105 protein-coding genes and 2 tRNA genes (2 of these 107 only partly in view) are annotated in these 113034 nt (G+C 65.0%); 64 read left to right on the forward strand and 43 right to left on the reverse strand.

All coding sequences use genetic code 11. The annotated features are described in order from the left end of the window. The 6 genes from GC146_RS05030 to ugpC (GC146_RS05055) all read left to right on the forward strand — a co-directional run. A protein-coding gene (locus tag GC146_RS05030; protein ID WP_291835200.1) for a LacI family DNA-binding transcriptional regulator crosses the window boundary here: on the forward strand, positions 1-585 show its 3' portion. 495 nt of this gene lie to the left of the window's left edge; the window shows 585 of its 1080 coding nt (coding positions 496-1080); its start codon lies beyond the left edge, outside the window; its stop codon occupies positions 583-585. Next, the gene (locus GC146_RS05035) at positions 585-1844 is read left to right on the forward strand and encodes a sugar ABC transporter substrate-binding protein (protein ID WP_291835203.1); all 1260 of its coding nucleotides are present in this window, start codon (positions 585-587) and stop codon (positions 1842-1844) included. Before GC146_RS05030 ends, GC146_RS05035 begins: the two co-directional genes overlap by 1 nt. 78 nt (positions 1845-1922) lie before the next feature. Next, positions 1923-3008 carry a sugar ABC transporter permease gene (locus GC146_RS05040; RefSeq protein WP_291835206.1) on the forward strand — a complete coding sequence of 362 codons (1086 nt, stop codon included), beginning with the start codon at positions 1923-1925 and terminating at the stop codon, positions 3006-3008. Further along, the gene (locus GC146_RS05045) at positions 3008-3886 is read left to right on the forward strand and encodes a carbohydrate ABC transporter permease (RefSeq protein WP_291835208.1); all 879 of its coding nucleotides are present in this window, start codon (positions 3008-3010) and stop codon (positions 3884-3886) included. The genes GC146_RS05040 and GC146_RS05045 overlap by 1 nt, the downstream gene beginning before the upstream one ends. A gap of 15 nt (positions 3887-3901) precedes the next feature. Then, positions 3902-4909, forward strand: coding sequence for a levansucrase (locus tag GC146_RS05050; RefSeq protein ID WP_291835211.1), 1008 nt, complete (start codon positions 3902-3904; stop codon positions 4907-4909). A gap of 4 nt (positions 4910-4913) precedes the next feature. Further along, the gene (gene ugpC, locus GC146_RS05055) at positions 4914-6005 is read left to right on the forward strand and encodes a sn-glycerol-3-phosphate ABC transporter ATP-binding protein UgpC (protein WP_291835214.1); all 1092 of its coding nucleotides are present in this window, start codon (positions 4914-4916) and stop codon (positions 6003-6005) included. 6 nt (positions 6006-6011) lie between these two features. Here ugpC (GC146_RS05055) and GC146_RS05060 read toward each other — a convergent pair whose 3' ends face one another. Together GC146_RS05060 and GC146_RS05065 are read right to left on the reverse strand one after the other, a co-directional pair. Continuing rightward, entirely contained in the window at positions 6012-7838 is a 1827-nt protein-coding gene (locus GC146_RS05060) for a beta-N-acetylhexosaminidase (protein ID WP_291835217.1), read from the reverse strand. A 4-nt stretch (positions 7839-7842) separates the two neighbouring features. Then, the gene (locus tag GC146_RS05065; RefSeq protein ID WP_291835220.1) at positions 7843-8607 is read right to left on the reverse strand and encodes a GntR family transcriptional regulator; all 765 of its coding nucleotides are present in this window, start codon (positions 8605-8607) and stop codon (positions 7843-7845) included. Between the two features lie 216 nt (positions 8608-8823). Between GC146_RS05065 and GC146_RS05070 the strand changes: the two genes are divergently transcribed. From GC146_RS05070 to GC146_RS05115, 10 genes are all read left to right on the forward strand, one after another. Then, positions 8824-9756 (forward strand): sugar ABC transporter permease, encoded by a 933-nt coding sequence (locus GC146_RS05070; protein ID WP_291835223.1) that lies wholly within the window; start codon positions 8824-8826, stop codon positions 9754-9756. A gap of 1 nt (position 9757) precedes the next feature. Next, positions 9758-10600, forward strand: coding sequence for a carbohydrate ABC transporter permease (locus GC146_RS05075; RefSeq protein ID WP_291835226.1), 843 nt, complete (start codon positions 9758-9760; stop codon positions 10598-10600). Between the two features lie 67 nt (positions 10601-10667). Next, positions 10668-11888: a sugar ABC transporter substrate-binding protein gene (locus GC146_RS05080; protein WP_291835229.1), complete on the forward strand. Its 1221-nt coding sequence runs from the start codon at positions 10668-10670 to the stop codon at positions 11886-11888. A gap of 110 nt (positions 11889-11998) precedes the next feature. Then, positions 11999-13096 carry a sn-glycerol-3-phosphate ABC transporter ATP-binding protein UgpC gene (ugpC, locus tag GC146_RS05085; RefSeq protein ID WP_291835232.1) on the forward strand — a complete coding sequence of 366 codons (1098 nt, stop codon included), beginning with the start codon at positions 11999-12001 and terminating at the stop codon, positions 13094-13096. Between the two features lie 14 nt (positions 13097-13110). Beyond that, the gene (locus GC146_RS05090) at positions 13111-14259 is read left to right on the forward strand and encodes a Gfo/Idh/MocA family oxidoreductase (RefSeq protein ID WP_291835235.1); all 1149 of its coding nucleotides are present in this window, start codon (positions 13111-13113) and stop codon (positions 14257-14259) included. Positions 14260-14276: 17 nt separating this feature from the next. Then, complete coding sequence (locus GC146_RS05095; RefSeq protein ID WP_291835238.1) at positions 14277-15257, forward strand: SIS domain-containing protein; 981 nt, start codon at positions 14277-14279, stop codon at positions 15255-15257. After that, positions 15254-16330, forward strand: coding sequence for an SIS domain-containing protein (locus GC146_RS05100; RefSeq protein WP_291835241.1), 1077 nt, complete (start codon positions 15254-15256; stop codon positions 16328-16330). Before GC146_RS05095 ends, GC146_RS05100 begins: the two co-directional genes overlap by 4 nt. Then, the gene (locus GC146_RS05105; RefSeq protein WP_291835244.1) at positions 16327-17238 is read left to right on the forward strand and encodes an ROK family protein; all 912 of its coding nucleotides are present in this window, start codon (positions 16327-16329) and stop codon (positions 17236-17238) included. The genes GC146_RS05100 and GC146_RS05105 overlap by 4 nt, the downstream gene beginning before the upstream one ends. Next, positions 17231-18517, forward strand: a complete 1287-nt coding sequence (locus tag GC146_RS05110; RefSeq protein ID WP_291835246.1) for a class II D-tagatose-bisphosphate aldolase, non-catalytic subunit — start codon at positions 17231-17233, stop codon at positions 18515-18517. The genes GC146_RS05105 and GC146_RS05110 overlap by 8 nt, the downstream gene beginning before the upstream one ends. Beyond that, positions 18514-19665 (forward strand): N-acetylglucosamine-6-phosphate deacetylase, encoded by a 1152-nt coding sequence (locus tag GC146_RS05115; protein WP_291835248.1) that lies wholly within the window; start codon positions 18514-18516, stop codon positions 19663-19665. The genes GC146_RS05110 and GC146_RS05115 overlap by 4 nt, the downstream gene beginning before the upstream one ends. On the opposite strand, the gene GC146_RS05120 is transcribed toward GC146_RS05115, so the two are convergent. Next, complete coding sequence (locus tag GC146_RS05120; RefSeq protein ID WP_291835251.1) at positions 19646-21109, reverse strand: FGGY-family carbohydrate kinase; 1464 nt, start codon at positions 21107-21109, stop codon at positions 19646-19648. The two genes, GC146_RS05115 and GC146_RS05120, sit on opposite strands and share 20 nt — an antisense overlap. Before the next feature lie 112 nt (positions 21110-21221). On the opposite strand from GC146_RS05120, the gene GC146_RS05125 reads away from it, so the two are divergent. The 3 genes from GC146_RS05125 (at position 21222) to GC146_RS05135 (ending at position 24697) form a co-directional block, all read left to right on the forward strand. After that, positions 21222-22163, forward strand: a complete 942-nt coding sequence (locus tag GC146_RS05125; RefSeq protein WP_291835254.1) for a substrate-binding domain-containing protein — start codon at positions 21222-21224, stop codon at positions 22161-22163. Positions 22164-22237: 74 nt separating this feature from the next. After that, positions 22238-23725 (forward strand): sugar ABC transporter ATP-binding protein, encoded by a 1488-nt coding sequence (locus GC146_RS05130; RefSeq protein WP_291835257.1) that lies wholly within the window; start codon positions 22238-22240, stop codon positions 23723-23725. A 3-nt stretch (positions 23726-23728) separates the two neighbouring features. Continuing rightward, positions 23729-24697, forward strand: a complete 969-nt coding sequence (locus tag GC146_RS05135) for an ABC transporter permease (RefSeq protein ID WP_291835260.1) — start codon at positions 23729-23731, stop codon at positions 24695-24697. Between the two features lie 11 nt (positions 24698-24708). Here GC146_RS05135 and GC146_RS05140 read toward each other — a convergent pair whose 3' ends face one another. Together GC146_RS05140 and GC146_RS05145 are read right to left on the reverse strand one after the other, a co-directional pair. After that, positions 24709-26268, reverse strand: a complete 1560-nt coding sequence (locus tag GC146_RS05140) for a class I SAM-dependent methyltransferase (RefSeq protein WP_291835263.1) — start codon at positions 26266-26268, stop codon at positions 24709-24711. Between the two features lie 82 nt (positions 26269-26350). Continuing rightward, positions 26351-27226 carry a hypothetical protein gene (locus GC146_RS05145; RefSeq protein ID WP_291835266.1) on the reverse strand — a complete coding sequence of 292 codons (876 nt, stop codon included), beginning with the start codon at positions 27224-27226 and terminating at the stop codon, positions 26351-26353. Between the two features lie 149 nt (positions 27227-27375). Here GC146_RS05145 and GC146_RS05150 point away from each other — a divergent pair. Then, a tRNA-Thr gene (locus tag GC146_RS05150) sits at positions 27376-27451 on the forward strand. 407 nt (positions 27452-27858) lie between these two features. Here GC146_RS05150 and GC146_RS05155 read toward each other — a convergent pair. After that, positions 27859-28236, reverse strand: a complete 378-nt coding sequence (locus GC146_RS05155; protein ID WP_291835270.1) for an ester cyclase — start codon at positions 28234-28236, stop codon at positions 27859-27861. A 258-nt stretch (positions 28237-28494) separates the two neighbouring features. Between GC146_RS05155 and GC146_RS05160 the strand changes: the two genes are divergently transcribed. Then, on the forward strand, positions 28495-29127 hold the full coding sequence (locus GC146_RS05160; protein WP_291835764.1) for a tyrosine-type recombinase/integrase: 633 nt from the start codon (positions 28495-28497) through the stop codon (positions 29125-29127). Between the two features lie 169 nt (positions 29128-29296). After that, the gene (locus GC146_RS05165) at positions 29297-30229 is read left to right on the forward strand and encodes a hypothetical protein (RefSeq protein ID WP_291835272.1); all 933 of its coding nucleotides are present in this window, start codon (positions 29297-29299) and stop codon (positions 30227-30229) included. Positions 30230-30600: 371 nt separating this feature from the next. Here the strand turns inward: GC146_RS05165 and GC146_RS05170 are convergent, their stop codons facing one another. The 6 genes from GC146_RS05170 to GC146_RS17715 all read right to left on the reverse strand — a co-directional run bounded on the left by GC146_RS05170 (position 30601) and on the right by GC146_RS17715 (position 37771). Next, the gene (locus tag GC146_RS05170; RefSeq protein ID WP_291835275.1) at positions 30601-31449 is read right to left on the reverse strand and encodes an HNH endonuclease signature motif containing protein; all 849 of its coding nucleotides are present in this window, start codon (positions 31447-31449) and stop codon (positions 30601-30603) included. Between the two features lie 3 nt (positions 31450-31452). Next, positions 31453-33015 (reverse strand): AAA family ATPase, encoded by a 1563-nt coding sequence (locus tag GC146_RS05175; RefSeq protein WP_291835278.1) that lies wholly within the window; start codon positions 33013-33015, stop codon positions 31453-31455. Positions 33016-33176: 161 nt separating this feature from the next. Then, entirely contained in the window at positions 33177-35198 is a 2022-nt protein-coding gene (locus GC146_RS05180; RefSeq protein ID WP_291835281.1) for an ATP-binding protein, read from the reverse strand. Between the two features lie 60 nt (positions 35199-35258). Continuing rightward, positions 35259-36212 carry a hypothetical protein gene (locus GC146_RS05185; RefSeq protein ID WP_291835284.1) on the reverse strand — a complete coding sequence of 318 codons (954 nt, stop codon included), beginning with the start codon at positions 36210-36212 and terminating at the stop codon, positions 35259-35261. Beyond that, positions 36209-36865: a TauD/TfdA family dioxygenase gene (locus GC146_RS05190; protein WP_291835287.1), complete on the reverse strand. Its 657-nt coding sequence runs from the start codon at positions 36863-36865 to the stop codon at positions 36209-36211. Before GC146_RS05190 ends, GC146_RS05185 begins: the two co-directional genes overlap by 4 nt. A gap of 774 nt (positions 36866-37639) precedes the next feature. After that, on the reverse strand, positions 37640-37771 hold the full coding sequence (locus GC146_RS17715) for a sulfotransferase (RefSeq protein ID WP_363241094.1): 132 nt from the start codon (positions 37769-37771) through the stop codon (positions 37640-37642). 128 nt (positions 37772-37899) lie between these two features. Here GC146_RS17715 and GC146_RS05200 point away from each other — a divergent pair, with 128 nt between their 5' ends. Next, positions 37900-38859: a LysR family transcriptional regulator gene (locus tag GC146_RS05200; RefSeq protein WP_291835293.1), complete on the forward strand. Its 960-nt coding sequence runs from the start codon at positions 37900-37902 to the stop codon at positions 38857-38859. A 180-nt stretch (positions 38860-39039) separates the two neighbouring features. Next, complete coding sequence (locus GC146_RS05205) at positions 39040-40680, forward strand: amidase (protein ID WP_291835296.1); 1641 nt, start codon at positions 39040-39042, stop codon at positions 40678-40680. A gap of 21 nt (positions 40681-40701) precedes the next feature. Here the strand turns inward: GC146_RS05205 and GC146_RS05210 are convergent, their stop codons facing one another. Next, positions 40702-41886, reverse strand: coding sequence for a 4-hydroxybenzoate 3-monooxygenase (locus tag GC146_RS05210; RefSeq protein ID WP_291835299.1), 1185 nt, complete (start codon positions 41884-41886; stop codon positions 40702-40704). Positions 41887-42148: 262 nt separating this feature from the next. On the opposite strand from GC146_RS05210, the gene GC146_RS05215 reads away from it, so the two are divergent. Genes GC146_RS05215 through GC146_RS05225 form a run of 3 tightly spaced genes read left to right on the forward strand, consistent with a single transcriptional unit; the run spans position 42149 to position 44794 of the window. Further along, a complete protein-coding gene (locus tag GC146_RS05215) occupies positions 42149-42577 on the forward strand; it encodes a hypothetical protein (RefSeq protein WP_291835302.1) in 429 nt (142 codons plus the stop codon). Beyond that, positions 42567-44144: an NAD(P)-binding domain-containing protein gene (locus GC146_RS05220; protein ID WP_291835305.1), complete on the forward strand. Its 1578-nt coding sequence runs from the start codon at positions 42567-42569 to the stop codon at positions 44142-44144. The genes GC146_RS05215 and GC146_RS05220 overlap by 11 nt, the downstream gene beginning before the upstream one ends. Beyond that, positions 44144-44794, forward strand: a complete 651-nt coding sequence (locus tag GC146_RS05225) for a sulfotransferase family protein (RefSeq protein WP_291835308.1) — start codon at positions 44144-44146, stop codon at positions 44792-44794. The genes GC146_RS05220 and GC146_RS05225 overlap by 1 nt, the downstream gene beginning before the upstream one ends. Here the strand turns inward: GC146_RS05225 and GC146_RS05230 are convergent. The 8 genes from GC146_RS05230 to GC146_RS05265 form a co-directional block, all read right to left on the reverse strand. Then, positions 44791-45759 (reverse strand): NAD-dependent epimerase/dehydratase family protein, encoded by a 969-nt coding sequence (locus GC146_RS05230; RefSeq protein WP_291835311.1) that lies wholly within the window; start codon positions 45757-45759, stop codon positions 44791-44793. The genes GC146_RS05225 and GC146_RS05230 overlap by 4 nt on opposite strands. 89 nt (positions 45760-45848) lie before the next feature. Then, positions 45849-46466 (reverse strand): outer membrane beta-barrel protein, encoded by a 618-nt coding sequence (locus tag GC146_RS05235; RefSeq protein WP_291835314.1) that lies wholly within the window; start codon positions 46464-46466, stop codon positions 45849-45851. A 207-nt stretch (positions 46467-46673) separates the two neighbouring features. Then, the gene (locus GC146_RS05240) at positions 46674-48131 is read right to left on the reverse strand and encodes an AMP-binding protein (protein WP_291835317.1); all 1458 of its coding nucleotides are present in this window, start codon (positions 48129-48131) and stop codon (positions 46674-46676) included. A 14-nt stretch (positions 48132-48145) separates the two neighbouring features. Beyond that, complete coding sequence (locus GC146_RS05245; RefSeq protein ID WP_291835320.1) at positions 48146-49627, reverse strand: class I adenylate-forming enzyme family protein; 1482 nt, start codon at positions 49625-49627, stop codon at positions 48146-48148. Next, positions 49620-51083, reverse strand: coding sequence for a class I adenylate-forming enzyme family protein (locus GC146_RS05250; protein ID WP_291835323.1), 1464 nt, complete (start codon positions 51081-51083; stop codon positions 49620-49622). Before GC146_RS05250 ends, GC146_RS05245 begins: the two co-directional genes overlap by 8 nt. Further along, positions 51083-52573, reverse strand: a complete 1491-nt coding sequence (locus GC146_RS05255) for a class I adenylate-forming enzyme family protein (RefSeq protein ID WP_291835326.1) — start codon at positions 52571-52573, stop codon at positions 51083-51085. Before GC146_RS05255 ends, GC146_RS05250 begins: the two co-directional genes overlap by 1 nt. A gap of 187 nt (positions 52574-52760) precedes the next feature. Beyond that, positions 52761-53276, reverse strand: coding sequence for a hypothetical protein (locus GC146_RS05260; RefSeq protein ID WP_291835329.1), 516 nt, complete (start codon positions 53274-53276; stop codon positions 52761-52763). Beyond that, entirely contained in the window at positions 53270-53653 is a 384-nt protein-coding gene (locus GC146_RS05265; protein ID WP_291835331.1) for a hypothetical protein, read from the reverse strand. The genes GC146_RS05260 and GC146_RS05265 overlap by 7 nt, the downstream gene beginning before the upstream one ends. A 389-nt stretch (positions 53654-54042) precedes the next feature. Between GC146_RS05265 and dusA the strand changes: the two genes are divergently transcribed. The 3 genes from dusA (at position 54043) to GC146_RS05280 (ending at position 56679) form a co-directional block, all read left to right on the forward strand. Further along, on the forward strand, positions 54043-55029 hold the full coding sequence (gene dusA, locus GC146_RS05270) for a tRNA dihydrouridine(20/20a) synthase DusA (RefSeq protein ID WP_291835767.1): 987 nt from the start codon (positions 54043-54045) through the stop codon (positions 55027-55029). A gap of 61 nt (positions 55030-55090) precedes the next feature. Next, positions 55091-55915 (forward strand): sulfite exporter TauE/SafE family protein, encoded by an 825-nt coding sequence (locus GC146_RS05275; protein ID WP_291835333.1) that lies wholly within the window; start codon positions 55091-55093, stop codon positions 55913-55915. Further along, positions 55912-56679: a hypothetical protein gene (locus tag GC146_RS05280; RefSeq protein ID WP_291835336.1), complete on the forward strand. Its 768-nt coding sequence runs from the start codon at positions 55912-55914 to the stop codon at positions 56677-56679. Before GC146_RS05275 ends, GC146_RS05280 begins: the two co-directional genes overlap by 4 nt. Here GC146_RS05280 and GC146_RS05285 read toward each other — a convergent pair. From GC146_RS05285 to ccmI, 3 genes are read right to left on the reverse strand one after another with little or no spacing between them, the layout of a single operon-like run. Beyond that, a complete protein-coding gene (locus tag GC146_RS05285; protein ID WP_291835339.1) occupies positions 56676-56921 on the reverse strand; it encodes a DUF1289 domain-containing protein in 246 nt (81 codons plus the stop codon). The genes GC146_RS05280 and GC146_RS05285 overlap by 4 nt on opposite strands. Further along, positions 56918-57394: a Holliday junction resolvase RuvX gene (gene ruvX / locus GC146_RS05290; protein ID WP_291835342.1), complete on the reverse strand. Its 477-nt coding sequence runs from the start codon at positions 57392-57394 to the stop codon at positions 56918-56920. Before ruvX ends, GC146_RS05285 begins: the two co-directional genes overlap by 4 nt. Further along, entirely contained in the window at positions 57391-58599 is a 1209-nt protein-coding gene (ccmI, locus tag GC146_RS05295) for a c-type cytochrome biogenesis protein CcmI (RefSeq protein WP_291835344.1), read from the reverse strand. Before ccmI ends, ruvX begins: the two co-directional genes overlap by 4 nt. Before the next feature lie 199 nt (positions 58600-58798). Here ccmI and GC146_RS05300 point away from each other — a divergent pair, with 199 nt between their 5' ends. The 4 genes from GC146_RS05300 to GC146_RS05315 all read left to right on the forward strand — a co-directional run bounded on the left by GC146_RS05300 (position 58799) and on the right by GC146_RS05315 (position 64025). Continuing rightward, positions 58799-60043 carry a sarcosine oxidase subunit beta family protein gene (locus tag GC146_RS05300; RefSeq protein WP_291835347.1) on the forward strand — a complete coding sequence of 415 codons (1245 nt, stop codon included), beginning with the start codon at positions 58799-58801 and terminating at the stop codon, positions 60041-60043. Between the two features lie 85 nt (positions 60044-60128). After that, on the forward strand, positions 60129-60458 hold the full coding sequence (locus GC146_RS05305; protein ID WP_291835350.1) for a sarcosine oxidase subunit delta: 330 nt from the start codon (positions 60129-60131) through the stop codon (positions 60456-60458). Continuing rightward, the gene (locus GC146_RS05310; RefSeq protein ID WP_291835353.1) at positions 60455-63466 is read left to right on the forward strand and encodes a sarcosine oxidase subunit alpha family protein; all 3012 of its coding nucleotides are present in this window, start codon (positions 60455-60457) and stop codon (positions 63464-63466) included. The genes GC146_RS05305 and GC146_RS05310 overlap by 4 nt, the downstream gene beginning before the upstream one ends. After that, the gene (locus GC146_RS05315) at positions 63459-64025 is read left to right on the forward strand and encodes a sarcosine oxidase subunit gamma family protein (protein WP_291835355.1); all 567 of its coding nucleotides are present in this window, start codon (positions 63459-63461) and stop codon (positions 64023-64025) included. The genes GC146_RS05310 and GC146_RS05315 overlap by 8 nt, the downstream gene beginning before the upstream one ends. 10 nt (positions 64026-64035) lie before the next feature. Here GC146_RS05315 and GC146_RS05320 read toward each other — a convergent pair whose 3' ends face one another. Next, complete coding sequence (locus tag GC146_RS05320) at positions 64036-65187, reverse strand: glycosyltransferase family 61 protein (RefSeq protein WP_291835359.1); 1152 nt, start codon at positions 65185-65187, stop codon at positions 64036-64038. 137 nt (positions 65188-65324) lie between these two features. Here GC146_RS05320 and GC146_RS05325 point away from each other — a divergent pair, with 137 nt between their 5' ends. The 3 genes from GC146_RS05325 (at position 65325) to GC146_RS05335 (ending at position 67999) form a co-directional block, all read left to right on the forward strand. Then, a complete protein-coding gene (locus GC146_RS05325) occupies positions 65325-66761 on the forward strand; it encodes a GSCFA domain-containing protein (protein ID WP_291835362.1) in 1437 nt (478 codons plus the stop codon). Between the two features lie 136 nt (positions 66762-66897). Next, positions 66898-67497: a superoxide dismutase gene (locus tag GC146_RS05330; RefSeq protein ID WP_291835365.1), complete on the forward strand. Its 600-nt coding sequence runs from the start codon at positions 66898-66900 to the stop codon at positions 67495-67497. A gap of 112 nt (positions 67498-67609) precedes the next feature. Further along, positions 67610-67999 (forward strand): DUF6326 family protein, encoded by a 390-nt coding sequence (locus GC146_RS05335; protein WP_291835368.1) that lies wholly within the window; start codon positions 67610-67612, stop codon positions 67997-67999. Positions 68000-68031: 32 nt separating this feature from the next. Here the strand turns inward: GC146_RS05335 and GC146_RS05340 are convergent, their stop codons facing one another. After that, positions 68032-68589 (reverse strand): TIGR00730 family Rossman fold protein, encoded by a 558-nt coding sequence (locus tag GC146_RS05340; RefSeq protein WP_291835371.1) that lies wholly within the window; start codon positions 68587-68589, stop codon positions 68032-68034. 433 nt (positions 68590-69022) lie between these two features. On the opposite strand from GC146_RS05340, the gene GC146_RS05345 reads away from it, so the two are divergent. The 6 genes from GC146_RS05345 (at position 69023) to der (ending at position 77461) form a co-directional block, all read left to right on the forward strand. Beyond that, positions 69023-70525 (forward strand): LysM peptidoglycan-binding domain-containing protein, encoded by a 1503-nt coding sequence (locus GC146_RS05345; protein ID WP_291835372.1) that lies wholly within the window; start codon positions 69023-69025, stop codon positions 70523-70525. A gap of 87 nt (positions 70526-70612) precedes the next feature. After that, complete coding sequence (locus tag GC146_RS05350) at positions 70613-72439, forward strand: ABC transporter ATP-binding protein/permease (protein ID WP_291835375.1); 1827 nt, start codon at positions 70613-70615, stop codon at positions 72437-72439. A gap of 95 nt (positions 72440-72534) precedes the next feature. Further along, positions 72535-73728 (forward strand): multidrug effflux MFS transporter, encoded by a 1194-nt coding sequence (locus GC146_RS05355; protein WP_291835377.1) that lies wholly within the window; start codon positions 72535-72537, stop codon positions 73726-73728. Between the two features lie 125 nt (positions 73729-73853). Further along, positions 73854-74567: a tetratricopeptide repeat protein gene (locus GC146_RS05360; RefSeq protein ID WP_291835380.1), complete on the forward strand. Its 714-nt coding sequence runs from the start codon at positions 73854-73856 to the stop codon at positions 74565-74567. A 58-nt stretch (positions 74568-74625) separates the two neighbouring features. Further along, positions 74626-75936 (forward strand): PQQ-like beta-propeller repeat protein, encoded by a 1311-nt coding sequence (locus GC146_RS05365; RefSeq protein WP_291835383.1) that lies wholly within the window; start codon positions 74626-74628, stop codon positions 75934-75936. A gap of 46 nt (positions 75937-75982) precedes the next feature. Then, positions 75983-77461 (forward strand): ribosome biogenesis GTPase Der, encoded by a 1479-nt coding sequence (gene der, locus GC146_RS05370; RefSeq protein ID WP_291835387.1) that lies wholly within the window; start codon positions 75983-75985, stop codon positions 77459-77461. Here der and GC146_RS05375 read toward each other — a convergent pair. Together GC146_RS05375 and serS are read right to left on the reverse strand one after the other, a co-directional pair. Beyond that, the gene (locus GC146_RS05375) at positions 77458-78171 is read right to left on the reverse strand and encodes a hypothetical protein (RefSeq protein ID WP_291835389.1); all 714 of its coding nucleotides are present in this window, start codon (positions 78169-78171) and stop codon (positions 77458-77460) included. The genes der and GC146_RS05375 overlap by 4 nt on opposite strands. 51 nt (positions 78172-78222) lie before the next feature. Next, on the reverse strand, positions 78223-79515 hold the full coding sequence (gene serS / locus GC146_RS05380) for a serine--tRNA ligase (protein ID WP_291835392.1): 1293 nt from the start codon (positions 79513-79515) through the stop codon (positions 78223-78225). A gap of 284 nt (positions 79516-79799) precedes the next feature. On the opposite strand from serS, the gene yajC reads away from it, so the two are divergent. Genes yajC through GC146_RS05425 form a run of 9 tightly spaced genes read left to right on the forward strand, consistent with a single transcriptional unit; the run spans position 79800 to position 85875 of the window. Further along, positions 79800-80081, forward strand: coding sequence for a preprotein translocase subunit YajC (yajC, locus tag GC146_RS05385; RefSeq protein ID WP_291835395.1), 282 nt, complete (start codon positions 79800-79802; stop codon positions 80079-80081). A 24-nt stretch (positions 80082-80105) separates the two neighbouring features. After that, complete coding sequence (gene secD, locus GC146_RS05390) at positions 80106-81767, forward strand: protein translocase subunit SecD (protein ID WP_291835398.1); 1662 nt, start codon at positions 80106-80108, stop codon at positions 81765-81767. 4 nt (positions 81768-81771) lie between these two features. Beyond that, complete coding sequence (gene secF / locus GC146_RS05395; protein ID WP_291835401.1) at positions 81772-82740, forward strand: protein translocase subunit SecF; 969 nt, start codon at positions 81772-81774, stop codon at positions 82738-82740. 40 nt (positions 82741-82780) lie between these two features. Then, positions 82781-83134: an Mth938-like domain-containing protein gene (locus GC146_RS05400; RefSeq protein WP_291835404.1), complete on the forward strand. Its 354-nt coding sequence runs from the start codon at positions 82781-82783 to the stop codon at positions 83132-83134. A gap of 1 nt (position 83135) precedes the next feature. Further along, positions 83136-83753: a heme ABC exporter ATP-binding protein CcmA gene (gene ccmA, locus GC146_RS05405; RefSeq protein ID WP_291835406.1), complete on the forward strand. Its 618-nt coding sequence runs from the start codon at positions 83136-83138 to the stop codon at positions 83751-83753. After that, a complete protein-coding gene (gene ccmB / locus GC146_RS05410; protein ID WP_291835408.1) occupies positions 83750-84406 on the forward strand; it encodes a heme exporter protein CcmB in 657 nt (218 codons plus the stop codon). The genes ccmA and ccmB overlap by 4 nt, the downstream gene beginning before the upstream one ends. Before the next feature lie 53 nt (positions 84407-84459). Further along, positions 84460-85191, forward strand: a complete 732-nt coding sequence (ccmC, locus tag GC146_RS05415; RefSeq protein ID WP_291835410.1) for a heme ABC transporter permease CcmC — start codon at positions 84460-84462, stop codon at positions 85189-85191. Continuing rightward, entirely contained in the window at positions 85188-85343 is a 156-nt protein-coding gene (ccmD, locus tag GC146_RS05420; protein WP_291835412.1) for a heme exporter protein CcmD, read from the forward strand. The genes ccmC and ccmD overlap by 4 nt, the downstream gene beginning before the upstream one ends. Beyond that, positions 85336-85875, forward strand: a complete 540-nt coding sequence (locus GC146_RS05425; protein ID WP_291835415.1) for a DsbE family thiol:disulfide interchange protein — start codon at positions 85336-85338, stop codon at positions 85873-85875. Before ccmD ends, GC146_RS05425 begins: the two co-directional genes overlap by 8 nt. Before the next feature lie 125 nt (positions 85876-86000). Here the strand turns inward: GC146_RS05425 and acnA are convergent, their stop codons facing one another. Next, the gene (acnA, locus tag GC146_RS05430) at positions 86001-88757 is read right to left on the reverse strand and encodes an aconitate hydratase AcnA (protein ID WP_291835417.1); all 2757 of its coding nucleotides are present in this window, start codon (positions 88755-88757) and stop codon (positions 86001-86003) included. A 355-nt stretch (positions 88758-89112) separates the two neighbouring features. On the opposite strand from acnA, the gene GC146_RS05435 reads away from it, so the two are divergent. After that, the gene (locus tag GC146_RS05435) at positions 89113-89733 is read left to right on the forward strand and encodes a DUF1223 domain-containing protein (RefSeq protein ID WP_363241147.1); all 621 of its coding nucleotides are present in this window, start codon (positions 89113-89115) and stop codon (positions 89731-89733) included. Between the two features lie 6 nt (positions 89734-89739). Here the strand turns inward: GC146_RS05435 and GC146_RS05440 are convergent, their stop codons facing one another. The 3 genes from GC146_RS05440 to GC146_RS05450 all read right to left on the reverse strand — a co-directional run bounded on the left by GC146_RS05440 (position 89740) and on the right by GC146_RS05450 (position 92398). Continuing rightward, positions 89740-90648 (reverse strand): lauroyl acyltransferase, encoded by a 909-nt coding sequence (locus GC146_RS05440; RefSeq protein WP_291835420.1) that lies wholly within the window; start codon positions 90646-90648, stop codon positions 89740-89742. Positions 90649-90723: 75 nt separating this feature from the next. After that, a complete protein-coding gene (locus GC146_RS05445) occupies positions 90724-91740 on the reverse strand; it encodes a FliG C-terminal domain-containing protein (RefSeq protein WP_291835423.1) in 1017 nt (338 codons plus the stop codon). A gap of 115 nt (positions 91741-91855) precedes the next feature. Next, positions 91856-92398, reverse strand: coding sequence for an autoinducer binding domain-containing protein (locus GC146_RS05450; RefSeq protein ID WP_291835426.1), 543 nt, complete (start codon positions 92396-92398; stop codon positions 91856-91858). Positions 92399-92525: 127 nt separating this feature from the next. Here GC146_RS05450 and GC146_RS05455 point away from each other — a divergent pair, with 127 nt between their 5' ends. Beyond that, a complete protein-coding gene (locus GC146_RS05455; RefSeq protein ID WP_291835429.1) occupies positions 92526-93134 on the forward strand; it encodes an autoinducer binding domain-containing protein in 609 nt (202 codons plus the stop codon). A gap of 116 nt (positions 93135-93250) precedes the next feature. Further along, a complete protein-coding gene (locus GC146_RS05460; protein ID WP_291835432.1) occupies positions 93251-93904 on the forward strand; it encodes an acyl-homoserine-lactone synthase in 654 nt (217 codons plus the stop codon). Between the two features lie 66 nt (positions 93905-93970). Here GC146_RS05460 and purB read toward each other — a convergent pair whose 3' ends face one another. Then, positions 93971-95275, reverse strand: a complete 1305-nt coding sequence (gene purB, locus GC146_RS05465) for an adenylosuccinate lyase (protein WP_291835435.1) — start codon at positions 95273-95275, stop codon at positions 93971-93973. A gap of 81 nt (positions 95276-95356) precedes the next feature. On the opposite strand from purB, the gene GC146_RS05470 reads away from it, so the two are divergent. After that, positions 95357-95779 (forward strand): DUF6314 family protein, encoded by a 423-nt coding sequence (locus tag GC146_RS05470; RefSeq protein ID WP_363241112.1) that lies wholly within the window; start codon positions 95357-95359, stop codon positions 95777-95779. Between the two features lie 72 nt (positions 95780-95851). Beyond that, the gene (locus GC146_RS05475) at positions 95852-96457 is read left to right on the forward strand and encodes a biotin transporter BioY (RefSeq protein ID WP_291835438.1); all 606 of its coding nucleotides are present in this window, start codon (positions 95852-95854) and stop codon (positions 96455-96457) included. A gap of 51 nt (positions 96458-96508) precedes the next feature. Here GC146_RS05475 and GC146_RS05480 read toward each other — a convergent pair whose 3' ends face one another. Beyond that, positions 96509-97732: a bifunctional alpha/beta hydrolase/OsmC family protein gene (locus tag GC146_RS05480; protein WP_291835441.1), complete on the reverse strand. Its 1224-nt coding sequence runs from the start codon at positions 97730-97732 to the stop codon at positions 96509-96511. A gap of 106 nt (positions 97733-97838) precedes the next feature. Beyond that, positions 97839-99176: a dimethylsulfonioproprionate lyase DddP gene (gene dddP, locus GC146_RS05485; RefSeq protein WP_291835443.1), complete on the reverse strand. Its 1338-nt coding sequence runs from the start codon at positions 99174-99176 to the stop codon at positions 97839-97841. A 115-nt stretch (positions 99177-99291) separates the two neighbouring features. On the opposite strand from dddP, the gene GC146_RS05490 reads away from it, so the two are divergent. Next, positions 99292-100044, forward strand: a complete 753-nt coding sequence (locus GC146_RS05490) for a DUF3445 domain-containing protein (RefSeq protein WP_291835446.1) — start codon at positions 99292-99294, stop codon at positions 100042-100044. Here GC146_RS05490 and GC146_RS05495 read toward each other — a convergent pair. The 3 genes from GC146_RS05495 to GC146_RS05505 all read right to left on the reverse strand — a co-directional run bounded on the left by GC146_RS05495 (position 100037) and on the right by GC146_RS05505 (position 103368). Then, positions 100037-101113: a hypothetical protein gene (locus tag GC146_RS05495; protein ID WP_291835449.1), complete on the reverse strand. Its 1077-nt coding sequence runs from the start codon at positions 101111-101113 to the stop codon at positions 100037-100039. The two genes, GC146_RS05490 and GC146_RS05495, sit on opposite strands and share 8 nt — an antisense overlap. A 470-nt stretch (positions 101114-101583) precedes the next feature. Next, a complete protein-coding gene (gene glnA, locus GC146_RS05500; RefSeq protein ID WP_291835452.1) occupies positions 101584-102990 on the reverse strand; it encodes a type I glutamate--ammonia ligase in 1407 nt (468 codons plus the stop codon). A gap of 39 nt (positions 102991-103029) precedes the next feature. Continuing rightward, entirely contained in the window at positions 103030-103368 is a 339-nt protein-coding gene (locus GC146_RS05505; RefSeq protein ID WP_291835454.1) for a P-II family nitrogen regulator, read from the reverse strand. A gap of 162 nt (positions 103369-103530) precedes the next feature. Between GC146_RS05505 and GC146_RS05510 the strand changes: the two genes are divergently transcribed. Beyond that, positions 103531-105156, forward strand: coding sequence for an NAD(P)H-hydrate dehydratase (locus GC146_RS05510; protein ID WP_291835457.1), 1626 nt, complete (start codon positions 103531-103533; stop codon positions 105154-105156). Here GC146_RS05510 and GC146_RS05515 read toward each other — a convergent pair whose 3' ends face one another. Beyond that, positions 105157-105645 (reverse strand): Hint domain-containing protein, encoded by a 489-nt coding sequence (locus GC146_RS05515; RefSeq protein ID WP_291835460.1) that lies wholly within the window; start codon positions 105643-105645, stop codon positions 105157-105159. A 192-nt stretch (positions 105646-105837) separates the two neighbouring features. Between GC146_RS05515 and GC146_RS05520 the strand changes: the two genes are divergently transcribed. The 4 genes from GC146_RS05520 to GC146_RS05535 all read left to right on the forward strand — a co-directional run bounded on the left by GC146_RS05520 (position 105838) and on the right by GC146_RS05535 (position 108463). After that, positions 105838-105922: transfer RNA gene (locus GC146_RS05520), tRNA-Leu, on the forward strand. A gap of 23 nt (positions 105923-105945) precedes the next feature. Further along, positions 105946-107277 carry a trigger factor gene (tig, locus tag GC146_RS05525; RefSeq protein WP_291835463.1) on the forward strand — a complete coding sequence of 444 codons (1332 nt, stop codon included), beginning with the start codon at positions 105946-105948 and terminating at the stop codon, positions 107275-107277. A 173-nt stretch (positions 107278-107450) separates the two neighbouring features. Then, a complete protein-coding gene (locus tag GC146_RS05530; protein ID WP_291835466.1) occupies positions 107451-107924 on the forward strand; it encodes a hypothetical protein in 474 nt (157 codons plus the stop codon). A 5-nt stretch (positions 107925-107929) separates the two neighbouring features. Then, positions 107930-108463: a hypothetical protein gene (locus GC146_RS05535; RefSeq protein ID WP_291835470.1), complete on the forward strand. Its 534-nt coding sequence runs from the start codon at positions 107930-107932 to the stop codon at positions 108461-108463. A gap of 167 nt (positions 108464-108630) precedes the next feature. Here GC146_RS05535 and GC146_RS05540 read toward each other — a convergent pair whose 3' ends face one another. The 4 genes from GC146_RS05540 to rpsF all read right to left on the reverse strand — a co-directional run bounded on the left by GC146_RS05540 (position 108631) and on the right by rpsF (position 111979). Further along, positions 108631-110589, reverse strand: a complete 1959-nt coding sequence (locus GC146_RS05540; RefSeq protein WP_291835473.1) for a bifunctional 2',3'-cyclic-nucleotide 2'-phosphodiesterase/3'-nucleotidase — start codon at positions 110587-110589, stop codon at positions 108631-108633. Positions 110590-110743: 154 nt separating this feature from the next. Further along, positions 110744-111319 carry a 50S ribosomal protein L9 gene (gene rplI, locus GC146_RS05545; RefSeq protein ID WP_291835475.1) on the reverse strand — a complete coding sequence of 192 codons (576 nt, stop codon included), beginning with the start codon at positions 111317-111319 and terminating at the stop codon, positions 110744-110746. A gap of 13 nt (positions 111320-111332) precedes the next feature. Continuing rightward, positions 111333-111560: a 30S ribosomal protein S18 gene (gene rpsR, locus GC146_RS05550; protein WP_211644588.1), complete on the reverse strand. Its 228-nt coding sequence runs from the start codon at positions 111558-111560 to the stop codon at positions 111333-111335. A 23-nt stretch (positions 111561-111583) separates the two neighbouring features. Then, the gene (gene rpsF / locus GC146_RS05555; protein ID WP_291835482.1) at positions 111584-111979 is read right to left on the reverse strand and encodes a 30S ribosomal protein S6; all 396 of its coding nucleotides are present in this window, start codon (positions 111977-111979) and stop codon (positions 111584-111586) included. A 284-nt stretch (positions 111980-112263) separates the two neighbouring features. Between rpsF and GC146_RS05560 the strand changes: the two genes are divergently transcribed. Further along, positions 112264-113034, forward strand: the 5' portion of a protein-coding gene (locus tag GC146_RS05560) for a hypothetical protein (protein ID WP_291835485.1). Its footprint extends 3 nt past the window's final position; only the first 771 of its 774 coding nucleotides appear in the window; it begins with the start codon at positions 112264-112266; its stop codon lies beyond the right edge, outside the window.

Here is a 113034-nt window from a genome sequence, read left to right on the forward strand (position 1 = left end):
GACGACCGGCGGGGCCAGCGCGAACTGGTCACGCGCCTGATTGCCGCCGGCCACAGCCGGATCGGCTACCTGACCTTGCAGCGCAACATGGTGGCGACGGGCCTGCGCCTTGCGGGCTATCGCGATGCGCTGGAGGCGGCGGGCATTGCACCCGACCCGGCACTGGTCGTGACCGGCTATCTGGAAGGGCAGGGGCATGACAGCCGCCTTCTGTGGGATGCGATCGACCGGCTTTTGTCGATGCCCGAGCCGCCGACCGTCCTGTGCTGCGGCAACGACGAGATGGCGATGCGCGCCTACGGCATCCTGCGCACCCGCGGCCTGCGCGTGCCCGAAGAGATCGGCGTGGCCGGTTACGACAACTACCGCGTCATCGCCGAAACCCTTTATCCGCCGCTGACGACGGTCGAGTTGCCCTACGTGGCGATCGGCATGCGCGCGGCCGAAACGCTTCTTTCGCTGATCAACGGCGAAGGCCCGATGCAGACAAACCCGACCCTCGTGGCGGGCCCTGTATCCTGGCGGTCCTCTGTGACCGCCACCAGCAACGTGCGCAAACTGGAAACCAAAGGGAGGACCACCTGATGAAACATGCACTGCTGACAAGCGGCGCCCTGATGGCCGCACTGGCCTGGGGCGGCGCTGCCGCGGCCCAGACCGATTTGACGATGTGGTACCACGGTGCCGGCAACGAGGTGGAAAGCAAGATCGTCCACCAGATCATCGACGATTTCAACGCCAGCCAGAGCGATTGGAAGGTCTCGCTGCAATCCTTCCCGCAGGCGGCCTACAATGATTCCGTGACCGCCGCGGCGCTTGCGGGAAACCTGCCCGACATTCTCGACATGGACGGGCCGAACATGCCCAACTGGGCTTGGGCAGGCTATATCCAGCCGCTCAACATCGACCAGAGCAAGATCGCCAATTTCCTGCCCGGCACCAAGGGCATCTATGATGGCAAGCTTTACTCGATCGGCCTGTGGGACGCGGCCATCGCGCTTTACACGCGGCAATCGACGCTCGACATGCTGGGCCTTCGCACGCCCACGCTTGACCATCCGTGGAGCAAGGACGAGTTCATGGCCGCGCTGAAGGCGGCCAAGGATTCAGGCAAGTTCGACTATGCCTTCGATCCCGGCATGGCATGGACCGGCGAATGGTACCCCTACGCCTTCTCGCCCTTCCTGCAGTCCTTCGGCGGCGATATCGTCGACCGGTCGACCTACATGACGGCCGAAGGCGCGCTGAACGGCCCCGATGCGATCGCCTTTGGCGAATGGTGGCAAAGCCTGTTCAAGGACGGCTACGCCTCTGCCAACCAGGACCCGGCGGACCGGGATTCGGGCTTTATCAACGGCAAGTACGCGTTCAGCTGGAACGGCAACTGGGCAGCGGTGCCGGCGATGGAAAAGGTCAAGGACCTCGTCTTCCTGCCCGCGCCTGATTTCGGCCATGGACCCAAGATTGGTGCAGCGTCGTGGCAGTTCGGCGTCTCGGCCACTTCGGCCCATCCTGACGGCGCCGCGGCCTTCATCCAGTTTGCGTTGCAAGACAAGTACCTGGCCGCGTTTTCGGATGGCATTGGCCTGATCCCCGCCACGACCACTGCCGCGGCGATGACCAAGAACTACGCCCCCGGCGGTTCGCTGGCCGTGTTCTTCGACTACTCGGCCCAAGAGGCAATGGTGCGTCCGGTCACCCCCGGCTACGTCGTTGAATCGAAGGTCTTCGAGAAAGCTGTCACCGACATCGCCAACGGTGCCGACGTGACTGATACGCTTGATGCCGCGGTCGACGAGATCAACGCCGACATCGAGAAGAACAACGGTTACCAGAAACAGTAACCGTTCCTCCCGCCCGGGCCGCGGCGCCTTTGCCGTGGCCCGGGTTCCCCCGCCGATCCCCGCATCTCAGGACAGGTGATGCCCATGCCATCCGGGTCGAAACTGACACAGTCGAACGCTGCGGGCTGGGCCTTTGCCCTGCCGGGATTTGCGCTGATGGTGCTGTTCATCATCGTGCCGTTCGTCTTTGCCATCGTGCTGTCGTTCACCAACCAGCGGCTGGTCTCGCCCAACCCGACCGAGTTCGTGGGCTGGTCGAATTACCAGCAGCTTCTGGGCGTGGGCATGCTGACGCTGGAGCCTGAAAAGGACGCCTCGGGGGCGATCATCCGCGACGCGGACGGCCAGCCGACCTATCCGCGGGTGCGCACCTACACGCGCAACAACCCCGACTATCCCGGTCTGAAGGGCATGCGCGAGCTGACCAGCTGGCAATCGGGCCAGAACCGCACCTACATCCTTGCCAGCGACGTTGTGTTCCTGCGCGCGATCATCAACACCTTCATCTTCGTGCTGGTCGTGGCGCCCGTGCAGGGGGGGCTTGCACTGGGGCTGGCCCTGCTGATCAATCAGAAATTACGCGGGATCAACATTTACCGGGCGATCTATTTCATGCCCGTGGTGGTCTCGATCGTCGTCGTGTCGCTGTTGTGGCGCTTCATCTATGACGGGAATTCGGGCCTTTTGAACAACATGCTCGGCGCGCTCAGTTTCGGCGCGTTCAAGCCGGTGAACTGGCTGGGCAATCCGCATACCGCGCTGGGCGCGATCATCGCGATGTCAATCTGGCAGGCCGTTGGCTTTCACATGGTGATCTGGCTTTCGGGCCTGCAGACGATCAGCCCCACCCTTTACGAGGCGGCGGCCATCGAAGGATCGACCAAGTGGCAGACCTTTCGGTACGTGACATGGCCGGGGCTGCGCAATACCGCCGTGCTGGTCCTGATCGTCATCACCATGCAGGCCTTCGCCCTGTTCGCGCAGATCGACGTGATGACCAAGGGCGGTCCGCTTGACAGCACGCAGACCATCGTCTTCCAGGCGGTGCAGCGCGGCTATGGCAAGCAGGACATCTCGGGCGGTTCTGCGATCTCGGTGATCCTGTTCCTGATCGTGCTGACGATCTCGCTGGTCCAACGCTACCTGACGCGGGAGAAAACGTGATGGCTCGCATCGACCCCGACAACCGCGGCCTGCGCCTGACCGTGCGCTACACGGTGCTGACGCTGATCGCGATCATCTTCGTCTTCCCGCTGATCTTCATGGTCATGTCGTCGCTGAAACCGGACCACCAGTTGCTGACCGACACGAGCAGCCTGCGGGCCTTTCTGCCGGTCGGCGATATCAGCGTGAACAACTACTTCGACGCCTTCAAGCGCGCGCCGGTGGCCATGTTCGTCTTCAACTCGGTGCTGGTGACCGGGGTGACGGTGCTGTTGTCGCTGCTGGTCTGTTCGTTGACGGCCTTCTCGTTCGTGTTCCTGCGCTGGCGCGGACGCGACCTTGTGCTGGCGATCATCCTTGCCACGCTGATCGTGCCGTTCGAGACCATCGCGATCCCGCTGTTGCTGCTGTCGTCCAAGCTGCCGTGGATCGGCCTGCACGGGCTGACATGGGGCTGGCTGAACAGCTATCGCGTGCAGATCGTGCCGTTCATCGCCGATGGCCTGACGATTTTCCTTTTCGTGCAGTATTTCAAGGATCTGCCCGGAGAGCTGATCGAGGCGGCGCGGGTCGAGGGGGCCAGTTGGGGCCAGATCTACCGCCGTGTCGTGATGCCGCTGTCCGGCCCGGTTCTGGCCACCGCCGCGATCCTGAAATTCCTTGCCATGTACAACCAGTATCTCTGGCCGCTGATGGTGGTGCAGGAAGAAGGCTATCGCCCGGTGATGGTCGGGCTGCAGTATTTCTTCCAGCTCAACCCCGCATGGGGCGAGATCATGGCCTATCTCAGCCTGATCACCATTCCGGTGCTGACCTTCTACCTCTTCTTGCAACGCGCCTTCATCGCCTCGATCGCTTCGACGGGCGTGAAGGGTTAACCGACGGATTCGACAATGGTTCTCGCGCTCAATCACCAATGGATCTGGGACAGCTGGTATGCCCATGACGGGCAACGCTGGCACGCCTACTTCCTCAAGGCCGACAAGTCGCTGGGCGACCCGGACCTGCGCCATTTCAACGTGCGCCAAGGCCACGCGATCAGCGACGACCTGGTCAACTGGACGCATCTGGGCACCTGTCTGCAGCCCGCCAAGGGCGAAAACACCTTTGACGACACCACGACATGGACCGGCTCGGTCGTGCAGGGGCCCGACGGGCTGTGGCATCTTTTCTATACCGGCGGCGGATCGGCCGAGCAGGGCCTTTACCAGCGGATCGGCCATGCGACCTCGACCGACATGCACCACTGGAGCCGGGTCGAGACGGTGCCGGGCAATCCGGGCCTCTGCCTCGACCTCGACGGGCCGAATGCGGCCTTCTACGAGAAGGATCACGCCGTCGGCCACTGGCACGACCGCGCGATGCGCGATCCTTGGGTGATGAAGGACCCAGAGGGCAATGGCTGGCTGATGTTTTTCACCGCGCGCGCGCCCGGCATCGCCGAGGCCAACGCCGCGGGGGCCATCGGTTTCGCCACCTCGCCCGACCTTTACACATGGACCCTGCAACCGCCCGTTTTCGTCGGCGGTTACGGGCAGCTTGAGGTGCCGCAGGTGTTTTCGGTCGACGGGCAATGGTATTGCCTGTTCTGCACCGCGGCCCAGCATTGGTCGCAGGCGCGTATTGCCGAAACCGGGCTGCGCCCCGTGACCGGTACGCATTACCTGATCGGTGACGGTCCGCGCGGCCCGTGGCGCATCGCGCCGGGTTTCATGGACGGGGCAGATCCCTGCCGGCGTTATGCCGCGCGGATTCTCGATACCGACGAGGGGCTGGTGATCATGGGGTTTGCAGATAGCGGCCATGACACGTTCATCGGCCATGTGATGGATCCCGAACCGGTCGAGGTGGGGGCAGACGGCCTGCTGCGCGTGGCCGCGCAGGCCCGGGCGGCGGAGTAGACCTATGGCGCGTATCGTTCTGAAAAACCTACGGAAAAGCTTTGGCTCCGTCGACGTGATCAAGGGCGTGGATCTGGCCATCGAGGATGGCGAGTTCACTGTCTTCGTCGGCCCATCCGGCTGTGGCAAATCCACCCTGCTGCGGATGATCGCGGGGCTGGAGGATATCTCGTCTGGCTCGCTGGAGATCGACGGCACGGTCGTCAACGAGGTGCAGCCCAAGGATCGGGGCGTGGCTATGGTGTTTCAGACCTACGCCATCTTCCCGCACATGACTGTGCGCGAGAACGTGGCCTTTGGCCTGACGATCGCCAAGACGCCCAAGGCCGAGAAGGAGGCCAAGGTCGCCGAGGCCGCGCGTATTTTGCAGATGGAGCACTTGCTGGACCGCCGGCCCAGCCAGTTGTCAGGCGGGCAGCGCCAGCGCGTCGCCATTGGCCGCGCCATCGTGCGCGATCCCAAGGTCTTCCTGTTCGACGAGCCGCTCTCGAACCTCGACGCCGCGCTGCGCATGAACATGCGCATGGAGATTGGCAAGCTGCACCAGCAACTCAGCGCCACGATGATCTACGTCACCCATGACCAGGTCGAGGCGATGACGCTGGCCGACAAGATCGTCGTGCTCAAGGACGGGCAAGTGATGCAGATCGGCACGCCGATGGAACTGTATCACGAGCCGGTCAATATTTTCGTCGCCGGCTTTCTCGGCGCGCCGTCGATGAATTTCCTGACCGTTGACGTGGGCGAGGTATCGGGCGACAGCGCAACGGTGCGCGCCGGCGCGCTGGAGCCTATCGCGGTGCCAACGCGCGGGCGCGACATCCGGGCGGGCGGCACCGCCACGCTGGGCGTGCGGCCGCAATATCTGGGCCCGGTGGACGCAGGCCAGACGGGCATGTTGCATGGCAAGGTCGACCTGACCGAGCGGCTGGGCAGCGAGACGGTTGTCGAGATGACACTGCGCGACGGCGCGAAGCTGATCGCCGCCTTCGCCGAGGACCGGATCTTCACACCGGGGCAGGGCGTGGACCTGAACTTTGATCCGGCCCGCGCGCATCTCTTCGCCGAGGCACCGCCTGACCCCACGGCGCACTGACGCCGCTCAGGCGCCGTCGTGCCAGCCGAAGGCCGGTTTCAGCACGTCGCGCAACGCGCCTGACAGTGCGCGTAGGCCCGCGCCGTCCAGCGTCTCGGCCCGGTCCCATGCCTTGGTGGCCACCCCCAGCAGGCGCGGCAGCAGCATCGGCCAAAGCTGGTTGTCTTCGGTGGTGAATTCGCCCCAGAAGGTCGCTTCGACGCCGATCACGCTTGGCGCGATGTCGGGCGCGTCGGGCGGCAAGGGTGACCAGCTGATCGTCTGTTCCAGCCCGATGAAGGCGGCCCAGGCCGCGCCCCAGTCGTCGGCCGCGCCGGTATGGGCCATATCGAGATAGGTATGCTGCGCGGGGCACATCACGATGTCATAGCCGGCGCGCGCGGCGGCGATGCCGGGCGCCTGCCCGGTCCATGAAAAGAGGATCGCGTTGTTGCCGATGCCGCCATTGGCGCCGCGCGCGGCCTCTTCCCAGGCGGCGGGGCGCTGGCCGTTGGCGGCCACGCGGGCGGCAAGCCGTTCCAGCAGCCAGCCCTGCAAGTCGTCGCGTCCGCCCAGCCCCTCGCGCGCCTTCAGCGCCGCCGCGGCCGGTGAGCCGTCCCAAGTGGCGGGTGGCAACTCGTCGGCGCCAAGGTGCAGGTGGCCGAAGGGAAACAGCGCGCCCACCTCATCGACAAGCGCGTTCAACACCCCCCATGTCCGCGGCATCGCGGGGTTCACCACGTTGGCGGGATAGCCCTGGATGCTGACTTCGGTGCCGGTCTCGTCGGGGTCGCGCAGGCCGTCGAGCGCGGCGATCAGGCCGAAGCCATGGGCGGGCACCTCGATCTCGGGCAGGATCTCGACGCACCGGTCGGCGGCGTGTGCGATCAGGGCGCGCGCGGTCGCCTTGGAATAGCTGCCGCCCGACCGGATGCCGCCGCCGAAGACTCCCGGCACCAGTTCGCCCTCGCCGCGAAAGGCGGTCTTTTGCCACAGCTCGGGCAGGCAATCGACCTCGAGCCGGAACGCCTCGTCATCGGCGAAGTGCCAGTGAAAGCGGTTGAGTTTCAGCAGCGCCATCAGGTCGATCAGCCGGGTCAGCGTCTGGGGCGCGAAGAAGTGGCGCGCACAGTCGAGGTGCTGGCCGCGCCAGCCAAAGCGGGGTCGGTCGGTGATGGTGCCGCAGGGCACCGCGCCGGGATGGGTGTGCATCAGCATCAGCAGGCTGACGCCGCCGTAGAAGGCGCCCGCGCGGTCGCCGGCAGCGAGTGTCAGGCCTTCGGGCGCGATGGTCAGGACGTAGCCCTCGGGCGGCTGGCCCGAGTCGTCGATCAGCCGCAGCGGCAGGCCGTCTGCAGCCAGGAACGGCCCAAGGCCGGTCGCGTGGGCCAGCCTGTCAACGGCCGCAAGCGGTTCGTCGCTGTTGGCGATGCCGCTTGGCGCGACGGTGCCGCCCGCGGGTTGCCAATCGGTGGGTGGCGGGACAAGGCGCAGCCCCTCGGGGCCGGGCGGTGCGGACCACTCGGCCGGGGCCACGCCCGCGGGCAGGGGCGGCAGAGCGTCGCAGCCACCGTCATGGCGCAGGTAGGCGCCCAGCGGCAGCCATGCGCGGTTGACCGGGCGATAGCTGCGGTCGAGGTGGCGCAGGACAAGGCGATGCGGCCGCCCCGGTTCCAGCGCGGGCAGCCGCACCTCGAGGTATCCGGCCAGACGATGGATCAGCCAGCCACCCTCCACCACCTCGCCCGCCGCCATCAGCGAGGCGCAGAAGACGGGCGAGGCGAGAGGCGTGTCGCTGCCGATCTCGCAGATGATCAGGTCGCCGTCGATGCGGGCGGAAAAGGTCAGATCCATCGCGCTACTCCAGCCGCAATTCAGTGACGAAATCGTAGATATCCGAGCGGTAGAGCCCGCGCGTGAACTCGATCGGGCGGCCGCTGTCGAGGTATCCGGTCCGGTCGATCCGCAGCGCCGCGGCACCCTCGGCCATGCCAAGGCGGCGCGCCTCCTCGGCGCCAAGGTTCACCGCGCTGACGCGCTGAATGGCACGGGTCGGCGCGCGACCGTCCGCGCGCAGCACCTGGTAAAGCGAAACGCCCACGACGGCGGGGTTGGGCAGGATGTCTTCGGGCAGGGCCGAGTTTTCCAGCGCCATCGGCACCCCGTCGGCGCTGCGCAGCCGTTCCAGCCGCGCGACGCGGCGCCCCGCCGAGAGGCCCAGCACCATCTGCTCGTCCGGGCTGGGCACGAACAGGCCTTGCGACAGGACGGCAGAGGTCGAGGTCTTGCCGCGCGCCCGCATGTTTTCGGTGAAAGAGACCAGCGAAGAGAGCGATTGTTCCAGCCGGGGCGGGCCTGCGCGCACGAAGCTGCCTGCGCCGCGGCGCTGCACGATCAGCCCCTCTTCGGCCAGTCGCGCCACCGCCTTGCGCACGGTGACCCGGCTGACATCCGCCATCTCGGCCAGATCGCGTTCGGGCGGAAGCTGCTGATCGGGGCCAAGGCGGCCCGAGCCGATCGCTGCCGCAAGATGCCGATAGAGTTGCAGATACCGGGCCCCGCCGCCGCTTCGGTGCCATGCGGCGGGCGAGAAGAGCTCGGCTGTATCGCTGTCGGCACGCATCTGTCGGCCCCCCGGCCCATTTTTCTGGTCTGACTGCGATAATACCAAAGTGGGGCCAATGGGGAAGCAGAAATTGAATATTTCAGGGGAAAACCGTGATCTATGGGGTATTATTGCGCTTGGTATTATTTTGGTAGCATTTTTACGGACTGCCGGTATCATCAACACCAAGATGCGATTCGTCCCGAGAGGCGGGTCCGCAACAGGGGGGACGCCATGGCCGATATGACCGTGGAGGCGGGCGCTGCCGCGCCGACGACGATGCCGCGCAGGCTAAGTGAAGGGTGGTTTGCCTGGGCGCTGATTGCTCCGGCGATGCTCTTTATCGGTGTTATCGTGGCCTGGCCGCTGGCCGAAACGCTGCGGCTGTCCTTCACCGATGCCAACCTCGGCGGCGAACATTGGGTGGGCTGGGCCAACTACCAGGCGCTGTGGGACAGCAGCCCCTTTGCCCAGACCATCGGGCGCACGTTCTACTGGATGGTCTTGTCGGTCTGCCTCAAGCTGATCCTTGGGCTGATCGGGGCGACGCTGCTGAATGCCGCGGTGCCGGGGCGGGGCCTGTTCCGGGTGCTGGTGATGCCACCGTGGGTCATTCCCATCGCGATCGGCTGCATCGGCTGGCTGTGGCTTTACAACGGGCATTTCGGCATGCTGGCGGGGCTGGCGCAGCGCTGGGGCCTGATCGGCGGCCCGTTCGAGTTTCTCGCCTACAAGCAAAGCGCCTTTTACTCGGCCATCGTCACCGATGTCTGGGTCGGCACGCCGATGGTCAGCCTGTTCTTTCTGGCCGCGATGCAGGGCGTCAGCCGCGACCTTTACGAGGCGGCCTGGGTTGACGGGGCAGGGCGCTGGTACCGGTTCCGCCGGATCACCATTCCGCAGATCATGCCGGTGATCGTCTCGATGGCACTTCTGTCAGCGATCTGGACCTTCAACAGCTTCGAAGTGATCTGGATCCTGACGCAAGGCGGCCCGCGCGGCGCCACCACGACGCTGATCGTCGATACCTACAAGACCGCCATCGGCAACTACAAGTTCGGCGAGGGTGCGGCCCGCGCTGTCGTGATCGTGGTGCTGCTGGCCTCGTTCAGCCTGATCTACCTGTTCTTCCTGAACAAGGTGAACCGCAAGTACGGGGTGAAGTGAGATGATGGACAAGTACACACGGCTGCAAGTTGTGGGCATCTACGCCGCGATCTTCGTTTTCCTGCTGTTCATGCTCTTGCCGTTCATCGAGATGTTCATGACCTCGCTCCGGCCGCTGTCGCACCTGTTTCGTTCGCCCTACACCTTCTGGGGCAGTGACTTCACCTTCGAGGCCTATTCGAAGATGTGGACGACGGTGCCGCTGCTAGGACGCTACATCGTCAACTCGGTCTATATCGCGGGGATGGTAACGGCGATCACGATGGTGCTGGTGGTGCCGGCGGCCTATGCCTATGCGCGGCTGGATTTCCCGTTCAAAAGCGCGTCGCTCTCGGTCTTTCTGGGCGTCAACATGTTCACCGGCGCGGTGCTGCTGATCCCGCTTTACCGGGTGCTGCGGACGCTGGGCCTGCTCAACACCTATTGGGCAATGATCGTGCCCGGGGTGGCGTTTCTGATCCCGACGGGCATCTGGCTGCTGCGCTCCTACCTCGAGAAGATCCCGCGCGAGTTGGAAGAGGCGGCCTATGTCGATGGCGCCAGCCGCATCTATACGCTGCGGCGCGTGGTGCTGCCGCTGGCCGTGCCGGGGCTGATCGTGGTGGGCGTGTCGGTGTTCATCGGCGCCTATGCCCAGCAGTTCCTTTTCGCGATCACCTTCAACCAGGAGCGTGCCTATCAGCCGCTGCCGGCGGGCCTGTTCGAGTTCATCGGCTACCAGTCGGTCAACTGGAACGAAATGATGGCGGCGGCACTCGTCGGCGTGCTGCCGGTGATGGTGATCTTCCTCTTCTTGCAGAAATACCTCGTCGCGGGACTGACCGCTGGCGCGGTGAAGGAGTGAGGCGCACGGGCGCCCACCAACGACCAACGACCGAAAAAAATCGTCCAAAATCAGGGAGACAAGGACAATGAAGTACCTAAAGACGGCAACACTGGCGGCGGCCCTTCTGGGCGGCTCGGCCCTTGGCGCACAGGCGCAGGAGCTGCACTTCATCATGTGCGGCGGCGAGGTCCGCCCGGCCGACCAGACCGTGATTGACCAGTTCCAGAAGGACAATCCCGGCGTCACCGTGAACATGGAAGCGGTGCCATGGGGCACCTGTCAGGACAAGTCACTGACGCTGGCCGCGGCGGGCGATCCGCCGTCGATCGCCTACATGGGCTCGCGCACGCTGAAACAGCTGGCCAACAACGACCTCATCGTGCCGGTCGAGATTTCGGCCGAGCAGCAGGCGCTCTACCAGCCGGGCGTGCTCCAGACGGTCAGCTCGGGCGGTCAGCTTTGGGGCTATCCGCACGCGTTCTCGACCAAGGCGCTCTACATGAACTGCGACCTGATCGAAAAGGCCGGCATGGAGTGCAAGGGCCCCGAGACATGGGCTGACCTGATCAAGATGGCGCAGACCGTCAAGGACCAGCTGGGCATTGCCGGGATCGGCCTTGCCGGCAAGGACTTCGACAACACGATGCACCAGTTCCTGAACTTCCTCTATTCGGATGGCGGTCAGGTGATCAACGCCGATACCGGCGAGGTGCTGCTTGACAGCCCGCAGACCCGCGAGGTGCTAGAGCTTTACAAGGCGCTGACCCCACTGGCCGAAGAAGGCCCGACCGCGTGGGAGCGCGACCAACTGAAGGACCTGTTCAACGACGGCAAGATCGCGATGTATGTCAACGGTCCGTGGGGCCGTGGCCAGCACAATGCCGACATCCATCAGCTCGTGGCGCCGATCCCGCATGGCCCGTCGGGCCCGTCGGGCACGATCCTGATCACCGACTCGATCGTGGTGTTCAAGCAGCATGACCACCCCGAGGTGCAGGCGATGGCGCAGAAACTGGCGCAGGCGCTGACCACGGGCGCGGCGCAGTACGACCTTGACCAAAGCTGGGGCCTGACGCCGATCTACCAGTACGAGAAGATGGGCATCGACAAGCCCTTCTATCAGGACGATCCGTTCTGGCAGGTCTTCGTCGACGGCATCCATACCGGTGGGCCCGAGCCGCTGGTCGTCGACTTCAAGTCGCTGCAAAGCGTGTTCACCAACATGGTGCAGGGCGTGATGCTGAACGACGATACGATCGACAACCTGGCCACCAAGGCCGGTGAGGAACTCGCCGCGATCAAGTGATCGCGCACCGGAACGGGCCACCATCTGCGTGGCCCGTTCCACCCCCGAATTCCCCTTATGCCTCAGGGCCGCCCCTTGCGCGGCCTCGCGGACCGTCACGAGGACCCATCATGGCCACGCTTGACCTTCAGAATATCTCGAAATCCTTTGGCGCCGCGAAGGTGCTGCAGGACATCAGTCTGGCGATCCAGGACAAGGAACTGGTCGTCTTCGTTGGCCCGTCGGGCTGCGGCAAGTCCACGCTTCTGCGGATCATCGCGGGGCTGGAAGAGGCAACGACCGGCCAGATCGTGATCGACGGTGCCGATGTCAGCGGCGCGCATCCGGTCGACCGGGGCATCTCGATGGTGTTCCAGTCCTACGCGCTGTACCCGCACCTGTCGGTGTTCGAGAATATCGCCTTTCCCTTGCGGGTGCAGAAGATGGCCGATGCCGAGATGCGTAAGCGTGTCGCGACGGCGGCCGAGATCTTGCAACTGACCGACAAGCTGCCGCTCAAGCCCGGCCAGTTGTCGGGCGGGCAGCGCCAGCGCGTGGCGATCGGCCGTTCGATCGTGCGCAATCCCAAGGTTTTCCTCTTCGACGAGCCGCTGTCGAACCTCGATGCCGCGCTGCGCGGCGACATGCGGGTGGAACTCAGCCAGCTGCACCGCGAACTGTCGGCGACGATGGTCTATGTCACCCATGACCAGGTCGAGGCGATGACGATGGCCGACCGCATCGTCGTGCTGAACAAGGGCAAGGTGGAGCAGTTCGGCCCGCCGATGGAGCTTTACCATCACCCGGCGACAAAATTCGTGGCCCAGTTCATCGGCCAGCCCAACATGAACCTGCTGTCCGGCACCGTGAAGGGTGTGGGCCCGGAGGGTCTGGCCGTGGAGGTGACGGGCGGCACGGTGATGACACTGCCGGTCGAGGCGGGTGGAACACGCGCGGGCGACAAGGTGGATGTCGGCATCCGGCCAGAGGACATCGGCCTTGGTGCCGGGCTGCGAATGAACGTCAACGTGCTGGAACGCCTTGGCGGCCAGTCGATCACCTATGGCCTGCTTGCCGACGGCGCGCGCTTTTGCGCCACGCTCGACGGCGACGCGGCCGTGCGCGAGGGCGAAGCGATCGACCTGACTGTCGATCCGGCCGACTGCCACGTTTTCAATGCAAACGGCGATGTGTTGCGGCGGCTGAAGGCCCCCGAACTGACACGCTGAAAAGGAGAATCAAGATGCGCGTAGCTGTAGCCGGGACGGGTCTGCGTCCGGCCCATGTCCTGTCGATCATGCGCGAGGAAATGCCCGAGATGCAGATCGTGGGCTACTTCGATCCGCAGCCGACCTTCCTCGACCAGATCGGCGCCGACACGCCCGCCTTCGACAGCGTCGAGGCGATGCTGGAGGCGACCAAGCCCGACATGCTGTTCGTCGGCTCGCCCAACGTCTTTCACCTTGACCAGATCCGCGCCGGGCTGGAGGCCGGCGTGCGCATCTTCACCGAAAAACCCGTTGTCGTCAGCATGGAGGAAACCTTTGCCCTGGCCGAGTTGTTGGCCAAGCACGGCACCGATCGGGTGATGGTGGGCCTTGTCCTGCGCCATTCGCGCCACATGGTCGACCTGCGTGCGGCGTTGTCGCAGGGCCAGCTGGGCCAGATCACCTCGCTGGAGGCCAACGAGCATATCGGGCCCTATCATGGCGCCTTTTTCATGCGCGACTGGCGGCGGATGATGAAGTGGTCGGGCGGCTTCATGCTGGAAAAGTGCTGCCACGACATCGACCTTTACAACATGGTCACCGGCTCGCGCCCGAAACGGATTGCCAGCTTCGGCGGGCGGAAGTCCTTCGTGCCTGACAATGCGCCCTCGTCGAACTCGGAAAACGATATCTTCCACGTCAAGAAATCGGTCTGGAACAGCGTCGATGACCCGTTCCGCTCGGACGGCGACATCATCGACTTCCAGACCGCGATCTGCTCCTACGAGAACGGCGCAAGCCTGGCGTTTCACACCAACCTCAACGTGCCGGACGAACATCGCCGCTTCTGCGTGATGGGCACGCATGGCATGGCCGAGGGCGATTTCGTGCGCGGCTATCTGAAGGTGACGGCGCGCGATGGCACGCGGCTGGCCGATCACGACTATACCAAGGGCGACCACCCCGCGACCGGCAACCATTACGGCGCCGACAACCTGATGGTGCGCGACATCGTGGCCTTCCTGCGCGAGGAAACCGACAGCCTGCCGGTGGGCATCGTCGACGCGCTGGAGGCGGGCGTCGCCGCCATGGCGATGGACGAGGCCCGAATCGAGGGCAAGCTGGTTGATCTGACCGAGACATGGGCCAAGTTTGATGCCTACGGTCTTCGGGGTCGGGGATGATGAAGCCGGGACGGCATATGCGCGCCGAGATCGCAGAGGCGCCCGCGGTCTTTGCCCGCGCTGCGGCGGGCGGGGCGCCGGGCGCGGCCGCGTTGCTGGCCGGGCGGCGGGCGATCTACACCATCGCGCGCGGCTCGTCCGATGCCGCGGCCAACATCCTGTCCTACGAATTCATGCGCGAGCTGGGTTGGCCGATGACATCGCTGCCGCCCTCGATCTTCTCGGTGGGTGGCGGCGTTGATCTGCAAGGTGCGGCGGTGCTGGCGATCTCGCAGTCTGGTGCCAGTGCAGATCTTGTCCGCTCGGTCGAGGGCGCGCGGGCGCGCGGGGCGGCGGCGCTGGCCATCACCAACGCGCCGGGATCGGCGGTCGAGGCGGCGGCGGACATGACGCTGCCGATCGGGGCCGGACCCGAGGTGGCGGTGCCCGCGACCAAGACCGTGATCGGCTCTGTCGGGGCCGGACTGGCGCTGCTGGGCGAGATCGTTCCGGGCTACGCCGCGCGCGCAGCAGCGGCAGCCGACAGCATGGCAGCACTGGCGGGCCGGTCGCACCCGCGCCGCGACGCGCTGCGCGCGGCGCTTCTGCGCGCCCAGCACGTTTATGTCATCGGGCGCGATACCGGCTATGGCGCGGCGCATGAACTGGCGCTGAAGCTGAAGGAAACCTGCGCGCTTCATGCCGAGGCCTATTCTGCCTCCGAGGTGCTGCACGGGCCGCTGCAACTGGCCACAAAGGCCCTGACCGTGCTGATCCTCGACACCGGCCTTCCGGCGATCCGGGACAGCCTTGATACCGCCGAGGCGCGGCTGCGCGCGGCGGGCGGCACGGTGTTGCGCATCTCGCCCGCCGACGTGGGCGCGGGGGCGCTGACACCGGCGGCGGCGGCGGCGGCGCTGCTCTATCTTGCCTACCCGGTGGTGCTGGACACGGCGCTGGCGCTCGGCCATGACCCTGACAGCCCCGCCACCCTGTCGAAAGTGACCCAGACGACATGAGCGCGCCCGACCTCACCCGCTGGGATACCTGGCGCGAGATCATGATCCAGCCGCATGCCTGGCGGGCCTGGGCCAGCCATCTGGACATCGCGCGCCTGCGCGGCTGGATCGCGGCGCAGCGGGTGGACGAGATCTGGCTGAGCGGCGCCGGGTCCAGCGCCTATATCGGCGAGATCGTCGCGGCGGGACTGGAAGGGGCGGGCGGGCCGCGCCTGCGCGCCGTCGCCTCGACCGACATCGTCAGCCGTCCCGGCGCCTACCTCGCTGGGCGGCGGCCGCTGGTGGTAAATTTCGGCCGCTCGGGCAATTCCTCGGAAACGCTGGGCGTTCTGGATGCGCTGGACGCGCTGGCCCCCTTCGCGCCGCGGCTGAACATCACCTGCAACCGCGATGGTGCGCTGGCCACCCGACCGGCGCGTGGCCCGCAAGAGGTGATCGTGTTGCCCGAAAGCACCCATGACGCCGGCTTTGCCATGACGGCAAGCTTCACCACGATGCTGCTGACGGCGCTGGCGCTGTTCGACCCCGCCGCTGATGGGGCGGCCCGGATGACGGCGATGGCCGCGAGGCTGGATGCATTGCTGCCGGGGCTGGCGACGGCCGCGGGCGCACCGCCCGACCGGGCCGTTTTCGTGGGCGCAGGGCCGCTGGCCTTTGCCGCGCGCGAGGCGGCGCTTAAGGTTATGGAGCTGTCAGCCGGGCGCATCCCGGCGCTTTGGGATAGTACGCTGGGCTTTCGCCACGGGCCGAAATCCTTTGTTGCGGATGGTACGCGGCTGCATGTCTTTATCCATCCCGATCCGGACGTTGCCCGCTATGACCACGATCTTGCAGCAGAGCTGCGGGTCCAGTTCCCGAAGGCGCAGACCGTCACCATCGGTCCCGGCGGCAATATCGATATCGCGATGCCAGAGGGGGCTGTCTGGGGCGCCGCGCTGGCGGTTGTGGCGGCGCAGGTGGCCGGCGTCGTCTGGTCCAACGCGCTGGGCCTCAACGTGGATGATCCGTTTGCGGGGCAGGGCACGCTTGCCCGCGTGGTCAGCGGCGTGCGGCTTTACCCGGTGACGTCATGATTGCTGCCGGGCTAGACCTTGGCGGCACGAAAATCGAGGCGCAGGTCTTCGATGACGACTGGCGCGTGGCGGCGCGACGGCGGATCGCGACACCGCCGGAGTATGACGCGCTGGTGGAGGCGATGGCAGACCAGATCAGCTGGGCCGAGGCGCAGGCCGGTTGGCCGGTGCCAGTTGGGATCAGTGCCGCCGGGCTGGTCGCGCCGGCGACAGGGCTGGCGCTGACGGCGAACCTTGCCGCCAGTGGGCGCCCCTTTCCGGCCGATATCATCGCGAAGGTGGGCCGCCCCGTGGCCTATTACAACGATTGCCGGGCCTTCACGCTGTCCGAGGCGACATTTGGCGCGGGCCGCGGCGCGCAGACGGTGGTGGGGCTGATCATCGGCACCGGCATCGGCGGCGGGCTGACCATCGCCGGGCGGCTGGTGCCGGGGCCTGCCGCGGTGGGGGGAGAGTTTGGCCACATGGCAGCACCGGCCGCGCTGGTTGTCCGGCACGGCCTGCCGGTGGTGTGCTGCGGCTGCGGGCGAGAGGCCTGCGTCGAAACGCTGATTGCTGGGCCGGGGCTGGTGCGCGTGGCCGAAACGGTGACAGGCCGCCACCTGACGCCGCCAGACATCGTGGCAATGCGGACAAGCGATGCCGACGTTGCCCGTGCTTGGGGTATCTGGTGCGAGCTTGTGGCGGAACTTCTCTTGCGCATTACGCTGATGATCGATCCCGACGTTGTCGTCCTTGGCGGCGGGCTGTCGCAAGCCGAGGGGCTGCTGGATGATCTGGGTGAAGCGTTACGCGCGGCCCAGTGGACTGGTTTTGGTGTGCCCCGGCTGGCGTTGGCCGAGGGCGGCGATGCCTCGGGCGCGCGCGGCGCGGCCTATGCCGCCTGGGCGGAGGCGCGCGATGGCTGAGGTGCTGCGCCAAATCATCTCCCGCAACCGTGCTGGCCACGCGGCGGCGATCCCTTCGGTCTGCTCGGCGCATCCTGACGTCTTGCGCGCCTCGCTTCTTCTTGCGGCCGAGCTGGGCAGGCCCATCGTGATCGAGGCCACGTCGAACCAGGTCAACCAGGATGGCGGTTACACCGGCCAGCGCCCGGCCGATTTCATCGCATCGGTGCGCGCGCTGGCGCATGAATGCGGTCTGGGGCCCGATCAGGTCGTCTTTGGTGGCGATCATCTCGGCCCGCAGGTCTGGCGCAAGGGACCGGCCGAGGCGGCGATGGCCAAGGCCCGCGTGCTGGTCGCCGATTACGTGCGCGCGGGCTTCACCAAGATCCACCTCGACTGTTCGGAGGGGTGCGCGGGCGAGGCCGCGCAGGTGGGCGATGCGTTGGCCGCATCCCGCGCCGCCGAACTTGCCGCCGCCTGCGAGGACGCGGCGGAAGGCGCTGGACCGCTTTACGTCATCGGCACCGAGGTGCCCCCGCCGGGTGGCGCGCGCCACGACATCGCGGAAGGCGCGGCCCCCACCACGCCGGCCCATGCCAGCGCGACCATCGCGGCCCATCGCGCCGCCTTTGCTGCCGCGCGGCTGGACGGGGCCTGGGATCGCGTCGTCGGGCTGGTCGCACAACCGGGCGTGGAATTCGGGCCGATGCAGGTTCAGCACCTCGACATGGGCCGCGATCCCGGGTTGCGCGCAGCGGTAGAGACAGTTCCGGGGCTTTGCCTTGAGGCGCATTCGACCGATTACCAGCATGCCGTCGCCTATCCCCGGCTGGCGCGGCTGGGCTTTGCCTTTCAGAAGGTCGGTCCTGCGCTGACCTTTGCCTGGCGCGAGGCGATCTATGCGCTGGATCATCTGCGCGCCATCGCCGGCCGCGCCCCGGCCGAAGGGCTGCCCGAGGTGATGGAGCGGCTGATGCTGGCCGCGCCCGGTGCCTGGCAGGGCCATTACCACGGCGATGCGGCAGCGTTGCGGTTGCAGCGCCATTTCGGTTATGCCGACCGTATCCGGTATTACTGGCCCCATCCCGAGGCGGCGCGAGCGGTGGCCGCGCTGTTACACGATGTCTCGGCCATGTCGCTGCCCGCCCCGGTGTTGTCGCAGGGTTTTGACGCGGCAACCATGGACCGGGCCGAGGGGCTGATGGGGGCCACGGGCGGCAACCGGCCCCGCGCGCTGCTTCTCGCGGCGGTCCAGCAGGCGCTGGCGCCCTATTATTTCCCGCAGGAGGGGACGGCATGAGCAGCGTGACATGGCTTGCCCCCGACCTTGTCTTTGATGGAGAGGTTTTGCGGCCCGGCCTTGTGCTGGGCGTGCAAGGCGGACATGTGGCACATCTTCTGGCACGTGAGGCAGTGCCCGAGGGCGCCCATGTGCGGCCGCTGAATGGCATCGTCAGCCCCGGCTTCATCGATCTGCAGGTCAATGGCGGGGGCGACGTGCTGGTCAACGACGCGCCGACACCCGAGCGTCTGGCCCGGATCATCGCCGCACATCACCGGCTGGGGACCGTGGGGTTGTTGCCCACCGTGATCACCGATGCACCCGGCGCGATCGACCGTGCCGCGCGGGCCGTGCGCGCGGGCTGGGGGATGCCGGGTCTGTTGGGCCTGCATATCGAGGGCCCGCATATTGCGCCCGCTCGTCGTGGCACCCATGCCAGCGGCTATGTGCGGCCGCTGGAGGAAAGCACTATCGCGCTGGTCGAGGACCTGCGTGCAGCCGGCATCCCGGTGATGATCACGCTGGCGCCCGAGGCGGCGACGGGGCAGGGGATTGGCCGGCTGGCTGCGACGGGGGCCATCGTCTCAATCGGCCACAGCGATGCCACGGCCGAGGAGGTGCGCGCGTCGCTGGCGGCGGGGGCGCGCTGTTTCACGCATCTTTTCAACGCGATGTCGCCGATGCTGAACCGCGCGCCGGGCGTCGTGGGGGCCGCGATCAATTCGACCGCTTATGCCGGGATCATCTGCGATGGCCACCATGTGGCAGACGAGATGGTGGGGCTGGCGATCCGCGCGCGACCGGAGCCGGACCGGATGTTCCTTGTTTCCGACGCAATGCCCACCGTGGGCGGTGGCGACAGGTTCAGCCTTTACGGCGCCGAGATCCGGATGGAAAACGGGCGGCTGGTGAATGCCGAGGGCTCGCTGGCCGGGGCGCACGTGACGATGGCCGAGGGCGTGGCGCGGCTGATCGGCACCGTCGGCGTGGCACCCGAGGTGGCGCTGCGGATGGCGGTCACCGTGCCCGCGCGGCTGATCGGGCGGCCCGATCTGGCCACGCTGGAAGGCAGAGAGGTGGCTGACCTGGTCCTGCTCGACGACGGCTTTGCCTATCGCGGGTCGCTGGCGCAGGGCCTGCCCGCGGTCACGCCAGCGCCGCGTTGATCGGGCGGATCTGCGCGTAAAGCTCTTGCCAGAGGGCAAAGCGACGGTCGGCGCGCGCGCTGGCCCCGGCATCGGGCGTGAAGAGCTGTTCGGGCGTGGCCAGCAGCGCCGCGGCCTGCACCAGATCGGCCATCAGGCCGCTGCCCGCGCCGGCCATCACCGCCGCGCCCACCGCGCCGGGATCGGTTCCGGTCATCCGTTGCAGGGGCAGGCCGAAGGCATCGGCGCGGATCTTGCACCAGCGATCCGAGGCCATGCCGCCGCCACCCGCGCGCAAGAGCCCCGGTCGCAGCCCCGCCGACCGCGTCAGCGCCTCGAACGACAGTCGCGCGGCGAAGGCCACGCCCTCCAGCACCGCGCCCGTCACCTCCGGCGCGCCATCGCCCAGCGTCAGGCCCGCGAAGGTGCCGCGCGCGCTCGCGTCCCAAAGCGGCGCGCGTTCGCCCTGAAGGTGCGGCAGGAATAGCGGGCTGGTCGCCTCGGGCATGGCCGCGCCGCTGGCGGCCGCGCCCACGTCCTGACCGGTCAGCCGCGCCACCCAGACCAGCGCCGCGCCGCCCGCCTGCGTCGGCCCGGCATGCAGGGTGATCCCGGCCCAGCCGGGAAAGGTCACCACCCCCGGTTCGGGCAGGCGCGTGGCCGACACGATGCCCATGACCTCACTAGTGCCGCTGAGATACATGGCGCTGCCCTCGGCGGCGACGCCGAGGCCCAGCATGCTGACCCAGGCATCCATCGTGCCGGTGAAAACCGGCGTGCCTGCCAGCGGCAGGCCGGGCGCGATGCGGCCCACCTCGGCCAGCGGATCGACGAGGGGCGGCAGGCGTTCTGCCGCGCCGGGAACAAGCGCGATCAGCGCCCCGGCATAGCGCAGGTCCGTTCCTGCCATGCCGATGGCCGACAAGGGATCGGCCGCGACCTGCCCGGTCAGGCTGGCGGCCACGTAATCCTTGGGCTGCATCACCACCGCGGTGCGCGCCCATGTCCCGGGTGCTGCGGTGGCCATCCAGGCCATGCGGGCAAGCGGATGGCTGGCATCGACGGGGATCGGCGCGCCAAGCCAGGCCAGCTTGTCGGCGGGGGCGATGCGGGCGTCCAACGCGGCCCCCGCGGCGGCGGCGCGGGTATCTTGCCAGACCATCGCCGGGGCCAGCGGGGCAAGGTCGGCGCCGACGAAGACATGGGTGCCCACCTGCGCGGTCAGCCCGATGCCGGCCACCTCGCCCCGGTCGGGATGGGCGGCGAAAAGCGCCAGCGCCTCGCGCGCCAGCCGCGCCCAGTCGCCCGCATCCTGTTCGACGCGGCCCTCGGCCGGACGGCGGGTGGGGTAGGGGCGCGAAAAGGCCGCGCGGCGCTGGCCGTCGCGGCCCAGCAGCACCGCCTTGACGGCCGTGGTGCCAATGTCGATGCCGATCAGCGTGGGGTCGGTGGCAGTGGTGGGCATGATGGTCTCTCAATGGGCCGGCCGTGCAGCCCGTCAAAGCGCTGGACGGGGCAAGACTGGCCTGCCAAAGATGGGCCTGCAAGCCATTTGGAACCTTGGGGAGGTCCTTGACGTGATCCGAAATACCATCCTGACGGCGGCGCGACGCGCGCTGCTGGCCACCGTCGCCACCGCCTTTGCCGCTACCGCGGCGCTGGCCGCCGAGAAGGTGGCGGTCATCACGCCCTATCTGGCGCAGCCGGGCACGCAGTTCTACGTCGATGCGTTCAAGGCGCGGGCGGCCGAACTGGGCTGGGATGTCAACGTGATCGACACCGCGGGCGATGTCGCCGCCGTGATTTCGCGGATGGAGGACGTGGTCAACCAGGGCGTCGATGCGATCGTCATCAACGTGGACCCCGCGCAGGTGGGCGCGGGCCTGCAGGCCGCGGCCGATGCCAAGGTGCCGGTCTTTGGCATGGATGCGGGCACCGATCCGCTGATCGTGGCCAACGTCACCTCGAACGGCTACGCGATGGCGGCGGAAACGTCCGTCTACGTCGCCAACCGGATCGGCGGCAAGGGCAACGTGGTGATGTTCACCTTCGACCCGTTCCCGCCCGTGCAGGTGCGCGGCGTCATCGCCAAGGCCGTCTTCGGCAACTTCCCCGACATCAAGGTGATCGACAACGTGACGCCCGACGTCTCGGACGGCGGCATCGCCGACAGCCGCGCCAAGATGGAGGCGATCCTTGCCGCCAACCCCGAGCCGGGCAGCATCTCGGCTGTCTGGGCGGCGTGGGATCAGCCGGCGCTGGGCGCGCTGCAGGCGATCGAGGCCGCGGGACGGCAGAACGAGGGGATCGTCATCACCGGCATCGATGCCAACCCGCAGGCGCGTGATGCCATCGCCACCGGCGGTAATTTCGAGGCCTCGGTCGCGCAGGATTTCGCCGGGATCGGCCGCACCACGGCCGACACGGTGGCCTATGTTCTGGGCGGCGGCACGCTGAAGCAGAACGTGGTTTACGTGCCGACCAAGCTGATCACTGCCGCCAACGCGACCGACAAGTAAGGCGCGCGATGGCCCAATTGCGGGGGGCGGTACAGGTTGTGCCGCCCCCTTCGTCTGCGCCTCGCCAGTTTGCTATGCCCGACCTGATCCTTTCCGACATCGTCAAGAGCTACGGCGCGGCCACCGCGCTGGACGGCGCATCACTGCACCTGCGGGGCGGCGAGGTGCATGCGCTGATGGGCGAGAACGGGGCGGGCAAAAGCACGCTGATCCGCATCCTTGCCGGGCTGGAGCGGCCTGATGCAGGGCGGATCGAGATCTTCGGGCGGCCGCTGGGGCCCGGCGGGGCGCAGGCGGCGGGCCTGCGGTTCCTGCATCAGGAATTGCAGGTGGTGGCGGGGCTGAGCGTGGCCGAGAACATGCACCTTGCTCGGCCCTATCCGCGCCGCCTTGGCTTTGTGGACTGGGGCGCGCTGAACCGCGCAGCGGCGACGGCGCTGACGCGGCTGGGGCTGGAGCGGATCGCGCCAGCCACGCCGATGGGGGCGCTGGGGCCGGGCGACCAGATGCTGGTGCGCATCGCCGCCACGCTGATCGCGGATGGCGGGGCCGCGCCTTGGGCCTATGTGATGGACGAGCCGACGGCGGCGCTGACCGGGGCCGAGGCCGAGCGGCTTTTCGCCGTGATCGATAGCCTGCGCGCGGGGGGTGCCGGCATCCTCTACGTCTCGCACCGGATGGACGAGGTGATGCGCCTGGCCGACCGGGTGACGGTGCTGCGCGACGGGCGCTCGGTGTCGTCGCGGGCCATCGGCCAGACGGACCAGGCGCGGATCATTCACGACATGACCGGGCGCGAGATTGCCACGCTTTACCCCGACCGGGCGATGCCGGGGGGCACGACACGGCTGGCGTTGGAGAGCGTGGTGGCGGGACCGCTTTCGGGCGTCTCGCTGGAGGTGGCCGCGGGCGAGGTGGTGGGCCTTGCCGGGCTGGCCGGAACCGGGCGCGGGGCGCTGCTGGGCGCGGTGATGGGGGCGGTGCCGCGGCAGGGAAGCGTGCGCGTGGATGGACAGCTGCTGCGGGCCGATACCGCCGCGGCCTGGGCCGCCGGGCTGGCCTGGATCCCGCGCGAAAGGCGGGCCGAGGGGATTATGCCGGGCCTTGCCCTGCGCGAGACGGTGGCGCTGCCGCATCTTGCGCGGATGACGCGGGCGGGGCTGGTGTCGCGCGCGGCGGAACGCGCGACGGTCGCGCGGCTGGCGGGCGACGTGCGGCTGAAGGCGCAGGGGCCCGACCAGCCCTGCGCGGAACTGAGCGGCGGCAACCAGCAGAAGGTGCTGTTTGCCCGCGCACTGGCGGGCGATCTGAAGGTGCTGGTGCTGGACGAGCCGACGCGCGGGGTGGACGTGGCGGCGCGGTTCGATATCTACGCGCTGGTGCGCGGGCTGAGCGCGCAGGGCGTGGCGGTGCTGATGTCCTCGTCCGACCTGCCGGAACTGATCGGCCTGTCGCACCGGATCGCGGTGCTGGGCCGGGGCCGGGTGGCCGAGGTGCTGCCCGCCGAGGGTCTGGACGAGGCAGGCCTGCTGGCGCGCTGCTATGCCGCGATGGAGGGCTGAGAGATGGGACAGGTGATGCGCCGCTACGGCACCGCGGCGGGCATGGCGGCGATCGTCGTTTTCTTCGCGGTGGCGCTGCCCGATACGTTCCTGACATTGCGCAACTGGCTGAACATCAGCCAGCAGATCAGCATGTTGGCGGTGGTGGCGGTCACGATGACCGTGGTCATGGTGATGGGCGATTTCGACCTGTCGGTGGGCTCGATGGCCTCGCTCGCGGGCGTGGTGGCGGCGGTGGCCTTTACCCATGGCTGGCCGGTTTGGGCGGGGGTGGGCGCGGCGCTGGCGGTGGGTCTGCTGGGCGGGCTTTTCAACGGGCTGCTGGTCAGCGTGGTGGGCATCCTGCCCTTCGTGGCAACGCTGGCGACGCTGACGATGTATAGCGGCTTTGCCTTCCTGATGTCGGGCGGCAAGACGATTTTCGGCCGCGACATCCCGGCGGCATTTTCCGGCTTTGCGCGCGGCGGCATCACGCTGGGCGCAACAGACGGGCGGCCGCTGGTGCTGCCTTGGCTGACGCTGCTGGCGCTGGGCGTCACGGCGGCGATCTGGCTGGTGCTGGAGCAGACGGCCTTTGGCCGCAGGCTTTACGGGATCGGCGGCAACGCGGTTGCGGCGCGGCTGGCGGGGGTCAAGGTGATGCGACTGCGCCTTCTGGCCTTCGGCTTTACCGGGGTGGGGGCGGCGACGGCGGGGCTGATGTATGCCGCGCGCGTGGCCTCGGCCAACCCCACGCAGGGCTCGGGCCTGATGCTGACCGCCATCGCGGCGGTGTTTCTGGGCATGACGATGTCGGCCTTCGGCCAGCCGCGGGTGCTGGCGACGCTGGCGGGCGTCGTGGTTCTGGGCGTGATGGATAACGGGCTGACGCAACTGCACGTCGACAGCTACGTGCGTGATGTCGTGGTGGGCGCGATCATCGTACTTGCCGTCTCGATCAGCGCGTTCGGGCGGCGCGCAACCGGGGGATAGATTGCCGCGGATCAGGCGGCCGGATCGGCCTCGATCACGCCGTACTTGACCAGAAGCGGCAGGGTGCGCCCTTCGAACCGGGCCCAGCGGCGCGCGAACTCGTCCTCCGGCATCGGCCCCTTCCAGCCTTTGCGCGCGCGGGCGGCGGGCGGCAGCCCGGCCAGAAGCTGCCGCAGCCGGGGCGCGGCGCCTGCAAGATCGGTTCCGTCCAGCAGGCCCACGGCGAGCGAATCGAACCGGCCCAGCTTGAAGGGCACGCCGGTGATCGGCGATGGCAGGTCGATGGAGCGTTCCGTGCCCGCGTCGCGGTCCCACAGCGCGCGCGACAGCCGATGGGTGAAGCGGTAGCGCGCGGCGGGCGGCAGGCTGACGGCGCGCGCGGGCCGGAGCAGCGGCTGGAACCGCCCCGAGGCGACCATGTCCCGGGCCGTGGCCACGATGTCGGCTTGCGGGAAGGCGGCAAGGCGGGGATCGGCCAGCACCTCTTCGAACAGGCGGTTGCCGCCGCAGACAAAGGCGGCCACCGCGCGAAAGACCTCGGTATCGAACGAGACCGTCAGGTTGGAAAGCTGCGCCGTCTTGCGGAACCGGTAGGGATAGACCGCGGCATCGAACCAGCGGCCTGCAAAGGGTGCGGGTGCGGGGGCCGGGCCGGCGGTCGCGGGGGCGTAGATATCCCAGCGGAACGAGTTGAACGCGGCGAGGCTGACCTGTTCGGCCGTGTCTGCCGGCTGCATCCGGGCAAGGGGCGCGGGAACGGGGCCTGCGAAGAAATAGCGCGGATCGGCCCGGTCGAACCGCGTGGTGCCGGCCAGCCGCAGCCCGACCTGCGCGAAATCGGCCCGGATCTCGGACAGGTAGCGCGGGACAAGGTGCCGGTTGCCGAATTCGTGGACGAGGTAGCGTTCGTCGCGCCCGCGCAGCGCCGCGAGGTCCTCGCGCAGGCCGCCGATGCGGTCGAAGATCGGCGCGTCGGCGGCGGCCAGCGCCTCGGCCCGCGCCAGCGCGGTTTTCAGTTGCACCACGATGGGCGCATCGGGCGGGCCCATCAGGCTGCGCAAAAGGTGAAAGAGCGCCTCTGTCGCCACTGCTGCGGGGCGCAGGAAATAGCACAGGTAGGCCAGCCCGCCCGGCGCCAGCATCCGCGCCATCAGCCCGTGCAGGGTTTGCTGCACCGCGGGCGAGACCCAGGAATAGACACCGTGGGCGACGACGTAATCGAAGGGCGGCAGGGCGGCCAGCGCGGCATCTTCAAAGGCGGCGGCCAGGAAGGTGACGTTGTCCAGCCCCGCCGCCTGCGCAAGAAGGGTGGCGTTGCGGATATGGTCGGGGTTCAGGTCCACGCCGACGAAGCGGGCCTGCGGGTAGCTGGCCGCGAGGATCAGCAGCGTCACCCCCTCGCCGCAGCCCAGGTCGAGGTAGCGGAACGGTGCGGCCGGATCCGGCCCGCCGACACCCGCCCAGGCCGCACCGACACTGATGGTGACGGGCGACTGGTAGGGCAGCGCCCAGCGCATGTAGGGAACTTCGGTGGCGTAGCCATCCTGCGACCAGCGCTGCGCCGGCTTCATCGCCCGGGCCCCCGGCCTTTACCCCGTGGGGCCGATCGGGGCCATGCTGCGCCGCGGGCCGGGAAGGGCAGGGACCTGTGCATCAGGGCGAGATGAAGTCGACCCCGGCCATCCGTTCGATGGCATAGACATCTTCCTCGTAAAGCTCGGTCAGCCGGGTGATCATCGCTTCGTCAAAGCCCGGAAGATCGACGGTTTCTTCCACCTCGTCCTCCAGCACGTACTTGTCGAGAAAGGCCGCGATGACGCGGCGCTTCTGCATTTCGGTCTGTGGCGGGTGCGACTTGAGATAGCTCATGAAGCGGGTCATCCCGTCGGGCGACATGATGGAGGCCAGCAGGTCATACCCGCCGAGGATGCGCGTCAGCGGGTCCACGCCCGAGATCTCGCGGATCAGCTGCGCCCAGATCAGCGGCGTATCCTCGTTGCACCAGACCGTCAGGCGGGCCTGCGGCGCGGCGGCGCGGATTCGCGTCACGACATCGGACCAGCGGATCGCCTCGGGCGCCAGCCCACACATGAACTCGGCGAAGTTGTCGCGCTTGGACTCGGCATAGGCTGCCGGCACGAACGTGGCCGGATTGCGCATTGCCATGAACAGTTCGATCTCGTCATGCGGGAAAAGCTGCATCAGCCCGCTAATCTTGGGCGTCGCCTGTTCGTAAAATGTGGCGTTCTCGAAGACGCGGTTGGGGACGCAGATGAAGGCCGAATTGCTCATCACCACCCGGTTGGCGTGCGCATCGTCGAGGATCGCGTCCATCAGCACCTCGTGCGCGTCGGGCGCGGGCGGGGCACCGTCGAGGCTCTGGATGGTTTCGCGGATCAGGCGGCGATACTTGCCGGGGCCGGGGACCTTGATCCCCAGTTCGGCAAAACCGTCAGCGTTTTTCAGAAGCGATTTCAGCAGCCGGTCATCATCCGTGCAATTCGCGCCGATGTGGAAGGCGATCTGCATTGCGGCCGGCACGTCCCCTGAGCTTTGCAACTGTCTAGCCGCTCTTCGCCGCGCTGGCAAACCGCTTTCGCAGCCGCGGCAACGTCTGCGCCCACGCGCGCCCGGTCTTGCACGACGCGCCCAAGCCGCCTAAATGGGCGCACCCGCGGGCCCCCATAGCTCAGCTGGTAGAGCAGCTGATTTGTAATCAGAAGGTCGGCGGTTCAAGTCCGTCTGGGGGCACCAAAATAAACAGATAAATCAATGATTTAAATTCATCTGTGTCGTGGTGGGGCGCGGCGATTTTGTAGTGTGGAAGCACTGTGGAAGCAGTCACACGGAAACCGCCAGTGTGGTCTTGGCGCAACGATTCTCTGTACGATCGTTCAGTCAACGACTGGCCGTTGTTGGCCCGACTAGGCTTGTCCACTTCCGGCCCAGAGCCGCCTTTGCCGCCACAGCCTGAGCGCGGCCGCTTTCGGCCCAAACCTGCCATTCACAGCGCCAGTCGACGCAGCAGCGCAGCTTCCCGAAACCGGACCTTTATACATCGCGCAGCATAGGACTGCGCTCGATGTCCGAGTTGCGGACGAAGCGGGCTTCAGTTGGCGTGCGCCCGGACATTCCGAAGACAAACAAGAAACCTTCGCACCTCAGTCGACCAGCCCCAGTTGCCGGGCGATTGTTGCGCTGTCATAATAGTCTCGACCTTCGACAACCTTTCCGTCCTTGACCCGCATCACGGAACAATAGCGGACTTCCGCGCGTCGTCCTGTTGGCTGAAAGTCTCCAAGGCTTGAACGCAGAACGCCCGTATGAGTGCCCGTATTGCGGAACTCGACGGTAGCCCATTCCCCATCCATGCTGACAATAACGTTCTCGACCTTGCAGAGCCCGTCCGGGAAAGCCTCGCGCCAGCGTTCGTAGTCGGCCTTGTACGCTTCCTTGCCTGGCAAGCTTTCACCACGGGCAACATCCTCGAAGTCGCAATCTTCCGCGATGACCTCTGCGCCGCGATCGGGATCGCGCATGTCCCACGATTCATGGAATTGACGGACGACTTTCTCAGTTGGATGCATGACCCGGACCTTTGCACGATGATTTGTGCCGACAGTATTGAATTGCTCTTGGCAGTCCAATGGAAAGTCCGCAAAGGGCTCGAAGCAGTCATGCGGCGGTGCGGCAGGATAGGCCCGCCGCGATCGCACCGCAGCGCGGCGGATTTGGTATGTTCGGCCGTCGGCATGATGCTGAAGACGTGGCGGGCGTGGTGGATCGGAGGAACCACCATGCCCACTACAAACCTGCCAGCCATCCGCGCCTGCCGGCCCGCTTGGAACAAGGGCCGCATCGTCGGCCAGAAGCGTCCGCTCGAACCGAAACATGTATGGGCAATCCGGGTCCGACTCGAGATCGCTCAGCGGATTCGCGAACTGGCCCTCTTCAATCTCGCTATCGACAGCAAGTTGCGCGGATGCGACCTGGTGAAGCTGAAGGTCGCTGACGTCTATGCGGCCGGGCAGGTCAAGCACCGCGCGTCGATCGTCCAGAGCAAAACCCAGAGGCCGGTCAGCTTCGAGATCACCGAGGGGACGCAAAAAGCCATCGCGACTTGGCTCGAGGCTCCGCTGATGGTCGGGTCAGAGCATCTCTGGCCGGGGCGCTTTCACGAACGCCGGCATATTTCGACAAGGCAATACGCCCGCCTCGTGCGGGACTGGGTGATCTCGATCGGTCTCGAGCCAAGCGCCTACGGCACGCACTCCATGCGGCGGACCAAGGTGGCGGAGATATATCGCAAGACCGGCAACCTCCGCGCAGTGCAACTCCTGCTCGGCCATACGAAGATGGATAGTACGGTGCGCTACCTCGGCGTCGAGCTCGAAGATGCGCTCGCCATCGCGGAGGCGGTGGAGCTCTGAGAAGTCGGGCCGGACGGTAGCGGCCGGCCCAGAGCGGCCGTTCGGGGTGTCGGCGGGGCCTGGTCGTTTTCAGGCCGAAGCCGCCGTTCGACATATCGCCGTCTCCAATCACTCCCCGCGCAGCCCCCAGAACCCTCCCATTGAGTTTCAAGCGCTGACCTGCCATCATTTGATTACGATGATCAGCGCGCCGTCTGCCGACGACGTGCAGTCGCCCGTTACCACGTTGCAGTGCCAAGGCGTCAGGATAAGCTACAAAATGGCCATCGCTCCGCCCCCAGCATATGAGCGACGACTCATTCTTTTCCTAGACTTCCTTGGGTTTCGCGAAATCGTTGCCGAGACCACAGATGATCCGGCTTCCCTTTCTCGGCTGATCGCCAGTCTCGATGCAATTAGGAGCATTTCTGAAGACGGCTTCGTAGAAAGCGAACAGGTCACTCAGTTCTCCGATTCGCTCGTTGTATCTTACCGGCTCGACGAGACTTCCGGCGTCTTCTGGTTGCTCCACGCGATGGCCATGACCGTCGTTGAACTCGCGGGTCGCGGCTATCTCTTGCGTGGCGCGGTAACCATCGGTGATCTAATTCATGACGATAGCCATGTCGTTGGCCCGGCGATGGTAGCCGCCTACGAGATGGAGTCGTGGCGCGCAATCATGCCGCGCGTTATCATCGATCCTGCCGTTCTCGACATCGTGCGTGAGCACCGGGGAGAGCTGCATACATCCGACGACGAGGAAGAATACGTGCGAAGTTTCATCGCCCTCGACGAAGACGGGGAGCACTTCTTTGACTATGTGTCTTGGCGATCCGTCGTCGAAATCGTCGGCGCGGATGACGATTCCTACGGCGCCTATCTCGAGAGGATTTCACGGTTGGTCGAGCGAGGCTTGGAACACTCCGATGTGAGGGTTCTGCGAAAGTATCTTTGGCTGCACCGTCACTATCTCGCTTCGATCGAACTTTTCCAAAACATGCCGGCCGACCATCCTTATCGTGCACAGAGCCCACGCAACTGCGAACTGATCGCGTCATTGCCGCGGTTCGAAGCGCTTAGCGCCGCAGCGTCGGCTTCCGTCGTCGCCGCAGAACAGCGGTAGTGGGTCGTCACGCTAAACCGGTGAGACGCCAAGCTGCACCTTTCCTTCAAAAGACCCGCAACAGGTCTCTTGGGCGAAATCGCGACTTTTCTGAACGAGTCGAGTTTGCCAAGAGTCACACGCTAGCGACGGTTGCCACCCGCCCGGTCCCGGCCCTTAGCTGCCGTTCGGACGCCTCTAGGCCGACGTCCGCTTCGCGCCCCCAAGTCGGACGTTCTCTGTCCAGGTCAGGCGTCTTATAAGCTGACCGACCCCTTTCCCATGGTTAGCGCCGCATCGCACGGCAATCGTGAGTTCGGGCCCCCGGCGTTGCCATGGAAGCAGTAATGGGGTTCTTGTATGGGCTTTTCACTCGGGAAAGATGCTGATGCTCAATGAGGCTGAGGCCGAACCGACTCGAAGCCGCCGTCACAGAAATCCTCGTTGCCGGCTAGAGATCGATAGAGCTTGGCTACCCAGTAGTTTGGACCTGACACTTCCTCGAAATCCTCCGCTCCCTCGATCAGCTTCTCCGCGACGCGCCCCGCATCTTCACCCGGGCCATAAGCGCGACAAAGCGCGGGATACTGTCCCCCCAAATGCTCGAGGCCCATCCGTCTGTAACGATCGGCGAGGTCTAACTCGTTGAAGTGTGACCGCAGGTGCTGGAAGGTCTGAAGCGCCATTCCAGCTGGCCGGGTCAGGCGGTATGACAGGATTAGCGCATCCGCTTCCATACGCGTGTGCACCGCCAGAAACGCCGTGTCCGGGATCACGTCGCAGCAAGGGTGCAGGAACATCCGCACGTTCGTCCCCTCGTCCATGATGCGGTCCCGCTTGCGCGTGTTGCAGACCGCGCAGCTCGGCACGAGATTCTTCGGGAATATCGAAAATTCAGGGTACTGCTCCTTCGGCAGATAGTGGTCCAGCGTCGAGGACTCGCTGATCCCGCAGAACGGACATCGCGCGACGCTGATCCTCTTCAAGAGATCGCCGCGGAGCGCCGTCATAGGCTGGGTCTCCACGGTGAACGCGTGCCGCATCGCCTCCTTCTGCGGATCGGTTAGTGGTGCTTCGTCCAGCTCGCCGACCTCCGGAGCGGCATCCTCGTAGCCCTGATAGGCGGCGAGGACTTCCGCGCGCGCCGCCCGCATTAGGCCACGCCGCGGTTGGAGCTTGGCCGCGGCGATTTCATCGAACACATCCGTCGCATCGACGGCGAGCATTGGGATCGAGCGCATCGGCTATTCCTCGATCTCATCGCGAATACTCAGAATGTAGGAGCGCGCCGCGAAGCCCAGCTTACGCCCGAACGCTTTCTCGATCTCCTCAAGCGTGTTTCGCCGCGCCAGCGCGCCCAGCGTCTCGTGCCAATCTGTCGAGCCATCGCCGAGATTGAAGACCTCCTGCGTGATTACGCCTATGCTTTCCGCGAACGTCTCTACACTCGGCCCCACGACCCGGTTCTGGTCGGCCGCTCGGCGCAGCACCTGAACATATTTAGCCGGGGTCTCCTGCAGGACCACCGGCGAGTGGGTGGCGATGATCGCATAACCGTCGAAGGCTTCGAGACAGGCCCGCACGCTTTTAAGAAACGCGGCGAGCAGCGGCGGATGAAGGTGGGTTTCAGGTTCATCAATGAGAACCAGTGTCGGCTCCGACCCCGAGATGTGCGCCGTGAGCTCGGTGACAATCTTGAGAACCACCTTGTGGCCACTGCTCAGTCCGCGGAAAAGCTCCCCGAGTTCGTCATCATCGCGATTAGCATAGAGTTGGGTCAATCCGATGCGCTGGAACGACGGGTCGCGCAGGAGCGGCTTCAGGATTTCCAGCAGGTCATTCAGACGGTCGGCTTGGCGGACGCGCTCCAGCGCCGACAGGAATTCCGTCTCGATCTCCGCAGGAGTGCGCAATCGGTAGGCTTGCTCACCGTTTGGTGCGTCATCATCTGATCTCTCGCGAAGACCACAGTAGACGTATCCAAAGATCTCTCCGCTCTCTTGGAGCCTTTCTTTCTCCTCATCAGTGCGGCCAGGAATGACGAAGATGTCGAACGCGCTATAGGACACCACAACAACGGTCTTGAAGGGCGGCGCGGTGCCGACGAACCGACCCGCCGCCTTGTCCAGCACATCTTCTTTGCTGCCGTAGCCGTAGCCGCTCGCCACGATGGCGAGGTTCGAGAGTAGGCGCGTCTTGCCTGTCCCGTTGTCGCCAATTAGGGCATTGATACGGTTCGGCAGCCGACTGCGTCGCCGAAAATCGAAATCGATCGTGAAGGCGTTCGCGCCTCGCGCCACCCGCGTCTTGAACTTGACCCTAAACCCCGCGCTTCGACGTTTCGTCGGCATGGTGGGCGCACGCAACAACTGTGCGGCATCGTCGATCGTGCGCTCGGCGCCGCTAAAACGCAGCAGCGAGACTCGATAGGCCTCACTGTCTTCGACACTCGCTTTGATCTCGTCGTCGAACGCGACATCTCGAAGGCCCCTGAGATACGGCTCGAAGACGGCGCGTCCGAGCTTATAGAGCGTCTCATAATAATCGAGGTCTGCGGCCAGCGAGGCATGGCCGACGGGCAGTTCACTAAACGGCCGCTCGGGCATTTGGGTGTAGCCGCTGGATCGATCCGCCTCGATGATTTTGATGCTGCCAAGGTCATAGCTTTCATCGGCCGACATGTGCAGCGTGACGTGGAAGGTTGTCTTGTAGCCGTAGTCATCCCAGTTATTCTGGACGAGCACGGCATGGGGGTAGCGGTTGGTCGTTGGCGACTCCCCAGACCTGAACTTGACGATAAATCTCATTCCAATCTCCCCACGCATCGAGTGCCTTCATCAGTGATGCGGCACGCAACCTCATCGCTCCAACCCCACTCGCAGCCGTCTCGCCCGTTCGCGGAAAGCCACGCATACCCGCAAGCTCCTTTAAGCATCTAAGAAAATCCCTGGGCACCGCCTGCACCTCTTCAAGCGCGGCCAGGATCGGCGTCGTGATCGCTACCACTTTCATCGGCGTCTTCGACGATGACACCTTCCAGAAACTGGCTATGTTTTTCCTGCAGATATCTGATCGCGGTACTTTCGTCGGCGGAATGCTGCAGATGCTCCTGGAAGAACTGAAGGCGAGCCCGATTTTCCTCGATGAGTTCGCCCCAGGTCTTTATGCCGACGATATGCCGCGGCCCCCGCGCGATCAGGCGGCGCTCGCGATCTGGACCACTTTCGATCTCATGCTTCGCGAAGTCGTCATAGGCGTTGGACACCAGCCAGAAGTGCCAGTGCACGCCGTCGACGGTCGAGAACCGCTCGTCTGACGTGACGGCGATTGCGTATTTCTTTGCCTGCGTGACCTCGTCGGCGCCGATCTTCACCTTCGGCGCCTTGAGCTCGACGATCATGTGCTCAATGTCGTTGGCACGATGCCGTCGCGTAGAGCGCGAAAACATCAGGTCGATGATGCCGCGCGCCTTGCCGATCACTTTCACGGGCTCGTCGATCGCGATGTTCGGATCGAGATGGTCGCGATGCTTTTCGAGGACGCGACGGAGATCCTTGTCGCTCACCCAAAGATTATACTCCTCGCCAAACACCCAGGTATTTTCAGCGAGGATTTTGTGGAGCTGGGTGCGTTCCTTCAACCGGCCTTTGGTTCCCAGGTCGAAGACGATTGATTCGAGCGCGGAAATGAACTTCAGTCGATCGGCGACAGTTTTGGCGGCGGTGATGATCGCGGAGAGTGTCGTTTCCTGCAAAAGGTTCGCAAGCTCCTTCTGCTTGCGGGCCGGCAGGTCCAGAACCTCCTTCAGAATGAGCTGCAACTCCTCCGGTCCGCGCTCGATGGCGTTGCGCAGCATGCGAAGGTGCAGCGCCTTCGCCTTTGCCGAGCTGATGCCGAGATCGGGCGCAAGCTCCTGAACCTGAACCGCAACGATGTCGAACACCTGTCGCTCGACCTTCTCGACGGCGTTCTGCGGCGTGCCGCGATAGGGATAGACGTCTTCGGCGATCCACTCGTCGACCAAAGATCGCGCCCTTTCCGCCGATTTGTCGCGGAAATAGTCCTTGATTGTCGTTCGGGCATTTTCGACGGCTGCGCTCAGCAGGGGATCCATCTCCGAGAGCGCAACGCCTTCTTCGTTGTTCAATTCCTCGACATAGGTAGATTTCAGATAGGCGGAGAAAGAAAAGCCGGGAATGTGGAAGCGCGTTTCGACCTGATCGAACGGAAAGCCGCTCGCGGAGCAAAGATAGAGGACTCGCCGCGCATCCGTTCGCCATTCGATGACATGGAGCTCGACATCGTGCCGGGCGCCATCATCCTTTTCGACCGGTGGCAGTGCCACTTTGTAGTCACTGGCGATGACCTTTTCGGGGTCGAGCCTATGACCGGCGATCGAGATCGACACGCCTCGATAGTTCATCAGGTAGAGCGCGAAGATCTCGTTCAGGTCCTGAAGGCCATCTTCGCTCTCGAAGGTCTTGAAATCGCGCCGGAGGTCGTCGATTTCGACGATGACCCCCGTTGAGCGCCCGAGCGCTGGCGCTTCCTCGGTGATGGTGACGTCGGTGAGATCGGCCTCGAGGAGCCGGACCTCGAACGCCTTACGCCCGGACGGATCGTCATAGCAGACCTTCCAGGTGACCGACTGGCCGAGGGCGAACGCCTTGTAGCGGCCGCGCCCTTCCTGGCCGTGGATCATGCGGCGGTTGCGTTTGGTCTGGCGGACGTGGCGTTTCCAGGAGCCGCCGAGATTGCCGAACAGCGCCCGGGCGTCGCCGCGGGAAAATCCGTCACCATTGTCGTAAACGACGATTTTCGACATGCCGCCTGCGAGGTCGTTGTGCGCGAACTCAACCGATACCTCGGTGGCGTCGCCATCGAGGCTGTTCCACAGCAACTCCGCAAGTGCAGGCACCGGCTTCGCCTTGGTCTGTCGCGCGACGAAATCATCTCTTACCGCGACGGATACGTGTTCCTCACCGGCCATTTACCCTCCCAAGCCCATACGCGAGCCAGTTTACACGCCGACCACGCCGAGCGACAAAGTTCAGTACTCGTTGTTGTCATCTTCATATCCGGAATAGTCATCCTCAGGCGCATAATATTCGGCGGCGTCGTAGACTTGCGTCTTCTTGTAGCGATCGCTCAAGCCAACCACCACGAGACGCGACAGGCCGTTTATCTTGAGCCCGCACGCGACGCATTCGAACCGGTCTGGCAGAAATTCCTGGGTTTCGGTGATCTCGCCGTCGCTCAGCCGTTGCTGTGGCGCAGAGACCGATTCACCCCAAACGAGTGCCTGGGAGGTGCAGGCGGGACAATCGACGCGATGGCCGGCATGCCGCGTGGCCCAGACCGCGGCCTGTGTGGTCAGTGTGTTGCGCTCATCGAGAGGCTTGGCGAGCCAGACCTTTTTGTGGGCATCGACTTCGCCCTTAACCGCCTTCGCGCTGTCGTCGACAGCGGCGGCGATCAATTTCGTCGCTACATTTGCCTCATTCTCCCCAATGAAATCCTCAAGCGTCGCACCCATCGAGGCGAGAAGAATCTCACAGGTTTGGTAGAAGCGCGGCTGCCACGACGATCCCTTTACCCCGTCGAAGGCAAGCTCGCCGGAATGAAGCTCCGCGTTGCGGCGGCCCGTGTGTTGGATGCCGAAGCTTTCGTGCTCTTTGGCGAAATCTGGGAGGATGGCAGTGAGCCGCTTGAAGACCTCGCTGACGGCGATAGATTTTGGCGCGAACCGCTCCTCCGTGGGCGTGAAACCCAGCGCGTGATACAAGCTCGACCAGCTCTTATCGGTGTCCGCGATGAGGGCGGGACTGATATTGGCGAGCGCGGCGCGGGCGAGAAATTCAAGTGCAAGGCTGGACCATAGGGCATGTTCCCAGTCGTCGCTGCCGAATGCGCTCATATGCTGGATGTAGCGCTCTGCCTTGAGATAGAGCGCGTCCGGATCGCACGAGGCCGGCGTCGCGCCGGGTGAAATCGACTTCTTCAATGTAGCGCCTCCAGATACACGCGCTCGATCGCCCGGCTTTCGCGCCCGGGAAGGATCGGGGAACGGGCATGCAGCATCCGCCAATTGTCGATCAGGAGCGTGTCGTGAGTTTGGGCCAGCGACATCTCTGTCGGCGTGCATGTCGAAAGCCATTCACGAACACGAAGGTCGGCGACTTCGCCGATCCTGCTCGCCGGTTTCAGGAAGACCTCGTCCCAGCGAACCCGCACGACATCTTCGACGGGCTCGCAAAGGCGCAGGAGCGAGATGGTTCCGTCACGCGGTCTTCGCGGCTTGAAGATGGCGCGCGCCAGAATGTCGAGGGTGACGGCGTCGATAAGGTCGTACCCGTCGATCAGCAACGTCGGGATGTCTGAATAGCCGGTGACGCAGCGCAAAAGGAGGTATCGCGGTGGCGTGCGCCAGTGGGCGAGATCCGAGTGAAAAGGGAAAAGATTTAGGCCGAAAATACCGCTATAGCTGTTCGGTGCAGCCTCGCTGAGCGGCACGAGCGTCTGGACGAGTCGATCTTCCCATGGTTCCAGGGGTTTGCCAAAATCCTCCGCTATCTCGATGATGCTGTCGTTCGGCCTATGACTCCTGAAAAATATGTAGCCGCTTTTGCGGATCTCGTCTCTGATTTCTAGCGACATTCTTGCACGTGGTGTTTGGCGCGACGCACCGCAACCTCTCCTTTGATCACCATTTTGCCGGGAGTGTACAGCGCGTATTCGCGCAGGATCAACGTGCGTAACATGCTGGGGACATTTCCGTCGAAGCGGCAGACAAGAAGTCGGCTGCGGAAAGGCAGCTTTCTGCTTAGATGCCGTGTAGTCCCGACAGTCCGGTTACGGACCCGAAGCGGCCGTTCATTAACTCTGCGGCGAACTTCTGGAATCCGCCCTAACCCCTCGTTGCCATCTGCCGCCTCATTCCTCCCCCCTTACGAGCCGCCCTAACGGCCACGCGCCCCTCTCCCGTATCAGCCCCGCAGTGGCCCCGGGGCGGTGGAGGTTTTCGTCTTCCGCCGCCCCGGTCCTGGCTTAGGGCGCGAATGCACCGCTGACGACTTCACCGACGACGCGGCGCGCGGGGGCCGTCATGTATTGCCGGATGTTCCGGGCGAACCACGGGGCGGCAACGGTTCCGGAAATCTCGTCAAGCGCGCGGCGGCTGCTGTACAGCACAACGATGATCGCCTGCGCCTCGTCAGTGCGGATCAGGCTGCAGCCGCGAAACTCGGGGTCGGTGACAAGCCCGTTCAGCTCATCGAACTTGCCGGCAAGTTCGTTCCAGTCGGTGTCCGGCCTGATCTCAAGCTGATTGATGACGGCGTGAATGGCCTTGTCCTCCGTCAGGCGGCGCTGCTGTCGGCGGGCGGGGCAATGTCGGGCTCACCACCGAACTTCGCCCAGAATTCGTCGCGCTCATTGCTGCGCGGGATTGCCCATCACCTCGACCATCTTGTGGCAGGGCCCGAACCCCAGTTGTTCCAGTGCGATTTTGGTCGAAAGGGTACCTGTCCGGCCAAAGCCGGTTCCGATCACTTTGAGTGACATGTGCTGTTCCTTTTGCGATGCTGGTCCCGTGTCCTTCGGGACCGATCACAGGTTCGCCCGCAGAACGGCCCCTGTCCAACGAAGAGCATGCAGGTCGGATGAACAGAATTAACTTGTCGCGTATCGACTTGAATCTCCTCGTGACTTTCGAGGCGCTGATGGATCTTGGCAGCGTGACGCTTGCGGCAGAGCGGGTGGGGCGAACCCCCTCGGCGGTCAGCCATGCGCTGGCGCGGCTGCGCGAGCAGGTGGGCGACCCGCTGATGGTCAAGGTCGGCGGCAGGATGCAGCCAAGCCCCTTCGCGCTGAGCCTGATCGAGGATATCCGGCCCCTTCTGCGCGGGATCGAGAAGGTCATCACCCCGCCCGCCGCGTTCGATCCGGCGACCAGCACCCGCACCTTCCGGCTGGCGATGCCGGCCTTTCCAACCCTTGTTGCCCGGATCATGGAACGCGTCGCGCAAGATGCGCCGGGGGTTGAACTGGAATGGCTCGGCGTTGGTCCGCTTACCACCAACGAGGTCAGGCAAGAGCGGGTCGATATCGCTATTGTCGCACCGGGAACCGCGCTTGTGGACGGTCTTGATGGCTGGATTTCGCCCCCGACGCAGCGGCTGTCCTTCGCCCGCAAGGACCATCCGGCGCTTGAGAACTGGGGCATGGAGGCATGGCTGGCCTATCCGCATGTCGTTATAGGCATCGGCGGGGCGGCCCGTCAGACCGTTCAGGAAGCTGTCGAGCGTGACGGGTTGCAGCGCCGGGTCGGTGCGCGCCTGTCCGAATTTGCCGGTGTCGCGCCGCTTCTGGCGCGTAGCGATCATCTGGGGACGTTCGCACCGATCGGGGTCGCGGAGGATGCGGTGACATTCGGGCTGGTCTTTCTGGAGCCACCGATCCACATGCCGCCGATCCGGTTTCCGATCGTCTGGAATGGTCGCCTCGCAAATGATCCTGCAATCATGTGGTTACGCAAGACGGTGATCGAGGCCTATGAGCACACGGCAGCCAAGATCGACGCCATCATTGCTTCGGTAGATATCGTGCGCCCGGTATTGCGCCGCCCAGTTGGTGACACGGACGGCGGATAAGGCGCCAATCATCGGCTTGAGATCGGGCCGGCCCGGCGGCATCAAGGGCATTCGTGTTGGTTGTGGGCGAAGGGTTCTCGAAGGCGACGTCACCGCCGGCGTCGCGGAGTAGCCGTGCGGATATGAGGCGCGGGCACTGTGAGGCTGACGACGGCCCATGCCATTGGAAGATGAGGACAAATGACTGAAAAGCTGACTCCTGCCGAGATCGCGGCGGCCGAACGCGTTGCCGGCGTCACCTATACCGAGGCCGAACGCGGGCAGATTTGCGAGGCGATCGAGGGGCAGATCCTGTCGGCGGTGGCGCGGCGCAAATCGAGCTTCCGCAATGACGAGCCGCCCGCCACCCGCTTTGATCCCCGCCTGCCCGGTTTCGTCATGCCCGTGGCAGAGAGGGTGCAGTTGCGCGATGCAGCCCCAGGTGCATTGCCGGATGATCCCGAAGACATCGCCTTTGCGCCGGTGACGCAGCTTTCAGGCTGGATCGCCAACGGTGCGCTGTCCAGCCGACGTCTGACCGAGATCTACCTCGACCGGATCGCGGCGCTGAACCCCAGACTGTTCTGCTTTGCCACGGTGGCCGCTGACCGCGCCTTGACCGAGGCTGACCAGGCCGATCGCCTACTGGCTGGCGGCACCTATCTGGGCCCGCTTCATGGTATTCCCTATGGTCTGAAGGACCTGTTCGATACAGAGGGGATCGTGACGGCGTGGGGCGCCGAGCCCTATCGTGACAGAGTGCCGGAAAATGACGCTGCGGTTGTCGAGCGGCTGCGGGCCGCTGGTGCGGTGCTGTTGGGCAAGACGGCCGTGGGTGCGTTGGCCTATGGCGATGTCTGGTATGGCGGCACGACGCGCAATCCGTGGAACCTGAATGAAGGGTCGGGCGGGTCATCGGCCGGCTCGGCCTCTGCCACGGCGGCGGGGCTTTGCGGCTTTGCGATCGGCACCGAAACGCTGGGCTCGATCACCAACCCCAGCCACCGCTGCGGCACGACGGGTCTGCGCCCGACCTTCGGCCGGATTTCACGCCGGGGGGCGATGGCGCTTTGCCCCTCACTCGACAAAGTCGGGCCCATCTGCCGCAGCGTCGAGGATACCGCGCTGGTACTGGCCGCGCTGAACGGCCACGATCCGCTTGACCGCGGCTCGATCGCGGCGACCTTTGCCTTCGACGCGACGGCCGGGATCGCGGGCCTGCGCCTTGGCTACCTGCCCGACGCTTTCGGCGAGGGTGCGACGGAAGTGGATCATGCCGCACTGGCCGCGGCAAAGGCGCTGGGAATTGATGTGATCGAGGTGCGGCTGCCTGATCTGCCTTACCAATCGCTGTTCAACACCGTCAGCGCCGAGGCGGCGGCCATGTTCGAGGACCTGACGCTGAGCGATCTTGACGATACGCTGACATGGCAGGACGCCGGCGCTTGGCCCAACATGTTCCGGATGGCGCGGTTCCTGTCAGCGGTCGACCATGTCCAGCTTGACCGGCTGCGATACCGCGTGATGCTGGCGCTTGATGCGGCTTTCAGGGGTGTTGATGCGCTGATCGGGCCGTTCGATACCGGGCCGATGCTTATCGCATCGAACTTTACCGGGCATCCCTGTCTGCACCTGCGGGCGGGCTTCTTGCAAAGCCGCACGCGGGCCCGAACGACGTTGGGCGGTGGCAAGGCCATCGAAGCAGAAGGACCGTTGTTTCGCGTACCGCAGGGTATTTCGCTTTGGGGCAGGCTGTTCGATGAAGGCAAGATCCTGCAGCTTGGACTTGCGCTGGAAGAGGCGTTGGGTGTTGCGGCCGAACGGCCGGGTCTCGCCGGCTGAGGAAGGTCGCCCGGCGCAGCCTTAGCCCAGATAGGGCAGGCCGGCATAGTCATGCGCCAGCGCCGCCTGCGCGGTTTCCGAGCGCAGCAGCGTCTCGTATTCGGCCTCGACCAGCCGCGAGGTAAACGCATCGTCATCGGGATAGACATGAAGCAGACGGGTCAGGCGGCTGGACAGCGATTGTGCCGCCCAGATCCGGCGCAGCGCCGCGGCGGAATAGCCGTTGAGCAGCCGGTCGGTGCCCTCGGCGTAATGCGCGATCAGCCCCCGGGACAGGAAATAGACATCCGAAATGGCAAGGTTCAGTCCTTTGGCCCCGGTCGGCGGAACGATGTGGCCGGCGTCGCCGGCCAGATAAAGCCGCCCGTACTGCATTGGTTCCGTAACGAAACTGCGCAACGGCGCCATCGATTTCTCGATCGAGGGGCCGGTTTCGATCCGGGCAGCGATCTCGGGGGGAAAGCGGCGCAGCAGGGTGTCCCAGAACCTGTCGTCGGACCAATCCTCGGGGCTGTCGCTGATTGGGGCCTGCACGTAGTAACGGCTGAGCATCGGCGTGCGGCGCGAGGCCATCGCAAAGCCCTCGGCATGGCGGGCATAGGTGATATCCGGCAACGGCGGACGTTCCACCATGATGCCCAGCCAGCCAAACGGATAGCTGCGTTCATGGACCCGGCAGAGCTTGGAAGGAATGGCCGGGCGGCTGGGGCCGTGAAATCCGTCACAACCGGCGACAAAGTCGCAATCGAGCCGGTTATCCTGCCCCTGACGCCGATAGGTGAGGTGGGGCGCTGGTCCGTCGATCCCGTGAAGTGCAACGTCCTCGGCCTCGTCAAGAACATCGCTGCCTGCAGCGGCCCGTGCCGCGTAGAGATCCTCGGTCAGCATAGTCTGGCCGTAGGCCATCATCTGCCGGCCGGTCCAGCGTGCGATGTCGATGAAATGCGCGGGCCTGTTCTGCCAGACAATCCATGCGCCGTTCTTGGGCATGCCGAGATCATCCATCCGGGTGCGCAGGCCGCTGGCGCGCAGGATATCGACGGAGTGGGATTCCAGCACTCCGGCCCGAATACGGCGCAGGACGGCTGACTTGCTTTGACGTTCGAGAATGACGTTATCGATGCCCGCCTGCGTCAGCAGCTGGCCAAGCAACAGGCCCGCCGGTCCGCCGCCGACGATCGCGACCTGTGTCCGCTCTCTGCGCATGACGCCCGGTTCCCAATGCCATTGATAGCGACAGGGTGCCGCGCTGTTCCGGCCAAGACAAGGGGCTTCGCCGCCATCCTTGCCCTGCCGCAGCACTGGCAGGGGCCGCGACGTTTTGGTAGGGTGAAAGCATGGGTCGCACGGTGTGGCCCGCCTGTCTTTCGAGTTTGCGGGGGTTGATCGGGCGATGACGGAGTCGTGGTCTTGCCAGCCGGCCACGGCAGAGCGTCTTGCCCTTGATTTACTGATGCATGACGGGCTGATGACCCCAGTGCTGCAGAGTCGTTTCGGGCCGATGTATGCCGTCGAGCTTCACCGCTCCGAAACCGGCGATCGCTATGATCGTGTCTCGGAAGTGCGTCAGCGCGGCACCGGGCTGTTGCTGCTTGATTCACGGATGTCGATTCGGGTCAGCGCGCTGCCTGCCGCGATGCTCGATGCCCTTCGCAACACCGACACGCCATTTGGCCAATTGCTGCAAGGCGCAGGCATTGCTGCGCGTTCGGTCTCTCGGGAAATCACGCGGCTGGCTGGCGAGGATGGCGCGCCCGATCGGCTGGGCCGGCGGCACATCATCGTCGATGCCGCGACCGACGCGCCGATCTGCGATCTGCACGAGGTGCTCAACCATGCCGAGGTGCTGCTGGCGGCGGCCGGACCGATGGCGGGCGGGATCCGGCATGGTGCATGATTGCGTGGTGATCGGCGCAGGGCCCGGCGGGCTGGTGGCGACAAAGGAACTGGTCGAGGCGGGCATCGCCGATGTCCTTTGCCTTGAGGCATCCGACCGGATCGGTGGGCTGTTCGCGAAGGGCTATGACAACCTGCTGCTGACGTCCTCGGCGGTGTTCAGCATGTTCTCGGATTTCTGGATCGGGCCGGGGCCGCTGCACCGCTTCTGGACCAAGGCCGAGGTCGTCGAGTACTGGACGCGCTATGCCGCGGCCTTCGGCGTGCTGGAGCTTATCCGCTTCGGCGCGCGGGTCGAGGCGCTGCGGCAGGCCGCTGACGGCACATGGCAGGTGCAGCTGGCCGGTGGCGAGGTGGTGCGCGCGGCCCGGGTCGTGCTGGCCTCGGGCGCCAACAACGCGCCGCGCTATCCCGACTGGGCGGCGGGGCTGACGGCGATCGATGCCGTGCATGCGGCCGATTACCGGAACGCCGCGGCACTGGAGGGCAAGCGCGTGCTGCTGGTGGGCGGGGGCGAAAGCGCGGCTGATATCGGGCTGGAGATCTCCCGGGTGGCAGGCCGGACATGGCTCAGCCTGCGCGGTGCCACCGGCTGGGTCACGCCCCGGATGCGCGGCGAGATCGCGGCGGACACGGCAACCCATCGCGGGGTCTGGGGTCTGCCGCGCAGCCTGGGCCCCTGGATCAGCCAGCGGGTGTTGGCGTTCGAGGCCGCCAGGGACGATCCGGTGTCGCAGGCGACGGTGATGCTGAACCGCCTCGTCAGTGCGCGCGGCGGCATCTGGGGCACCTACGGCACCAAGTCGCTGGGCCTGTCGACGGCCATCGCCCATCACGGGATGGAGGTGGTGGACGAGATCGTGACCGTCGGGCAGGGCGGGCGGCAGCTGACGACCGCGTCGGGCGCGGTGCTGGACGATGTCGACGCGGTGGTCTTCTGCACCGGCTATACCAGCCGCGTGCCCTTCCTGCCCGAGGGCCTGCGCGCGCGGTCCCCGCGCAGCCTTTACAAGCAGGTCTTCGATCCCGGCACCGGCGCGACGCTGGCCTTCGTCGGTTGGGCGCGCCCCTGTTTCGGCAGCCAGTTCCCGATCATGGAAATGCAGGCGCGCCTTGTCGCGCGGGTGTTCGGCGGGGCGCAGGCCCTGCCGCCACCGGACGAGATGACGCGCGTAGCGGCCCGCGATGCCGCGCGCTTTGGCGCGCAGCTCGGCCATCATGGCGAGCGCGTGCAAAGCCTTGTCGATTATCACCTTTACGTGGACGACATCGCGCGTCTGATCGGCTGTCTGCCGCCATTCGGGCGGCTGTTGACCCGCCATCCGCGACTTTGGCTGCGCGTCGTCTATGGCCCGACGCAGGCCACCCAGTTCCGGTTGCGCGGCCCCGGCGCCAAGCCGTCGCTTGCGCGCGAGATCATCGCGCGGCTGCCCGTCAGCCCGTTCAACCACATGGTCAAGGCAGGGTTGCTGGGCCGGCTTCGGGTGGCGCTGGGACAGGTGGTGCCGCGCAGGGTGAGGCCGGTGCAGGTCGGCGCCCCGGCCTTGCAACGGAAGGGTGGCGGCTGATGGCGTTGCAGGTGATCGGCGCGGGATTCGGGCGCACCGGGACGCATTCGCTGAAACTCGCGCTCGAGGCGCTGGGGCTGGGGCCGTGCCACCACCTTTACGAGGTGCGGGACAATCCCGCGCTGCTGCCGCCCTGGCAGGAGGCCGCGGCAGGGCGGTTGCCTGACTGGGACCGGCTGTTTGCGGGCTTCGGCGCGGCGGTCGACTGGCCTGCATCGTGCTACTGGCGAGTTCTGGCGCGGCATTACCCGCAGGCGAAGGTGATCCTGACTGTGCGCGATCCCGACGACTGGTTCGAAAGCTTGCGCCAGACCGTTATCCGCTCGATCACCTTGGGCCGTCTGCAAGATCCAAACCCACATACCCGCGCCGTTGCAGAGATGATCTATCAGACCGTTTACGTGGGTCTGTTCCAGGGCCGCATGGAAGAGCGCGCCTATATGCTTGATGCGTTCTCGCGGTGGCGCCGGGAGGTTGAAGCGGACCTGTCGCCCGACCGCCTTCTGATCTACGACGTGCGCGAGGGCTGGGGGCCCCTTTGCGCGTTTTTGGGGCGCGAAGCACCTAAAGAGGCATTTCCGCGCACCAATTCGATCGAAGAATTCCTGAGCCGCAAGCCGTTTCTAAGCGACGGTCGCGCGTCGGACTAATGCCCGGCGATGCGGGCCCGAAGAAAGCCGCCTTGTCTGGCGTAGGTTCGCGGCCCCACCGACAGCGCGTCACGGATGCAGGCGTCAAGATCGTGCGTGAAGGCAAAGGATGCCATCTCGGGCCGCGCCGAGACAAAGACGTTGTCGCGCGCAGTGACAGACCAGAAATTTGCAGGATCGGGCGTGAAATCGACGATTGGGGGCAGCGGTGCACCCAGTTCGGTAGCGACGCGGGCGTAGTAATCAAACGCCCGCACCGGCGTGGGATGGGCAAGGTTGACGGTCGTCCGGCGCAGCCCTGTCCGCGTCAGCAGGTGGAGCGCCGCCGCGCCCAGATCGGCCGGGTGGATGATTGACAGGCGCACATCGCCCCGCCGGGCCAGCTGCAGCGGTTCGCCTGCCGCGATGATGTCCAGCAACCGGGCGTCACGGTTATGCGCGGGGATGCAGCCGAGAAGTGAGCCGCGCCCAAGGATGTGATGCGCCCTCAGGATCAACCAGTCGGGAAATGTCCCGACGCGCCACGATGCCTCGAGCGCGAGCTTAGTAGCCTGATACGGGGGGCAGGGCGTGGCAATCAGCGGGCAGGTTTCGTCGATTGGCGCACGTCCGTCATGATCGTAGAGCAGGCATGAGCTGAGGACTGCTACCGGGGCCCTCAACGCCGCGGCGGCGCAGGCCAAGTCTGCCGCGACATCGCCGGTGCAGCCGAATACATCAAGGATGCCAATGACACGATGCGTCCGGCGGACCCCGTCCAGCGCGGCGGTCAGCGCGCCGGGCGGCGCGGTGGCAAAGTCAAGTCGAATGTTGTCATGCCCAGGCGACCGCGCATCGGGCGAGAGCGAGACCGAGACGAAATGAATGCCGCTGACGCGCAGCACGCCGGCGAGCGCAAAGCCAATCACGCCCGTCCCGCCAAGGCAGATGAAGGCGGGCGGCAGTTTGGGCAAGGCGAGTGGCATGGCGGCAGGCCTGCAGGGCGATCAAACAAAAGGACCGGCCCGCGCCGCGGACCGGTCCATACTGGAACGTAACTGACGGCGTTCGCCGATCAGAAGCGGTAGGAGGCGCGCAGCGAAACCGTGCGGTTCGAAGTCGTGGCGGTTTGCGGGTCGTTGTTGCTGTCGTAACCGGTCATGTTACGTTGGATTACCTCGACGCCGACCGAGAATTGCGGCGCGACCATCACTTCGGCCCCGAGGCCAAAGTTTGTGCCGAAGGCAATATAAGACCCACCGCTGTTGGCCGCGGTATTTATCACCGAACCGCCGGCAAAACCGTAGGCATGCATACCACCCATAGGCGTCGCAAACTCTTTGCCTAGGCTGAACTTCGCGTCTGCGATCGGACTGCTGGAATAGGGCGCGTTGGGATCTGTATAGGTCCCGGTAGGGTCAGCGCCGTTGGCAAACGAGATGGCCAGTTCCTTACCGAAGATCAGGCCATTGCCCAATGTCGTATTGGTACCGACGAACAGGCCGCCAACCGCAGAGCTGTTGTAGCCGTAAGTGTAGTCAGGCGAGTCGGCCCACGGCATCGTCCCGCTGTTAGAGCCGACGGAAAGACCGGCATACATGCCGTCCCAAGATTGCGCCATCAGCGCATGACTTCCGGCCACAAGTGCCGCAGCCGACGCCAGTCCAGTCTTCAAGCCTTTCGAATAGTCCATCACTCGCTCCCATAATCACCCTGTCCGAAGTCCTAAGGGACATCTTGGGGCTCAAACAACATGTCGACAGTTTAAGCTTACAGATCGATCCATACGCAACAACTCTCGTTTGAGCGCACATCTATCGAAAGATAAATTCCTCCGTACCATCGCAACTGTGGCGGTTTTGCAAGGGATACTGTGCGGCAGCGCAGATTTGTAGTCGCTTCAGTCTTGTTCTGTGCGGATGAGTTTGAGGATCAGCGCTGCGCATTCCGTGCGATTCGGACGTCCGTCGGCTCGGCGTGGGATGCCTGCGACGCCTTGGATCACCCTTGGAACGAAGGCCGGACCGGCCCCTTCGCGACAACGGTACTTCGCGGTCGCGACCGCCTGCAGGCGGTTGCAATCGGGCGCGAAGACCACGAAGGCGAAGAGTTCGGCCGGTGCGCCCGGCTTGGGGTTCATGAAGCAGGCCGCATCGAGAATGCCATCGACCTCGCGCAGGATCGCGTCGATCGCCATCGCCTCGAGCTTGAGCCCGCCAATGTTGATGACGTCGTCATCGCGCGAGACGATGCGCAGCGCGCCGGTCGCGGTCAGATAGCCGATGTCGCCGGGATGGAACCATCCGTCACGAAAGGCGCGGGCCTGAGCCTCAGGTGCGTTGAGGTAGCCGCGGGCAAGATAGCTGTTGCGCACGCGGACCAGGCCCGGCTGGCCCTGCGGAACGGGGTTGCCGGCCTCGTCGACGATCTCGATCTCGCATCCCGTCTGCACGCCCATCACGCGGATCTGTCCGTCCGCGGGCCGGGTCATGCGGTTGATGTGGCTCTTGTTGGTCTCGCTTGCGCCGTAGACGTCATCGACGGTCTCGAAACTGTCGAGCAGGCGCCCGGCCTCGTCCAGCGACAGCGGCGCGCCGCTGATCTCGAGCTTCGGGCAGCGATGGGCCAACGTGCCGCCGGCCAGCGCCGTGCGGATCTGCGGCTGCGAGGCGCAGACCATCGTCACGCCGAAGCGGTGCCAGTCGGCCGGGGCGACGCCATCGACCAGCGTACTGCCATGCATCAGTGCCGCACAGATCCGCGCAAAAAACGGGCGGCTGGTGCTGGGAAAGAGGCTGACGAACCGGGTGTTGCGGCCATCGAAATCATAGGCCACGGCGAGCGAGCGGTCCGTCACCATGCGCTGGCTGAGCGCGAGGTATTTCGGATAGCCCGTCGTGCCGGACGTATGCACGATCAGCCAGTCGGCGTCGGCGTCGGCCGCGCCGGGAAAGACGGGCGCGCCCGGCCCTTCAAGCGTCAGCGCAGTGGGCGACCAGTCCGGCCCGATGAGCAGGCTACCCGCCGGCGCGGCCCCGGCCCGATCGGCCGTGTGGACGCGGTGGGTGACACTGAGCGAGGCATCGAGCGGCTCCGGCCCGCCCTGGAGAAAGCGCGCGCCCAGAAGCGAGGTTGCCATAAGCAGGGCGGTGACGGTCGCCGTCTCGTTCCCGTCGAGGGCCACCAGCGCGCCGGGGCCGACGCCGGCCTCGGCCAGGCGCACCGCGAAGGCCTGCGACAGCCGCCAGAGGTTGCGATAGGAAATCTCGACATCGGGAAAGACCAGCGCCGGCACGGCGGGCTGGTGGGCCGCCATGGCGGCGAGGGCGGCGGCGACGGTGGCTTCGGGCAGGGACATGGCGATGGGGTCTTTCAGCGGGGCTGGGGGGACAGGTTGATCGGCACCTGCCGCGCGATGTCGAGGGCCAGCCGCTGGCATTCGCTGCGGCGGGGGATGCCGTCGAAGGTCTTGGGAATGGCCTGCACCACGTAGATGCGCGCGGGCGTGAAGAGGGGGCCCAGCCTAGCCGTGCAGGCGTCGTGGGCCTCTTGCGCCGCGCGGTCGGGATCGACACCCGGCGCGACCACGAGGAAGGCCGCAAGGCCCGGCGCCGTGGCCGGGTCCGGGTCGCGGAAGCAGACCGCCTCGGTCACGCCAGCGGCCTCTGCCAGGGCGGCATCGACAATGGAGGGGTGCAGTTTCTGCCCGCCGAGATTGATCACCTCGTCCACCCGCCCCTCGATCCGAAGATCGCCGCGCGGGCCCCAGCTGGCGTAATCGCCGGGCAGGAACCAGCCATCTTGAAACGCCCGCGCTGTGGCCTCGGGCGCGTCGATATAGCCGGGCGCCATGTAGCCGTTGCGCACGCGCACTGTGCCGATCTCGCCCGGCGCGCAAGGCTCGAAACTGGGCCCGATGATCTGGACCTCGCTGTCGCAGGGCTTGCCGGTGCTGACGACGCGGCCATCCTCCAGCGACTTGAGGTTGACGAAGCTCTTGTTGGTTTCGCTGGCGCCGTAGACGTCTTCGACGACGTCGAAACTCTGCAGCAGCGCCTCGGCCTGTGCGTCGCTCAAGCGCGTGCCCGAGACCTGCAGGCGCGGCAACTTGGGTGCAAGAACGCGCCCGTCGAGCCAGGCCAGCGTCTGCAGCGGCGCGCCGCAGACCAGCGTCACGCCGTGGGCGCGCATGAAGGCCGGATCGACCGTATCGACGATCGGGCAGCCGTTCAGCAATGCCGCGGTCGCCCGCACGAAGAAGGGCCGCGCGGTGCAGACGAAGAGTGAGCACAGCACCGTCCGGCCCGGCACGAAATCGTTGCGCACGGCGTAAGATCGGGCAACGATCGCGCGCTGGCCCAGCTGCATGAACTTGGGCCGTCCAGTTGTTCCCGATGTATGAATGATCCACCACGGTGCGTCAGGGTCTGGCGGTGATGGCGGGGCAAACGTTACAGCCTCGGGCGGGGCGAACCGGGGCGACCATGTCGCGTCAATCTCGATACTGGAAATGCCGCTCAGAGGTGGTGCCTCGGGCGTGCGAAGAACATGACTGGGGCGCACGGATGGCACTTCCCAAAGCACGTCTTCCAGCGTCTCGAACCGCGCCCCAAGCATCGCGCTCGCCAGCATGGTGGCAAGTGATGCTATCAGATCGGTTGTATGCAGGGCTACGGTGGTGCCGGGCCCGATATCCTCCTTGTGCATCCGGAAGGCAAAGCTGCAGGAAAGTTGCCAAAGCTTTAGGTTGCTCAGCGTTATATCGGCTGCGATGACGGCCGGCGCATCGGGCTGCGCCTCGACCACGGCGCGAAAACCTTCGGCAATAGTGGTCGGGCCCGCCTGCTCAGTCATGGGCTAAATATCGCTCCAGCAGCAGTTGCTGACAGACCGCGCGCAGCGGCCGGCCCGCGGCATCGCGCGGAACTTCGGTGATCGGACGGATATTGCGCGGCGCCAGCACGACGCCGAGCCGCCGCTTGCACACGTCCATGGCTTCGACCGTGGCACGGCCAACCTCGACAGTGCCGTCGAAGACGGCGAAGGCCAGAAGTTCATTTGCCGCGCCAGGTTTTGGATTCTTGAAGCAGACTGCGTCCTTAATGCCGGGCACAGTCGTCAGCAGGAAATCGACGACGAGGCCCATCACCTTCTGACCGCCGAGGTTGATCATGTCATCATCGCGCCCCATCACCGTCAATTCGCCCCGCGCGCCCCAGACGGCGATGTCGCCGGGATGGAACCAGCCATCGCGGAATAACCTCGCACTGGCTTCGGGGTGGGCGATGTAGCCTTGGGTCATGTAGGGGTTACGCACGCGCACCGCGCCAATTTGGCCGGGCGCGCAGGGCAGTCCATTGTCGGTCACGATCTCGACGCTGCTGTCGAGTTTCTGGCCGGTTCGGGTGACTTCACCTTCGGGGCTAACATCGACACGATTGGCAAAGCTCTTGCTGGTTTCGCTAGCGCCGTAGACGTCGATCACTTCGACGAAATGCTGGCTGAACAGGCGTGCATGCTCGTCCGACAGGGCCGCACCGCTGACTTCAACCCGCGCGATGCGCGGAGCGATCGGGTTGATTTCAAGAAACCGGGCCAGCTGGGCGGGCGAGGCGAAGACGAGGTTCACCCCCGCCTGCCGCCAGAATGCGGGATCGGTTCCTTCGACGATGGCCCCTAGATGCAGCAGCGCCCCCAACGCGCGGGCGTAAAACGGCCGGGAAGTGACACCGAAGAGCGTGGCGAAGGTGACCGCCCCGCGGGGAAAATCCGGGGCCACCGCCATCGTGCGGCCATGTACCATCCGCTGGCTGAGGGCGATGTATTTCGGTGCCCCTGTCGAGCCGGAGGTATGCAGGTACATCCACGGGGCGTCGGGATCGGCGTAGCCGGGAAAGCGAGCCGGGTCCGGGTCTTCGCCGGGACGGGCGAGCCAGCTGTCTTCGATCACCTCGAATTGCACGCGGTCACTTCCGCGCACTTCGGGACTGCGGAGGAAATGCGTCGGCTGAAGCACACCGGACTGGGCAAGAATCTGACCGGCCTCAACGAACCGCGCGCCCAGCAGGGCTGTGGCCAGCAGGACGCCCAGTGACAGCGGCATCGACGTCGTGTTGAGCGCCACAAGGCTATCTTGGCCAATGCCCCGTTCCTGCATGCGGGCGGCCAGCACCCGGACCAGATGCCAGAGCTGCGCGTAGCTGATGACGAGCCCGTCCGAGATCAGGGCAGGAAAATCGCCACCGTCTTCGGCCACTTGGCCGAAGGCGAATCCGAGATTGAGCGGCTGCTCCTCGTGCGGTGAGATCATCAATGTCCTGCCTGCGCACCCTGCGCAGCCCGCAGATCACGATAGAGCTTCTGGCACAAGAACCGCTTGGCACCGCCGTCATGGGCACGCGGCACCTTGTTGACCTCGACAAAGCGGGCCGGGCGTCGCGCCGGGCCAAGTCGGGCAGCGAAAGCGGCCCTCATCGCCTCTGCGATGGTTGTGCCATCGGCACCGGGCGCGAAGACCACGAAGGCGAGAAGCTCGCTGGGCCCACTTTCGCGCGGGTTTTCGAAACACATCGCATCGGCGACGCCCGGCACCGATTGCATCACCTCGTCGATTTCCAGTGCATTCACCTTCACGCCGCCAAGGTTGATGACATCGCCCGCGCGCCCGATCACTTGCAGACCACCTTGTGGCCCCCAAAGGGCCAGATCGCCGGGGTAGAACCAGCCGTCGCGAAAGCTTGCCGCCTGCGCTGCGGGGTTGTTGAGGTAGCCCGGAGCAAGATAGCCGTTGCGCACCCTGACCCTCCCGACCTCGTTCTGGCCAACCGGCTGGCCGGCGTCATTCACGATCTGCACTTCGGCATCGGTGGCCTGCCCGGTGGTCACGATGCGGCCGTCCGGGCTCAGCGACTTGATGTTCTTGAAACTGCGGTTGGTCTCTGTCGATGCATAAAGATCGATCACCTGATCAAAGCTTTGCAGCAGGTGGCGGGCGAGCGCATCGGTCAGCTTCGAACCCGAGACGTGGATCAGCGGCATCTTCTGCGGCAGCACCCTGTGGCCGAGCAGGTCGGCGACCTGCGTGACCGAGCCGTAGACATGGTTTACACCCGCCGCCCGCCACATCGCAGGATCAAGAGCGTTCACCATGGTGCATCCGTTCACGAGGCAGGCAGTGGCACGAACGAGGTGCGGGAAGGCCGAGCAGATGAAGAGGCAGGCCATCACCGTCTCGCGCGGGCGGAAATCGTCCAACACCGCACTGGCACGATCAAGCATGATCCGTTGGGACAGGCAGACAAGTTTGGCGGTGCCCGTGGTGCCCGAGGTGGGCGCGTAGATCCACGGCGCCTCAAGATCGGCAGGGCCGGGAAAAGCCGCATCATCTGCGGCAGACGGGGCCGGCCCGGTAAACCAGCCCGGTTCGATCACGATTGTGATGGGCGCGGTAGGGTCGGGCGCGGCAGGATCGGTCGTGATGTGATGGGTGGGGTGAAGATCGGCCTTCAGCGGTCGCGCGGCGCGCGCCGCGACCCAGCAAGCACCCAAAAGTGCCGAGGCCATCAGGGTTCCAAAAACAGTTACAGGGTCGTCTGCGTCGATGGACAAGATGGAACCGGGCCCGATGCCGCGCGCCTGAAACTGTTGGGCCAGCCTGCGCAGGATGCCCGCGAACTGGGAGAAGTCGATCATGCTTTCCCGGGTCACGATCGCCAACAGGTCAGGATTGGCTGCGGCGGTCGCCAATACGGCGCGCCCGGCATTGCTCCCCGGCAATGACGCGGTTGCAGTGACAGACATGACCGGACTAGACCCCCATCAGCACCCGCACCCGGTGGCGGCATGCGGCATGACTATGCCTCACAACTCCGTGACGACGCAAGTCGTGCGCGCGACGTCAGACCAATGGTTCCCTTGGCGCACCCCTGTGCTTGCGATTTATCTTTCGAAGCGCTTTCGGCCTATTGGCGCAGCGACCCCGTGCGGCTTAATTCGTGCAGGTCGCCTCGTAAAAGCAATGGCCGTTCGTCCATGTCCCGATCTGCGCCTGCCCGTGGCAGCTGCGCTGGCACTGGGCATTGCTGGAGCCGGTTGATCCTCCGCCTTGGGTCGACTGGGAGGCGCGCGACTGTGCCGCGGCGATGATCGGGGCCAGACCGGTCACGATCCGCGCGGCCGACTGAAACGACCGGATGCTGTCGGAAACCGCGATGCTGTGACTGGTGAAACTTCGCAGCGCCGGTTTGAATCCGTTCGCGCGATTGCGGAACAGTTGCGCCAAGTCGCCGCAACCGGCCGAGGCAAGTGCGCGCGATAGCGACATGTCACGCAAGATCCGGTTTCGCAGCGCCTCGCGCCCATCGATGGAGTCGTCGCTCAATGCCAGATCGTCCTGGGTTGCGCCAACCCGGTCGAGGCATCGGCTGGCCGCGCTCGACTGCGCTTGGGCGGCATGGATGCCAAGACAGAGCCCCAGCACGAGGATGAGACCAGCCCTTAGCATCCTTCGAAGATGGGCAGGCTGAGCGCCCGTATCTGATTGGGAGTGAACGCCATGCCGAACGTGTTGGTTTCGTAATTTGACCGGAAGCGCAGATCGGTCACCTCGCCGCCGGTAAAGACAACATCAGCGAGGCCGACATAATCCCTGTCCATCTGGGCGTGACGATATGCATCATAGCGATAATGCCAGACCTCGCTGCCTGACTCCCTGCTGATGCTTTGTGGAGGACCGGCGCAGGCGCGGATATCTGCCTTTGAATCCCCCAGCAAAAGGGCCTGAAGATCGGCCGCGGCCTCGCCCGCCTGATGCGCCTGATAAAACCCGCAAGACGCGAGACATGTAGTTGCCAGCCCGGCAAGAGCCAGTTGTATTTTCATGTGTCCCTCCCCGAATGTCTTATCTTTATAATGGATTAGGGGGCCTTTCGTCAAATCTGGCGGCCCATAAGGTGCCTCCGCCGGCTGGTCGTGGTGGTTCAGCGGCCCGTGTATATAGGCCCCGGGGCAAGTTGCCGAAGGTGCCGGGCCGAGACATTTTCGCATCCCGCAAACCCGGCGATGCAGGTCTTTCCCCGTCATGGCGGGCGGCAAGATGTCCGGGCGGTTTTCCTGCCGGCGGCCGCTATTGGCGCATTTGCGCAGGGGATGCTAAGACAGCCCGCCGGGGCGCTAAATGACGCGACCGTGATATTGAAATTCAAGCCGGGCTGGGCCGGATCGGGATAATTGTCGTGTTGCCACAAGTGCTGGGAAATCGGACTGACACGTTGCGGGACGCCGCGCGCCTGTCGGTCGCGCCCATGATGGATTGGACCGACCGGCACTGCCGTTACCTGCACCGGCAGATGAGCCGGCACGCGCTGCTTTACACCGAGATGGTGACCGCGCCGGCGGTGATCCATGGCGACCGCGACCGTTTGCTGGGCTTTGACGCGGCCGAACATCCGGTGGCCCTGCAACTGGGCGGGTCGGACCCGGCCGAACTGGCGCAGGCCACGCGGATCGCGGTCGATTTCGGCTATGACGAGATCAACCTCAACGTGGGCTGCCCCTCGGACCGGGTGCAGTCGGGGTGTTTCGGCGCGGTGCTGATGGAACGGCCCGCGCTGGTGGCCGACTGCGTGGCCGCGATGATCGAGGCAAGCCCGGTCCCGGTGACGGTCAAGTGCCGGATCGGGGTGGACGATCAGGACCCGGAGGTGGTGCTGCCCGATTTCCTGTCGCGGGTCAGCGCCGCGGGCGTGGACCGCTTCACCATCCATGCCCGCAAGGCGTGGCTGCAGGGCCTCAGCCCGAAGGAAAACCGCGAGGTGCCGCCGCTGGACTACGACTTGGTGCTGCGGATGAAGGGCCTGTTCCCGCACCTGCACCTGTCGGTCAACGGGGGTATCACCACGCTGGCGCAGGTGCAGGGCTTTCTCGAGGCCGGGATGGACGGCGTGATGGTCGGCCGTGCGGCCTACCACGACCCCGCGGCGGTGTTGCTGGGCGCCGATCACGCGATCTGGGGCGAGGGGCTGGCGCGCAGCGCCGAGAATGTGGTGGAGGCGATGCTGCCCTACATCGCGGCGCACCTGGCCGGGGGCGGGCGGCTGCACCAGGTGACGCGGCACATGCTGGGCCTTTTCAACGGGCGGCCCGGCGCGCGCACATGGCGGCGGATGCTGTCGGAGGGGGCGGCGCGCCCCGATGCCGGCCCCGACCTGGTGCGCGCGGCGCTGGCCGCGGTGACGGGGGCGGCCGCGGCGGCCTGAGGGGCTTGCCTCTGCTGCGGCTTGGGGGCATCACCGCGCAGCCCCTGACATGGAGAGAGCGATGCCCGATACCACCTTGCTGATCGAGATGGCCGTGATGCTGCTGGCCATCGGGGCCTTTGCCGGCGTGCTGGCGGGCCTGCTGGGCGTGGGGGGCGGCATCATCCTTGTGCCGGCCTTCTACTACGCGTTCTCGGCGCTGGGCTACCATTCGCCGCAACTGATGCAGATGTGCCTGGGCACCTCGCTGGCGACGATCATCGTCACCTCGGTGCGCTCGGTCCTGTCGCATAACCGCAAGGGCGCGGTGGAATGGGGCATCCTGCGCGGCTGGGCGCCGGGCATCGTCATTGGCGCGATCATCGGCGTCTCGGTCGCCTCGACGCTGAAATCGACGGCCCTGCAGGCGATCTTCGGCGTGCTGGCCTCGATCGTGTCGCTCTACATGCTTCTGGGCCGGGATTACTGGCGGCTGGGGCCGGCGATGCCCACCGGGCCCGCGCGGCTGATCCTGTCGCCGGTGATCGGTTTCCTCTCGGTGCTGATGGGGATCGGCGGCGGATCGTTCGGGGTGCCGACGATGACGCTTTACAACGTGCCCATCCACCGTGCCGTCGCCACGGCGGCCGGTTTCGGCGTGCTGATCGCGGTGCCCTCGGTCGCGGGGTTCCTGATGTTCCACATGCCGGCCGATGGCACGCCGCCCTTCAGCATCGGCGCAGTCAACCTGGTGGCCTTCGTGCTGATCATCGCGATGACGCTGATCACCGCGCCCTGGGGGGCGGCGCTGGCGCACAAGACCGATGCGAAACGCCTCAAGCGGGTGTTCGGGGGCTTCCTGCTTCTGGTGGCGCTGAACATGCTGCGCAAGGCGCTGGGGCTGTGACCGCCGCGCTGGCCCGCGACGGTTTCGCGGTGCTGGCGCAGGATGCGCGCGTTCTGGCCTGGGCCGAGGCGGCACGCCCGGCGGCCCTGGCCGTGCTGTCCGACCCCGAGATGCGCGCCCGCTGGCTGCGCCACGGCGGCACATGGTTCGTGGGCGTCGATGCCCTGCCCAACGGGCCCGACGGCCGCATCGGCGGGGTGCCCCTGGCCGGGTCCTGGGATGGCCTGATCGGCCCGCTGCAACCGCTTCACCGCGCGCAACTGTCGGTGACCTGGCCCGGCTATCCGCGCCGCGACCCGGATGAGAGCGAGGCCGCCCACCGCTTTCGCCTGAAGCGCGATGCCGCGCACCTGGACGGGCTGCTGGCAGAGGGGCCGCAGAAGCGGCGGTTCCTGCGCGAGCCGCATGCCTGGATCCTGGGCCTGCCGTTGACGCCGACGGCGGCCAGCCCGCTCGTGGTCTGGGCCGGCAGCCACGAGGTGATCCGCGCGGCCTTCAAGGAGGTCTTTGCAGGCCGTGCGCCCGCCGACTGGGCGAGCATCGACGTGACGGAGGCCTATGCTGCCGCGCGGGCCGAGGTGGTCGAAACCTGTCAGCGTGTCGAGGTGCCGCTGATGCCGGGGCAGGCGGTGGTGATGCACCGGCTGGCCATTCATGGCGTGGCGCCGTGGGCAGCGGGGGCCGAGGGGCCGCGCGAGGGGCGGATGGTGGCCTATTTCCGGCCGCTGCTGGCCGATCCGGGCGACTGGCTGGCGCTGCCCTAGACCTGGCCCAGACGGGCCGCGCGGCCGCCGCGGCGCACCTTCAGCTGGCCCGCGCGGCCGGGAAGTTCGGCCATGATGGCGCGGCGTTCCTCGGGGGTCATCCGGCTCCACCGTCCGATCTCGTCGATCGAGCGCAGGCAGCCGGTGCAAAGCCGCGCGGCGGGATGGACCACGCAGACCTTGACGCAGGGGCTTTCGATCTCGTCTCGGCGCCAGACGGCGTCGGTCGTTTCATTGGTCACGAATGCGCCTCCAGATGGGCGAGCCGGTCCAGCATCCCTTGCAGGATATAGGCGGCGGCGACGTGGTCGATCACCTCGGCGCGACGTTTGCGCGACGTATCCGCCTCTAAAAGCGCACGTTCGGCGGCCACCGTGCTGAGGCGTTCGTCCCAGAAGGCGATGGGCAGGGGTGAAATCTGGCGCAGGTTGCGGGCGAAGGCACGGGTTGCCTGCACGCGCGGGCCTTCGCTGCCGTCCATGTTGAGCGGCAGGCCAAGGACAAGTCCCGCGATCTCGCGCGCGGTGCAGATCTTCAGCAGCTCTGCCGCGTCGAGGGTGAACTTGCGCCGTGCGATGGTCTGCAATGGCGTCGCCACGCTGCGCAGCCCGTCCGAGACGGCGACGCCGATCGTCTTGGTGCCAAGGTCCAGCCCCGCGATGGCGCGGCGCGGGGGCAGGGCGGCGGCGAAGGCCTCGGCCGTGTTGCAGATCATTGCGCGATGCCCGCCCCCTGTGCCGCGTTGGCCAGAGTGTCGAGCGCCGATGCATTGCCAGAATAAGCCGCCTTTGCCTTCTCCCAGGCGGCGCGGGCATCGTCGGGCTGACCCAGCACGCCGTAGGAGGTGATCAGCCGCGCCCATTCCTCGGGCGTGCCACCGTCGGTGTTCAGCCGGTCGGCCAGACCGGCGACCATCGTCTTGATCATCGCGGTGCGGTCGGCGGCACTCATCTGGCCTGCGGCGGCGACATCGCCGGCGGACGGGCCGGGCGCTGCCTGCGGCGGGGTGTAGTTGATGCCGGCGAGGTCGGCAGCGGTACCGATCTGCGTCAGCGCGACGGCGATGTGCGGCTCGGTCGCGGGGCCTCGGTCGATGATCTTTTTCCACATGCCGAAGGCGATGTCGGGCCGGTCGGTCTGGGCATACATCAGGCCGAGGTAGTAATTGGCGGTGATATTGCTCGGGTCGCGGGCAAGGATGCCCTTCATCAGGTCCTCGGCCTCGGGCGAGACGGTACCGCCGGCGGCAGCGACCATCAGGTCTGCCAGACGCTCCATGTCGGCCAGTTCGGGCGTATCGCCCTCAAGCGAGAGAAGATGTGCCTGGGCCCGCGCCGCGGCGGGGAAGTTGCCGACGCCGGCCTCCTGCTGCGAGAGCAGCGTCCAGCCCTGCTTGTCCTCGGGGCGGGTGGGTACGACCTGCCGCAGCCGGTCGATCAGTGCCATCTGGTCGGCGGGGATCTGCGCGGTGGAGGGGGCGACAAAGCCCGCTTCGGCCTGGGCCTGGCTGGGCCGGTCCTTCAACAACTGGGCGGCCTGTGCCAGCCGTTCGGCGCGCGGCATGTCGGGATAGCCCGGCGCGCCCAGCCACCAGTAAAGCCCGCCACTGATCGCAATCATCAGCACGACCAACGTCACGGCCATGCCGCGGCTGATCCGCTGCGGCGCCTCAGTCAGCGTTTCGGCGCCAGCCTTGTCGGCGGCCAGAAGGCGACGGGCCACTTCGGTGCGGGTGCGCTCAGCCTCGTCTGCGGCGAGCACGCCACGGGCTATGTCACGGTCGACCTCGGCCAGCTGGTCGCGATAGACGGCGATGTCGTTGCGCGCCTGCATCGGCGCCCCCGTGCCGCGCCAGAGCGGGGCCACCAGCGTTGCAGCGGCTACCAGCGCAAGTCCCGCCGCAATGATCCAGAACAGCATCTCTACCCCTTCTCTTCGCCCCCTACCTAGTCGAGCCGGCGCGGCGGGAAAAGGGGCCGTGACGGCGCAGGTGCCACGGCGGTGCACCATGTCGCATCCTGCCGGGCTTGCGTCGCTCCGTGTCGCATTGGACAGCGGCAAAGGGTTCAGTAAACAGGCGCGGACCGTCGCCACCGCCTGCCCAAGGGAATCGCCCGCCATGAAGCATTATTCCGTCTTCGCCGTCGCCCGCGAGGCGCTGCGCCAGCATACCGGCTGGGACCGTGCCTGGGCGAAGGCCGAGCCGAAAAAGAAATACGATGTGATCATCGTCGGCGCGGGCGGTCATGGCCTTGCCACCGCCTATTACCTTGGCAAGAATCATGGGATCCGCAATGTCGCGATCCTCGAAAAAGGCTGGCTGGGCGGCGGCAATACGGGCCGCAATACCACCATCATCCGCTCGAACTACCTGCAGGATCCCTCGGCGGCGATCTACGAAAAGTCACGCAGCCTGTACGAGACACTAAGCCAGGACCTGAACTACAACATCATGTTCAGCCCGCGCGGCGTGATGATGCTGGCCCAGACCCAGCACGAGATCCGCGGATATCAGCGCACCGCTCATGCCAACGGCCTGCAGGGGGTCGAGACGGCGTTCATCGGGCCGGACAAGGTGAAAGAACTGTGCCCGATCATCAACATCTCGGGGCCGCGCTACCCGGTGCTGGGCGCGCTCTGGCAGCCGCGCGGCGGCACGGCGCGGCATGATGCCGTGGCATGGGGCTATGCGCGGGCCTGCTCGGCGATGGGGATGGACATCATCCAGCAATGCGAGGTGACGGGCATCCGGCGCGACGCGGGAAAGGTGGTGGGCGTGGACACCACCAAGGGGCCGATCGACTGCGACAAGCTGGCGCTGGTCACCGCGGGCCATATCGGCGTGATGGCCAACATGGCCGGGTTCCGCCTGCCTGTCGAAAGCCTGGCACTGCAGGCGCTGGTGAGCGAACCAATCAAGCCGGTGATGGACGTGGTGGTGATGGCCAACACCGTGCATGGCTACATGAGCCAGTCCGACAAGGGCGAAATGGTGATTGGTGGCGGCACCGACGGGTTCAACAACTACACCCAGCGTGGGTCGTTCCACCACATCGAGGAGACGGTGCGCGCACTGGTCGAGACCTTCCCGATGATCAGCCGCCTGAAGATGCTGCGGCAATGGGGCGGGATCGTCGACATGACCGGCGACCGCTCGCCGATCCTGTCGAAAACGCCTGTCGAGGGGATCTTTGTCAACTGCGGTTGGGGCACGGGCGGGTTCAAGGCGATCCCCGGATCGGGCTGGGCGATGGCCGAGCTGATGGCCAAGGGCGCCTCGCCCCTGACCGAGGAATTCAGCATGTGGCGCTTTCGCGAGGGCAAGTTCATCGACGAAAGCGTCGCGGCGGGGGTGGCGCATTGATCTTTCGGAAAACGTGGACGAACGGCCTGTTTCCGTTCAATGCCAGCATGATGGCGCGTGAAGTTGAGAGAAGGATGGGGACAAGATGCTGACCCTAGAATGCCCCTATTGCGGCGTGCAGGCCGACGAGACCGAACTCAGCCCCGGCGGCGAGGCGCATCTGAAGCGCTTTGGCCCCGGCTCGGACATCGACGATTTCGAGGGCTACCTGTTCATGCGCGAAAACCCCAAGGGCGTGCATTTCGAACGCTGGCGGCATGCCTATGGCTGCGGCAAATGGTTTTTGGCCGCGCGTGACACCGCCACGCTGGAGGTGTTCGGCACCTACCCGGCGCAAACCACCGAACCGCCGCAGGCGCTGCGCGAGGCGATCTCGGCCAAACGTCCCGGCTGGCGCTGGAGGGATTTCGCATGAGCACGCGTCTGGCAGAGGGCGGCCGTCTGATCGACCGGTCGCAGGCCGTGAAGTTCACATTCAATGGCAAGCATTTCAAGGGCTTCGCGGGCGATACGCTGGCTTCGGCACTGTTGGCGAACGACCAGATGATGGTGGGCCGCTCGTTCAAGTATCACCGCCCGCGTGGCGTGGTCGCGGCGGGTGCGGAAGAGCCCAACGCGCTGGTCAACCTCGGCAAGGGCGGCACCTTCGAGCCGAACCAGCGCGCGACGACGACGGAAGTCTTCGACGGGCTGGCCGCCACCAGCCAGAACCACTGGCCCAGCCTCGAATTCGACGTGGGCGCGATCAACACCTACCTCGCGCGGTTCCTGCCGGCGGGCTTCTACTACAAGATGTTCATCCATCCGCGCCCGTTCTGGAAATACATCTACGAGCCGTTCATCCGGCAGTCGGCGGGCTTGGGCAAGGCGCCCAAGGACCGCGATGCCGACACCTACGAGCATTTCCACGCCTTCGTGGACGTGCTGGTGATCGGCGGCGGCATCGCCGGGCTGGCGGCGGCGCGCGAGGCGGGCCGGGCCGGCGCGCGGGTGATGCTGATCGAGCAAACGGCCGACTGGGGCGGTCGTGCAGTGGTCGATGGCGTCAAGCTGGGCGGAAAGGATGCCGGAGTTTGGGTGAAGGACACCCTGCAAGAGCTTGAAACCATGCCGAATGTCGATCTTCGGAGGCGCACGATGGGGGCCGGGGTCTATGACCACGGCTACGTGCTGGCCTACGAGCGGTTGCGCGACCATGTGCCCGAGATGGACGGCCCGCGGCATCGCCTGTGGCGGATCCGTGCGCGCCGGACGATCACCGCGACAGGCGCGATCGAGCGGCCGCTGTCCTTTGCAGGCAATGACGTGCCGGGTGTCCTGCTGGCCAGCGCAGTGCGCGATTACCTGGTGAATTTCGGCGTCTCGGTGGGCGATCGCACCGTCGTGGTGACCAACAACGACGATGCCTACCGCACCGCGCTGGCGCTGCATTCCCACGGGCTGATCGTGCCGGCAATCGTTGATGCACGCCCGCAGGGCGGCGGCGAACTGGCCGCGGCGGCCAAGGCTGCGGGCATTCGCGTGGCAAACGGCATGGCCGTGGCGGTGGTGAAGGGTGGCAAGCGGGTGACGGGTGTCACGCTGTGCCTGCAGGCGGGCGAGGGCGCGCCGCTGGAAGAAATCGCCTGCGATTGCGTGGCGATGTCGGGCGGCTGGTCGCCGGTTGTGCACTTGTGGTCCCATTGCGGCGGCAAGTTGAGCTGGGATGACGATCAGGCGATGTTCCGGCCCGATGCCGGCAGGCCGCCGACCGGGGCCGATGGCGCGCCGATGGTGATTGCTGCCGGCACCGCGAATGGGCATCTGGCGACGGCCGGCGCCGTTGCCGATGGCTGGGCGGCGGGCCTTGCAGCGGCCAAGGCGGCGGGCCACGCCGGCAAGACCGGCACCGCGCCCAAAGGTGAGGATGCGGCCGCGGCCGCGCCGCTGCCCGTGTGGTTGATGCCGCAGGGCGCATCCTATGCCAAGCGGTCCAAGGCCTGGCTCGACTTTCAGAACGACGTGAAGGTTTCCGACGTGCAACTGGCCGCGCAGGAAGGCTTTGAAAGCGTCGAACACGCCAAGCGCTATACCACGCTTGGGATGGCGACGGATCAGGGGAAACTGAGCAACATCAACGGTCTGGCGACGCTTTCGAACGCGCTGAACGTGACGATCCCGCAAGTGGGCACCACAACCTTCCGCCCGCCCTACACGCCCATCTCGATGGGCGCGATCGCGGGCGTGGCGCGCGACGCGCTGTTCCAGCCGGTGCGCAAGACGCCGATCCATGACTGGCATGAGGCCAACGGCGCTGATTTCGAGCCCGTGGGCCAATGGCGCCGCCCTTACGCTTTCCCGCGAAAGGGCGAAAGCGTGCATGACGCGGTGATGCGCGAGGTGAAAAACACTCGCACCAACGTGGGCCTTCTGGACGCCTCGACGCTGGGCAAACTGGTGGTGACGGGCCCCGACGCGGGCCGCTTCCTCGACATGCTTTACACCAACATGATAAGCACGCTGCCCGTCGGCAAATGTCGCTACGGCCTGATGTGTAACGAGAACGGCTTTCTCATCGACGATGGCGTGGTTGCGCGGATAGACGAGCAGACTTGGCTTTGCCACACCACCACCGGCGGGGCCGAGCGCATCCATGGCCACATGGAAGATTGGCTGCAATGCGAATGGTGGGACTGGAAGGTTTACGTCGCCAACGTGACCGAGCAGTTTGCCCAGATCGGCGTCGTCGGGCCGAAGGCGCGTGACGTGCTGGAAAGCCTTGGCGGCATGGACCTGTCGAAAGAGGCGTTGCCCTTCATGCAATGGGCGGATGGCAAGATCGGCGAATTCGACGCGCGGGTTTACCGGATCAGCTTTTCCGGCGAGCTCAGCTACGAAGTTGCCGTGCCAGCCAGCCAGGGCCGCGCCTTCTGGGACGCGCTGCTGAAGGCGGGCGAGGCGCACGGGATCATGCCGTATGGCACCGAGTGCCTGCACATCATGCGCGCCGAGAAGGGCTTTATCATGATCGGGGACGAGACCGACGGGACCGTCATTCCGCAGGACCTGAACCTCGGCTGGGCGATCTCGAAGAAGAAGGACGACTATCTCGGCAAGCGCGCGCAGGAGCGCAGCCACATGACCGATCCGAACCGGTGGAAACTGGTCGGGCTGGAAACGCTGGATGGTTCGGTCATTCCCGACGGCGCCTATGCGATTGGCGACGGCGTGAACGCCAATGGTCAGCGCAACACGCAGGGCCGTGTCACCTCGACCTATTTCTCGCCCACGCTGGGCAAGGGCATTGCGATGGGTCTGGTCCTGAACGGGCCGGACCGGATGGGCGAGGTGATCGAGTTTACCAAGGGCAAGGATGTGACCGTCAAGGCGCGCATCGTTGACCAGGTTTTCTATGACAAGGCGGGGGAGAAGCAGAATGCCTGAGGCGACAAGCGCGCTGAACGGCCGCGAGGCCAGCGCCGGGGCGATCACGCTACGCGATGCGGGGCTGGTCGGCATGATCACGCTGCGGGGCAATCTGGCCTCGGCAAAGCTGAAGGCCGCCGTGAAGAAAGCCGTGGGGCAGGCGGTGCCCGAAGTGCGGCGCATGGCCGGCGGGCTGGAGGGCGGCGCGGGCTGGATGTCGCCCGACGAGTTGCTGCTGGTGACGGCCCACGACAAGGCGGCTGAAACAGTGGCCGCGCTGTCGGCCGCACTGAAGGCCGAGCATCACATGGCCGTCAACGTGTCGGACGCGCGCGCCGTCATCACGCTGCGGGGCGGTCATGCTGCCGAAGTGCTGGCAAAGCTCGCCCCGGCCGATCTGGATCCCGACCTGTTCCCGGTGGGCGAATTGCGCCGCACCCGGCTGGGGCAGGTCGCGGCCGCATTCTGGAAAAGCGACGAGGACACGTTCCACGTCATCTGCTTCCGCTCGGTCGCAGATTACGTATTTGATTTGTTGGAAGCGTCGGCAAAAGCCGGGCCGGTGGGGGTGTTCTAAGAGGGGCTGGCTAGTCGCCCTCTTCCACGATTGCCGCTGTGTCGCCTTCGTAGGGGCGGAATGTGGTCTTGGCGCCTTCACCCGCTTTCGTCGCGAATTCGGTGATTTGGGCCTCGGTCAGGGCAGGCCAGGCCTTCGTCCCCTCGATCAGACCCGCCGCTCGCAAGCCTTCGTACAGGCTGTCAAAGGCGATCTCGCCCCAGCTGGTTCGACTGGGTCGGTTGGCATGTTCCTCGATCCAGTTGCGGCGCAGGTAATTGAACGGGTGCGCATCAGATCCTTGGAACGCGCGCAGCTGCTGGGCGAATATCTGGTCCAGATCGCCAGCGCGGCGGGCGATGATACCCACCTTCTGATCGGCATTGCCGACCAGCGCCAGCAGGTGCAAAGGCGAGCAGTCGACCGCGATGATGTGTGTTGCGGCCTTGTAGGCGGCGATCTGGTCGGCGTGGTTGTACTTTTGCGGGTGGAAAACTTCGTAGCCTTCGTCCTGCAGGTAGGATTCCAGCAATGTCTCGCCCAGAATGCTGCCGCGGATCGCGGGCAGGGCCGAGCGCGAGACGTAGATCTTCTTGGCGCCCTTCGGGACGATGTTCTTGCCCGCGTTGGCGCGCACGAACTCACGGAATTCGGGCGCGCCTTCGATCATCTGGAACATGCCGAAGCCCTGTTGTGGCACGTAAAGCCGCTCGATCCGTGTGGGATCGGACAGGTTGTAGAGCGGACAATCGACGCCGAGCGCGTTAAGGAAGGGCGTATAAACATTCAGCACGTGTTCGGGACGGTTCTGGAACTTCGGCACCCAGACCGCGCCGTCGATCTTTCCTCGCAATTCACCATAGGCCCAGATGCGGCAGATGCTTTCGACCAGGAAGTGGCCGAAATGGCCAAAAAGCGGCCCAAGAAACATGTAGTTGCCCGACATCTCGACTACCGACTGCGGGTCCGGCATGGCCGGGGCGCGGGTGACTTGGGCGCGGCCCCGCCAGGTGATTGAGTTCTCGACGAAGCGGCCATCGGCGGCAAGCACGCCCGAGTTTTGCACCGAACGGTTGGCGTCATTCTTGGGGGGAGGCACGACGATTGCGTTCTCGACCAGTTCGATCCGGCCCGCGATCGAGTCTGTCAGGTCAGGCACGACCGGAGATGCATTCTCGTTCATGTGATCGCCTGCCCCTGGATTGCCCGCTTTAGGACAATCCCCTACCTCAAACGGATGGCCAAGAAAACGGCAAAGGTCATGGCCCGGCTTGCGGTCCTATTGATAGGATTGGACCTTTGCGCCTATGCTGGGTCAAAATGAGCGGGCGGCAAGCCCGGCAAGAGCGGTCTGGGCCGGGCACGATGCTGGGCGACCGGGAAACGGGGACAGGCATGGGCAGCAATACGCATATTGAACGGATCACGGCCACCGCCGCGATGGACCGGGCACGCGCCAACGCGTTGCGCAAGTATCCCGCGCCCGACAAGGACGGCGACAGGCTTTACCCACTGGCCTCGCCCAATTGCGCGCCCAGTTTCCAGATCGGCAAGGATGATACGATCTTCGCCATCGGGTCGTGCTTTGCCCGCAATGTGGAAAAATCGCTGGAAGCGGCCGGAAAGCGGGTGCTGAGCCGCGAGTTTGAATTGGGCGAGATCGGCGAAAGCCTTGGGGACGCGGCCAATTTCTTCAACAAGTACTCGATCCATTCGGTCGCCAACGAGGTGCGCTGGGCGCTGGAGCGTGACACGTTTCCCGGCGCCGACCTGATCTACCCGATGGGGCGGGGTCGGTTCTGCGACAGCCAGTTGGGCATGGCCAAGCTTGAATTCCCTCTCGATGATATTCTGGCTTTCCGGCACCGCTATCTTGACGCGATGGCGCAGGTGGCGACCGCCGACGTGGTGATCCTGACGCTGGGCTATGTCGAGACGTGGTACGATACAAAGCTTGGCCTTTACCTCAACGTGCCGCCGCCCAACCCGCTGATCAAGGAAGAGCCCGACCGGTTCGAGTTTCGGGTGCTGAGCTATTCCGACGTTCTGGACGGGTTGAACGAGATTTACGACCTGTTGGTCAAACACCGCAAGAAGCCGCTGAAGATGCTGGTCACCGTGTCGCCGGTGCCGCTGTTGTCGACGTTCCGCAACATGGATGTGTTGGTGGCCAACGCCTATTCCAAATCGGTGCAAAGGGCCGCGTTGGATGAGTTTCTGCTGGGGAAGGACGGCGTCGATTACTTTCCGTCCTACGAATACGTGACGCTGTCGAACCCGTCGATCGCATGGTCGCGGGGCGACTATCGGCATGTCTCGCCCGACGTGATCAACCGGATCATGTCGAACGTTCTGATCAGCTACGTCGAGGGCGCCGAGGTGGACCTTGCCGGCCTTGCGCCTGCCGAAGGCATCACGCCAGATGCCTTGGCCTCGTCGGTACGGATGATGTCCAAGCTGGAAGACTTCAACGCGATCATCGACCTTGTCGGCAAACATCGCGAAATGGCCGATAGTGATGTCGACATCCTTCTGGCCGAGGCATCGGCCCTGCGACGTGCCGACCGCAACGAGGATTCGTTTGTCGCCCTTGAAAAGGCAGTGGCCGCGGCACCGGGGCGTCCGATCCCGCTGGAACGGTTGATCTCGATGTGCCGCCCGCTGCACCGCAAGGATCTCGCCCGTGAATTGATGGTGCGCCACAAGGAGAAGTTTCCGGGGCGCGAAAACTTCCGCGAGCGGATAGACTGGCTCTGAATACGCGTCCTGCCACAGGGCAAAAGCCCGGTCTTGGGCAGGGAGCGACCGCAGTTCTTCTTGCGGCCCACCTTGACGTGGGCGGCAATAACCCTCAGTTCGGTATCAACTGGTTTAACCGCAAAGGAGGACGACCATGGCCTTTGAACTTCCCGACCTTCCCTATGCCCATGATGCGCTTGCCGCGCATGGCATGTCGCGTGAGACGCTGGAGTATCACCACGACCTGCACCACAAGGCCTATGTCGATAATGGCAACAAGCTGATTGCCGGGACCGAGTGGGAGGGCAAGACCCTCGAGCAGATCATCACCGGCACTTATAACAAGACCGCCGTGGCGCAGAACGGAATCTTCAACAACATCAGCCAGTTGTGGAACCACAACCAGTTCTGGCAGATGATGGGCCCGAACAAGTCGAAGATGCCGGGCGAATTGGAGAAGGCGCTGACCGAATCCTTCGGCTCCGTCGACGAGTTCAAGTCGCAATTCGCCGCTGCGGGCGCGGGCCAGTTCGGCTCGGGCTGGTGCTGGCTGGTCAAGGACGCCGATGGCGGCCTGAAGGTGACCAAGACGGAGAACGGGGTGAACCCGCTCTGCTTCGGGCAGACTGCCCTGCTGGGCTGCGATGTGTGGGAGCATTCCTACTACATCGATTTCCGCAACAAGCGGCCGGCCTACCTGACCAACTTCCTTGACAACCTCGTGAACTGGGAAAACGTCGCAAGCCGGATGTGAGCGACTGCCGCCCCCGGATGGTGGCGCCCCTCACGAATTCGTGATAACCGGAAATGGCATCCCTGACGGGGTGCCATTTTTCATTCTGGGGGCCGCCATGCCGGAACGCGAAATGACCCGGGCAAGCATCCTGTCACTTCTATGGGTGTTCCTGTCGCTGAACTTCCTCTGGTGCGACGTCTTTACCCTGATGCATGCGCCAGACCTCAAGGAGATCTTGACGGGCGAAGTCGGCGGGGTGGCGTTAAGCCAGACGTTCCTGCTGGCGTTTGCGGTGGTCATGGAACTGGCGCTGGCGATGATCCTTGTTTCACGCCTGGCGCCGCATGCGCCGGCGCGGGTTGCCAATATCCTTGTCGCGCTGCTGCTGACGGTCATTCAAGGCGGGTCGCTGCTGGTCGGCGGTGTCAGCCTGCATTACGTGTTTTTCTCGGTGGTCGAGATTGCCACGGCGCTTTCGATCATCTGGCTTGCCGTCACATGGCGTGCGGCATCGCCGTGACCCGCTGATGCGATCCGTGCGGCCGTGCCGTCTTAGTCCAGCGCGCGGCGCAGGATCGCCTCGAGCGCGGGAACATCGGGCGCGACAGAAATAAAATCGCGCAGGCTGGCATCGGCGAAGCCTTCGGCGATCAGATGGTCAATGAGGGCCAGCAGCGGCTCCCAGTAGCCATCGGTATCGAGAAAGACGATGTGCTTGTCGTGCAGGCCCAATTGCCGCCATGTCAGCACCTCGAACACCTCGTCGAGCGAGCCTGCGCCGCCGGGCAGCACGACCACCGCGTCGGCGTTCATGAACATCACCTTCTTGCGCTCGTGCATCGTCTCGGTGATGACCAGCGAGTCGAGGTCGGTCTTGCCGACCTCGCGCCGCAACAGATGTGTGGGGATGACGCCAAAGGTGGTGCCACCGCCGGCCTGCGCGGCGCGCGCGACCAGCCCCATCAACCCCACATCGCCCGCGCCATAAACCAACCGCCAGCTGTTCGCGGCCAGCATTGCGCCGCAGTCTGTCGCCGCCCTGCCATAGCTGGGCCGGTTCCCCGGACGCGAGCCACAAAAGACGCAGACCGAACGCAGCGTGGCAGACATGACGCATCCTTTCGCGATAAATCGGGGGGTCGTCTTGGCCCTGCATACCCCGGTTGATACTGTGTGCCAACCACGGCCGGAACCGGCCTCGGTGGGGGACGGGTGCGGGGAAGGACAGCGGTTGGCCGCAAGCGAAAAGTCGGGCGTAGGACCGGTGGTCCTTGGTGGGCTGGCGGCGGTGGTTCTGGCCGCCGCCGTGTTTGCATATGTGTCGTATTTTCAGGCCTCTAAGCCGCCTGAACCGGCAGCGTCTGCGCCCGCCGTTGCGACTGCACCGGGAACGGCGCCAGCCACCGACTCCGCGCCCGATACAGCGTCAGCATCCGCAAGTGGGGACAATGCCGCGGCGGCCCCGGCGACGCCGGACGCCACAGACACCTCCGCCCAGCCCGAGGTTACCGCAGCGCCACCACCTCCCGCGCCCGAGCCGGCCGTGCCGTCGCCGATCCTGCCGGTTTTCGACACGGTGCGCGTGGAGCCTGATGGCGCGACCATCATCGCCGGGCGTGCGGCGCCCGGCGCGACGGTGGCGATCATGCTGGACGGCTCTGAACTGACCCGCGCCGAGGCGGACAACTCTGGCGCGTTCGTGGCGATCCTGTCGTTGCCGCCGGCGACGTCGCCGCGCGGACTGTCGTTGTTGGCCGATCCCGAAGGAACCGCCGTGGCCTCGGACCAGACGGTGCTTGTCGCGCCCTTCGGTCAAACCGAGGTTGCGACGGCAGAACCGCCCGCTGGGGACGCAGCCGCGACAGGGGCGCCCGCGCCATCGACGCCGCAGAGCGCCGCGCCGGCGGCCCCGGCGCCGGACATGCCGGCCGCCGATGCAGGCAGCACGGGCCCCGAAATTGCCAGCAACGACGCCTCCGCGCCAGAGGTGGTTGCCTCGGCTGCCGAGCCGGGCGCTGCAGCCACGACCGCGCCAGCGTCAGACAGTTCATCCGCCCCGGCCGCGCCCGATGCAGGAGCCGTGGTGGCAGATGCCGGCGCGCCCACCTCAGGCACCGACAATACCGGATCATCGGCAAGCACGGGCGCACTTGCTACAGGCGAGGGCGAGGGCGCCGCACCGGCCCCTACGCACGCCGCAGATGGCGCTGCCCCGGCTCCGGCCGCCAACGACACGCAACCGGCCCTGCCACCCGCACCCAGTAGCGCCGCCACGGCCCAAGCCTTGCCGCCCTCGGCCACCGTCCCCACGCCTGACGCAGCTACACCCGCCGCCCCTGCGGCCGATGGCAACGCGGCCAACGCACCTGCGCCCGCGGCGACACCGCCGGCACCGCCTGCCGTGGCCGCTGCGCCTACCGCGCCCGAGGCCCCGGCAGAGACGGATGTCGCCGCCGCAGCGGCGCCGCCAGTCCTGCTTCTTGATTCAAGCGGTGTCAGTGTCTTGCAGCCGGCGACGTCGCCCGACGCGCCGCCCGACATTGCCACCGAGGTCGCGCTTGATGCGATCACCTACGGGGCCGATGGCGCGGCCCGGCTGACCGGGCGCGCGGCACCGGGCAGCTTCGTGCGGGTTTACCTCGACAACGACCTCAAGAGCACCACCAAGGCAGTCCAGACCGGCGCTTGGGCGGTTACGCTGCCCGATGTCCCGGCAGGCGTCTACACGTTGCGGATCGACCAGCTTGATGCCGCGGGAAAGGTGACCAGCCGGATCGAAACACCATTCCGCCGGGAGGCGCCCGAGGCGCTGGCCGCCGCCAGCCAGCAGGCGGCAAATGCGCCCGATACGGCCGGTGCACCAGCGGCCAGCGTCACGGTTGTCCAACCGGGCAACACGCTTTGGGCCATTGCCCGCAAACGCTATGGGCTGGGGATCATGTACGTGCAGGTGTTCGAGGCCAACCGCGCCCGCATCCGCAACCCGGACCTGATCTATCCCGGACAGGTCTTTGTGCTGCCGGACGTGGAGCCTGCCGCACAGTGACTCTGCGGGCAGGGACGGGCGTGACGCTCTGGTCAATGGCTTGGGGCGGCATTACCTAGTGCTGACTGCCCCCAGTGGAGAGCCCCCATGCGCCGATTGCCCAAGACCGAGGCGAACCTCTCGAATCGTAAGATCGAGGGGTGGAACGTCATCCGGCGCGTGACGCCCTATCTCTGGCCGCCGGGACAGCCGGGGGTGAAGCTGCGGGTTGTGCTGGCGCTGGGCATGTTGATGCTGGCCAACGTCATCGTGGTGGCAACGCCCATCCTCTACCAGCAAGCGGTTGACACGCTGGCGCCGCAGGGGGCCAAGGCGGGCAACTTTCTGGCGCTGGGTGCGATCGGGCTGACGGTTGCCTATGGCATCGCGCGGCTTGGCTCGACGGGATTCCAGCAGTTGCGCGACGTGGTCTTTACCCCGGTGGGCCAGCAGGCGCTGCGCACGCTGGCGCTGGAAACCTTCACCCACATTCACCGGCTGTCGATGCGCTACCACATCACCCGCAAGACGGGTGGCCTCAGCCGCGTGATCGAGCGCGGGGTGAAGGGCGTGGATTTCCTGTTGCGGTTCCTGTTGTTCAGCATCGGACCGTTGATCATCCAGCTTCTGATGATCCTGGGCGTTCTGCTTTACAAGTTCGACGCATGGTACATGGCCGTCGTCATCGTGACGATCGGCATCTACGTCTGGTTCACCTTCGCGATCACCGAGTGGCGGGTGAAGATCCGCAAGCAGATGAACGATTCCGACACCGACGCGAACCAGAAGGCGATTGATTCGCTGCTGAACTTCGAGACGGTGAAGTATTTCGGCGCCGAGACGTGGGAGGCCGACCGCTATGACCGCTCGATGGCGACCTACGCGCGGGCCGCGATCCGCACGAACTATTCACTGGCACTGCTGAACTTCGGGCAGGCTTTCGTCATCACGACCGGGCTTGTGACGGTGATGGTGATGGCGGCAATGGGTGTGCAGAACGGCCAGTTGACGGTGGGCGATTTCGTCATGGTCAATGCCTACATGATCCAGATCACGATGCCGCTGAACTTCCTCGGGACGGTTTATCGCGAGATCCGGCAGGCGCTGATCGATATGGGCGATATGTTCGATTTGTTAGAGCAGCCCCCTGAAGTGGTCGATAAACTGGATGCAAATGTTCTAAAAGTGCAAGGCGGCGAAGTTGTCTTTGACGACGTCTACTTTGGCTACGAGACGGAGCGCCCGATTTTGAAAGGCGTCAGCCTGCGTGTCGCGCCCGGTCAGCGGGTGGCGATCGTCGGCGCCTCGGGCGCGGGCAAGTCGACGATCGGGCGGCTCTTGTTCCGCTTTTACGATGTCACCGGTGGTGCGGTCCGGATCGATGGGCAGGACCTGCGCGATGTGACGCAGGACAGTCTGCACGCCCAGATCGGCGTGGTGCCGCAGGACACGGTGCTGTTCAACGACACGATCCACTACAACATTGCCTATGGCCGGCCCGACGCGACCGAGGCCGAGATTGTTGCGGCGGCGCGGGCGGCCAAGATCCACGATTTCATCATGTCGCTGCCGCAGGGCTACCAGACACAGGTGGGCGAGCGGGGGCTGAAGCTGTCAGGCGGCGAGAAACAGCGGGTGGGGATTGCGCGCACGCTGCTGAAAGACCCGCCGATCCTGCTGCTTGACGAGGCCACAAGCGCGCTCGACACGCAGACCGAGATGCAGATTCAGGCCGAATTGAAGGCGATGGGCCGTGGCCGCACCGTGCTGGTGATTGCGCATCGGCTGTCGACCATCGCCGATGCCGACCGCATTGTCGTGCTGGAGGCCGGACGGCTGGTCGAAGAGGGCACACATGACCAGCTTCTGCATCATGAGGGGCGATATGCCCAGTTGTGGAACCGGCAGCTGATGGAAGAAGAGGAAGCGGCCTGAAGCTGGCCGCGACCTGAATGGAACCTGTCCGTGTGGCATTGCCGCGCGTGATTTGGCGCGCTAGTTAACCCGCGTTCCAGATCAGGATTTCACAAATGGCTATGCCCCTTTTCCGCGCGGCCCTCGTGCTGGGCCTCTTGTCGGCGGTCGGCCCTTTTGCCATCGACATGTATCTGCCCGCGATGCCGGTGCTGACGGCTGACCTCAACGGCACCGTGGCCGAGGCGCAGTTCACCCTGACCGCCTATTTTCTGGCCTTCGGGATCAGTCAGCTGTTCTACGGGCCGTGGTCTGATCAAGTGGGGCGCAAACGGCCGCTCTACCTGGGCTTGTCGATCTTTGTTCTTGGTTCGATCGGCTGCGCGCTGGCGCCCAGCCTGACCGCGCTGGCCGGCTTCCGGGCATTGCAGGGGCTGGGGGCAGCCGTGGTCATGGTGATTCCGCGTGCGATCATCCGCGACCTGCATACCGGCACCGCCGCGACAAGACTGATGGCGATGGTGATGCTGGTCATTTCGGTGTCGCCCTTTCTTGCGCCTTTGGCAGGCAGCGGGATGATCGCCTTGGCCGGCTGGCGCGTGATCTTCTGGATCCTTTGCGCCGCTGCCGCGTTCAGCCTTGTCATGACAGGCACGCTTCTGCCCGAGACGCTGGAGCCCGAACACCGGGTGCCGGTGCATGTCCGCTCGCTGATGCGCAGCGCGCGGATGCTGCTGCGCGACCCCACATTCATGGGGCTCACGTTCATCGGCGGTTTCGGCATGGCGAGTTTCTTTGTCTTCATCGCCAGCGCGTCGTTCGTCTATTCGGGCCAGTTTGGCCTTAGCCCGGTCGGCTTCAGCTTGGCCTTTGCGATCAATGCGTTGGGCTTTTTCGGCTCGTCCCAGATCGCCGCGCCACTGGGCGAGCGGTTTGGCATGCTGCCGGTAATGGGGTGGGCCGTCAGCGGCTTTGCCGCGGTCACCGTATCGCTGGCGATCGTGACGGCACTGGGGTTTGCCGGATTGCCGCTGATCGTGGCCGGGCTCTTTGTCGGTAATGCCTGTCTTGGGCTGGTGATTCCCACCACGATGGTGATGGCGCTTGACGAACATGGTGATGTCGCGGGGCTTGCCAGTTCGCTTGGTGGCACGCTGCAGATGCTGGCAGGTGGTGCGATGATCGCGCTGGGCGGGCTGTTTTTCGACGGCACCGCTTTGCCGATGGTCACGGCCATTGCGATCTGCGCCGTGGTGGCACTGACGCTGGCCGGCCTGACACTGCCACGACTTGCCCGCGCCGCTGCCTGAGCCACGCCGTTTTCCGTGCCTGACAGGGGGCTGAACCCCGATGGTCACCGGGGACTTGGCAATCGTTCGGGCTTCACGCTATGGAGGGGCGCCGGCAGGGCGGCGCAAGAAACCCGGGGGGCAGCGTGAGCGAGAGCGAAAGTTTCATCGACGAGGTGACCGAAGAGGTCCGCCGCGACCAGTTGTTCGCCTTCATGCGCCGCTACGGCTGGATTGCGATTCTGGCGGTTGTTCTTGTCGTCGGCTGGGCCGGCTGGACTGAATGGAGCAAGGCACAAGTTGAGGCCGCCGCACAGACCCGTGGGGATGCGATCCTTGCCGCCCTCAATGCCAATGCGCCGGCCGACAGGGCAACGGCGCTGGCGCCGCTTGCCAAGGGCGGCGATGCCGGGGCAATCGCGGCGCTGCTGGAAGCGGCAAACTTTCACGACGCGGGCGATAACGAAAAGGCAGCTGCCACGCTTGATACGGTGGTGGCCGACATGACCGTCAGCCCGATCTACCGCGACCTTGCCGCGCTGAAGGCGGTGATGCTGCGCGGCGACAGCATGGACCCCGCGGCGCGCAAGGCCGCGTTGCAGCCACTGGTGACGCCGGGGGCGCCATACCGCCTTCTGGCGCAGGAGCAGATGGCGTTGGCCGACCTTGATGCAGGCGATACCGCGGCGGCGCTGAAAGGCTTTCAGGACATCGTGCAGGATGCGGAAGTCACGCGAGGCTTGCGTGATCGCGCGCAAGGGATGATTGTGGCGCTGGGTGGAACACCCACAGCCGATGCCGCTGCGGCGGCCGCGGCTGCGGCGCTGGCGGCGGGAACGGCCGCGGCGTCTTCGAACTGATCAGCAGACCCGTCTTGGCGGGCCACTGCGCAAATGAGGCAAGAGGGACGGAACGACCGTGACAGCCAGATTCCTGATGGGCGCCCTTTTGACCTGTTCCCTGCTGGCCGCGTGCGGCGAAAAGGACACCCGACTTCCGGGCGAACGGCTTGATGTGCGCAACGGCATGACCGGCGCGGCCGAGGCGCCCCAGCCCAACCGCGCGCCGCCCCTGCGGCTTGCCGCCGCCGTTACCAATGCCGAATGGGCCCAGCGCGCGGGCGGGGCGACACATAACGTGGCGCAGCCAGCGTTGGCCTCATCAATTGCCCCGGTCTGGACTGTGAACCTTGGCGAGGGCGATGGCCGCCGCCAGCGCATCACCGCCGATCCGGTGGTAGGGGGCGGGCTGGTTTACGCGATGGATGCCCGCGCCAAAGTCAGCGCGGTGGGCCTTGACGGCGCAGTGCGCTGGGTGCGGGACCTGGCACCGCCGGGCGATGCCGGGTCGAGCTCGGGCGGTGGTCTGGCCTTTTCCGACGGCAAACTTTTCGTCAGCACCGATTATGGTCAAGTTATCGCACTTGATGCGTCGACCGGCGCCACCCTCTGGACGCAGGAGCTTGGCGCGGCGGCCGGCGCGGCCCCGACAGTGGCCGGTGGCCTTGTCTACGTGGTGGCGCGTGATGCGCGGGCCTGGGCAATCAATGTCTCGGACGGCCGGGTGCGCTGGGCGCTTGACGGCACGCCCGCCCAGGCGGCTTACGGAGGCGGCACGGGGCCTGCGGTTACTGGAAGTGTAGCGGTGCTGCCATTCCCCTCGGGTCAGGTCGTTGCGGCCTATCCGCGCGGCGGTGAACAGCAATGGTCAAGCTACGTCGCGGGCGAGCGTGTGGCGCAGGCGGTTGGCCCGATCCAGGACATCTCGTCCGATCCGGTGATTGATGGCGGCCGCGTATATGTCGGCAACGCCGTTGGTCGTCTCGAGGCGTTGGACCTTGGCACAGGCGCCGAGATCTGGACCGCCGATGAAGGGGCCGTGGGGCCGGTCTGGCCTGCAGGCGGTTCGATCTTCATTGTCAGCGATAATTCGGAACTCATGCGTCTGGACGCGCGCAACGGCCAGACGATCTGGCGTGTCAGCCTGCCGGGCTTTGTTGCCAGCAAGGAGCGGCGCCAGAACGCGCGCTTCGTTCATTTCGGACCGGTGCTGGCGGGCGGGCGACTGATTGTGGCCTCGTCCGATGGACAGATCCGCTCGTTTGATCCGGTTTCGGGCGCGCTTGTCAGCACGGTCGCGGTGCCCGGCGGGGCGACGGCCGCACCGGCTGTGGCGCAGGGCATGATGTTTGTCGTCACGACCCGGGGCCAGTTGGTGGCTTTCCGTTAGGCTTTGTTTGGTGTAGCAGGCCGGGTCTGAACCCGGAAAGCCTGTCATGACATTCACCCTCGCCATTGTCGGTCGTCCCAATGTGGGCAAGTCGACGCTGTTCAACCGCCTTGTCGGGCGTCGTCTTGCGCTGGTTGATGACCAGCCGGGCGTGACCCGTGACTTGCGCGAGGGGCAGGCGCGGCTGGGCGACTTGCGTTTTACCGTGATCGACAGTGCGGGGCTTGAGGATGCCACCGACGATAGCCTGCAGGGTCGGATGCGCCGACTGACCGAGCGCGCGGTGGAAATGGCCGATATCTGCCTTTTCCTGATCGACGCGCGTGCGGGCGTGACGGCGGTGGACCGCACCTTTGCCGAGATCCTGCGGCGCAAGAACGCCCATGTCATTCTTGGCGCCAACAAGGCCGAGGGCCGGGCGGGCGAGGCAGGACTGCTGGAGGCGTTCGAGCTGGGCCTTGGAGAGCCGTTGCGCCTGTCGGCAGAACATGGCGAGGGGATGGGTGAGTTGCTGTCGGTTCTGACGCCGCTGGCCGACGAATTCGCCGCCCGCGCCGAGGCGATGGCCGAAGAGACCGGCCCCGAAACCGACGTGGACCTTGCAGATGATGATGACGAGGCCGAGGTGCCAGTGCGGATGCCGACGACCGCCCGGCCCCTGCAGTTGGCGGTGGTTGGCCGGCCCAATGCAGGCAAGTCCACGTTGATCAACAAGATCCTTGGCGAAGAGCGGCTGTTGACCGGGCCCGAGGCCGGCATTACCCGCGACGCGATTTCCGTACCCATCACGTGGGACGGCGTGCCGATGCGCATCTTCGACACGGCGGGTATGCGCCGGAAGGCCAAGGTGCAGGAAAAGCTGGAGCGCATGTCGGTCAGCGACGGCCTGCGCGCGGTGCGCTATGCCGAGGTGGTGATCGTGCTGCTCGACGTCGAGATCCCGTTTGAACAGCAGGACCTGCGCATCGCCGATCTGGCCGAGCGCGAGGGGCGCGCGGTTGTGGTCGCGGTCAACAAGTGGGACCTTGAGGACGACAAGCAGGACAAGCTGAAGGAATTGCGCGAATCCTTCGAGCGGTTGTTGCCGCAGTTGCGTGGTGCGCCCCTGGTTACCGTTTCGGCCAAGACTGGCAAAGGCCTCGACCGGTTGCAGCAGGCCGTGATGAGGGCCTACGAGATCTGGAACAGGCGGATCACCACGGCGCAGCTTAACCGCTGGCTTCTGGGTATGCTGGAAAGCCATCCGCCACCGGCGCCGCAGGGCAAGCGCATCAAGATGCGCTACATCACCCAGATCAAGATGCGGCCGCCGGCCTTCGTCGTGATGACCTCGCACCCGCAATTGGTGCCGGAAAGCTATTCGCGCTACCTCGTCAACGGGTTGCGGGCCGATTTCGACATGCCGGGCACGCCGATCCGGCTGACATTGCGCGACCAGGGCGACAAGAACCCGTTCAAGGGGCGTACCAAAGCGCAGCCCAGCAAGCTCTCAAAACACCTGCGCAAGGGGCCACATCCGGACTAGGCCAGGTGTGCCTGCCGCCCCGACCAGAGGGTGAATACCGCGACAACCGCCGCGCCGGCCAACGCCAACGTTGTGATGGCCAGGTTGTCCATGCCATTGGCCACGACGATCCCGATCAGGGCCCAGACCAAAGCGCCGCCGTAGCCTGCGGCGGGCAGGCGGCGCAGGACGGCGACGGCGACACAGAGTGCGCCGGCAATGCCGACCACCGCCCAGCCGACGGGCCCGGTCATGATGCCGTATCCCGCCGCCGTCGCACCCAGTGCGACGAACGATGCGGCCGTCAGCCAGCCTGCATAAAGGGCAAGAGGCCAGCGCAGCCAGCCACGGTCGGCCGCGGGCGTGGCCAGCAGAGCTGCGATGGCGGTCGCTGCCATCGCGATGATCGTCAGCGTTGCCCAGATCGCGCTGGCATTGGCGATGGCGAGCCAGGGCGTGCCTAGCGCAAGGCTGGCGATGAGCGGCACGCGGACGCGGTTCCAGCGGGCATCATCGCGACGACGGATCACGCCAAACACGGCTGATACGGCCAGCCAGGTGTAGATCAGCCCCCAGATGGCAAAGGCGTAGCCGGCCGGCTGTATCGGCGGGGCGATCTGCGGGTTTGGCAACTGATCGGCACGAAATCCGGCGAAGGGCGGTGTCAGGACAGGGGCGACGACGAATGTGGTGGTCACGATCAGCGTGAGCCAGGCGAGAAGCGTTTTCATATGCTTGATACGCCCGGCAGGGCGCGCCGGATCAGCCGGGCAGGGGGCTGGTCAGGCCAGCACCCCTTCGGCGGTGATGCGGGTCTTGCCGCCAAGGTAAGGGTGCAGCGCGGCAGGCAGCGTGACCGATCCGTCGGCCTCCTGCCAGTTTTCCAGCACGGCGATCAGCGTGCGGCCCACGGCAAGGCCAGAGCCGTTCAGCGTGTGAAGGAACTCGGGCTTGCCACCGCCGGCGGGGCGGAAGCGCGCGTTCATTCGCCGCGCCTGGTAGTCGCCGCAGGTCGAGACGCTGGAGATCTCGCGATAGGTGTTCTGGCCGGGCAACCAGACCTCAAGGTCATGGGTGCGGCGCGCGCCCGCGCCCATGTCGCCCGCACACAGCTTCATCGTGCGATAGGGCAGGTCCAGCTTTTCAAGGATGGCTTCCGCGCATTTGGTCATCCGGGCGTGTTCGGCCTCCGACGTGTCGGGGGTGCAGATGGTGACCATCTCGACCTTCTCGAACTGGTGCTGGCGCAGCATCCCGGCGGTATCGCGGCCCGCGCTGCCTGCTTCGGAGCGGAAGCACTGGGTGTGGGCCACGTAGCGGCGGGGCAGGGTGGCCTCGTCCACGGTATCGCCATGGACGAAGTTGGTCAGCGTGACCTCGGCCGTGGGGATCAGCCACCAGCCGTTGGTGGTCTGGTAGCTGTCCTCGCCGAATTTCGGCAGTTGCCCGGTGCCGCGCATCATGTCCGAAGTTACAAGGACCGGCGTGATCGCCTCGGTCAGGCTATGCTCGGCCGTGTGGGTATCCAGCATGAATTGCGCCAGCGCCCGGTGGAGGCGGGCGACCGCACCCATCAGCACCACGAAACGGCTGCCCGAGAGCTTGGCGGCCGTGGTGAAGTCCATGCCGGTCTGGACGGCAGGCAACTGGTAGTGTTCCAGCGGCTTGAAATCGAAGCTGCGCGGGGTGCCGTGGCGGTGGATTTCCACGTTGTCGTGTTCGTCCTTGCCGTCGGGCACGTCGTCATAGGGCAGGTTGGGGATGGTCAGCAGCAGGTCAGTCAGGCGCGCATCCTCGGCCTTGGCCTCGTCGCCCAGTCGCGCGACCTCGGCCTTTTTCTCGGCCACCAGCGCGCGAAGACGTTCGAATTCGGCGTCATCCCCGCGGGCCTTGGCGGCGCCCACGTCCTTGCTGGCCTTGTTCTGCTCGGCCTGCGCGGATTCGGCGGCATGAATCAGACCGCGCCGCGCCTCGTCGAGGCTGAGGATCGCAGCCGACATTGGCGACAGCCCGCGGCGGGCAAGGGCGGCGTCGAAGGCGGCGGGATTGTCGCGGATGGCGCGGATGTCGTGCATGGCAAGGGCTTTCGCTTGGGTTGGCGGAGATATGCCCGAAGTGCCGCTTGGTGTGAAGCCCGCAAGCGGTTGCCGCTGCTGGCCTTCGCGAGCCCGCCGAGTAGATCTGGACCAAGCTGACCAGCGGCGGTTGAAAGGCAGGTGCAAGGGGTGACAGAGGGGGTGCGTCGAAAGGCTCGCTTGGCGTGGCCGGGCGCGGTTGCCATTCCGCCGGGCCGGACATAATGTGCCGCGACTTTCGCGGGGGGCGTCTCCTCGCTCATCAGATGAACCAAAGGACCGTCATGCAGGGTTTTGAATCGCTCGTTCCGCTGATCCTGATCTTCGCGATCATGTATTTCCTGTTGATCCGGCCACAGCAGAAGAAGCTGAAGGACCACCAGGCAATGGTCGACGCATTGCGCCGGGGTGACCAGATCATCACGCAAGGCGGGATCGTGGGCAAGGTGACCAAGGTCAAGGACGAGAAAGAAGTCGAGGTCGAGATTGCGGCGGGCGTCAATGTGCGCGTGGTGAAGTCGACCATCGCCACGGTGGTCAGCAAGACCGAACCGGCAAAGTCCTGACCCCGGCCGGAGAGGCGAACCAAGATGTTGCATATCCCCTTCTGGCAGCGGATCGTCATCGTACTGATCTGCGCGGCCGGGATTCTTTCGGCAGTCCCGAACCTGTTTTATTCGCGCGTCGAGCAGCACAACGACGCTGCCAAGACCATCGCGGCTGGCCAGACCGATCCGGCGCTTGAAGCGAAGGCGGCGCTATGGCCGTCGTACCTGCCGTCAAACCTTGTCAATCTTGGCCTCGACCTGCGCGGCGGGGCGCACCTGTTGGCCGAAGTGCAGGTGGCCGACGTCTATTCCACCGTGATGGACGGCATGTGGCCGGACGTGCGCGACGCGCTGGCCAAAGAGCGTGACGTGGTAGGCTTTGTTACCCGCGAGCAGGGGCCGGCCGGCACGCTGCTGGTGCGCATCTCCAAGCCCGAAGGCGTGACCAAGGCGCTGGAAGTGGTGCGCGGGCTTGCGACGCCTGTCGCCTCGATCACCGGGGCGGGTTCGACCAATATCGTTGTCACGGCGAACGGGCCGGTCCTGTCGATCACGCTGAGCGATGCCGAGAAGCAAGCCACCAACGAGCGCACGGTGCAGCAGGCGCTGGAGATCATCCGTCGCCGGATCGACGCCGCGGGCACACGCGAGCCGATCATCCAGCGCGAAGGGTCTGACCGGATCCTCGTCGAGGTGCCGGGTGTCGGGTCGGCCGACGAGGTGAAAAGCCTGATCGGCACCACCGCGCAGCTGACCTTCCAGCCTGTCGTGGGACGGACCGAGGATCCTAACGCCTCGCCCGGCGCAAACAACGTGCTGGTGCCAGACCTTGAAAATCCCAAGCTGTTTTATGTTCTCGAACGTACGCCAGTGGTGACGGGCGAAGAACTGGTGGATGCGCAACCTTCGTTCGACCAGAATGGCCGGCCTGCGGTCAGCTTTCGGTTCAACCCGACCGGGGCGCGGAAATTCGGTGAATACACCGCCGCCAATATCGGGTCGCCCTTCGCGATTGTACTGGACAATCAGGTGATTTCGGCGCCGACCATCCAGAGCGCCATTCCCGGTGGCTCGGGCATCATCACCGGCAACTTCACCATCCAGCAATCGACCAAGCTGGCGGTTCTGCTGCGTGCAGGCGCATTGCCGGCCAAGCTGAACTTTCTTGAAGAGCGCACGGTCGGCCCCGAACTGGGGCAGGACAGCATCGATGCGGGCAAGAAGGCCGCAATTGCCGGTTCGATCGCTGTCGTGCTTTTCATGGGTCTGACCTACGGAATGTTCGGATGGATCGCCAACGTCGCGCTGGTCATCAACATGGCGATGATGTTCGGGGTCTTGTCGGCCATCGGCGGCACGCTGACACTGCCGGGCATTGCGGGGATCGTGCTGACGGTCGGCATGGCGGTTGATGCCAACGTTCTTATCTACGAGCGGATCCGCGAGGAGCTGAAAACAGCCAAGGGGCCCGCGCGCGCGATCGAGCTGGGTTATGAAAAGGCGCTGTCGGCCATCCTTGACAGTAACATCACTACACTGATCACGGCCGGCATCCTCTTTGCCCTTGGGCAAGGGCCAGTGCGCGGTTTTGCGATCACGCTGGGGCTGGGCATCGTCACTTCGGTCTTCACGGCCTATTTCGTGACCCGTCTCATCATCGTCATCTGGTTCGAGCGTCGCCGCCCGAAAACCATCGAGGTCTGAGCCCATGCGGATGCGTCTTGTTCCCGACAATACCAACATCAACTTCTTCCAGCTGGCGCGGGTGACCTTCGGCGGCTCGATCCTGCTGCTGATCGCCAGTGCGGTGTTGTTCTTCACGATGGGCCTGAATTTTGGCATCGATTTTCGCGGCGGAACGACGATCCGCACCGAATCGACCCAAGCAGTGGATGTTGGCGTCTACCGCTCGGCCCTCAAGCCGTTGAACCTTGGGGACGTGTCGATCACCCAGATCTTTGATCCCGGCTTCCGGCCAGACCAGCATGTCGCCAGCATCCGGATTCAGGCACAAAGCGCGGAAGACGCGATTTCACCCGAGACGACGAAGGCTGTCGAGGACGCCATTACCGCGGTCGATCCGACGGTCAAGTTCACCTCGATCGAAAGTGTCGGGCCCAAGGTGTCAGGCGAGCTGATCTGGACGGCGATCCTGTCTGTCACCGGTTCGATCGTCGCGATCGTGATCTATATCTGGCTACGCTTCGAATGGCAGTTCGCGCTGGGCGGCGTTGTGGCTTTGGCCCATGACGTGGGGCTGACCATTGGCATCTTCGCGTTGTTCCAGCTGAAGTTCGACCTGTCGATCATCGCGGCCCTGCTGACCATTGTTGGTTATTCAATCAACGACACGGTGGTGGTGTTCGACAGGGCGCGCGAGAACCTGATCAAGTACAAGACGATGCCGCTGATAGATGTGCTCAACCTTTCGGCCAACGAGACGTTGAGCCGCACGATTATGACATCCGGCACCACGCTGATTGCGTTGATCGCGCTGTTGGTGCTGGGGGGCGACGTGATCCGCGGTTTTGTCTTCGCCATCACTTGGGGCGTGATCGTCGGGACCTATTCGTCGATCTACATTGCCAAGAACATCGTGCTGATGCTGGGGGTCAAGCGGGACTGGTCGAAGACTCGCAAGCCCTCGGGCAACCAGTTTGCCGATATCGACGCTTGAGCCGTCAGGCGCCACAAAAGGTGGCGGAAGGGAGCGGAAAATGCGTTTGAACGAAATCCGCTTTACCGATTCGGCCCCGGTCGAGGGCTATGGACCCGGCTTTTTCCGTATCGGCGGACAGGTGCATCGTGGCCCTGTCGCGGTTCTGCCCACGGGCGTCATCGCCTGGGGCGGGTTCGAAGATGCCGCAGCACTGTTGGCGGTGGTCGGCGAAATCGACGTGATCTTCGTGGGCACCGGGGCCGAGATTGCCCCGATCCCGGCGGCCTTGCGCGCCGCCCTTGAAGAGGCGGGGATCGGGGTCGAGATCATGGCCTCTCCCACGGCCTGCCGCACATACAATGTCCTGTTGTCGGAGGGCCGGCGCGTGGCCGCCGCCCTGATCCCGGTCTGACATGCATCTTGCCGTGACCGACCTTGCCTGTGCGCGTGGTGGATTGCCGGTGCTGACGGGTGTGTCGTTTCGGCTGGAGGCGGGGCAGGCGCTGATCTTGCGCGGGCCCAATGGCGTGGGCAAGACCACGCTTTTGCGTACGCTGGCCGGATTGCAGCCAGCGATGGCAGGCGAGGTCGACTTTCCTGCCGATGAGGGCGCCTATGCCAGCCATGCCGACGGCGTGAAACTGACGCTGAGCGTGACCGAGAACCTGGCCTTCTGGGCGGCGGTGCATGGGCGCCAGCTGGACGACGCGGCACTGGCGGCGTTCGACCTGACCGGTTTGCGCGACCGTATGGCAGGCACACTGTCGGCCGGGCAGAAGCGGCGGCTGGGGTTGGCGCGGCTGGCGGTGATCGGGCGCAAAGTGCTGTTTCTTGACGAGCCGACCGTTTCGCTTGATCGCGCAGCTGTGGGCCTGTTCGCCGATTTTCTGCGGGATCAGCATCTGGCACAGGGCGGCATTGCGGTGATCGCCACGCATATCGACCTCGGGCTGGAAGCGCCTGAGCTGGACCTGACGCCCTATCGTGCCGCGCCTGACGCGGCCGGCGGTAGCGACGAGGCGTTTCTGTGATCGCCCTCCTGATCCGCGATTTGCGGCTGGCGATCCGCGCAGGCGGCGGTTTTGGCCTTGGGCTGGCTTTCTTCCTGATCGTCATCGTGCTGGTGCCCTTCGGCGTTGGGCCGGAACGCGCGGTGCTGACCCGGATCGCGCCGGGGATGCTATGGGTGGCGGCGCTGCTGGCGGCCCTGCTGTCGCTCGACCGGATCTTCGCGCTGGATCACGAGGATGGCTCGCTGGCGCTGCTGGCCACGGCACCCTTACCGCTGGAGGGCGTGGTGCTGGTCAAGGCCGCGGCGCATTGGCTGACGACGGGCCTGCCGCTGACGCTGGCCGCGCCGGTGCTGGGCATCCTGCTGAACCTCTCGCCCGAGGCCACGCCGTGGCTACTGGCCTCGCTGGGGCTTGGCACGCCGGCGCTGTCGATGATCGGCGCCTTTGGAGCCGCGCTGACGGTGGGACTTCGGCGGGGCGGCCTGCTGTTGTCGCTTCTGGTTCTGCCGCTTTACGTGCCGACGCTGATTTTCGGGGCCGAAGCGGTGCGGCGTGGGGCCGAAGGGCTGACAGCGTTGCCGTCGCTGGCCTTGGTGGGCGGGGTCACAGCGGGCTGTTTCGCGCTGCTGCCCTTCGCAGCGGCGGCGGCCCTGCGGGTCAACCTGCGGTGAGGTGCGGCACCGCGGTGATTGAGGGGCGGGCGGGAACCCGCTAAGGAGGCTTCATGTCGATTTGGGAATACGCCAATCCGAAGAAGTTCATGGGCTGGACGAGGCCGGTGCTGCCGTGGCTGTGGGCGCTTGCGGTGGCCTGCATCGTCACGGCGTTGGTCTGGGGCTTTTTCTTCACGCCCGACGACTACAAGCAGGGTTCGACCGTCAAGATCATCTACATCCATGTCCCCTCGGCGATGATCGCGATCAATGCGTGGTTCATGATGTTGATCACCTCGCTGGTCTGGATCGTGCGGCGGCACCACGTTTCGGTGCTGGCGGCCAAGGCCGCGGCGCCGGTGGGGGCCGCGATGACGGTGATTGCGCTTTTCACCGGGGCGGTCTGGGGCGAGCCGATGTGGGGGACGTGGTGGGCATGGGACCCGCGGCTGACCTCGTTTCTTGTCCTTTTTCTCTTTTATCTCGGCTACATGGCGCTGTGGGCGGCGATCGAGGATGCCGATACGGCGGCCGACCTGACCAGCGTGCTTTGCCTTGTCGGGTCGGTCTTTGCGGTGCTTAGCCGCTATGCCGCGATCTTCTGGAACCAGGGTTTGCACCAGGGGTCATCGGTCTTTCGCGCGGGACGGCCCGACAGCGTGGCGGAGGTGTTCTACCTGCCACTGATGTTGTCGATCGCTGGGTTCATCCTGCTGTTTCTCGCACTTGTGCTGATGCGGACGCGGACCGAGATACGGTTGCGTCGGGCGAGCGCACTGGAAGCCCGGATGCGGAGCGCATGATGCCGCAACTTGGCAAATACGCCCCCGAAGTCTTGAGCGCCTATGCTGTCTGCATCGCGGTGCTGGTGGTGCTGGTCGCAGCAAGCTGGTGGCGGGCGCGGCAAAGTGCGGCGCGGCTGGAGCGGGTCGAGAAGGAGACGGGTCGTGGCTAAGGTCTCACCGATGATCGTGCTGCCGCCGGTGATCTTTGCGGCGATCGCGGGACTGTTGCTGGGGGGCATGTATTTCGGCCACTCCGACACCTTGCCGTCGAACCTGATCGGCAAGGACGCCCCCGCCGTACCGCAGGAAGGGCTGCCTGACCGGACACAGCTGACCGATGCCGACCTGCGCGATGGCAAGGTGACGATCGTCAATTATTGGGCCAGTTGGTGTCCGCCCTGCAGGGCCGAACATGGCGTGCTCAAGGACCTTGCCACGCAGGGCTACCGCGTGGCGGGGATCAACTTTCGTGACACCGCCGCCAATGCCGATGGCTACCTGACCGACCAAGGCGACCCGTTTTTTGCGCTGGGTTTCGACCCGCGCGGGCGCACGTCGGTCGACTGGGGCGTAACGGCGCCGCCCGAGACCTTCATCGTCGATGGCACCGGCAAGGTGCTGTTCCGGGTGGCGGGGCCGCTGATCGGCGCGAATTACGACCAGTTGTTCCTGCCCGCCCTGAAAGCCGCGACGGGTCAGTAGGGCGGATGGCGAAAGGGGGGCTGTCTGCCCCCCTCTTGGCCTGCGGCCAATTCACCCCCCGAGGATATTTGCAAGGCAAAGGCAGCCTTGGCGGGGCCGGCCGCTGGGCCAGCCCCCCGGGCGGCTCAGGCCGCCTTCGCGAGGTTGCGCAGGACGTAGTGCAGCACGCCACCGTTCTTGATGTAGTCGATCTCGACCGCGGTATCGATCCGGCACTTGAGCGTGATCGTCCTGGTGGTTCCGTCGGCGTAAGTGATGGTGCAGGGCACCTCGGCCAGCGGGGTGACGCTGTCGAGACCGTCGATGGCAACGCTTTCGTCGCCCTTGAGGTTCAGCGACTTGCGCGTGTCGCCGCCCGTGAACTCGAACGGGATGACGCCCATGCCGACGAGGTTGGAGCGGTGAATGCGCTCGAAGCTTTCGGCAATGACGGCCTTCACGCCCAGAAGCGCGGTTCCCTTGGCCGCCCAGTCGCGGCTTGAGCCGGCGCCGTATTCGATGCCGGCAAAGATCACCATCGGGGTGTCTTTCGATTCCCAGGCCATTGCCGCGTCGAAGATCGAGGTCTGCTGACCGTCCGGGCCGAGGGTGTAGCCGCCCTCGACGCCGTCCAGCATTTCGTTGCGGATGCGGATGTTGGCGAAGGTGCCGCGCATCATTACCTCGTGGTTGCCGCGGCGTGAGCCGTAGGAATTGAACTCGCGCACAGGCACCTGCCGATCCACAAGATAGCGGCCGGCGGGCGTGGTATCCTTGAACGAACCGGCAGGGCTGATGTGGTCCGTGGTGACCATGTCGCCCAGAATTGCAAGGATCCGGGCACCATCAATATTGCCGATCTTGCCTGCGTCCTTGTCCATGCCTTGAAAGTAGGGCGGGTTCTGGATGTAGGTCGAGGTCGGCGGCCAGTCATAGGTTTCGCCGGTGGAGGTTTCGACCGCCTGCCATTTCTCGTCGCCCTTGAAGACGTCGGCATACTTGGACTGGAACGCCTCGCGCGTCACGGTGGCGTGGACGAGATCGGCGATCTCCTTGTTGGTGGGCCAGATGTCCTTGAGATAGACCGGCTGACCATCCTTGCCCGTACCCAGCGGCTCGGTCGTGATGTCGATGTTCATGTCTCCGGCCAGCGCGTAGGCCACCACCAGCGGCGGTGAGGCGAGGTAGTTGGCGCGCACGTCGGGCGAGATGCGGCCCTCGAAGTTGCGGTTACCCGACAGCACCGAGACGGCGACAAGATCATTATCGGCGATCGACTTGGAGATTTCAGGCTGCAGCGGGCCGGAATTGCCGATGCAGGTGGTGCAGCCGTAGCCCACAAGGTTGAAGCCGATCGCGTCGAGGTCTTCCTGCAGACCGGCGGCCTCAAGATATTCCGAGACGACCTGAGAGCCGGGCGCGAGCGAGGTCTTGACCCAAGGTTTGCGGGTCAGGCCCAGCGCGCGCGCCTTGCGCGCAACGAGGCCGGCGCCGATCATCACGTAGGGGTTCGACGTGTTGGTGCAGGAGGTGATCGAGGCGATCACGACCGAGCCATCGCGCAGGGTGAAATCTTCGCCTGCAACCGTTCCGGACTTGCGCGCATCCGCGCCGTTTGTGGTCGTGGCAACCGGCCCTTCGTCAGCCATGTCCTTGGCCGCCTTGCCCGCATCGACGCCGCGATAGTCGCAGACAACGTTATAGAATGCTTCGGCGGCGCCGGTCAGCGGCAGGTAGTCCTGCGGCCGCTTCGGCCCCGAGATGGCCGGCACGATGGTGCCCATGTCCAGTTCCAGCGTCGAGGTGTAGACGGGCGCGTAATCTGCACCGCGCCACATGCCTTGGGCCTTGGCATAGGCCTCGACCAGCGCCACGCGCGCCTCGTCGCGGCCGGTCTGGCGCAGGTAGCGCAGGGTTTCGGCGTCGATCGGGAAGAAGCCGCAGGTGGCGCCGTATTCAGGGGCCATGTTGGCGATGGTGGCACGGTCGGCCAGCGGCAGGTGATCGAGGCCGTCGCCGTAGAATTCGACGAACTTGTTGACCACGCCGTGCTTGCGCAGCATCTGCACGACCTTCAGCACGAGGTCAGTCGCGGTGGTGCCTTCGACCATCGAACCGGTCAGCTTGAAGCCAACAACCTCGGGGATCAGCATCGAGACGGGCTGGCCCAGCATCGCTGCCTCGGCCTCGATCCCGCCGACGCCCCAGCCCAGCACGGCAAGGCCGTTGATCATGGTTGTGTGGCTGTCGGTGCCCACCAGCGTGTCGGGATAGGCCACCTCTTCGCCGTTCTGGTCGGTATCGGTCCAGATGGTTTGGGCGAGGTATTCAAGGTTGACCTGGTGGCAGATGCCGGTGCCGGGCGGCACGACGCGGAAATTGTTGAACGCGCCTTGGCCCCATTTCAGGAACTGGTAGCGTTCCATGTTGCGTTCGTATTCGCGGTCGACGTTCATCTGGAAGGCGCGGGGGTTGCCGAACTCGTCGATCATCACCGAGTGGTCGATGACGAGGTCAACGGGGTTGAGCGGGTTGATCTGCTGCGCGTCGCCGCCCAGTGCCTTGATCCCGTCGCGCATCGCGGCAAGGTCGACCACGGCAGGCACGCCGGTGAAGTCCTGCATCAGCACGCGGGCCGGGCGATAGGCGATCTCGCGCGGGTTCTTGCCGCCTTGCATGGCCCAGTCGGCAAAGGCGCGGATGTCGTCGGTCGAGACGGAGTGGCCGCCATCCTCGAATCGCAGCATGTTTTCCAGCACCACCTTGAGGCTGGCGGGCAGGCGCGAGAAATCGCCAAGGCCGGCGGCCTGAGCTGCGGGAATGGCGTAGTAGGCCAGTGTGGCGTCCCCGACCTTGAGGGTCGTGCGGGTCTTGACGGTGTCCTTGCCGACATTGATGGTCATGCGGATTTCCTTTGCGGTCGGATCAGCGGAGGTTGCGCCCGGTTCTGCCCGATGCGGTCTCTTCGATCAAGCTGGGTGGTTCGACGCGATGTATACCATTGCACACAATGCAGATCAAGGGCGTCCAAATCGCATTTCTCTCGCATATCCTTGATTGGTCATTACAACCGTGCTGGCCTAGACCAGTAGGGTGAAAAAGGGATGGAGACGGTGACTGGCACCGGCGCCAACCCCGGGCCAAGAGGTGACGGTGGCTGTGACGAAGAGGTTGATCGGGGTGTTTAAGGATGTGGCGCTGGCGCTTGGCGTCGCGGTTTTGACGTCACAGGCTGCGCAAGCACAGAACGGGCCTGTCGTGGTTGAACTTTACACGTCGCAAGGGTGCTCTTCGTGTCCGCCTGCCGATGACCTGTTGCGCCAGATGGCGTCACGCGACGACGTTATCGCGTTGGCTCTTCATGTTGATTACTGGGATTACATCGGCTGGAAGGATGCCTTTGGTAGTCCGGCATTCACCGCACGGCAGCATCGCTACGCGCTCGCCGCCAATTCGCGGATGGTATATACACCACAATTCATCATTTCTGGCGTGGCCCGGATCGAGGGCGCGCGGACGATGGACCTGATGGACGGCATTCGTGCCCAGGCAGGAATCGATACCGGGATCACCGTGCGGGCGACCCGTGCGGGAGGACAAATTCACATTGTTGCGCAAAGCGCAGGCCCCTTGTCGCAAGCGGTTCTGGTGCAGCTTGTGCGCTACTTGCCGCAGGAAACCGTTTCGATCACCCGCGGCGAGAACGAGGGGCGCACCCTGACTTATGCCAATATCGTGACGGATTGGGATACGTTGGGCCAGTGGACTGGGCAGGCGCCCTTCACCACCGACGTGAAAGCCGAGGACTCGCGCGGCGTCGTCGTGATCGTGCAGCAACCGGGGCCGGGGCCGATCCTTGCGGCCGCGCGTCTGCAATAGGCTCGCTCAGGGCTTCCAGCGACGGTGAATCCAGAACCATTGCTCGGGGTTGCGGGCAATACGAGCTTCGAGCCGACGAGTCATTTCCGTGGTCATGGTCAATGGATCGGAATGCGCAATTGGCCGTTCGATCTCGATCTCGAACGAGAGGCCGTCAGGTTGGCGGGTGCCGAAATAGGGCACCAGCAGCGCATCGAATTTCAACGCGAAGTCGGCAGCGGAGGTCGAGGTGAGGGCGGGTTTGCCGAGGAAAGGGATGCGCGGCGACTTGATGACGCGCACGTCAAAAAGAATGGTCGCCATGCCGCCCGATTTCAGGTGGCGCGCAAAACCGAATGTGCCCTTGTGGCCCTGCGGAAAAACCGGTCCGCTGGTCTCGGTCATGCTGCGGGCGTAGTGGGCATTGAAAAAGCGGTTCCGCGCCGGGCGGTAAAGGCCGCCGATCCGGTACCCGCGCGCGGTCAGCGCCTGACGCGGCGCTTCGTAATTGCCGAAATGGCCGGTCACGAAGATGACGGGCCGGCCGGCGGCGCGGGCCTCTTCCACGGCGGCCAGCCCTTCCCCCTTGATCGGCGTGCCCGCGAGGTGGCGGCCAAAATCGCGCCAGGAATAGTTCTCGATCAGGGTGCGGCCGAAATTGTCGCAGACCGCGTCGGCGATGCGGCGGCGTTCGGAGGCGGGCATGTCGGGGTGGATCATCGCAAGGTTCGCCTCGGCCCTGCGGCGGTATCCAAGTGCCGGTCCGATCACGCGACGCAGGACCGCGCCCATGGCCGTCACGCGCGTGCGGTAGGGTAGGGCAAGGATCGCACCGATCAGCCCGCGCAGCGCAAGGTTCGACAGCCAGTCGGCGGCGGTGCCAAGGCCGTTGCGAAGGCTGGTCAGGGTGGCGGGGGGCGCGGGGCGCGGGGCCATGGGCGGTCCTTGTAGCAGCCTTCGCGATATATCGCGGGCACCTGCATGCGGCAACCCGCTGGACGCCTCACGCGCTCAGCCGGCGTCGGCGCTCGCGTCGTCCTCGGGCGTGTTGAGGGTGATCTCGCGCGTATCGGCAAGCTCGCGGATAGCGGCGACAACGGCCCCTTGCGCGGCCTCGCCATCGGCCGGGCGAACCTTTCCCTTCTCGGCAATGCCGTCGCGCAGTTGTTCGGCCATGCGTTTGGAGAGGCCCGCCAGAAGGAATTCGGCAACGGGCGCGGTGGCGGGCATGGCGAAAGCGGCGGCAAGCGCGGTGACCAGATCGGCTTCGTCCACAGCGCGGAGCGCGCGGGGGACGTCGCCCTGTGCCAGCCTTGCAGGAATATCGAGAAACGTAAAAATCGCGCGACGCACCTGTTCGGCAAAGGCGGCATCGGTCTGGCCCAGCCCCTCAAGGACGTCCTCGCGGGTTGCGGCGCTGGACGAATTGAGGATTGCACCGAGCCGTTGGTCGGGCGGGTGGCCAAAAACCGGCGCGGCGCCGACGCCGAAGGTTTCGGCAAGGCACTGTCCGATAAGGTTCACCCGTTCGGGCGGGACCTTGGCGACGCGCGATATCGCGTAGGCGATGCGCCGCGCGCGCTCCCCGGGCATGAGTGCCAGAACGGCCGCAGCCTTGGACACCGGTAGTTTTGCCATTGCTATTGCGCAAACCTCGACCGCCTCGGCCTGCAACGGTGCGACAAGATCGGCCGGTTCGAGGGCGGCAAGGCCGCGCCACGGATCCTCTGGTTCAGTCTTGCCGGCCTCGCGCCGGAGCTGGGCCAGCGCCTCTGGGCTGATCTGGTCGCCCAGCGCGTCCAGAACACCCTCCATCCCGCCTGCATCGGAGATTGCCAGCCCGTCAAGTTCCGCGAGGAATTCCTGTGCAATGGTCATCAAGGTGCCTCGGTCGACCTTGCGCAGCGCGGCAAGCTCGCGCGTGAGTGCCAGTTGCAGGTCTTGGGGCAGGCCGGTCAGGGTGATCTTCTGGCCGGCGCTGATCAGGAGTTGCAGTACGACGGCGGCCTTGCGCCGACGGGTCAGCATGGCCCGGCCGTTCCCTGGCGCGGGAGGTACGTCTGGCGCTGGCTGAGGCGGGCTGATGGTGGTCATGCGGTCCCTGCGTAGGGGCGCAGTCAACCGCAAAGAAGTGAACGCAGGGTTACTTCTTGTCGGGTTTCTTCAGACCAGCGTCCGGGGAGGGATCCTGTGTGGCCTGGTCGGAATGGGTGAAACGCACCGAAAGCTGCCGCAGTCTTTCACGATCAGCGGGGTCCGACAGGTTGTTGCGCGCGGTCCATTCGTGCAGCCGAGTGGTATCGGTCGCGTAGGCCGCGATTTCCTCATCGGTGAATTCGCGGCTTGCATGGGCATATCCCGAAACGCTACGAGTGCCGCCGCCCTCGCACGCGAATGCCACGCCGTAGTTCATGCCGTAGTCCTTCGCACGGCTCAGCACACCGGCGGGATCGTTGGCAGCAAGATCCGACCAGCGGATCCAGCCGGTATTGGCAAAGCACCAGGCCACGATCGGATCCTGCAGAACCATTCCGCTTTCGGAATAGACCTTGCGCCAGCCCGAAGGATAAGTTTGGAATATGAAATCCGATGCAGTGTAATTTATATGAAACGCCAAGGCAAAGCCGACGGGTGTCCGCTCGTGTAGATCGAGAAGGAGGGATTCGATCCTTGAATAGTCCGACATCCTTGAGCCCCCATGGCTGGCGTTCGCTGCAGAGTCATCTTATCTTTGGCATTATGCAATAGAGCGGGTTATGGGGTCGACCTCAACACCCAAGGCGACGTCGCGACTGTTTCAATCGGGGTAAGAGATGACTGGGCAACTCGGGCCGCAAGACCTGCCCATACTCGCCAAGGCTGGATACTACCTTGCGCTGCGTGTCGGTTTCGCGTTCCCGCTTGAGGAGATTAACGCGCTGCCTTCGGCTTGGGTCGAGCTCTACACGGCCGAGCGTCTGATGTTGCAGGATCCGGTGATTCGCTGGGTCTATACCAACACCGGGACGATTCGCTGGAGCGAGATTTGCGATGACGATCCAGGCGACGTCATGCGTAAGGCGCGCGAATTTGGCATGCGCTATGGCCTCTGTGTGGCGGTTTCCGACCCGGTTGACGAAGGTCAGCGCTCTTTCGGGTCATTCGCGCGGCCCGACCGCGAATTCATGGATGACGAGATCAATCTGCTAAGCGATTTCGTCGCGCGCACCCATCGTGCGAAGGCCCCCCCCACCAATGTGACCCTCGCGGAAATCGAGGCGCTGCGCATGGTCAAACAGGGCAAGCGCTTGAAGGAAATCGCGTATCAGCTTGGCGTGTCAGAAGGCGCGGTCAAGCAGCGGCTGAAAAACGCCAAGCTGAAGCTGGGTGCGAAGACAGGCGCGCAGGCCGCCGCATTGGCCAGCCAGTTCGGCCTGATCTGATATCTCACGCCTTCCTGCTGTGGCAGAATTGGACCCGTCACCAAGACGGCGTCGGCTTTGGATTAACAATCGTAAGATTCCGGAGCTAAATGGATTCGCCATAAAGGAGAGTGCACATGGAACTGATAACCTTTGAATTGCTTGACCAATACCGCTACGGCGCGGCCTTCGTCGACTACCTGCGACTGCGCAAGCGGTTCTTTGTCGATGGCCTGCACTGGGGCATTCCGCATGACGCCCGAGTCGAGATGGACCAGTATGACAACCCGCAAGCCTATTATTCGCTGGTTTTGCGGGATGGCGAGGTGATTGCCGGGGCAAGGATGTTGCCCACCACGGCCACATGGGGCGAGCATAGCTATATGCTGCGCGATGCCTGCCTTGGCCGGTTGTCGAGCATTCCGGCAGAACTTGCTGGCGGCGATCTGCGGACCGAGAAGGTGTGGGAGTGCACCCGTCTGGTGATCTCCGACAAGGTGACTGGCATGGAGGACCGCACGCGGTGTCTCGACCTGATCGTCGAGGGGCTTGCCGAAGTGGCCGAGGCGCAGGGCGGAGAGCGGCTGATGTCGCTGTCGAACCTGTGGTTGCTGCGGTCCTTGCGCAAGCTGGGGTATGATGCGGAGCTTATGGGGGCGCCCTATGTCAACGCCGATGACGGGCACAAATACGCCGTGATGGCGATCCCGGTCACGCGCAGCCTGCCTGTCATGCCGCAGCCGACACACCGTCCACAGCCGATGCCGTTGCACGCACCGTCGATGGTCTGAACCGGCGGGTCATGCCTGCATGTCGTGCCGTGCGCCCCGAAGCGGGCGCGCGGGTGGAGGGGGCATTCAAGCGCCGAAGACGCGGCCGAAGATCGTGTCGACGTGCTTGGTGTGGTAGCCGAGGTCGAATTTTTCGGCGACCTCGGCCGGCGAAAGAGCCGCTGTCACCTCGGGATCGGCCAGAAGCTCGGACTGGAAGTCCGCGCCGCGCTCCCAGACCTTCATCGCGTTGCGCTGGACGAGGCGATAGGCATCCTCGCGACTGACACCCTTTTGCGTCAGGGCCAGCAGCACTCGCTGGCTCATGACCAACCCTTTGAACTGGTTGAGGTTGCGCAGCATGTTCTCGGGGTGCACGACGAGGTTTTCGACCAGCCCTGCCAGCCGGTGCAGCGCGAAATCGAGGGTGATGGTGGCGTCCGGCGCGATGGCGCGTTCGACCGAGGAATGGCTGATGTCGCGCTCGTGCCAAAGCGCCACGTTCTCCAAAGCTGGCGTGACTGCTCCGCGCACGAGGCGGGCAAGGCCTGTCAGGTTCTCGCTGAGGACCGGGTTGCGCTTGTGCGGCATCGCGCTCGATCCCTTCTGGCCGGGCGAGAAGTATTCCTCGGCCTCCAGCACCTCGGTGCGCTGCATGTGGCGGATCTCGATCGCGATGTTCTCGATGCTGCTGGCGATCACGCCCAGCGTGGCGAAGAACATCGCGTGGCGGTCGCGCGGGATGACCTGCGTGCTGATCGGCTCGGGTCGCAGGCCCAGCATCTTGCAGACATGCTCTTCCACCGCCGGGTCGATGTTGGCGAAGGTGCCCACCGCGCCCGAGATCGCGCCGGTGGCCACTTCCCATTTGGCCTTTTCCAGCCGGTTCTTGTTGCGGTCCATCTCGGCGTAGAAGCGCGCGAAGGTCAGGCCCATCGTCGTGGGTTCGGCATGAATGCCGTGGCTGCGGCCGATGCGCAGGGTCATCTTGTGCTCGTAGGCGCGTTTTTTCAGCGCGGCCAGCACGCGGTCCAGCGCGGTCAGCAGCAAGTCGGCCGCGCGGACCAGTTGCACGTTAAGCGCGGTGTCGAGCACGTCGGACGAGGTCATGCCCTGGTGAACGAACCGGGCCTCTTCAGCGCCGATATGCTCGGCCAGGTGGGTCAGGAAGGCGATGACGTCATGCTTGGTCACCGCCTCGATCTCGTCGATGCGGGCCACGTCGAAGGTCACGTCCTTGGCCCTCCAGACGGCTTTGGCGTTTTCCTTGGGGATCACGCCGAGGGCAGCCTGCGCGTCGCAGGCATGGGCCTCGATCTCGTACCAGATGCGGAACTTGGTCTCGGGCGACCAGATGGCGACCATCTCGGGGCGGGAATAGCGGGGGATCATGGCCGTCACCTTTACAGTTGGGTTCGCGGACTGGGCGCGTCATAAGGCGGCAGGCGTCCGGTCACAAGACGGCGGGTGGAGATGATGCTGGGACGTGACGATTTCGCGGGGCGGTGGCGACTGGAGCGGCGGATCGACGACCGCCTTAGCGGGCAGGAGGGCCGGTTGAGTGGCGAAGCAATGCTGACGCCCGAGGGTGACGATGCATTGGCCTATGCCGAAATGGGGCAACTGCGCCTTGGCGGCGGTCCGCCGATGGAGGCTGTTCGGCGTTATCGCTGGGTTTTTGGACCGACCGGGGTGTCTGTCAGTTTCGACGACGGGCGCCCGTTCCACCGTTTCGTGCCGGAAGGCCACATCGCCGGGACCGATCATCCCTGCGGCGCCGACCTGTACCGCGTGCGCTACGATTTTACGCGATGGCCGCGCTGGCAGGCGGTCTGGGAGGTGCGTGGTCCGCGCAAGGACTACGTTTCGGTCTCGCACTATTCCCCGATTGGCTGAGCCCTTGCGCGCAAGGCAGGCCTCGGGCAAACATTGCCGGAACGTTACAACAAGACAGGGGAGATGTGCGGCATGGCCCTCACGCTCGACGACAAGGTACTGACCGAGGCTTTCGGCGCGACAAGCGGCGCGGGCCTGCGGATCCGGCAGGCAGTGCTGGTGGTGGCGGGGATCGTCCTGCTGACGGTGATGGCACAGATCAAGGTGCCCGTACCGGGATCTCCGGTTGCAATCAACATGGGCACGTTCGCAGTGCTGACCATCGGCGCGGCTTATGGCGCGCGGCTGGGACTAGCGACGATCCTTGGCTACATGCTGATCGGTGCCCTCGGCTTTGACGTGTTCCAAAGCTCCACCGCTGATCTCAACGGAATTGCCTACATGACCGGCAGCACTGGCGGTTACCTGCTGGGCTACGTTCTGGCGACGGTGACACTTGGAATGCTGGCCCGGCGTGGCTGGGACCGGTCGGTGGCATGGATGGCGCTGGCGATGCTGATCGGCAACGCCATCATCTATGTGCCGGGCCTGCTTTGGCTTGGGCAGCTTTACGGGTGGGAGAAACCGATCCTCGCTTGGGGGCTGACGCCGTTCCTGGTTGGTGACGCCATCAAGCTGGCGCTGGCGGCCCTCCTGCTGCCCGGCGCGTGGAAGCTGGTGGGCAACGCCCGGGCGTAAGGCGACGCAAAGATTGACAGGGGGCGCGAGGGGCAACCTTCGCGCCCTTTTTCATGTCAGGGTTTCTGCCAGTTCGGTGACGATCTCGCTGCGGCGGGCCAGCGTTTCATGCACCGGGCATTTGTCGGCAATCTCGCGCAGGCGAGCGCGTTGGTCGGTGCTGAGGTTGCCCTGCAGCCGGATCACCCGGCGAAAGCTGTCGATCTTGGGCGTGCCGGGGCCGCCTGCATCCTGCGCGTGCATCTTGTCATGACTGACCTCGACACTGAGGCCGGTCAAGGGCCAGCCCTTGCGACGTGCATAAAGGCGGATCGTCATCGATGTGCAGGCGCCAAGCCCGGCAGCCAGAAGGCCATAGGGCGAAAGCCCCCGGTTGGTGCCGCCATAGGCGAGCGGCTCGTCAGCCTGCAAGTGGTGGAACGGGCCCGATTGCACGTCTTGCAGAAAGCCGGTCGGGTTTACCTCGGTCACCCTGACGATGCCCTCGGGCACCCCGGGGGGCGGCGCCGGCGGAGTCAGCGCGAGATACCGTCCGGCCCATGTGGCGATGATGTCAGCGGCATACTCGGCGTCGGCCGCGCGGGTCAGCAGGTGATCGGCATCGTCGAGGGTGACAAAGCTCTTGGGGTGCCGTGCCGCCATGAAGATCTGGCTGGCATTGTCGATCCCGACCACAGCGTCACGCGGGGCGTGCATCACCAGAAGGGCCGCGTGAAGCCGGGCAATGGCGGGGCCGAGTTCGGCCGCGTCCACGTCGCGCAAGAAGTCGCGCCCGATGCGGAAGGGCCGCCCGCCAAGGTCAACCTCCGCCAGTCCTTCGGCTTCGATCCGGGTCAGGGCGGGGGCGAAGGCGCGGGTGACGTGGGACGGCTCGAACGGTGCGCCGATGGTTGCGACGGCGCGGATGCCGGGCATGTCGGGCGCGGCGCGCAGGACGGCCGCCCCGCCCAGGGAATGACCGATCAGCAGCGAGGGTGCTATGCCGCGGGAAGCCAGTGCCGCGGCGGCGGCGTGCAGGTCGGCCACGTTCGAGGAAAGAGTGGTGTTGGCAAACTCGCCCCCCGAATGGCCTAGCCCGGTGAAATCGAACCGCAACACGGCAATGCCCATGCCGGCCAGCCGCGACGCGATGCGCCGGGCAGCGGCAATGTCCTTGCCGCAGGTGAAACAGTGGGCGAAAAGGGCGGTCGCCAGAAGCGGGCCGTCGGGCAGGTCTAGCCGGGCGGCCAGCATCGCACCGGAGTGACCGGGGAAAGTCAGTTTTTCGGACGGCATGGGCGTTCCTTTCGGCAATGGGGCAAGCCTGCCTGTGCGGCGGTATTGCCTCAAGGCAGATGCGGGACGCCTCACCGCAAGGTGTTGTGGGTTACAGACCCCGCGTTTAGCCCATCAGTGCCGGGTCGAACGGATAGGCCGTCAGATTCTCGTGCCCGGTCTCGGTGATGATCACCTGATCTTCGAGCTTGATCGAGAAATCGCCGCCCTCGGGGCTGATCAGCGCCTCGACGCAAAGGCACATGCCGGGTTCGAGCACGTAGTCGAAGGCGCCCGGCACCATCTGATCGGGATAGGCGATGAGCGGCCATTCGTCGCAAAGGCCCACGCCGTGCATCATGCAGCCGTATTTCAGCTTTTGATACTTCGCGGGCAGGCGGTGGCAGTTTTGCGAGAGCTCCGTCATCGACACCCCGGGGCGCAGCATGGCCATGTTCTGTCGGATATGTTCGACACCAATCTGCATTGCTTCGGTCATGTCCGGGCGCGGTTTGGCATCGCCGATCCACCACGTCCTGCTGATGTCAACGCAGATGCCGTAGGCACCGACAAGGTCGGTATCCAGGGCCACGATCTCGTTGTTCTGGACGATGCGGGGGCCGCATTCCTGAAACCACGGGTTCGTCCGCGGGCCGGAAGAGAGAAGGCGGGTTTCAATCCATTCGCCGCCGCGGCGAATATTCTCGGCATGAAGGACGGCCCAGATGTCGTTCTCGCTCATGTCGCCGCGTGGCACGCCCTCGCGCGCCGCACGCTCCATCTCGGCGACGGCGATCTCGCAGGCGGCAGAGGCACAGCGCATCGCCAGAATCTCGTCGGGGCCTTTGACCGCGCGGGCTTTTTCGGTCAGTTCCTCGCCGGGAATGACATTGAATCCGCGCGCCTCGAGCGCGCGCAGTCCGTGGATCATGACCTTGTCGACGCCAAGACGCATGTTGCCGTCGGAATGGGCGCGGATCAGGTCATGAACCTGGGCCGAGAATTCATCCGCCGCAGGGCCAATCTTGTCGCCCCGGTCGAAATAGAAGAGGTCTGCGCCAGAGCGTTGTTCGCGCACCAGCGGATTGAAGGTGCTGAGAAACATCGCGTTCTTGTAGTCCCAGATCACCATGTAGCCGTCGGCGCATACGAGGCAGGCGCGAAAGGCGTTGTGGGTGTTCCACAACTGCATGTTGGTCGAATCGGTGGCGTAACGGATGTTGAGCGGGTCGAACATCAGGACGCCACCATAGCCGCGGGCATTGACCGCATCCACAAGACGGCGATGGCGGAAGGCGCGCATGGCGGTCAGGTCGGGCGGGATCAGGCCCAGCGTGGCCCATTCTTGCAGGGCCAGTGCCGTTGGTCCGATTTCCAGCCGGTCATTATCGTTGGGGCTGCCATCGGCAAGGGTGGCCCCGCGGGTCGGGTCGATCTTGCGGCGGTCGCGATAGTGGGTATCCATGGCGCATCCTTGGCGGGCGATGCGCGATGCTGACGCCGGGTGCGGGCCGATGTCAGGTCTGGAATCGACACGCGCTTGTGCGCTTTGACCACTTGCGCTGAAGGAGGGCGCTCGCATGCAGCCGGAACCGATCCTGCAAGGCATGATCCCCGCCACACAGCGCGAGACTGCGCAGGCCCGTCTGCCCAGCATGCGGCCAGTGGCCCCGGGGGAATTGCTCCGGGTCGACGAGGCCTACGCGGCTCAGTTGGCAGAAAAGGCGCGGCTGATTGCCACTCGGCCCGGGGATGTGATGGCGCTGATGCCCGGGGCAGAAGCGGCGGCGCGCGAGGCATTGGCGGTGGTCCTGCAGGCCATCGCCGAACGAACGGATTTCAGCAGTGATGGCGCAGCGATCCTTTGCCCGGACGGCCGGCATGTCGTTCCCGACGACACGGCACCGCTGCAGAGCCTTTCACGGCTGGTACAGGAGGATGTCTGCCTGTTGATGCCCGGGCCCGACGGGGTGCCCGTGCTGACGGGCGCGCTGCTGTGTTTTCCGGCCGCGTGGACCTTGGCGGAAAAACTGGGTCGGCCGCTGGGAGCAATCCATACGCCGGTGCCCAGCTACGACACGAACATCGCCGCGCGGGTCGAGCGCCTGTTCGCCGGGTTGCGGCCCGGCATGGCGCTTTGGCGCGCGAACCTTCTGCGCTACGACGATCCGGCGCTGTACCAGCCCCATGCCGAGGCCCGGCCGCGCCCGGTGGGGCGGCCCGAAAGCCGCTATGAACGCAGCGAGCGGCAGACGCTTGTGCGTCTGCCGCTATCGGGCGCTGTGATGTTCATGATTCACACCACGGTTTGTGCGGTGCCGCCTTTCAGGTGATGAAGGGCAGGGCGATGCTGCCGATCGGCGTATGGGTCAGGCCAAGGATGATGCCTGTCAGCGCCATCGCACGGCCAACAAGGTTCATGTCCTCACGGCCAAGCACGCTGTAGGTCATCATCGTGGCGCCCACTGGCAGCGCGGCCACCAAGAGCGTCGTGTTCATCGCATAGATCGCGAGGCGGTGCGGGATCGAACCCTTTTCCGTTTCGCCATCGGGCAGCGGCGCATAGAGGGCGTCGCGGACCAGAACGCCGATCAGGTGATCTGGTGTCGGATCTGCCTCGGGCACTTCGGCGACCTGCTGTTTGCGGAATGCGTAGGCAGGGGGTCGTGCATCGCGGCGGTGGTCGGCGTTCATCGCGGGATGAGTCGGCCGGATCGGGCGCGGCAACTCGTCGATCCGCAGCGGGTGATAATCCTGATGGCGGCGACGGTATTCCTCGTTGGCACGTTCGTCGAGCTTGTCCAGCAACGCATCGGGATCCTCGGCGTGACGTTCCCAGTGCGGCGCGGCGGCAGCGCGGGTCTCGCTCGATTGCGGCTCTTCGACAGCGGCGGTTTCGACGCTGGTCTCGGCCGCATTTTCCTCGGTCTCGATCTTGTCGGCCTTGGCTTCAGGCGTCGCAACGGGGACGGTGGCCCAGATCGTGTCGACGATGGCATCACACAGATCCTCGTCGAAGGCCTGGTCGCGTTCGAACCACACGGCCCGGTCGGCGGGGTAAAGCATTTCGATCCGCTGCAGCAGGCTCTGACAGAAGGCGCGGCGGTTGGCGAAGAGGGCCCCCTTGCCGTCACGGTCGAGCGGGCTGCCCACCGAGATCACAAAGCAATTGCCAGTCGTGTCACCGGCAGGCGAAGGCAGTGCCGTACTCCAGCAAAGGCAGATGCGTACGTCTTCAGTTTCGAAGCTGAAGAAGTCTTCGTACGAACTGTGATTGGTGACGGAGGCTCCCGAGATCTGGGAAAGCGCGTCATGGAATTCTGCGACAATCCGGTCGAAGGGAAGATCGACATCGGACGTGTAGCACAGCGCGGCAACGATGCTTTGGGCGGTGTTGGTCATGGCGAACCTCGTCGTTTCGATGCAACCATAGGGTACCTCAATAATGTTCGTGGTTGGCAGGGATTGTGATCATTTCGAGGATAAATTTCCGGGATTATGTCCAAGGCTGGGCAGGTAATCCGACGAATTTCAGGGTATTTTTGCACAAGCGGGGACAATGGCCGCGGCGGCACCGCCGTCTGGTTTCCGGAACGGCGGCAGTCCAAAGAATCGTTTTGATTCGCATAAGTAGTGCGACGGGACTGCGACGCGCCCGCAGTCCGACAGGTGACTGAGGCTTTCAGCGTCTGCGCGACGATCCCTAGAGCCGGCCCGATCAAGGGGGCAGAGGTGATCGGGCGGTCACCTGATCGTTTTCGATCTCACGACACTGGGGTAAGAATCGCGGCATTGTTCCTGCCGACATGTATCGCGCCAACGAAAAAGGGCGCCCGCTGGGGCGCCCTTGTCGTCTTGGCCGGCTGTGCCGTTCAGCAGCTATAGTAGAGCTGGTACTCGACCGGGTGCGGCGTATGCTCGTAGGCATAAACCTCTTCCCATTTCAGAGCCATGTAGCCTTCCAACTGGTCCTTGGTGAACACGTCACCGGCCAGCAGGAACTCGTGATCGGCCTCCAGTTCGGTCAGCGCCTCGCGCAGCGAGCCGCAGACGGTCGGGATCGCGGCCAGTTCCTCGGGCGGCAGATCGTAGAGGTCCTTGTCCGAAGACGGGCCCGGGTCGATCTTGTTCTTGATGCCGTCGAGGCCAGCCATCAGCAGGGCCGAGAAGGCGAGGTAGGGGTTGGCCGACGGATCGGGGAAGCGGGCCTCGATACGCTTGGCTTTCGGGCTTTCGGCCCACGGAATGCGCACGCAGCCCGACCGGTTGCGGGCCGAGTAGGCGCGCAGCACCGGCGCTTCGAAGCCGGGGATCAGCCGCTTGTAGCTGTTGGTCGAAGGGTTGGTGATGGCGTTGAGCGCCTTGGCGTGCTTGAGGATGCCGCCGATGAAATACAGCGCCTCCTGGCTGAGGTCGGCATACTTGTCGCCGGCGAAGAGCGGTTTGCCTTCCTTCCAGATCGACATGTTGACGTGCATGCCGGTGCCGTTGTCGCCCTTGATTGGCTTGGGCATGAAAGTGACGGTCTTGCCGTAGGCTTGCGCCACGTTGTGGATGACGTACTTGTATTTCTGGATCGCATCGGCCTGGGCGGTGAGGCTGCCGAAGATCAGGCCAAGCTCGTGCTGGCAGGAGGCCACTTCGTGGTGGTGCTTGTCCACCTTCATGCCCATCCGCTTCATCGTCGAGAGCATTTCGCCGCGCATGTCCTGCGCGTCATCAACGGGGTTCACCGGGAAATAGCCGCCCTTGACGCCGGGGCGGTGGCCAGTGTTGCCCATTTCGTATTCGGTATCCGTGTTCCATGCGCCGTCAAGCGCATCGACCTGATAGCTTACCTTGTTCATGGTCACGGCGAAGCGGACATCGTCGAAGACGAAGAACTCGGCCTCGGGGCCGAAATAGGACGTGTCGCCGATGCCGGAGGCCTTGAGGTAGGCCTCGGCTTTGAGCGCGGTACCGCGCGGGTCGCGGTCATAGGGTTCCATCGTGTCGGGCTCGACGACGTTGCAGTGCAGGCAGATCGTCTTTTCGGCATAGAACGGGTCGACATAGGCGCTGGCGGCGTCGGGCATCAGCTTCATGTCGGACTGATCAATCGACTTCCAACCGGCAATGGACGAGCCGTCGAACATAAAGCCTTCGTCGAAGAAATCCTCATCGACGAGGTCGGAAACGAGGGTCACGTGCTGCAGCTTGCCACGTGGATCGGTAAAGCGGACGTCGACATATTCGATGTCGTCGTCCTTGATCATTTTGACTACGTCCTTGGGGGTCATCAGATGAGGTCCTCTTTCAGTGATGAGTCGTGCGAGGGATCAGAGCGCGTCGTCGCCCGATTCCCCGGTGCGGATACGGATCGCCTGTTCGACGGGCGAAACGAAGATCTTGCCGTCGCCGATCTTGTCGGTCTTGGCGGCCGCGATGATGGCGGCGATGGCGGCGTCGATCTGGTCGTCGGCCAGAACGACCTCGATCTTCACCTTGGGTAGGAAATCGACGACGTATTCGGCGCCTCGATAAAGCTCGGTATGGCCCTTCTGGCGGCCGAAACCCTTAACTTCGACAACCGACAGGCCCTGGACGCCAGCGTCTTGCAACGCTTCCTTGACCTCGTCGAGCTTGAACGGCTTGATGATCGCCTCGATCTTTTTCATCGCTGCCGTACTCCTTGCCGAGAAATATACTGCTTCGTGTCACATCATCTTCGTCCGGGAGGGACAATCGGACAGCTGGAATGGCCGGGCGGGCCAAGGTCGAAACAATGAGAGTAGATTAAATTTTGTGCAGTATGCCTGCAGAGATGGCAGTTTGAAAACATGGATCGACAAAAGGGGGCCGGGATGCGGGCCGAACTGCTGACATCCGCCCAGATGCGCGCTGTCGAGCAGGCGGCGATTGAGTGCGGCGCCGCGAGCGGTCTGGACCTGATGGAGCGGGCGGGGCGCCGCGTGGTCCAAGCGGTCTTTGCCCAATGGCCGGAACTGGCTGCGGTTCCGCAGAGCGCCATTGTCTTGTGTGGCCCGGGAAACAACGGCGGCGACGGGTTCGTGATCGCGCGGTTGCTGAAGGATTGGGGTTGGGAGGTGGAGCTGCACCTTTACGGCGATCCTGAAAAGTTGCCGATGGACGCGAGGGCAAATTTCGATCGCTGGTGCGGGATGGGATCTGTCCGGCCTTGGGATGACGCGGTCATCGCGTCACGGCTTGGCGATTTCGTCGAGAGCCGGCCAGAGACTCTTGCGCATCAGCTTGTGGTTGATGCGCTTTTCGGGACGGGCATGGACCGCAGCATGCCAGAAGATACGCGGCTGACCCGGCACGCCTGCGAGGCAACCGTGCTGCAAATTTCCCAAACAGACCGTCCAAAGGTCGTCGCTGTCGACGTGCCAAGCGGGCTTTGCGCGGATTCCGGCGCCAATTTCGGAGCATTCCCGGCCGACCTGACGGTCACATTCCACAAACCCAGGCGCGGACACTACCTTTTGCGCGATGGACGTTTTGGCGGCGGGCCGGGCCTTTCGGGGCGGTTGCGGGTTGTCGATATCGGGCTGCCGGTTGCCGATGGGCAGGGCGACGTGGCACTGGCGGTACCGGACCTTGCCCAACTGGCCAAGGCACCGCTTGCGCACAAATACGGGCATGGCCATGCGGTGATCGTGTCGGGGGGCGTGGGGCACGGGGGCGCGGCACGGCTGGCGGCGCGGGGGGCGCTTCGGATCGGGGCGGGTCTTGTCACGCTGTGCTGTCCGGCAGCGGCCTTGGCCGAGAACGCCGCGCAATTGACGGCCATCATGCTGCGCAAGGTCGACGATGCCGCCGGCCTGACCCGCATGCTGGAGGATGAGCGCATCAATGCACTTTGCCTTGGTCCCGGCCTGGGGATCGAAAGAGCGCGCGCGCTGGTGCCCGTAGCACTGGCGGCGAAGCGCGCGACGGTGCTGGACGCGGATGCGCTGACCGCTTTTGCAGAGGCGCCCGAAGAACTTCTGGCGCAGCTTCATCCGGACTGTGTTCTGACGCCGCATGGTGGCGAATTCGCGCGACTTTTCCCTGATATTGCCGCAAGGCTGGCCGCCGCACTGAAGCGCGGGCCGATCTATTCCAAGGTAGATGCGGCGCGCGCGGCGGCGGCGAGGGCAGGCTGCGTGGTGCTTTTGAAGGGGCCGGACACAGTCATTGCCTCCCCGGACGGGCAATGTCGCATCAGTGCTGCATGCTTTGATCGCGCTGCACCGTGGCTGGCGACGGCAGGAGCGGGTGACGTGCTGGCGGGGTTCATCGTTGGCTTGCTGGCGCGCGGATTTGACCCCGTGAGCGCAGCAGAGACGGCGGCTGTGCTGCATGTTGACTGCGCACGACGGTTCGGGCCGGGGCTGATCGCCGAGGACCTGCCCGAAGAATTGCCGAAAGTGTTACAGGCGCTTTTGCCGCCCGGGACCTGATCAGTCCTCGGTTGTACCGGGTGCGCCTGCAAGAGGCCCAACTTCGAGACCGGCAACATAGATGACGTGCGGCCGCTCGAAACCAAGCTCGTAAACTGTCACCTCTGCCTCGGCGCCCTGCACGATGTTCTTGCCATCGACAAGACGTTCGGCCGGAACCAGCGCGGCACTGAGCCCCGTCAGTTCTGTCGCGCGCCAGTCACGCAGAAGGATGCAACTTTCGGGAAGAACCGTTACATCCGTCTCGGGGCGGTTCGGGCCTAGGGCCCCGGCCTTGATGTGGATCGGGGCCACGCTCATCGCACCCATGCAATGGCTGCGTAGAACGGTCATGCCGCTGTCGCGCGAGATGATCCTGTCGCCCGAAGCCAGCCCGTCGGCCTTGCGCTCGCCGTCGAGGGTCAGCACCGGGGTGCCGCCGATAACATAAAGCGCATGCGCTGCGCCGGTGACCGGCCCGTAGGCCGGAACGAAGGTTGTAATCTGCATGGCGGTTTCCGCTCTTGCTGTGACTGCCTCAATAGATGAGTAGTCATTATGGCAAAATTGTTGCGCTGTCGCGTTCTAAATTCGTCCGCTGCAGGGGCGCTTGCAGGGCGTTTTCCACTCGCATCCTTGCCGGGGCTTTGCTAGAACCCGGCGCAACTCGGGGGTAGGTGTGTCCTGCCCCCCTTTAAACATGCGGGTGTGGCGAAATTGGCAGACGCACCAGATTTAGGTTCTGGCGCCGCAAGGCGTGGGGGTTCAAGTCCCTCCACCCGCACCACGTGAACAGGAAAAGGACATCCCATGCAGGTCACCGAGACCCTCAACGACGGCCTCAAGCGGGCCTATGCGATTACCGTCACCGCCTCGGAGCTTGACGACAAGGTCAAGCAGAAGCTGGTCGAAGCCCAGCCCGAGATCGAGATGAAGGGTTTCCGCAAGGGCAAGGTGCCGATGGCACTGCTGAAGAAACAGTTCGGCCAGCGCCTGATGGGCGAGGCGATGCAGGAGGCCATTGACAGTGCGGTCAACGAGCATCTGACCACTTCGGGTGATCGTCCGGCGGCGCAGCCGCAGATGAAGATGACCAACGAAGACTGGAAAGAAGGCGACGACGTGCAGGTCGAGGTCAGCTACGAGACGCTGCCCGACGTGCCCGAGGTTGATTTCTCCGCCGTCAAGCTGGAGCGGATGGTGGTCAAGGCCGACGAGGCAGCGGTGACCGAGGCGCTGGAGCAATTGGCAACGAGCGCGCAGAGCTTTGCCGACCGTCCAGCCAACCAGAAAGCCAAGGATGGCGACCAGGTGGTGTTGGATTTCGTCGGCAAGGTCGACGGCGAGGCCTTCGAAGGCGGCGCAGCGGAGGATTACCCGCTGGTTCTCGGCTCGAACTCGTTCATTCCGGGATTTGAGGAAGGTCTGGTCGGCGTGAAGGCCGGCGATGAAAAGGATGTCGAGGTTACCTTCCCGGAGAACTACCAGGCCCAGAACCTTGCCGGTAAGGCCGCGGTGTTCTCGTGCAAGATCAAGGCGGTCAAAAAGCCGGTTCCGGCCAAGATCGACGATGAACTGGCCAAGCAGTACGGTGCCGATGATCTGGCCGCGTTGAAGGCGCAGATCACCGAGCGGCTGGAAGCCGAATATTCCGGAGCCGCGCGCGCGGTCGCCAAGCGCACGCTTCTGGACACTCTGGACAAGCTGGTGTCGTTCGAACTGCCGTCGAGCCTTGTCGAGGCTGAAGCGGGTCAGATCGCCCACCAGCTGTGGCACGAGGAACATGCCGACGAGCATGGCCATGACCATCCGGAAATCGAGCCGACGCCCGAGCATGTTGCGCTGGCTGAACGCCGCGTGAAACTGGGCCTGCTGCTGGCCGATATCGGACAGAAGGCCGAGGTGAAGGTCACCGATGCCGAGATGACGCAGGCCGTGATGAACCAGGCTCGGCAGTATCCGGGGCAGGAGCGGCAGTTCTTCGAGTTCGTTCAGCAGAACGCCCAGTTCCGCCAACAGCTTCAAGCGCCGCTTTTCGAAGACAAGGTGGTGGACCACGTCTTCGGCCTTGCCAATGTGACCGAGAAAGAGGTTGGCAAGGAAGATCTGCAGAAGGCTGTCGAGTCGCTCGAAGAAGAGTGAGTCACGTTCCTGTCTGATTCGCGACCCGAGGGGGCGTGGTATTGTGCCACGCCCCCTTTTTCATGCGTTGCTGCCCTCTGCCCACCTATCCAAAAAGATTGAGAAACAAGTTTGTCATAAGCGCCTTTTTGCGTATCGTGACCTCGTGAATTGACAAACGGGGGGATTGACCCATGCGACAACTTTTTCTGGCACTTTTTGCGATGTTTGGCTTGGCAACCTCGGTTGCAGCCTGTCCTGACTATAATCAGTACGGCGACACGTATCAGGCGACCGGCTATCAGCTTCGGACACCCCGTCTGTTCAATGTTACGGCTGGTGGTGACAGCTATATCTGGAATTGCCCCAACGTGCGCCCGCGGACCGACCGTGGCGCGGGCTATTTTCCGACACCCCCCGATTTCAGCTTCGACTTGTCGGGCATGGGTGGCTACCAGTTGGTTATCAGCGTTCGCAGCAACTGCGACGCGGCACTTCTGATCAACACCGGGTCGGCCAACTGGTATTACGACGATGACGACAACGGCAATCAGGACCCCCGCATCGTGCTGACTCGCCCGTCCAACGGCTGGCTGGATGTCTGGATCGGCACCTATGACGGGAATTATTGCGACGCGCAGTTGCGGATGGAAACCTTCCCGCGCTGACTGTGATGCCGCACGACTATACTTTAAGAGCCGGGCAGGGCGCTGCCCGGTTTTGCCTTTTGTTCAGAGTGATTGCGGGTTTCGTGTTCGCCTTGGTTCTTGGCGCGGGCGCCGCTGCAGCGTGTCCCGATGACAGGGTGTCGGGCCAGGTACTGGAAGTTGATGGCGAAACCCTTCTGACGCCACAAGAGTTTGACATCGTCGCGGGCGGCGACGCGGCACTGTCTGATTGCCCTGGAATGGGGATGCAAGGTGCGGCGGGCGTTGCGGGCCTCTTCCGAACCGCCCCTGATTTCACGCTCAATCTGGCGAAAATGAACGAATACAGCCTTGCCGTGAGTGTCAAAAGTCATTGTGACACGATGCTGCTGATCTCCGGACCAACGATGTCCCCCTATTTCGACGATGACGACAATGGCGACTTGAACCCTCGTATCGTGCTGACGCGGGTGCCTGACGGCTATGTCAATGTCTGGGTCGGCACGATCGACGGTGCCGCTTGCGACGCCAGACTGCGTTTGCAGACGTCACTTCGGTAGCGCGCGGCGCAGGGGCACCAAGTTCGCGCGCCTGACGGGAGTGGGACGACGACGGACCTCTGGCCGACACAGTTCCGCGTTACTGTGGTCGGGCCTTCCACAAAAAACAGGGCCGCCCCCCGGTGAGGGGAGGCGGCCCGCGACTTTCCTTGTTCGTGGGGGGGTGATCAGAGCGTGATGCGGAAACGGGCGAAGCCGTTCTCGCCATCGCCCGCCGGGGCGATCTGCACGCCTTTCACGTCGCCCGCGTATTGCGCGCCCTTCGGTCCGCTGTCGAAGACCACGGTGGTGCCGGGCAGGGGGGCGAAAGTCCAGTTGCCATCGGCCTTTGGGTCGATCGACTTCTGTTCGACGATGTAGCGCACGATCACATCGCGGTTGGTATCGGGCGCGACATAGATGATGGTCGAGCCGTCAGCGCCCGGGAAGTTGCCGCCGCCGCCAGCGCGGTAGTTGTTGGTGGCCACCACGAACTCTGCCGCCGGGTCGATCGGCTTGCCGTCATACATCAGGTCGACGATGCGGCTGGCGTCGGGATTGGCCAGCTTGCCGTCCTTGTCGAACTTCGAAGGCTGGCTGACGTCGATCTTGTAGGTGACGCCGTCGATGATATCGAAGTTGTAGCTGGGGAAATCGGGGTTCAGCAGCGGCTGGTCCGACCCGCCGGGGCTGACCTGGTTGAACATGCCGGCCGAGCGTTCCAGCCAGTCCTTGACCTGCGCGCCGGTGATCTTCACCGCGCGCACGGTGTTGGGATAGAGGTAGAGGTCGGCCACGTTCTTGATCGCGACGGGGCCGGCGGGGACATCGGTGTAGTAATCCGGGCCGCCGCGGCCGCCGGCCTTGAACGGGGCCGCGGCCGACAGCAGCGGCAGTCCGGCATATTTGGAGTTGGCGAGGATCTGCTTCATGTACCAGACCTGCGCGTCCGAGACGATCTGGACCGAGGGATCGTCGGCCACCAGCGCGAAGTAGCTGTAAAGCGGTGCCTTGGTTTCGCCCACGGGACGGCGGACATAGGCCAGCGTCGCCTCGTGATCGGCCTTGGCTGCCTCTTCCACGCGGGACACGTCCGAGACGAGCGCGGTGATCGAGCGGTCCTCGTTACGCTTGTAGATCGGGCGCGCCTCGACCATGTGATCGGCCACTTTCCAGCCGTCGGCGGTCTGTTCCAGCATCAGGTCCACAAGGCCCATGTGGCTGCCCCAGAAGCCGCCCATCACGGCGGGCTTGCCCATGATCGTGCCGGCATCGGCATCGACACCCTCGGCACCCTTGAAATCGGGGCCGGGGAAGACGAGGTGCTGGTGCCCGGTCAGAAGCGCGTCGATCCCTTCGACCGCGGCCAGCGGAACGGCGGCGTTTTCCAGCCCTTCGGTGAAACTGGCCTGCCCGATGCCGGTATGGGCCAGCGCGATGATGATGTCGGCGCCGGCCTCTTTCATCTGCGGGACCCACGCGCGGGCGGTCTCGACGATGTCGCGGGTCTGCACCTTGCCGGTCAGGTTGGCGCTGTCCCAGACCATGATCTGCGGCGGCACGAAGCCGATCAGGCCGATCTTGACCTGGTGTTCGGCCCCGGCGCCATCGGTGATGGTCTTGGTCACGATGGTGTAAGGTTTCAGCAGAGTCTTGTCGGCGGTGGGCGTCGCCCCCATTTCGGTGACGACGTTGGCACTGACGACGGGGAAGTTGGCACCGGCCAGCGCCTTCATCAGGAAGTCGAGGCCATAGTTGAACTCGTGGTTGCCGAGCGTCGACGCCTCGTAGCCCAGCGTGTTCATCGCAGCGATGATCGGGTGGACGGTGCTGCCGTCGAGACCCTTTTCATAGGCCATGTAATCGCCCATCGGCGTGCCTTGCAGGAAGTCGCCGTTGTCGATCAGGAAGGTATTGGTCGCCTCGGCGCGGATCGAATCGATCAGCGCGGCGGTGCGGGCCAGACCGACGGTGTCGGAGGCGCGGTCGGCGTAATAGTCCCAAGGGAAAACGTTGACGTGGATGTCGGTGGTTTCGAGGATGCGCAGATGCGCCTGGTTCGCGGCAGCGCGGGCCGAGAACGGGTGCAGCGCGATGAAGCCAGCAGTCGAGGCGATGAAACCGCGGCGGGTCAGTCGGAAGTTCATGGGTCGTCCCCTGGTATGAGTGGATGGGAGCAGCTTATGCCCGAATTGTAACGGGCATTCAGACATTCTGAACAGCAGGGACGTTGGGCGGCTTTTCGCCACAAAAAAGGGCCGTCCCGAAGGACGGCCCCTAATCTTGGTGCAGAAGCCGACCTTAGAGGTCTTCGTCGCCCTGAGCGCTTCCGATCTCGTCAAAGAGCTCGGCAATCTCGAATTCGGCGGCGGCTTCGGCTTCGGCGGCGAGGTCTTGGATCGACTTGCCGGAAGCCTGAATCTCGGCCTCTTCGGTCGAGCGGGCCACGTTGAGCCGGATAGTTACTGTCACCTCGGGGTGAAGAACCACGTCGACATCGTGCAGGCCGAGTTCCTTGATCGGGGCGTTCAGCACGACCTGACGCTTGTCGACCGAAAAGCCGCCTTCGGTCGCGGCATCGGCCACGTCACGCGTAGTGACGGAGCCGTAAAGCGCACCACCGTCCGACGCAGAGCGGATGATGACGAAGCTTTGCCCGTCCAGCGTGGTGGCCAGCGATTCGGCCTCGCGGCGGGTTTCGAGGTTGCGCGCTTCGAGTTGGGCCTTCTCGGCCTCGAAGCGGGCGATGTTGGCCTGGTTGACACGCAGCGCTTTGCCCTGCGGCAGCAGGTAATTTCGAGCGTAGCCGTCCTTGACCTTCACGACTTCGCCCATCTGGCCAAGCTTGGCCACGCGTTCCAGAAGAATGACGTCCATTGCGGTGTCTCCCTTACTTGACGGCGTAGGGCAGCAGCGCAAGGAACCGCGCGCGCTTGATCGCCTGGGCGAGCTTGCGCTGGTTCTTGGCGCCGACGGCGGTGATGCGGGCCGGCACGATCTTGCCACGCTCGGAGATGTAGCGCTGCAGGGTGCGGGTGTCTTTGTAGTCGATCGCCGGGGCGTTATCGCCCTCAAACGGATCGGACTTGCGGCGACGGAAAAACGGTTTGGTTGCCATCTGTGATGTCCTTTCTGATCGTCTTAGCGGCGGTCGGGCCGGGGGCCGCGATCTTCGCGGGGGCCACGGTCGGAACGGTCGCCGCGGTCACGCTCGTCGCGCTTCTGCATCTGGACCGAGGGGCCCTCTTCATGTGCGTCGACCTTGATGGTCAGGACGCGCATGACGTCGTCATGCAGGCGCATCAGGCGCTCCATCTCCTGCACGGCCGGCGCGGGCGCGTCGGTGCGCAGGTAGGCGTAGTGCCCCTTGCGGTTCTTGTTGATCTTGTAGGCCATCGTCTTGACGCCCCAGTATTCATTCTCCAGCACCTTGCCGCCATTGTCGGCGAGCACGGTCGAGAAATGTTCGATGAGGCTTTCGGCTTGCGCGTTGGACAAGTCCTGACGCGCAATGAAGACATGCTCGTAAAGCGGCATGTGGGCTCCAGTTTTCTGCGGCGCATTTCATAGGGCGGGGCGGCTGTCCTTCCGCACCCCACCCACGAGAGTCTGCGCGGTTCATATCTGATCGCGGAAGGATGCGGCCTTATACAGGTGCGCCGTGGCAAGGCAAGCTGAAAGCGGCGCGGATTACACGTCTAAGGGATGATTTAACCCTGAAAAATTACCACTTCCGACCCATACGCGGCGCTTTTTCGCCTCTTTTGAATAAGAATGTCGAAAGTGAACAGGACGGCACGATAACAACCTGACGGTGTGACATGGCCTTTCATTATGACGAACAGACCGAATTCTGGCCCAACAGCGATGTCGTTGGCCCGATGCGAAATGCGTCCTTCCAGTTGGACGAGATGCCCACAGGCTATGTGGTGCGCTCGCTTGTGCCGATCACGCTGCACCAGCGTCTGGCGCAGGGCGGGGCATGGGGCATGGGTACCGGTTGGTTGATTGCGGCCTTGGGTCTTTGCCTTTTGCCGCAGGCCGATCTTGCCCGTGCAGAGTGGCTTGCCAATGTCGCGGGCGTCGCTGTGTTGGCGGTGCTGGCCGTGGTTTTCCTGTTTATCGCCGGCGCGGGGTTCGAATCGGAATACCGCGTGGACCTGCGGGCGCGCGAGATCCGCAAGGTGGTATGCAGCAGTTTTGGACGTGGCAGGGTGGTCAGCCGCTATGCGTTCGACGAGATCGGCGGCGTCTTTCTGGACCGCAAGCACAGCGGCAGCGACGAGACGCGCCTTGTTTTCCGGCACCGCAACACGGCCACCGTCATTCCGCTGGTGAGCGGCCGGCCCGAGGCATTGTTGCCGTTGATGACGCGACTGGGCCGGGACGTGATCCTGCGGACGGCGGAGGTTGGACCAGAGCAGAGTACGGCGCCGACCGTTGCGAGTGATCCGGCGCCAGCCGCCGTTCCGACCGCCGAACAAGCCCCTGCTGTCGCGCCGCGCGCCGTGGCTTATGCAGCTCGGCCCGGTCGTCCCGCTCGGCCCGTTCGCCCGGCCGCACCCGTTGCAGAGCGTTCGCGGGCCAGAGTC

This window comes from Limimaricola sp., assembly GCF_016125575.1.
Taxonomy (GTDB): Bacteria; Pseudomonadota; Alphaproteobacteria; order Rhodobacterales; family Rhodobacteraceae; genus WGLM01.

What these genes read in the sequence shown, in the direction of transcription:
- GC146_RS05155 (WP_291835270.1), bottom strand. Translation starts at nt 28,236, where the DNA reads ATGCGCGATCCCGATCGCGGCGCAGAGGTCATCGCGGAAGATTGCGAC.
- ccmA (WP_291835406.1), top strand. Translation starts at nt 83,136, where the DNA reads ATGCATCTTGCCGTGACCGACCTTGCCTGTGCGCGTGGTGGATTGCCG.
- GC146_RS05515 (WP_291835460.1), bottom strand. Translation starts at nt 105,645, where the DNA reads ATGCAGATTACAACCTTCGTTCCGGCCTACGGGCCGGTCACCGGCGCA.
- yajC (WP_291835395.1), top strand. Translation starts at nt 79,800, where the DNA reads ATGCAGGGTTTTGAATCGCTCGTTCCGCTGATCCTGATCTTCGCGATC.
- ugpC (WP_291835214.1), top strand. Translation starts at nt 4,914, where the DNA reads ATGGCGCGTATCGTTCTGAAAAACCTACGGAAAAGCTTTGGCTCCGTC.
- GC146_RS05300 (WP_291835347.1), top strand. Translation starts at nt 58,799, where the DNA reads ATGAAGCATTATTCCGTCTTCGCCGTCGCCCGCGAGGCGCTGCGCCAG.
- GC146_RS05235 (WP_291835314.1), bottom strand. Translation starts at nt 46,466, where the DNA reads ATGGACTATTCGAAAGGCTTGAAGACTGGACTGGCGTCGGCTGCGGCA.
- acnA (WP_291835417.1), bottom strand. Translation starts at nt 88,757, where the DNA reads ATGACCATCAATGTCGGCAAGGACACCGTCAAGACCCGCACGACCCTC.
- dddP (WP_291835443.1), bottom strand. Translation starts at nt 99,176, where the DNA reads ATGGATACCCACTATCGCGACCGCCGCAAGATCGACCCGACCCGCGGG.
- GC146_RS05080 (WP_291835229.1), top strand. Translation starts at nt 10,668, where the DNA reads ATGAAGTACCTAAAGACGGCAACACTGGCGGCGGCCCTTCTGGGCGGC.
- GC146_RS05260 (WP_291835329.1), bottom strand. Translation starts at nt 53,276, where the DNA reads ATGCTAAGGGCTGGTCTCATCCTCGTGCTGGGGCTCTGTCTTGGCATC.
- GC146_RS05045 (WP_291835208.1), top strand. Translation starts at nt 3,008, where the DNA reads ATGGCTCGCATCGACCCCGACAACCGCGGCCTGCGCCTGACCGTGCGC.
- serS (WP_291835392.1), bottom strand. Translation starts at nt 79,515, where the DNA reads ATGCACGACATCCGCGCCATCCGCGACAATCCCGCCGCCTTCGACGCC.
- GC146_RS05170 (WP_291835275.1), bottom strand. Translation starts at nt 31,449, where the DNA reads ATGCGCTCGATCCCAATGCTCGCCGTCGATGCGACGGATGTGTTCGAT.
- GC146_RS05110 (WP_291835246.1), top strand. Translation starts at nt 17,231, where the DNA reads ATGGCTGAGGTGCTGCGCCAAATCATCTCCCGCAACCGTGCTGGCCAC.
- GC146_RS05220 (WP_291835305.1), top strand. Translation starts at nt 42,567, where the DNA reads ATGGTGCATGATTGCGTGGTGATCGGCGCAGGGCCCGGCGGGCTGGTG.
- rplI (WP_291835475.1), bottom strand. Translation starts at nt 111,319, where the DNA reads ATGGACGTCATTCTTCTGGAACGCGTGGCCAAGCTTGGCCAGATGGGC.
- purB (WP_291835435.1), bottom strand. Translation starts at nt 95,275, where the DNA reads ATGATCCCCCGCTATTCCCGCCCCGAGATGGTCGCCATCTGGTCGCCC.
- GC146_RS05275 (WP_291835333.1), top strand. Translation starts at nt 55,091, where the DNA reads ATGCCCGATACCACCTTGCTGATCGAGATGGCCGTGATGCTGCTGGCC.
- GC146_RS05105 (WP_291835244.1), top strand. Translation starts at nt 16,327, where the DNA reads ATGATTGCTGCCGGGCTAGACCTTGGCGGCACGAAAATCGAGGCGCAG.
- GC146_RS05135 (WP_291835260.1), top strand. Translation starts at nt 23,729, where the DNA reads ATGGGACAGGTGATGCGCCGCTACGGCACCGCGGCGGGCATGGCGGCG.
- ugpC (WP_291835232.1), top strand. Translation starts at nt 11,999, where the DNA reads ATGGCCACGCTTGACCTTCAGAATATCTCGAAATCCTTTGGCGCCGCG.
- GC146_RS05050 (WP_291835211.1), top strand. Translation starts at nt 3,902, where the DNA reads ATGGTTCTCGCGCTCAATCACCAATGGATCTGGGACAGCTGGTATGCC.
- GC146_RS05480 (WP_291835441.1), bottom strand. Translation starts at nt 97,732, where the DNA reads ATGCCGTCCGAAAAACTGACTTTCCCCGGTCACTCCGGTGCGATGCTG.
- glnA (WP_291835452.1), bottom strand. Translation starts at nt 102,990, where the DNA reads ATGACCCCCAAGGACGTAGTCAAAATGATCAAGGACGACGACATCGAA.
- GC146_RS05530 (WP_291835466.1), top strand. Translation starts at nt 107,451, where the DNA reads ATGCGACAACTTTTTCTGGCACTTTTTGCGATGTTTGGCTTGGCAACC.
- GC146_RS05355 (WP_291835377.1), top strand. Translation starts at nt 72,535, where the DNA reads ATGGCTATGCCCCTTTTCCGCGCGGCCCTCGTGCTGGGCCTCTTGTCG.
- GC146_RS05335 (WP_291835368.1), top strand. Translation starts at nt 67,610, where the DNA reads ATGACCCGGGCAAGCATCCTGTCACTTCTATGGGTGTTCCTGTCGCTG.
- GC146_RS05210 (WP_291835299.1), bottom strand. Translation starts at nt 41,886, where the DNA reads ATGCGCAGAGAGCGGACACAGGTCGCGATCGTCGGCGGCGGACCGGCG.
- GC146_RS05145 (WP_291835266.1), bottom strand. Translation starts at nt 27,226, where the DNA reads ATGCAGATCGCCTTCCACATCGGCGCGAATTGCACGGATGATGACCGG.
- GC146_RS05495 (WP_291835449.1), bottom strand. Translation starts at nt 101,113, where the DNA reads ATGACCAACACCGCCCAAAGCATCGTTGCCGCGCTGTGCTACACGTCC.
- tig (WP_291835463.1), top strand. Translation starts at nt 105,946, where the DNA reads ATGCAGGTCACCGAGACCCTCAACGACGGCCTCAAGCGGGCCTATGCG.
- GC146_RS05510 (WP_291835457.1), top strand. Translation starts at nt 103,531, where the DNA reads ATGGATCGACAAAAGGGGGCCGGGATGCGGGCCGAACTGCTGACATCC.
- GC146_RS05035 (WP_291835203.1), top strand. Translation starts at nt 585, where the DNA reads ATGAAACATGCACTGCTGACAAGCGGCGCCCTGATGGCCGCACTGGCC.
- GC146_RS05535 (WP_291835470.1), top strand. Translation starts at nt 107,930, where the DNA reads ATGCCGCACGACTATACTTTAAGAGCCGGGCAGGGCGCTGCCCGGTTT.
- GC146_RS05445 (WP_291835423.1), bottom strand. Translation starts at nt 91,740, where the DNA reads ATGCTGACCCGTCGGCGCAAGGCCGCCGTCGTACTGCAACTCCTGATC.
- secD (WP_291835398.1), top strand. Translation starts at nt 80,106, where the DNA reads ATGTTGCATATCCCCTTCTGGCAGCGGATCGTCATCGTACTGATCTGC.
- GC146_RS17715 (WP_363241094.1), bottom strand. Translation starts at nt 37,771, where the DNA reads ATGTCACTCAAAGTGATCGGAACCGGCTTTGGCCGGACAGGTACCCTT.
- GC146_RS05140 (WP_291835263.1), bottom strand. Translation starts at nt 26,268, where the DNA reads ATGAAGCCGGCGCAGCGCTGGTCGCAGGATGGCTACGCCACCGAAGTT.
- GC146_RS05470 (WP_363241112.1), top strand. Translation starts at nt 95,357, where the DNA reads ATGATGCTGGGACGTGACGATTTCGCGGGGCGGTGGCGACTGGAGCGG.
- GC146_RS05075 (WP_291835226.1), top strand. Translation starts at nt 9,758, where the DNA reads ATGATGGACAAGTACACACGGCTGCAAGTTGTGGGCATCTACGCCGCG.
- GC146_RS05215 (WP_291835302.1), top strand. Translation starts at nt 42,149, where the DNA reads ATGACCCCAGTGCTGCAGAGTCGTTTCGGGCCGATGTATGCCGTCGAG.
- GC146_RS05180 (WP_291835281.1), bottom strand. Translation starts at nt 35,198, where the DNA reads ATGGCCGGTGAGGAACACGTATCCGTCGCGGTAAGAGATGATTTCGTC.
- GC146_RS05205 (WP_291835296.1), top strand. Translation starts at nt 39,040, where the DNA reads ATGACTGAAAAGCTGACTCCTGCCGAGATCGCGGCGGCCGAACGCGTT.
- GC146_RS05060 (WP_291835217.1), bottom strand. Translation starts at nt 7,838, where the DNA reads ATGGATCTGACCTTTTCCGCCCGCATCGACGGCGACCTGATCATCTGC.
- GC146_RS05320 (WP_291835359.1), bottom strand. Translation starts at nt 65,187, where the DNA reads ATGAACGAGAATGCATCTCCGGTCGTGCCTGACCTGACAGACTCGATC.
- GC146_RS05095 (WP_291835238.1), top strand. Translation starts at nt 14,277, where the DNA reads ATGCGCGCCGAGATCGCAGAGGCGCCCGCGGTCTTTGCCCGCGCTGCG.
- GC146_RS05325 (WP_291835362.1), top strand. Translation starts at nt 65,325, where the DNA reads ATGAGCGGGCGGCAAGCCCGGCAAGAGCGGTCTGGGCCGGGCACGATG.
- GC146_RS05505 (WP_291835454.1), bottom strand. Translation starts at nt 103,368, where the DNA reads ATGAAAAAGATCGAGGCGATCATCAAGCCGTTCAAGCTCGACGAGGTC.
- secF (WP_291835401.1), top strand. Translation starts at nt 81,772, where the DNA reads ATGCGGATGCGTCTTGTTCCCGACAATACCAACATCAACTTCTTCCAG.
- GC146_RS05330 (WP_291835365.1), top strand. Translation starts at nt 66,898, where the DNA reads ATGGCCTTTGAACTTCCCGACCTTCCCTATGCCCATGATGCGCTTGCC.
- ccmC (WP_291835410.1), top strand. Translation starts at nt 84,460, where the DNA reads ATGTCGATTTGGGAATACGCCAATCCGAAGAAGTTCATGGGCTGGACG.
- GC146_RS05040 (WP_291835206.1), top strand. Translation starts at nt 1,923, where the DNA reads ATGCCCATGCCATCCGGGTCGAAACTGACACAGTCGAACGCTGCGGGC.
- ccmI (WP_291835344.1), bottom strand. Translation starts at nt 58,599, where the DNA reads ATGCTGTTCTGGATCATTGCGGCGGGACTTGCGCTGGTAGCCGCTGCA.
- GC146_RS05090 (WP_291835235.1), top strand. Translation starts at nt 13,111, where the DNA reads ATGCGCGTAGCTGTAGCCGGGACGGGTCTGCGTCCGGCCCATGTCCTG.
- GC146_RS05540 (WP_291835473.1), bottom strand. Translation starts at nt 110,589, where the DNA reads ATGAACTTCCGACTGACCCGCCGCGGTTTCATCGCCTCGACTGCTGGC.
- GC146_RS05255 (WP_291835326.1), bottom strand. Translation starts at nt 52,573, where the DNA reads ATGTCTGTCACTGCAACCGCGTCATTGCCGGGGAGCAATGCCGGGCGC.
- GC146_RS05250 (WP_291835323.1), bottom strand. Translation starts at nt 51,083, where the DNA reads ATGATCTCACCGCACGAGGAGCAGCCGCTCAATCTCGGATTCGCCTTC.
- GC146_RS05310 (WP_291835353.1), top strand. Translation starts at nt 60,455, where the DNA reads ATGAGCACGCGTCTGGCAGAGGGCGGCCGTCTGATCGACCGGTCGCAG.
- GC146_RS05350 (WP_291835375.1), top strand. Translation starts at nt 70,613, where the DNA reads ATGCGCCGATTGCCCAAGACCGAGGCGAACCTCTCGAATCGTAAGATC.
- GC146_RS05450 (WP_291835426.1), bottom strand. Translation starts at nt 92,398, where the DNA reads ATGTCGGACTATTCAAGGATCGAATCCCTCCTTCTCGATCTACACGAG.
- GC146_RS05460 (WP_291835432.1), top strand. Translation starts at nt 93,251, where the DNA reads ATGGAACTGATAACCTTTGAATTGCTTGACCAATACCGCTACGGCGCG.
- GC146_RS05315 (WP_291835355.1), top strand. Translation starts at nt 63,459, where the DNA reads ATGCCTGAGGCGACAAGCGCGCTGAACGGCCGCGAGGCCAGCGCCGGG.
- GC146_RS05070 (WP_291835223.1), top strand. Translation starts at nt 8,824, where the DNA reads ATGGCCGATATGACCGTGGAGGCGGGCGCTGCCGCGCCGACGACGATG.
- GC146_RS05130 (WP_291835257.1), top strand. Translation starts at nt 22,238, where the DNA reads ATGCCCGACCTGATCCTTTCCGACATCGTCAAGAGCTACGGCGCGGCC.
- GC146_RS05265 (WP_291835331.1), bottom strand. Translation starts at nt 53,653, where the DNA reads ATGAAAATACAACTGGCTCTTGCCGGGCTGGCAACTACATGTCTCGCG.
- GC146_RS05475 (WP_291835438.1), top strand. Translation starts at nt 95,852, where the DNA reads ATGGCCCTCACGCTCGACGACAAGGTACTGACCGAGGCTTTCGGCGCG.
- GC146_RS05375 (WP_291835389.1), bottom strand. Translation starts at nt 78,171, where the DNA reads ATGAAAACGCTTCTCGCCTGGCTCACGCTGATCGTGACCACCACATTC.
- GC146_RS05115 (WP_291835248.1), top strand. Translation starts at nt 18,514, where the DNA reads ATGAGCAGCGTGACATGGCTTGCCCCCGACCTTGTCTTTGATGGAGAG.
- GC146_RS05160 (WP_291835764.1), top strand. Translation starts at nt 28,495, where the DNA reads ATGCCCACTACAAACCTGCCAGCCATCCGCGCCTGCCGGCCCGCTTGG.
- GC146_RS05455 (WP_291835429.1), top strand. Translation starts at nt 92,526, where the DNA reads ATGACTGGGCAACTCGGGCCGCAAGACCTGCCCATACTCGCCAAGGCT.
- GC146_RS05230 (WP_291835311.1), bottom strand. Translation starts at nt 45,759, where the DNA reads ATGCCACTCGCCTTGCCCAAACTGCCGCCCGCCTTCATCTGCCTTGGC.
- GC146_RS05245 (WP_291835320.1), bottom strand. Translation starts at nt 49,627, where the DNA reads ATGACTGAGCAGGCGGGCCCGACCACTATTGCCGAAGGTTTTCGCGCC.
- GC146_RS05100 (WP_291835241.1), top strand. Translation starts at nt 15,254, where the DNA reads ATGAGCGCGCCCGACCTCACCCGCTGGGATACCTGGCGCGAGATCATG.
- GC146_RS05400 (WP_291835404.1), top strand. Translation starts at nt 82,781, where the DNA reads ATGCGTTTGAACGAAATCCGCTTTACCGATTCGGCCCCGGTCGAGGGC.
- GC146_RS05065 (WP_291835220.1), bottom strand. Translation starts at nt 8,607, where the DNA reads ATGCGTGCCGACAGCGATACAGCCGAGCTCTTCTCGCCCGCCGCATGG.
- ruvX (WP_291835342.1), bottom strand. Translation starts at nt 57,394, where the DNA reads ATGATCTGCAACACGGCCGAGGCCTTCGCCGCCGCCCTGCCCCCGCGC.
- rpsR (WP_211644588.1), bottom strand. Translation starts at nt 111,560, where the DNA reads ATGGCAACCAAACCGTTTTTCCGTCGCCGCAAGTCCGATCCGTTTGAG.
- der (WP_291835387.1), top strand. Translation starts at nt 75,983, where the DNA reads ATGACATTCACCCTCGCCATTGTCGGTCGTCCCAATGTGGGCAAGTCG.
- rpsF (WP_291835482.1), bottom strand. Translation starts at nt 111,979, where the DNA reads ATGCCGCTTTACGAGCATGTCTTCATTGCGCGTCAGGACTTGTCCAAC.
- GC146_RS05175 (WP_291835278.1), bottom strand. Translation starts at nt 33,015, where the DNA reads ATGAGATTTATCGTCAAGTTCAGGTCTGGGGAGTCGCCAACGACCAAC.
- GC146_RS05305 (WP_291835350.1), top strand. Translation starts at nt 60,129, where the DNA reads ATGCTGACCCTAGAATGCCCCTATTGCGGCGTGCAGGCCGACGAGACC.
- GC146_RS05490 (WP_291835446.1), top strand. Translation starts at nt 99,292, where the DNA reads ATGCAGCCGGAACCGATCCTGCAAGGCATGATCCCCGCCACACAGCGC.
- ccmD (WP_291835412.1), top strand. Translation starts at nt 85,188, where the DNA reads ATGATGCCGCAACTTGGCAAATACGCCCCCGAAGTCTTGAGCGCCTAT.
- GC146_RS05440 (WP_291835420.1), bottom strand. Translation starts at nt 90,648, where the DNA reads ATGGCCCCGCGCCCCGCGCCCCCCGCCACCCTGACCAGCCTTCGCAAC.
- GC146_RS05225 (WP_291835308.1), top strand. Translation starts at nt 44,144, where the DNA reads ATGGCGTTGCAGGTGATCGGCGCGGGATTCGGGCGCACCGGGACGCAT.
- GC146_RS05120 (WP_291835251.1), bottom strand. Translation starts at nt 21,109, where the DNA reads ATGCCCACCACTGCCACCGACCCCACGCTGATCGGCATCGACATTGGC.
- GC146_RS05340 (WP_291835371.1), bottom strand. Translation starts at nt 68,589, where the DNA reads ATGTCTGCCACGCTGCGTTCGGTCTGCGTCTTTTGTGGCTCGCGTCCG.
- GC146_RS05240 (WP_291835317.1), bottom strand. Translation starts at nt 48,131, where the DNA reads ATGTCCCTGCCCGAAGCCACCGTCGCCGCCGCCCTCGCCGCCATGGCG.
- GC146_RS05190 (WP_291835287.1), bottom strand. Translation starts at nt 36,865, where the DNA reads ATGTCGCTAGAAATCAGAGACGAGATCCGCAAAAGCGGCTACATATTT.